98 protein-coding genes and 2 pseudogenes (2 of these 100 cut by a window edge) are annotated in these 115,343 nt (G+C 51.1%); 57 read left to right on the top strand and 43 right to left on the bottom strand.

Annotation, left to right across the window (positions count from 1 at the left end; all coding sequences use genetic code 11):
- The 5 genes from SK36_RS10120 to SK36_RS10100 all read left to right on the top strand — a co-directional run.
- Positions 1–4,451, top strand: partial view of a peroxidase family protein gene (locus SK36_RS10120; RefSeq protein WP_048221449.1) — the 3' portion only. 874 nt of this gene lie to the left of the window's left edge; the window shows 4,451 of its 5,325 coding nt (coding positions 875–5,325); the start codon falls outside the window, past its left edge; its stop codon occupies positions 4,449–4,451.
- A 10-nt stretch (positions 4,452–4,461) separates the two neighbouring features.
- On the top strand, positions 4,462–6,201 hold the full coding sequence (locus SK36_RS10115; protein ID WP_045442891.1) for a type I secretion system permease/ATPase: 1,740 nt from the start codon (positions 4,462–4,464) through the stop codon (positions 6,199–6,201).
- 2 nt (positions 6,202–6,203) lie between these two features.
- Complete coding sequence (locus tag SK36_RS10110) at positions 6,204–7,538, top strand: HlyD family type I secretion periplasmic adaptor subunit (RefSeq protein ID WP_053069237.1); 1,335 nt, start codon at positions 6,204–6,206, stop codon at positions 7,536–7,538.
- A gap of 143 nt (positions 7,539–7,681) precedes the next feature.
- On the top strand, positions 7,682–7,969 hold the full coding sequence (locus SK36_RS10105) for a VF530 family protein (RefSeq protein WP_048221447.1): 288 nt from the start codon (positions 7,682–7,684) through the stop codon (positions 7,967–7,969).
- A 12-nt stretch (positions 7,970–7,981) separates the two neighbouring features.
- Complete coding sequence (locus tag SK36_RS10100; RefSeq protein ID WP_048221446.1) at positions 7,982–9,349, top strand: glycoside hydrolase family 10-like protein; 1,368 nt, start codon at positions 7,982–7,984, stop codon at positions 9,347–9,349.
- A gap of 19 nt (positions 9,350–9,368) precedes the next feature.
- Here the strand turns inward: SK36_RS10100 and SK36_RS10095 are convergent.
- The 3 genes and pseudogenes from SK36_RS10095 to hdeB all read right to left on the bottom strand — a co-directional run.
- Positions 9,369–9,938 (bottom strand): annotated as a pseudogene (locus SK36_RS10095) (type II toxin-antitoxin system HipA family toxin); the annotation flags it as partial.
- Positions 9,939–10,019: 81 nt separating this feature from the next.
- Entirely contained in the window at positions 10,020–11,963 is a 1,944-nt protein-coding gene (locus SK36_RS10090; protein ID WP_048221445.1) for a methyl-accepting chemotaxis protein, read from the bottom strand.
- A gap of 155 nt (positions 11,964–12,118) precedes the next feature.
- On the bottom strand, positions 12,119–12,448 hold the full coding sequence (gene hdeB / locus SK36_RS10085) for an acid-activated periplasmic chaperone HdeB (protein ID WP_045442905.1): 330 nt from the start codon (positions 12,446–12,448) through the stop codon (positions 12,119–12,121).
- A 399-nt stretch (positions 12,449–12,847) separates the two neighbouring features.
- On the opposite strand from hdeB, the gene SK36_RS10080 reads away from it, so the two are divergent.
- The 7 genes from SK36_RS10080 to SK36_RS10050 are packed head-to-tail and all read left to right on the top strand — an operon-like array spanning position 12,848 to position 19,771.
- Entirely contained in the window at positions 12,848–13,714 is an 867-nt protein-coding gene (locus SK36_RS10080) for a MurR/RpiR family transcriptional regulator (RefSeq protein WP_045442908.1), read from the top strand.
- Positions 13,715–13,728: 14 nt separating this feature from the next.
- A complete protein-coding gene (gene ddpX, locus SK36_RS10075) occupies positions 13,729–14,316 on the top strand; it encodes a D-alanyl-D-alanine dipeptidase (RefSeq protein WP_045442911.1) in 588 nt (195 codons plus the stop codon).
- A 15-nt stretch (positions 14,317–14,331) separates the two neighbouring features.
- Positions 14,332–15,894: an ABC transporter substrate-binding protein gene (locus SK36_RS10070; protein ID WP_048221444.1), complete on the top strand. Its 1,563-nt coding sequence runs from the start codon at positions 14,332–14,334 to the stop codon at positions 15,892–15,894.
- Positions 15,895–15,938: 44 nt separating this feature from the next.
- Complete coding sequence (locus tag SK36_RS10065; protein ID WP_048221443.1) at positions 15,939–16,961, top strand: ABC transporter permease; 1,023 nt, start codon at positions 15,939–15,941, stop codon at positions 16,959–16,961.
- Positions 16,958–17,854, top strand: a complete 897-nt coding sequence (gene ddpC, locus SK36_RS10060) for a D,D-dipeptide ABC transporter permease (protein ID WP_045442920.1) — start codon at positions 16,958–16,960, stop codon at positions 17,852–17,854. The genes SK36_RS10065 and ddpC overlap by 4 nt, the downstream gene beginning before the upstream one ends.
- Entirely contained in the window at positions 17,851–18,837 is a 987-nt protein-coding gene (locus SK36_RS10055; protein WP_048221442.1) for an ABC transporter ATP-binding protein, read from the top strand. Before ddpC ends, SK36_RS10055 begins: the two co-directional genes overlap by 4 nt.
- The gene (locus tag SK36_RS10050; protein WP_045442926.1) at positions 18,830–19,771 is read left to right on the top strand and encodes an oligopeptide/dipeptide ABC transporter ATP-binding protein; all 942 of its coding nucleotides are present in this window, start codon (positions 18,830–18,832) and stop codon (positions 19,769–19,771) included. The genes SK36_RS10055 and SK36_RS10050 overlap by 8 nt, the downstream gene beginning before the upstream one ends.
- 33 nt (positions 19,772–19,804) lie before the next feature.
- On the opposite strand, the gene SK36_RS10045 is transcribed toward SK36_RS10050, so the two are convergent.
- Positions 19,805–20,695: a LysR family transcriptional regulator gene (locus SK36_RS10045; RefSeq protein WP_045442929.1), complete on the bottom strand. Its 891-nt coding sequence runs from the start codon at positions 20,693–20,695 to the stop codon at positions 19,805–19,807.
- Positions 20,696–20,837: 142 nt separating this feature from the next.
- Here SK36_RS10045 and SK36_RS10040 point away from each other — a divergent pair, with 142 nt between their 5' ends.
- Genes SK36_RS10040 through SK36_RS10015 form a run of 6 tightly spaced genes read left to right on the top strand, consistent with a single transcriptional unit; the run spans position 20,838 to position 26,547 of the window.
- Positions 20,838–21,545 carry a CoA transferase subunit A gene (locus SK36_RS10040; RefSeq protein ID WP_048221441.1) on the top strand — a complete coding sequence of 236 codons (708 nt, stop codon included), beginning with the start codon at positions 20,838–20,840 and terminating at the stop codon, positions 21,543–21,545.
- 2 nt (positions 21,546–21,547) lie between these two features.
- Positions 21,548–22,204 (top strand): CoA transferase subunit B, encoded by a 657-nt coding sequence (locus SK36_RS10035; protein WP_045442935.1) that lies wholly within the window; start codon positions 21,548–21,550, stop codon positions 22,202–22,204.
- Positions 22,205–22,214: 10 nt separating this feature from the next.
- A complete protein-coding gene (locus SK36_RS10030) occupies positions 22,215–23,420 on the top strand; it encodes an acetyl-CoA C-acetyltransferase (RefSeq protein ID WP_048221440.1) in 1,206 nt (401 codons plus the stop codon).
- Positions 23,410–24,333: a 3-hydroxyacyl-CoA dehydrogenase family protein gene (locus SK36_RS10025; protein ID WP_048221439.1), complete on the top strand. Its 924-nt coding sequence runs from the start codon at positions 23,410–23,412 to the stop codon at positions 24,331–24,333. The genes SK36_RS10030 and SK36_RS10025 overlap by 11 nt, the downstream gene beginning before the upstream one ends.
- Before the next feature lie 37 nt (positions 24,334–24,370).
- A complete protein-coding gene (locus SK36_RS10020) occupies positions 24,371–25,765 on the top strand; it encodes a GntP family permease (protein ID WP_197086126.1) in 1,395 nt (464 codons plus the stop codon).
- 11 nt (positions 25,766–25,776) lie between these two features.
- Entirely contained in the window at positions 25,777–26,547 is a 771-nt protein-coding gene (locus SK36_RS10015) for a 3-hydroxybutyrate dehydrogenase (RefSeq protein ID WP_048221437.1), read from the top strand.
- A 42-nt stretch (positions 26,548–26,589) separates the two neighbouring features.
- On the opposite strand, the gene osmC is transcribed toward SK36_RS10015, so the two are convergent.
- Entirely contained in the window at positions 26,590–27,021 is a 432-nt protein-coding gene (osmC, locus tag SK36_RS10010) for a peroxiredoxin OsmC (RefSeq protein ID WP_048221436.1), read from the bottom strand.
- Between the two features lie 227 nt (positions 27,022–27,248).
- Between osmC and sra the strand changes: the two genes are divergently transcribed.
- The 5 genes from sra (at position 27,249) to SK36_RS09985 (ending at position 32,088) form a co-directional block, all read left to right on the top strand.
- The gene (gene sra / locus SK36_RS10005; RefSeq protein ID WP_045442952.1) at positions 27,249–27,389 is read left to right on the top strand and encodes a stationary-phase-induced ribosome-associated protein; all 141 of its coding nucleotides are present in this window, start codon (positions 27,249–27,251) and stop codon (positions 27,387–27,389) included.
- 179 nt (positions 27,390–27,568) lie between these two features.
- A complete protein-coding gene (gene maeA, locus SK36_RS10000; RefSeq protein WP_048221435.1) occupies positions 27,569–29,266 on the top strand; it encodes a malate dehydrogenase in 1,698 nt (565 codons plus the stop codon).
- A 308-nt stretch (positions 29,267–29,574) separates the two neighbouring features.
- Positions 29,575–31,290 carry an ABC-F family ATP-binding cassette domain-containing protein gene (locus SK36_RS09995; RefSeq protein ID WP_048221434.1) on the top strand — a complete coding sequence of 572 codons (1,716 nt, stop codon included), beginning with the start codon at positions 29,575–29,577 and terminating at the stop codon, positions 31,288–31,290.
- 235 nt (positions 31,291–31,525) lie between these two features.
- The gene (locus SK36_RS09990) at positions 31,526–31,804 is read left to right on the top strand and encodes a type II toxin-antitoxin system RelE/ParE family toxin (protein ID WP_048221433.1); all 279 of its coding nucleotides are present in this window, start codon (positions 31,526–31,528) and stop codon (positions 31,802–31,804) included.
- On the top strand, positions 31,804–32,088 hold the full coding sequence (locus SK36_RS09985) for a HigA family addiction module antitoxin (RefSeq protein WP_045442967.1): 285 nt from the start codon (positions 31,804–31,806) through the stop codon (positions 32,086–32,088). Before SK36_RS09990 ends, SK36_RS09985 begins: the two co-directional genes overlap by 1 nt.
- A 56-nt stretch (positions 32,089–32,144) precedes the next feature.
- Here SK36_RS09985 and SK36_RS09980 read toward each other — a convergent pair whose 3' ends face one another.
- The 4 genes from SK36_RS09980 to fdnG all read right to left on the bottom strand — a co-directional run bounded on the left by SK36_RS09980 (position 32,145) and on the right by fdnG (position 37,470).
- Positions 32,145–32,747, bottom strand: coding sequence for an inorganic diphosphatase (locus tag SK36_RS09980; protein ID WP_045442970.1), 603 nt, complete (start codon positions 32,745–32,747; stop codon positions 32,145–32,147).
- A gap of 129 nt (positions 32,748–32,876) precedes the next feature.
- On the bottom strand, positions 32,877–33,533 hold the full coding sequence (gene fdnI, locus SK36_RS09975; protein WP_045442973.1) for a formate dehydrogenase-N subunit gamma: 657 nt from the start codon (positions 33,531–33,533) through the stop codon (positions 32,877–32,879).
- Positions 33,526–34,410 (bottom strand): formate dehydrogenase N subunit beta, encoded by an 885-nt coding sequence (gene fdnH, locus SK36_RS09970; protein WP_045442976.1) that lies wholly within the window; start codon positions 34,408–34,410, stop codon positions 33,526–33,528. The genes fdnI and fdnH overlap by 8 nt, the downstream gene beginning before the upstream one ends.
- 12 nt (positions 34,411–34,422) lie before the next feature.
- The gene (gene fdnG, locus SK36_RS09965) at positions 34,423–37,470 is read right to left on the bottom strand and encodes a formate dehydrogenase-N subunit alpha (protein WP_136345514.1); all 3,048 of its coding nucleotides are present in this window, start codon (positions 37,468–37,470) and stop codon (positions 34,423–34,425) included.
- A 287-nt stretch (positions 37,471–37,757) separates the two neighbouring features.
- Between fdnG and yddG the strand changes: the two genes are divergently transcribed.
- The 3 genes from yddG to SK36_RS09945 all read left to right on the top strand — a co-directional run bounded on the left by yddG (position 37,758) and on the right by SK36_RS09945 (position 40,694).
- Positions 37,758–38,639 carry an aromatic amino acid efflux DMT transporter YddG gene (gene yddG, locus SK36_RS09955; RefSeq protein WP_045442981.1) on the top strand — a complete coding sequence of 294 codons (882 nt, stop codon included), beginning with the start codon at positions 37,758–37,760 and terminating at the stop codon, positions 38,637–38,639.
- Positions 38,640–39,088: 449 nt separating this feature from the next.
- On the top strand, positions 39,089–40,171 hold the full coding sequence (gene ompC / locus SK36_RS09950; protein WP_045442984.1) for a porin OmpC: 1,083 nt from the start codon (positions 39,089–39,091) through the stop codon (positions 40,169–40,171).
- Between the two features lie 82 nt (positions 40,172–40,253).
- Positions 40,254–40,694: a GFA family protein gene (locus SK36_RS09945; protein WP_045442987.1), complete on the top strand. Its 441-nt coding sequence runs from the start codon at positions 40,254–40,256 to the stop codon at positions 40,692–40,694.
- On the opposite strand, the gene SK36_RS09940 is transcribed toward SK36_RS09945, so the two are convergent.
- The gene (locus tag SK36_RS09940; RefSeq protein WP_045442990.1) at positions 40,695–42,182 is read right to left on the bottom strand and encodes an MFS transporter; all 1,488 of its coding nucleotides are present in this window, start codon (positions 42,180–42,182) and stop codon (positions 40,695–40,697) included. It lies immediately after the preceding gene.
- A 117-nt stretch (positions 42,183–42,299) separates the two neighbouring features.
- Between SK36_RS09940 and SK36_RS09935 the strand changes: the two genes are divergently transcribed.
- The 7 genes from SK36_RS09935 (at position 42,300) to SK36_RS09905 (ending at position 52,273) form a co-directional block, all read left to right on the top strand.
- On the top strand, positions 42,300–42,878 hold the full coding sequence (locus SK36_RS09935) for a TetR family transcriptional regulator (protein ID WP_045442993.1): 579 nt from the start codon (positions 42,300–42,302) through the stop codon (positions 42,876–42,878).
- A 216-nt stretch (positions 42,879–43,094) separates the two neighbouring features.
- The gene (locus SK36_RS09930; RefSeq protein ID WP_045442996.1) at positions 43,095–44,480 is read left to right on the top strand and encodes a NarK family nitrate/nitrite MFS transporter; all 1,386 of its coding nucleotides are present in this window, start codon (positions 43,095–43,097) and stop codon (positions 44,478–44,480) included.
- Positions 44,481–44,626: 146 nt separating this feature from the next.
- Positions 44,627–48,367, top strand: a complete 3,741-nt coding sequence (locus SK36_RS09925) for a nitrate reductase subunit alpha (RefSeq protein ID WP_048221432.1) — start codon at positions 44,627–44,629, stop codon at positions 48,365–48,367.
- The gene (narH, locus tag SK36_RS09920; RefSeq protein ID WP_045443002.1) at positions 48,364–49,908 is read left to right on the top strand and encodes a nitrate reductase subunit beta; all 1,545 of its coding nucleotides are present in this window, start codon (positions 48,364–48,366) and stop codon (positions 49,906–49,908) included. The genes SK36_RS09925 and narH overlap by 4 nt, the downstream gene beginning before the upstream one ends.
- Positions 49,908–50,603: a nitrate reductase molybdenum cofactor assembly chaperone gene (narW, locus tag SK36_RS09915; protein WP_048221431.1), complete on the top strand. Its 696-nt coding sequence runs from the start codon at positions 49,908–49,910 to the stop codon at positions 50,601–50,603. Before narH ends, narW begins: the two co-directional genes overlap by 1 nt.
- Complete coding sequence (gene narI / locus SK36_RS09910) at positions 50,600–51,280, top strand: respiratory nitrate reductase subunit gamma (protein ID WP_045443008.1); 681 nt, start codon at positions 50,600–50,602, stop codon at positions 51,278–51,280. Before narW ends, narI begins: the two co-directional genes overlap by 4 nt.
- A 99-nt stretch (positions 51,281–51,379) precedes the next feature.
- Positions 51,380–52,273, top strand: a complete 894-nt coding sequence (locus SK36_RS09905; protein ID WP_048221430.1) for a PhzF family isomerase — start codon at positions 51,380–51,382, stop codon at positions 52,271–52,273.
- Between the two features lie 58 nt (positions 52,274–52,331).
- Here SK36_RS09905 and nhoA read toward each other — a convergent pair whose 3' ends face one another.
- Positions 52,332–53,177: an N-hydroxyarylamine O-acetyltransferase gene (nhoA, locus tag SK36_RS09900; RefSeq protein WP_045443015.1), complete on the bottom strand. Its 846-nt coding sequence runs from the start codon at positions 53,175–53,177 to the stop codon at positions 52,332–52,334.
- 146 nt (positions 53,178–53,323) lie between these two features.
- Between nhoA and SK36_RS09895 the strand changes: the two genes are divergently transcribed.
- Both SK36_RS09895 and SK36_RS09890 read left to right on the top strand, forming a co-directional pair.
- A complete protein-coding gene (locus SK36_RS09895) occupies positions 53,324–53,896 on the top strand; it encodes a flavin reductase family protein (RefSeq protein ID WP_045443018.1) in 573 nt (190 codons plus the stop codon).
- Between the two features lie 203 nt (positions 53,897–54,099).
- Positions 54,100–56,076, top strand: coding sequence for an alkyl/aryl-sulfatase (locus SK36_RS09890; RefSeq protein WP_048221429.1), 1,977 nt, complete (start codon positions 54,100–54,102; stop codon positions 56,074–56,076).
- 39 nt (positions 56,077–56,115) lie between these two features.
- On the opposite strand, the gene pptA is transcribed toward SK36_RS09890, so the two are convergent.
- Together pptA and SK36_RS09880 are read right to left on the bottom strand one after the other, a co-directional pair.
- Positions 56,116–56,343: a tautomerase PptA gene (gene pptA, locus SK36_RS09885; RefSeq protein WP_045443023.1), complete on the bottom strand. Its 228-nt coding sequence runs from the start codon at positions 56,341–56,343 to the stop codon at positions 56,116–56,118.
- 36 nt (positions 56,344–56,379) lie between these two features.
- Positions 56,380–57,315 carry a LacI family DNA-binding transcriptional regulator gene (locus SK36_RS09880; RefSeq protein WP_048221428.1) on the bottom strand — a complete coding sequence of 312 codons (936 nt, stop codon included), beginning with the start codon at positions 57,313–57,315 and terminating at the stop codon, positions 56,380–56,382.
- Between the two features lie 388 nt (positions 57,316–57,703).
- Between SK36_RS09880 and SK36_RS09875 the strand changes: the two genes are divergently transcribed.
- Both SK36_RS09875 and SK36_RS09870 read left to right on the top strand, forming a co-directional pair.
- Positions 57,704–58,900, top strand: coding sequence for an L-talarate/galactarate dehydratase (locus tag SK36_RS09875; RefSeq protein ID WP_045443029.1), 1,197 nt, complete (start codon positions 57,704–57,706; stop codon positions 58,898–58,900).
- A gap of 74 nt (positions 58,901–58,974) precedes the next feature.
- Positions 58,975–60,285 carry an MFS transporter gene (locus SK36_RS09870; RefSeq protein WP_048221427.1) on the top strand — a complete coding sequence of 437 codons (1,311 nt, stop codon included), beginning with the start codon at positions 58,975–58,977 and terminating at the stop codon, positions 60,283–60,285.
- Positions 60,286–60,350: 65 nt separating this feature from the next.
- Here SK36_RS09870 and SK36_RS09865 read toward each other — a convergent pair whose 3' ends face one another.
- The 6 genes and pseudogenes from SK36_RS09865 to SK36_RS09835 all read right to left on the bottom strand — a co-directional run bounded on the left by SK36_RS09865 (position 60,351) and on the right by SK36_RS09835 (position 66,985).
- Positions 60,351–61,127, bottom strand: coding sequence for an amino acid ABC transporter ATP-binding protein (locus tag SK36_RS09865; protein ID WP_045443034.1), 777 nt, complete (start codon positions 61,125–61,127; stop codon positions 60,351–60,353).
- Positions 61,111–62,037, bottom strand: coding sequence for an amino acid ABC transporter permease (locus SK36_RS09860; RefSeq protein WP_048221426.1), 927 nt, complete (start codon positions 62,035–62,037; stop codon positions 61,111–61,113). Before SK36_RS09860 ends, SK36_RS09865 begins: the two co-directional genes overlap by 17 nt.
- A gap of 9 nt (positions 62,038–62,046) precedes the next feature.
- Positions 62,047–62,556, bottom strand: a complete 510-nt coding sequence (locus SK36_RS09855; RefSeq protein ID WP_045443040.1) for a GNAT family N-acetyltransferase — start codon at positions 62,554–62,556, stop codon at positions 62,047–62,049.
- Positions 62,557–62,566: 10 nt separating this feature from the next.
- A pseudogene (locus SK36_RS25020) lies at positions 62,567–64,839 on the bottom strand (NtaA/DmoA family FMN-dependent monooxygenase).
- 26 nt (positions 64,840–64,865) lie between these two features.
- Positions 64,866–65,987: an amidohydrolase gene (locus SK36_RS09840; protein ID WP_048221424.1), complete on the bottom strand. Its 1,122-nt coding sequence runs from the start codon at positions 65,985–65,987 to the stop codon at positions 64,866–64,868.
- A complete protein-coding gene (locus tag SK36_RS09835; RefSeq protein ID WP_048221423.1) occupies positions 65,987–66,985 on the bottom strand; it encodes an MsnO8 family LLM class oxidoreductase in 999 nt (332 codons plus the stop codon). Before SK36_RS09835 ends, SK36_RS09840 begins: the two co-directional genes overlap by 1 nt.
- A 530-nt stretch (positions 66,986–67,515) precedes the next feature.
- On the opposite strand from SK36_RS09835, the gene SK36_RS09830 reads away from it, so the two are divergent.
- A complete protein-coding gene (locus SK36_RS09830; RefSeq protein ID WP_048221422.1) occupies positions 67,516–69,057 on the top strand; it encodes a methyl-accepting chemotaxis protein in 1,542 nt (513 codons plus the stop codon).
- 305 nt (positions 69,058–69,362) lie between these two features.
- Positions 69,363–70,805: an L-asparagine permease gene (ansP, locus tag SK36_RS09825; protein ID WP_045443068.1), complete on the top strand. Its 1,443-nt coding sequence runs from the start codon at positions 69,363–69,365 to the stop codon at positions 70,803–70,805.
- Positions 70,806–70,852: 47 nt separating this feature from the next.
- On the opposite strand, the gene SK36_RS09820 is transcribed toward ansP, so the two are convergent.
- Complete coding sequence (locus SK36_RS09820) at positions 70,853–71,074, bottom strand: YgdI/YgdR family lipoprotein (protein WP_045443071.1); 222 nt, start codon at positions 71,072–71,074, stop codon at positions 70,853–70,855.
- 136 nt (positions 71,075–71,210) lie between these two features.
- A complete protein-coding gene (yncE, locus tag SK36_RS09815; RefSeq protein ID WP_048221421.1) occupies positions 71,211–72,272 on the bottom strand; it encodes a 7-bladed beta-propeller protein YncE in 1,062 nt (353 codons plus the stop codon).
- 846 nt (positions 72,273–73,118) lie between these two features.
- Here yncE and SK36_RS09810 point away from each other — a divergent pair.
- Entirely contained in the window at positions 73,119–74,531 is a 1,413-nt protein-coding gene (locus SK36_RS09810) for a hypothetical protein (RefSeq protein ID WP_048221420.1), read from the top strand.
- Between the two features lie 154 nt (positions 74,532–74,685).
- Here SK36_RS09810 and SK36_RS09805 read toward each other — a convergent pair whose 3' ends face one another.
- Together SK36_RS09805 and SK36_RS09800 are read right to left on the bottom strand one after the other, a co-directional pair.
- Positions 74,686–75,720 (bottom strand): NADP-dependent oxidoreductase, encoded by a 1,035-nt coding sequence (locus SK36_RS09805; protein WP_045443080.1) that lies wholly within the window; start codon positions 75,718–75,720, stop codon positions 74,686–74,688.
- A 69-nt stretch (positions 75,721–75,789) separates the two neighbouring features.
- The gene (locus SK36_RS09800) at positions 75,790–76,365 is read right to left on the bottom strand and encodes a helix-turn-helix domain-containing protein (protein ID WP_045443083.1); all 576 of its coding nucleotides are present in this window, start codon (positions 76,363–76,365) and stop codon (positions 75,790–75,792) included.
- A 37-nt stretch (positions 76,366–76,402) separates the two neighbouring features.
- On the opposite strand from SK36_RS09800, the gene SK36_RS09795 reads away from it, so the two are divergent.
- On the top strand, positions 76,403–76,921 hold the full coding sequence (locus tag SK36_RS09795; protein WP_045443085.1) for a GNAT family N-acetyltransferase: 519 nt from the start codon (positions 76,403–76,405) through the stop codon (positions 76,919–76,921).
- Positions 76,918–77,367 carry a DMT family transporter gene (locus tag SK36_RS09790; protein WP_048221419.1) on the top strand — a complete coding sequence of 150 codons (450 nt, stop codon included), beginning with the start codon at positions 76,918–76,920 and terminating at the stop codon, positions 77,365–77,367. Before SK36_RS09795 ends, SK36_RS09790 begins: the two co-directional genes overlap by 4 nt.
- Positions 77,368–77,445: 78 nt before the next feature.
- Here the strand turns inward: SK36_RS09790 and SK36_RS09785 are convergent, their stop codons facing one another.
- Complete coding sequence (locus tag SK36_RS09785; protein ID WP_048221418.1) at positions 77,446–77,679, bottom strand: YdcY family protein; 234 nt, start codon at positions 77,677–77,679, stop codon at positions 77,446–77,448.
- Positions 77,680–77,696: 17 nt separating this feature from the next.
- The gene (locus tag SK36_RS09780; RefSeq protein ID WP_048221417.1) at positions 77,697–79,295 is read right to left on the bottom strand and encodes an ABC transporter substrate-binding protein; all 1,599 of its coding nucleotides are present in this window, start codon (positions 79,293–79,295) and stop codon (positions 77,697–77,699) included.
- A gap of 282 nt (positions 79,296–79,577) precedes the next feature.
- On the opposite strand from SK36_RS09780, the gene SK36_RS09775 reads away from it, so the two are divergent.
- The 3 genes from SK36_RS09775 to SK36_RS09765 are packed head-to-tail and all read left to right on the top strand — an operon-like array spanning position 79,578 to position 86,039.
- Positions 79,578–80,897, top strand: coding sequence for an SrfA family protein (locus tag SK36_RS09775; protein WP_048221416.1), 1,320 nt, complete (start codon positions 79,578–79,580; stop codon positions 80,895–80,897).
- Positions 80,898–80,901: 4 nt separating this feature from the next.
- Complete coding sequence (locus tag SK36_RS09770; RefSeq protein WP_048221415.1) at positions 80,902–83,883, top strand: virulence factor SrfB; 2,982 nt, start codon at positions 80,902–80,904, stop codon at positions 83,881–83,883.
- On the top strand, positions 83,880–86,039 hold the full coding sequence (locus SK36_RS09765) for a virulence factor SrfC family protein (protein ID WP_048221414.1): 2,160 nt from the start codon (positions 83,880–83,882) through the stop codon (positions 86,037–86,039). The genes SK36_RS09770 and SK36_RS09765 overlap by 4 nt, the downstream gene beginning before the upstream one ends.
- Positions 86,040–86,058: 19 nt before the next feature.
- Here SK36_RS09765 and SK36_RS23600 read toward each other — a convergent pair whose 3' ends face one another.
- Complete coding sequence (locus tag SK36_RS23600; protein WP_136345510.1) at positions 86,059–86,232, bottom strand: GhoT/OrtT family toxin; 174 nt, start codon at positions 86,230–86,232, stop codon at positions 86,059–86,061.
- 192 nt (positions 86,233–86,424) lie between these two features.
- On the opposite strand from SK36_RS23600, the gene yncL reads away from it, so the two are divergent.
- Entirely contained in the window at positions 86,425–86,520 is a 96-nt protein-coding gene (gene yncL, locus SK36_RS23595) for a stress response membrane protein YncL (protein WP_071828932.1), read from the top strand.
- Positions 86,521–86,888: 368 nt separating this feature from the next.
- Here yncL and patD read toward each other — a convergent pair whose 3' ends face one another.
- From patD to SK36_RS09735, 6 genes are all read right to left on the bottom strand, one after another.
- Positions 86,889–88,316, bottom strand: a complete 1,428-nt coding sequence (patD, locus tag SK36_RS09760) for an aminobutyraldehyde dehydrogenase (RefSeq protein WP_045443106.1) — start codon at positions 88,314–88,316, stop codon at positions 86,889–86,891.
- A gap of 21 nt (positions 88,317–88,337) precedes the next feature.
- Positions 88,338–89,144, bottom strand: a complete 807-nt coding sequence (locus SK36_RS09755) for an ABC transporter permease (RefSeq protein WP_045443109.1) — start codon at positions 89,142–89,144, stop codon at positions 88,338–88,340.
- Positions 89,134–90,078: an ABC transporter permease gene (locus tag SK36_RS09750; protein WP_048221413.1), complete on the bottom strand. Its 945-nt coding sequence runs from the start codon at positions 90,076–90,078 to the stop codon at positions 89,134–89,136. Before SK36_RS09750 ends, SK36_RS09755 begins: the two co-directional genes overlap by 11 nt.
- On the bottom strand, positions 90,079–91,095 hold the full coding sequence (locus SK36_RS09745; protein WP_045443116.1) for an ABC transporter ATP-binding protein: 1,017 nt from the start codon (positions 91,093–91,095) through the stop codon (positions 90,079–90,081).
- A 16-nt stretch (positions 91,096–91,111) separates the two neighbouring features.
- Entirely contained in the window at positions 91,112–92,257 is a 1,146-nt protein-coding gene (ydcS, locus tag SK36_RS09740) for a putative ABC transporter substrate-binding protein YdcS (RefSeq protein ID WP_045443119.1), read from the bottom strand.
- Between the two features lie 328 nt (positions 92,258–92,585).
- The gene (locus SK36_RS09735) at positions 92,586–93,995 is read right to left on the bottom strand and encodes an aminotransferase-like domain-containing protein (RefSeq protein WP_045443122.1); all 1,410 of its coding nucleotides are present in this window, start codon (positions 93,993–93,995) and stop codon (positions 92,586–92,588) included.
- Between the two features lie 167 nt (positions 93,996–94,162).
- On the opposite strand from SK36_RS09735, the gene SK36_RS09730 reads away from it, so the two are divergent.
- The 4 genes from SK36_RS09730 (at position 94,163) to SK36_RS09720 (ending at position 97,120) form a co-directional block, all read left to right on the top strand.
- Positions 94,163–95,566, top strand: coding sequence for a cytochrome ubiquinol oxidase subunit I (locus tag SK36_RS09730; RefSeq protein WP_048221412.1), 1,404 nt, complete (start codon positions 94,163–94,165; stop codon positions 95,564–95,566).
- On the top strand, positions 95,566–96,576 hold the full coding sequence (cydB, locus tag SK36_RS09725) for a cytochrome d ubiquinol oxidase subunit II (protein ID WP_048221411.1): 1,011 nt from the start codon (positions 95,566–95,568) through the stop codon (positions 96,574–96,576). Before SK36_RS09730 ends, cydB begins: the two co-directional genes overlap by 1 nt.
- Positions 96,576–96,701, top strand: a complete 126-nt coding sequence (locus SK36_RS23590) for a DUF2474 domain-containing protein (protein WP_071828945.1) — start codon at positions 96,576–96,578, stop codon at positions 96,699–96,701. Before cydB ends, SK36_RS23590 begins: the two co-directional genes overlap by 1 nt.
- A gap of 188 nt (positions 96,702–96,889) precedes the next feature.
- Positions 96,890–97,120: a DUF2554 family protein gene (locus SK36_RS09720; protein ID WP_048221410.1), complete on the top strand. Its 231-nt coding sequence runs from the start codon at positions 96,890–96,892 to the stop codon at positions 97,118–97,120.
- A gap of 3 nt (positions 97,121–97,123) precedes the next feature.
- Here the strand turns inward: SK36_RS09720 and rlhA are convergent, their stop codons facing one another.
- The gene (gene rlhA / locus SK36_RS09715) at positions 97,124–99,085 is read right to left on the bottom strand and encodes a 23S rRNA 5-hydroxycytidine C2501 synthase (protein ID WP_048221409.1); all 1,962 of its coding nucleotides are present in this window, start codon (positions 99,083–99,085) and stop codon (positions 97,124–97,126) included.
- Positions 99,086–99,163: 78 nt separating this feature from the next.
- Complete coding sequence (locus SK36_RS09710) at positions 99,164–99,700, bottom strand: helix-turn-helix domain-containing protein (RefSeq protein ID WP_045443321.1); 537 nt, start codon at positions 99,698–99,700, stop codon at positions 99,164–99,166.
- A 104-nt stretch (positions 99,701–99,804) separates the two neighbouring features.
- Between SK36_RS09710 and SK36_RS09705 the strand changes: the two genes are divergently transcribed.
- Positions 99,805–100,971 (top strand): benzoate/H(+) symporter BenE family transporter, encoded by a 1,167-nt coding sequence (locus tag SK36_RS09705; protein WP_045443324.1) that lies wholly within the window; start codon positions 99,805–99,807, stop codon positions 100,969–100,971.
- Here SK36_RS09705 and SK36_RS09700 read toward each other — a convergent pair.
- Positions 100,954–101,823: a helix-turn-helix domain-containing protein gene (locus tag SK36_RS09700; protein WP_048221408.1), complete on the bottom strand. Its 870-nt coding sequence runs from the start codon at positions 101,821–101,823 to the stop codon at positions 100,954–100,956. The genes SK36_RS09705 and SK36_RS09700 overlap by 18 nt on opposite strands.
- Positions 101,824–102,013: 190 nt before the next feature.
- On the opposite strand from SK36_RS09700, the gene SK36_RS09695 reads away from it, so the two are divergent.
- Positions 102,014–102,922: a DMT family transporter gene (locus tag SK36_RS09695; RefSeq protein ID WP_045443329.1), complete on the top strand. Its 909-nt coding sequence runs from the start codon at positions 102,014–102,016 to the stop codon at positions 102,920–102,922.
- A 41-nt stretch (positions 102,923–102,963) separates the two neighbouring features.
- Here the strand turns inward: SK36_RS09695 and SK36_RS09690 are convergent, their stop codons facing one another.
- From SK36_RS09690 to tehA, 3 genes are all read right to left on the bottom strand, one after another.
- Complete coding sequence (locus tag SK36_RS09690) at positions 102,964–103,638, bottom strand: DUF3313 domain-containing protein (RefSeq protein ID WP_045443332.1); 675 nt, start codon at positions 103,636–103,638, stop codon at positions 102,964–102,966.
- A 159-nt stretch (positions 103,639–103,797) separates the two neighbouring features.
- Positions 103,798–104,394 (bottom strand): tellurite resistance methyltransferase TehB, encoded by a 597-nt coding sequence (gene tehB / locus SK36_RS09685; protein WP_045443345.1) that lies wholly within the window; start codon positions 104,392–104,394, stop codon positions 103,798–103,800.
- Positions 104,394–105,395, bottom strand: a complete 1,002-nt coding sequence (gene tehA / locus SK36_RS09680; RefSeq protein WP_045443348.1) for a dicarboxylate transporter/tellurite-resistance protein TehA — start codon at positions 105,393–105,395, stop codon at positions 104,394–104,396. Before tehA ends, tehB begins: the two co-directional genes overlap by 1 nt.
- 114 nt (positions 105,396–105,509) lie before the next feature.
- Here tehA and ydcK point away from each other — a divergent pair, with 114 nt between their 5' ends.
- Complete coding sequence (gene ydcK / locus SK36_RS09675; protein ID WP_048221407.1) at positions 105,510–106,490, top strand: YdcK family protein; 981 nt, start codon at positions 105,510–105,512, stop codon at positions 106,488–106,490.
- Here the strand turns inward: ydcK and rimL are convergent.
- Positions 106,482–107,027, bottom strand: a complete 546-nt coding sequence (gene rimL / locus SK36_RS09670; protein ID WP_048221406.1) for a 50S ribosomal protein L7/L12-serine acetyltransferase — start codon at positions 107,025–107,027, stop codon at positions 106,482–106,484. The two genes, ydcK and rimL, sit on opposite strands and share 9 nt — an antisense overlap.
- A 221-nt stretch (positions 107,028–107,248) precedes the next feature.
- On the opposite strand from rimL, the gene alr reads away from it, so the two are divergent.
- Positions 107,249–108,475 carry an alanine racemase gene (alr, locus tag SK36_RS09665; protein WP_048221405.1) on the top strand — a complete coding sequence of 409 codons (1,227 nt, stop codon included), beginning with the start codon at positions 107,249–107,251 and terminating at the stop codon, positions 108,473–108,475.
- 66 nt (positions 108,476–108,541) lie between these two features.
- Here alr and SK36_RS09660 read toward each other — a convergent pair whose 3' ends face one another.
- From SK36_RS09660 to SK36_RS09645, 4 genes are all read right to left on the bottom strand, one after another.
- Positions 108,542–108,766: an HP1242/YdcH family protein gene (locus SK36_RS09660; protein ID WP_045443368.1), complete on the bottom strand. Its 225-nt coding sequence runs from the start codon at positions 108,764–108,766 to the stop codon at positions 108,542–108,544.
- A 166-nt stretch (positions 108,767–108,932) separates the two neighbouring features.
- On the bottom strand, positions 108,933–110,588 hold the full coding sequence (locus SK36_RS09655) for a glucan biosynthesis protein D (RefSeq protein WP_075261773.1): 1,656 nt from the start codon (positions 110,586–110,588) through the stop codon (positions 108,933–108,935).
- A 193-nt stretch (positions 110,589–110,781) separates the two neighbouring features.
- Positions 110,782–112,125: a 2-oxoadipate dioxygenase/decarboxylase HglS gene (hglS, locus tag SK36_RS09650; RefSeq protein ID WP_048221404.1), complete on the bottom strand. Its 1,344-nt coding sequence runs from the start codon at positions 112,123–112,125 to the stop codon at positions 110,782–110,784.
- 120 nt (positions 112,126–112,245) lie between these two features.
- The gene (locus SK36_RS09645) at positions 112,246–113,148 is read right to left on the bottom strand and encodes a manganese-dependent inorganic pyrophosphatase (protein WP_048221403.1); all 903 of its coding nucleotides are present in this window, start codon (positions 113,146–113,148) and stop codon (positions 112,246–112,248) included.
- A 223-nt stretch (positions 113,149–113,371) separates the two neighbouring features.
- Between SK36_RS09645 and SK36_RS09640 the strand changes: the two genes are divergently transcribed.
- From SK36_RS09640 to SK36_RS09630, 3 genes are all read left to right on the top strand, one after another.
- Positions 113,372–114,295: a LysR substrate-binding domain-containing protein gene (locus SK36_RS09640; RefSeq protein WP_045449629.1), complete on the top strand. Its 924-nt coding sequence runs from the start codon at positions 113,372–113,374 to the stop codon at positions 114,293–114,295.
- Between the two features lie 340 nt (positions 114,296–114,635).
- Entirely contained in the window at positions 114,636–115,190 is a 555-nt protein-coding gene (locus tag SK36_RS09635) for a fimbrial protein (RefSeq protein ID WP_048221402.1), read from the top strand.
- Between the two features lie 74 nt (positions 115,191–115,264).
- Positions 115,265–115,343, top strand: the 5' end (the start) of a protein-coding gene (locus tag SK36_RS09630; protein ID WP_075261772.1) for a fimbrial chaperone. It continues 644 nt past the right edge of the window; only the first 79 of its 723 coding nucleotides appear in the window; it begins with the start codon at positions 115,265–115,267; its stop codon lies off the right edge, out of view.

Raw genomic sequence — 115,343 nt, 5'->3', positions numbered from 1 at the left:
TTCCACTTCTGGCGACTGACCGCTACGGTAATTTGATTTTAAGTGAAAATGGTAAAGTACAGATTGTTACCACTGGCGGGTTAGTCGAAGCTAACGGTGGTCTATTACCGGATGGAACGCTCCGAACCGGGCATGCTTTTCTCGATGATATTGCACATACTGCCGCGCCAAAATCAGGTCTTGTGGCTGATAGTGATAATGCCATTGGAGGTGAACAACCTGCCGGCACCTATGATAACGAACTGCTCGACCGCCACTTTATCACCGGAGACGGACGTGGTAACGAGAACATTGGTTTAACCGCTGTACACGCAGTATTTCACAGCGAACATAACCGCCTGGTTGAACAATATAAAACTACCCTGCTGGAAACGGGTGATATTGATCTTATTAACCAGTGGCTGATGCCGTCACACCAAATTACTGAGCTACCGGCAGATACCAGTACCCTGGTATGGAATGGTGAGTATCTATTCCAGGCGGGGCGCTTCTCCACGGAAATGCAGTATCAGCACCTCGTTTTTGAGGAGTTCGCGCGTACCGTACAACCCGCTGTCGATCCGTTTGTCTTCTCTAATACGGCGGATATTAATCCACTGATTTTTGCTGAGTTTGCGCATGTGGTTTACCGTTTTGGACATTCGATGCTCACAGAAACCGTGGCCCGTACCGACATCGATATGCAAAGCGGGGATATCGGCCTGATTGCCGCGTTCCTAAACCCGGTTGCGTTTAATGAAATTAACGGTGTCACCGTTACTGACGATCAGGCGATCGGCGCAATTGTGCGTGGCATGACGCGGCAGGTTGGCAACGAAATTGATGAGTTCATTACTGATGCCCTGCGTAATAACCTGATTGGGCTGCCACTTGATTTAGGTGCGCTTAACATTGCCCGTGGCCGGGATACGGCAATGCCGACATTAAACCAGGCCCGCGAGCAGTTCTTTGAATTAAGCGGAGACTCTCAGCTACGGCCATATACCAGCTGGGCTGATTTTACGACGTACCTGAAAAACCCCGCTTCAATCATCAACTTTATGGCGGCCTACGGCCAGCATGAGTTGATTCTTAACGCCACCACCCTTGAAGGTAAACGCGCGGCGGTAAACTTTTTGTTGTTTGGTGATGCCAACAACTCCCCGCCAGCTGACGCAATGGACTTCTTCAACAGTACCGGTGCATGGGCCACCAAAGAATCTGGCCTGAATATGGTCGACTTCTGGATCGGTGGTCTGGCGGAACGTAAAAACGAATTTGGCGGGATGCTCGGTTCGACCTTCAACTTTGTTTTTGAAACACAAATGGAAATGTTGCAGGACGGCGACCGTTTCTACTATTTGAGCCGCGTTCAGGGGCTTAACTTGCTCAATGAACTGGAGGCGAACTCTTTTTCCGCCCTGGTGATGCGTAACAGCGACCTCGGTGAAAACGGTTCCTCTCACCTCCCCGCCAACCTCTTCCAGACGCCAGATCATATATTCGAGGTGAACCGTGTACTGCAAACGGAAATAGATCCTAAATGGGGTAACCCACTGAAAGATTTGCTTTCACCTTTGTTGGTACGTCGTGATCCCGGTGCCGATGTGAACGGTGATGGTTTTGCGGATGGTGGTTACCTTAAATATACCGGCGACGGACACGTCGTGCTCGGTGGTACCGCCGGAAACGATACGTTAATCGGTGGTAAAGGTATCGACAGCCTGTGGGGTGACGGCGGTGATGACCGTCTTGACGGTGGCGATGAAGCGGATGTGGTCCACGGCGGTGACGGTAATGACATCATTACAGACACCGGTACGCCCGTTGGCGATGCCGACTTCCTGCATGGGGATGCCGGGCACGATGTTATTTTCTCCGGCAACGGTAACGATCTGGTCTTTGGCGGCACTGGCAGTGACTTCGTGGTGGTAGGCGAAGATGCACAGGAAGTCTTCTCTGGGCAGGATAACGACTTTGCGCTGGGAGGATCGGGTGGCGACTTCCTGCTGGGTAATGAAGGCGACGACTGGCTGGAAGGTGGTGACGGATTTGACACGCTCGCTGGTGATAACTCTGAGTTGTTCTTCAACAGCACTATTATTGGTCATGATGTCCTGAACGGTCAGGGTAACGACACTGACTACGATGGTGAAGCCGGTGACGACATAATGGTTCAGGGCGCGGGCATTCAACGAAATAATGGTATGGCGGGTTTTGACTGGGCCATCCATAAAGGCGATCCGAACGGCGCTAACTCTGACCTCGGGATCCCTATTTTCGTGAACCAGCAAGAATTTATTCTGCGTGACCGTTTTGACCTTGTTGAAGGGCTATCAGGATGGAAACATAACGATGTGTTAACCGGCACTGAACAGCCCATCGGTACGGCCCCGGTTCAGGGTGTTCCTCTTTCCAACAACCTGACTCAGGAAGGTGCGGACAGAATTGACGGTCTACAGGCTATCCTGGGCGTAGAGCGTTCCGCTAACCCTGATACGGTTCTGCTGAATCCTGATGATGGTAGCGACATTTTACTCGGTGGCGGCGGCAGCGACCGTATAACCGGTAAGGCTGGTAATGACATTATCGATGGCGATGCCTGGCTGAATGTGCGCATTGCCGTAACCGGTATGGCAGGACTCACCAGTGCCGAGAGTATGGCCGAATTGAAATCTTACATGCTGGCTGGCACGTTGAAACCGAATCAACTGTCAATTGTGCGTGAAATCTTGCATGACGGTGATGGCACAGAAACGGATGTTGCGGTGTACCGTGACATTAGCAGCAACTATGCCTTTACCCGTATGGCAGATGGAAGCCTCCGGGTCGACCACGCAACACCAGATGCCGCCTTAAATCTTAATGATGGTATTGACCGTTTACTGAACATCGAAAAACTGGAGTTTGGTAACGGCGAACAGTTATGGGTAACGGCGCAAAAAGCGACTGGCGACCTTGCAATCAATAATGCTGCACCTTCTGTGGGCGACTTACTGCGCGTTAATCTGGCGAACTTGTTAGATGGTAACGGCCTCGCGGCGGATGTGGCAATCACGATGACATGGCAGGCATTTGTTAACGGCCAGTGGCGGGATCAGGCAACCGGGGTGGAGTTCAGAGTGCCGGGATCTATTCAGGGTGCTCCGCTGCGCGTCGTCGCCAGTTTCAACGATCGGATGGGCGATGCTGAAACCTTAGTATCAGCGCAAACCCAGGCGATCATGCCACGCAATCAGGCGACAACCGGCGTGCCAGTGATTAATGACCTGACGCCGACTGAAAGCCTGACGCTTACCGCCGTGGTATCAGGCATCGCTGATGCCGACGGCCTGAGCGGAGGCAATTTCACCTACCAATGGAGAATGAGTTCCCCGACCGGATTCGTCAATATTATCGGCGCGACATCGGCCACCTACACCCCCGGTCAGGCGATGGTTGGACGGACGTTACAAGTGGTTGTCACCGTCATTGATGACGAAGGTAACCCCCCTGTTGTTCTGACATCAACAACTACTCAGCCTGTTGGCGACCTCATTGTGGGAACTAACGCCGGTAACACGCTGACAGGTACTGCATGGAGTGACATTCTGCGCGGTGAAGGCGGTAATGACACCCTGCTTGGACGTGCGGGTGATGACCTGTTAGTTGGCGGGGCTGGTAACGACACGCTCTCTGGTGAAGCAGGACAAGACACGCTGCAAGGTGATGCAGGAAACGACATGCTTGATGGTGGTCTGGGTGCAGACAGCATGACGGGCGGAGCCGGAGATGACACCTATATCGTCGATGATTTTGGTGACGTAGTTATCGAAGGTGTTAATGGCGGGACGGATGTTGTCCGAACCAGTCTGAGCAGTTATGACCTGAGCGATAACGTTGAAGAACTGGTATTTACCGGAACCGGCAGTTTTATCGGTACCGGGAACGGGATTGCCAACATCATCACAGGTGGGGCCGGTAATGACCAACTGTTTGGTATGGGGGGCAACGACCAGTTGTTTGGTGGCGTCGGAAATGACTTCCTTGATGGTGGAGATGGCGCCGATAACCTGCAGGGTGGAAACGGTAACGACGTCATGATTGGCGGTGCTGGTGCCGATACGCTCTCCGGTGGGAACGGCGACGATATTCTCAATGGCCAGGAAGGAAATGACAATCTGGATGGCGGTGCCGGAAATGACATTTTTGCCTTCGGATCAAACTTTGGGCAAGACCGCATTACCGGCTTTGACAGTAACCCAAATGGCGGCCAGGACTATCTTGATCTGGTATTCCTTGGTATCAACGCGGGTAATTTTGCCAGCAGCGTTGCCATCACCGGAAGCAATGGCAACACCATCGTGACCATCGGCGCTGACACCATTACGTTAGTGGGCGTGAATTCAACCACCGTTAATATCGGTGATTTTTACCTGGAACTTCCAACCACACTTGCCAGTAATAACGGCAATAGTTCATTGATCGTATAAGGAGAAGACCATGTCGCGCCAGCATACGCCAACAGAACTGAATGATGCATTAAAAGGAACGAAACCCACTTTTCTTGTACTGTTATTTTTTAGTTGTGTGATTAATATGCTTATGCTGGCGCCGGCAATTTATATGCTACAGGTTTACGACCGTGTTCTGGTGAGTAAAAACACCACCACATTGTTAATGTTAACCTTATTGATTGTCGGCTTATACATCATCATTGCCATGATCGAATCTGCCCGTTCAAAGGTTATGGTTAGATTGGGTAACCGGCTTGATGTGAAATTGAGCCAACTGATTTTTAATTCGGCCTTTAAACGAAAAGTTGCCACCGGTGACAACAACCCCGCGCAGTCTTTAGCGGAGCTTGACCAGATCCGGCAATTTCTCTCCGGCAATAGCTTGTTTGCGTTACTGGATATTCCCTGGACGCCGATTTATCTATTTATCGCTTTTATTGTCCATCCCCTGTTGGGATATCTTTCGCTCGGTGGAATAACCCTGTTATTTATTCTGACGCTGGTATCAGAAATTGCCACCAAACGCCCTATCCAGCAAGCCCATGCGTTAACTATCACTAATGCCAGTAAACTGAATAAACAGTTGCAAAACTCCGATGCTATCGAAGCTATGGGAATGCTCTCCACCCTGAAATCCAACTGGCAGGAGCAGCATAATAAAGTACTGGTACTGCAAACACAGATAGCAGATAAAACGGCGGGATTAAGCAGTCTGAGTCGTTTTGTTCGGGTACTGCTGCAATCTATTGCGCTGGGTGCCGGTGCCTTACTGGTCATCGGCGGCCATATTACTCCGGGCCTGATGATTGCCGCGTCCATTATTCTTGGGCGAGTCCTGAACCCGGTCGAACAGGTTATCGGAAGCTGGAAACAGTTCGTGCAATTTCGCAGTGCGTGGCACCAGTTATCAAACCTGCTTAAAGAATACCCGGCGCCCAAAGACGTACTGCCCCTGCCGCGACCCAAAGGGAATATCAGCGTTGAGAGCGTATTCGCAGCGGCACCAGGCCAGCATGCACCGCTATTGCGTAATATCTCATTTCAGCTCGAACAAGGGGAAGTGCTGGGGATTATTGGCCCCTCGGCATCAGGAAAAACATCGCTGGCTAAAGTTCTGGTTGGCGTCTGGAAACCGTTATCGGGAAAAGTCAGGCTGGATGGCGCAGATATCTGCCAGTGGGACAAAGAATTGCTCGGCCCCTCGATCGGCTATCTTCCACAGGATGTTGAACTGTTTGATGGCTCTATTGCGCAAAATATCGCCCGCTTCACGAAAAATGATAGCGAACTGATTGTCGCTGCGGCGCAACTGGCAGGTGTACACGAGATGATCCTGCGTCTGCCCCAGGGATACGACACGTTACTGGGTGCTGGCGGGCACCAGCTCTCTGGCGGTCAACGCCAGCGCATCGGGCTGGCGCGCGCAGTCTACAATAACCCTGCATTTATTGTACTTGATGAGCCGAATGCCAATCTTGACGACGCCGGTGAATTCGCCCTCATCAAAGCTATTAATACCTTGCGTACACAAGGGCAAACCACCGTCATTATTTCACACAGACCCACACTACTCGGCGTGGTCAATAAGGTATTGCTTCTTAATGACGGAGCCATCCAGGAATTTGGTACCCGCGACCAGGTTTTTGCCAATCTACGGCAGGCCAATATATTAAAACCGGTTGCAACGTCTTCTTCATCCAACAATGAACAAAAACGCGAGGCATGAAGATGAAAAATAAAGACAAAATTGCTGACCATAGTGACGCTGCTGGTGTTGATACTAATATCTGGACGCCGATTATTCGCGGGATAATTGTCATTGCCCTCGGTGTAGGTGGCTTCTTACTGTGGGCGATTCAAGCCCCTCTTGATGCTGGTGTGGTCGCGGACGGCACGGTGACGGTCTCGAGCAACAGGAAGACAATTCAACATCTGAGCGGCGGACGGGTAACCGATATTTTTATTAAGGAAGGTGACGTCGTTAAAAAGAACCAGGTGTTAGTGCGTCTGGATAAAATGCAGCTTGATATGCGCTTCAGCGCATTAAATGCCCAATATATTTCAGCAAAAAGTATTGAAGACCGGTTACTGGCGGAAAGAGATGGTCTGGAGGCGATCGCTTTTAATGAGGCATTGACACAACAATTTTCCGGCAATAAACGTCTGGCTGATGTCAGAAACCTGCAAGCCAAACTCTTTGATACGCGACGTAAAACAATCCAGGATGAATTATCGATGATTCAGGAAACTCTCGATGGCCTGGTGGGACAAACGGATAATTTAAATAAAATAAAAGGCTATCGCGATCGCCAGTTCAATCTGATTAGCCGGGAATTAGGCGCTATTCGTGCGCTGAGTGAAAAAAATTATTATCCCAAAGCGCAATTGCTGGTGCTTGAGCGCGAGGCCGCTGAAATATCCAGTAGTGTCTCAGAAGACATTCTGAACATTGCCAGGCTCAAATCACAACAAAATGAATTGAAAATTAAAGCCTATCAGGTGCGTCATCAATATCTGCGGGAAGTAGAGTCTGAACTTACCGAGAATCAGAAAGAAGTGGCCATGCTGGAAGATGAACTGGTTTCAACCCGACATGAGCTGGATAACACGGAAATTCGCTCCCCGATTAACGGTATCGTGCTGGACGTTAAAGTCAGTACCGTCGGAGGAGTTATTCAGCCTGGCGAACATCTGATGGATATTGTCGCCGCCGGACAACCGATGCAAATCGATGCCAAAATACCGGTGCATGCCATTGATAAGCTGGCGCCGGGATTAACAGTAGATGTTCTGTTCCCTGCCCTTAACCATGCACTTTTGCCGTCAGTGCCTGCCCGTGTTCTGACCATCTCGGCTGATCGACTAATCGATGAAGCCACTCAGCAGCCCTATTATCTTGCAGAAGTGCAGGTTTCTTCTGAAGGTGCGCAATTGTTGGGCGATTACAAAATTAAAGCGGGGATGCCCGCCAGCGTGACGATAAAAACCGGAGAGCGGACATTTTTAAGCTATTTGTTCAAACCGCTGATCGCCCGCCTGGAACTGGCATTTAAAGAGTATTGATTAAGCGTAAGGAGGCATGGTGTTCATTAGCAAGCACCATGCCTGTTTATGCCATTGCTGGTTGCCCGGCTTTCTTGTAACCTTTCGCTTCGCAAGCCTGCTGCGCTAATCACTCAATCTGGAACTACTGAACTGGACTTCATATGAATGCTCATCTATCTAAAGACCCTTTACATGGCGTAACGCTTGAAATGCAGGTTAATGCGCTGGTTGAGCGCTTTGGTTGGGCTGAGTTGAGTCAACTTATTAATATCAACTGTTTTAAAAACGAGCCGAGCGTTAAATCCAGTTTAAAATTCCTGCGTCGTACGCCGTGGGCCCGCGCTGAAGTTGAAGCGCTGTATCTTTATTCCTTACACGATGTAGCCCCAAAAAACACCACAGCGCCTGCTATTGATCCCTGGGCTAACAGCCGTATTAATAAGAAATAAGAGCCATATCAGATGTCAGCACCCGGTTTTTTTTCAGGTAATCATCAAAAAAAGCTGGCGACACTCATCGCCCGTTCTCGCAATATGCTACCGGTATCCAACGCAAAATGGTTTGCTGCGCTCGTTGGCAGTATGCTTTTACTCGGCAGTTGTTCTTCAGAACCTCCCGGGAAGAAAACCACTCTGCAACCTCCGGTGACAACACCGCAACGCAGCCAGGAACCCGTGCGCGGCATCTGGCTGGCGACCGTTTCCCGTCTGGACTGGCCGCCGATATCCTCGGTAATCATTAGTTCACCAGCTGTGCGCATTAGTCAGCAGCAGAAAGCCCTGACGGATAAGCTGGATAATCTGAAACGCCTCGGGATCAATACCGTCTTTTTCCAGGTAAAACCGGACGCCACCGCGCTCTGGAAATCTAAAATCTTACCCTGGTCAGACACTCTGACAGGGAATATTGGTGAGGATCCTGGTTACGATCCGCTGCAGTTTATGCTCGACGAAGCACATAAACGCGGCATGAAAGTGCATGCCTGGTTTAACCCCTATCGCGTATCCGTCAACACCAAACCCGCAACGGTAGCAGAATTAAACCGGACGTTGACCCAACATCCATCCAGCGTCTATATCCTGCACCGGGACTGGATCCGCACGTCTGGCGAACGTTTTGTACTGGACCCAGGCATTCCGGAAGTACGAGACTGGATCACCGGTATCGTGGCGGAAGTCGTTGAGAACTACCCCGTCGATGGCGTGCAGTTCGATGACTATTTCTACACCGAGTCACCTGGCTCTGCGCTTAACGACACTCAGACTTTCAGAAAGTATGGCCAGGGATTTGACTCTAAAGCCGACTGGCGGCGGTATAACACGCAACGGTTAATCGAGCAGGTTTCGCAGACTATCAAAAAAATGAAACCTGAAGTGGAATTTGGCGTCAGTCCGGCAGGTGTATGGCGCAACCGTTCGCACGATCCGGCAGGTTCCGACACTCGGGGTGCAGCAGCATATGATGAGTCTTATGCCGATACGCGCCGTTGGGTGCAACAAGGATTGCTGGATTACATCGCACCACAGCTTTACTGGCCTTTCGCCCGCGATGCAGCGCGTTATGATGTGCTGGCAAAATGGTGGGCTGATGTCGTGAAATCAACCAATACGCGTCTGTATATTGGGGTAGCACTGTATAAAGTCGGAGAACGGTCATCGAAAGAGCCAGACTGGGCTGTGAAAGGTGGCGTACCGGAGTTGAAGAAACAGCTCGATTTAAACGAGTCTGACCCGCACATTAACGGCACGATCCTGTTCAGAGAAGATTACCTTAACCAACCGCAAACCCAGGATGCGGTCACCTATATTCGCGACCGCTGGGGGCGTTAGGTGTTGTCCGTCGCTGGCGCTACACCGTTAAGCGGCGGATATTTTCATTAATTTGTTGCTGAATAGTCTTCAGGGTGGCAGGTGTGATCTGCTCGGGGAATTTGTCTTTGGCTGTGTCACTCCATGCCGCGGCATACTCACTGACCCTGTCGATAATCTCGTTCACTCTTTCGGTAGATAGTTCGGCTTCTTTTTCGCCAAGTCTCTGGAGTTGTTTTCTTTCAATATCCAGCGCCTCTCCCATCACATCCATTTGATGATAGCCACCTGGTCCTTCACAGTATGTAACATCGTACGCCGGAGCCAGGGTCCAGTTGCCATCTGCCGACATCAAATAAGCAAAGTTTTTCGGATGATCGTCCCGGTTGTTGAATGCCACATTGAAGACAACCCGTTCAAAGGCTTTTGCTTTCTCCCGGACATCATTGGTGCAAATTTGGGTCGCACGTAAAAAGCTCCGGTAATCGAGAGCGCCAGGTATCTGGTAATTGGCTCCGGTAAGTGCCGCCAGACTTTGCATAGGAATACGCATCTCCTGCTGACGGTCAAACCGGCGGGTCGCAAAAGCAGCCTGCCCATCCGGCAGATTAAGCAACGTTATAAAGGATTTAACTATGCTGGCGTGCCATAAAATAAAAACGCCCTCGAAAGAGCGTTTTTATTGTCGTTATCAGGCAATTACCGGCTCGGGCAATCTGAACGAAGAAACCAGCGTCGCCAGCTGTTCCGCCTCTTCTTTCAGTACCTGAGTTCGTGCGGCAGCATCATCAATCAACGATGCGTTTTGCTGGACGGTGCTGTCCATTTCGGTAACGGCGAGCGTGACTTCGGAAACCCCTTTTCGCTGCTCTTCGCCTGCGACACGAATTTCACCCATCAATTGCCGCACCTGACGTACATTATTGACCAGTTCTTCCAGACGCTCACCGGCATTATGGATTTGCTGACTACCGCTGCCAACATGAGAAACCGACTCATCAATCAACGCCTTAATCTCCTGGGCGGCTGTCGCGCTACGCTGCGCCAGCGTGCGAACTTCCGATGCAACAACGGCAAATCCTCTGCCCGCATCGCCTGCCCGGGCTGCCTCGACTGCGGCATTCAAAGCAAGAATGTTTGTCTGGAATGCAATACTGTCGATGACCGCGACAATTTCCACCATTCGTCCTGAAGAGTTGCTGACATTATCCATAGTAGAGATAACTCCCTGCATGACATCTCCGCATCGGTTAGCCGTTTGCGCGGTGCTATCAGATAACTCATCAGCCAGTTGTGTGTTGCTCGCATTTTGATGAACGGTCGCATTAAGTTGTTCCATCGCGGCAGAGCTTTCTTCCAGTGCCGCAGCCTGCTGCGTCACGCGTGAAGAGAGTTCCATATTGCTGTCCGCGAGGCTGACCGCATTATTTGCCACCACCACGCTACTGCTTCTGACGGTGATCAGGATGGCTGAAATTTTATCAACAAACAGATTAAACGCCTCTGCGATAGCCGATATCTCATCTTTACCGCGAACATCCAGTCGGCGGGTCAGATCACCTTCCCCTTGTGCAATGTCATCAAGCGCACGGCGGGTATCATCCAGACGCGAGATCAGCCTGCGAACCACCAGCCAGGATCCTGCCAACAGGATCGTCATAACAGGGATCAATACCTCCAGCACGTCCTGCATCATCACTTTGGCTAAACCAACAATACGTGATTCCGGCGTCACCAGACCGACAACCCAACCGGTATCTGCCATTGGAAACAGCATCACCCGTGATGGCGTATTCAGCACGTTATCGTTTTCAAGCGTAATGGTCTTCACGCCGTCAGCCGCGCGAAGTGACTTCAGACCATTTTCCACCGGCGCGAGCCATTCCGCACTGCGCGCCAGCTCGCTGAAAGTTTTAAATTTCGAATTATCAGCTTGTGGGAAGTAGAGGATCTGCCCTTGCTTATCCACCACGAACGCATAACCGCCAGTGCTGTTTCCCTGCTGTTGCATAAACGTGGCGACGTTATCCAGACGAATATCGGTGGTAGCCACCCCGGCGAACTTGCCCGACAGTTGGTACGGGATACTACAGGTCACCATATTTACACCAGAACTTGAATCCTGATAAACATCAGACCACAGGCAACTGTTTTGCGAATGACCTTTCGCATGTTGGTACCAGGTTTCATTGTGATAACCAGCAGATCCTTCTGCATTATAATCATTGGAAAAATCCAGTTTACCCTCAGCGTTTCGCGCCCAGAAAAAGCTACGCTTCTCCACGCCAGCGGTAAACGCATCAGGTTCTGGCCAAATCCCACCGCCGGTAATAATAGAATTGTTATCTTCTCCAATCAGGTGCGGTACGACACGTTGATACAAAGATTCATCGTTGGGCAGAACTTCAGCCAGCCGTGACAGGCTGACGGTTTCGCCCTCGATACGAGAGAGAACGGTACTCAATTGACGGGTTAAACCTTGCCCCGTTTCTTCGATCAGGTCGGTGTTGATTTCAACGACGCGCGGCTGACCGCGCCAGAGCATAATCGCAACAATAACCAGAGTGGTAACTGCAAGCAGCAGAATGCCACCAATGGTTAAGCGCGTTGAAATACGAGTAGGATACCAGGCCATACAAACTCCTTCTGTAAAAGGCTAACTTTTACCCAGTATCGGCACAGGAGTTTATATCTTTATAAAGTTTTCTTAAGTATTACAAAACAAATTAGTGACGTTGTCACGAATAGCAAAACCCAGCACTTTGGCTGGGCTTTAATACATGCTTAATCTTATTTAGATAATTCTTTTTTGATTTCTTCTTTTATTTTGCTTAATTCACTTTGCGGATGTTTTTTGCAAAGTTCAACGGTCAGAGGCACCGCAGTGGTGATAGTCTCGTTATAGTCGACGAAGTCACCGCCTTTGAAGTCTTCATCTTCATTCAGTACCCAGAAGGCAACCGGAGCCATAGTTTGCGGGTTCAAATCAATAAACTCCTGGCAGCTCATGCCTTTCGGAGTCACTTCAGTTTTAGCGTTATCAGTTGCTGCATTGACGCTTACACTGGTTAACAGCGCTGCGACCAGAACACCTGCTGTAGAAAGGGAGAATTTATTCATTGTAGTACTCCATTTATAATATAGATAATATCTACACTTGCGCTTTAAACCGTTAATGTAGTTCGCAAAAAATAATACCCCTACCGTTAGAAGAATAAAGATGGTCATCATTGATATGGCTGAAATTTATATTTCACATTACTAATTCTGATGTCTGGAGGAAAATGTTGCGCACAATGTGATCGTTCCGACGAAATCAACAGATTGATCCCCCACTTCCCCTGCCTTTGCACCAAAACTGAACTACGCTGCACAAATGTTGATCATTGGTTAATAAATATAAGTGTTTTTTAACAAAAAAACGCAGCGTACCGTTGTCGCTGACATGGCACGCATCCTGCATTGTTAATCAAGTAACAACGAAACAGCATCTGACAAACAACTAACAGCGAGACGGTGATGACATCAAAACCTGAGTTATTTGCCCGTATTGAACAGACGTTTAGTCAGCTAACGCCCAGTGAAAAGCGCGTTGCCGGCTGGCTGTTAGCGCACGCAGCACAGATCCCTTTTGAGACGGCTGATGGTATCGCAAAAGCGACAGGAACCAGCGGCATCACCGTAGGTCGCTATCTACGCAAACTGGGTTTTCGCAACCTGGAAGATGCCAAAACCAGTCTACGAGAGTTGCCACTAATCCCCTATCAACCCTGGGGAATGAATGAACGCCTGGATTCCTGGCATCAACAGCAAAGCCTTCCCGATCGCGTACATCAGTCGCTGCTGCTTGAGATTGACGCCATTACCCATGTTTACCAGTTGGCGCAAAGCGAAACATTTTTACGCATTGCACAGCAACTGGCCCATGCAGAAGCCGTGTATATCCTCGGGATCCAGTCCACCAGAGGGATCGCCAATGCCTTTTTTAGTCATCTGGAATACCTGCGCCCAAAAGTGAGTTACTCCGAAGGGCTTTCCGGAAGTTGGGTTGAGTCGCTGAATTCAGGGTTCAAACGGCCTTATGTGGTGATAACCGATACGCGTGCCTACGCCGCAATGTCGCGACAATATTGCCGGGTAGCCAGCGAACGCGGCATCCCTATCGCACTAATAACCGATGTCTGGTGCCCCTGGGCCAGAGACTATGCCATTGATTTAATACAGGTAAAAACCGACACCGGACACTTCTGGGATTCCCTTGCCCCGGTAAGTTGTCTGTTCAACTTATTACTCTCCGCGGTGGTGGCGCAACTGGGCGACTCCCTAGCGGAGCGCCTGCAAGCCAATCGTCAGTTACAACAACAATTTGGTCAATTCGAACAATAAACAGGAACCGTGCTATGTCAGAGACCCCAGAACTGGTCGATCTGTCAGTGATATTCCCGTCACTGCATATCGATCTCAAATATGCCACGACCGATAACATTACCGGCGCGCCTATCTATCGGGAAGCGCGTTGCCTGTTACACAGCGATGCGGTCGCTGGGCTGGCCAAAAGCATCAGCATTGCGCAACTGGCGGGGTTATCCCTGGTGGTATACGACGCGTATCGCCCGCAGCAGGCTCAGGCGCTACTGTGGAATGCCTGTCCCGATCCTCAATATGTCGTGGACGTGGCGATTGGTTCCAATCATAGCCGTGGAACGGCCATCGACGTCACGCTGATGGATGAACGCGGCAATGTCCTCGATATGGGAGCTGGTTTTGATGAAATGCACGATCGTTCCCATGCCTGGCATCCTTCTGTGCCCCCGAAAGCGCAGCGTAACCGACTGTTGCTCAACGCCATTATGTCTGGCGGCGGTTTTGTCGGGATAAGCAGCGAGTGGTGGCATTTTGAATTGCCCAATGCCGCACGCTATCCGCTGCTTGATGATTATTTTTCCTGTTTTACTGCCCCACAAATAACAACACAACATCCCCTTTGATTCTGGAGCCTGGTTATGAAGACTACACCTGCATTGAGATCGTTTTTTCGCCCCGCTCTGATTGCCGTCGCACTGTCGGTGGCCTTGCCCGCCGCCCAGGCCGCCGTACCTAAGGACATGCTGGTCATTGGTAAAGCAGCCGACCCACAAACGCTGGATCCCGCCGTGACGATAGATAACAACGACTGGACGGTCACCTATCCCTCTTATCAGCGTCTGGTCCAGTACAAAACAGCAGGTGGCAAAGGTTCCACAGAGGTTGAAGGTGATTTGGCCAGCAACTGGAAAGCATCTGACGATCATAAAGAGTGGACGTTTACCCTGAAAAATGACGCTAAATTTGCCGACGGTACTCCCGTTACGGCTGAGGCGGTGAAGCAATCCTTTGAGCGTTTACTCAAAATTGGTCAGGGACCTGCTGAGGCATTCCCGAAAGATCTGAAGATTGAAGCCATTGATGCCAGTACGGTGAAATTTATCCTCAGCCAGCCGTTCGCGCCATTCCTCTATACGCTGGCGAATGACGGCGCGTCGATTATCAACCCGGTTATCTTAAAAGAGCACGCCGCTGATGATGCACGTGGGTTCCTGGCGCAAAACACAGCGGGTTCCGGTCCCTTCATGTTGAAGAGCTGGCAAAAAGGGCAGCAACTGGTACTGGTTCCGAATCCCCACTATCCGGGTCCCAAGCCAGCGTTTAAACGCGTATCAGTAAAAATCATCGGTGAGAGCGCTTCCCGCCGGTTGCAATTGTCGCGCGGCGATATTGACATTGCCGATGCGTTGCCTGTTGACCAGCTTTCCGCCTTAAAACAGGAAGGAAAGGTCAACGTGGCGGATTACCCTTCTCTGCGTGTCACCTATCTGTATCTGAACAACAGTAAAGCGCCGCTCAATCAGGTGGACTTGCGCCGTGCTATCTCCTGGTCAACTGATTATAAGGGCATGGTGAAAGGCATTTTGAGCGGCAACGGTAAACAGATGCGCGGCCCGATCCCCGAAGGTATGTGGGGCTTTGATGAAAAGGCGATGCAGTACAATTTTGACGAAGCCAAAGCAAAAGCCGAGTGGGATAAAGTTGCGACGAAGCCCGACAGTCTGAGTTTTCTCTACTCTGATAATGACCCTAACTGGGAGCCAATTGCCCTCGCCACACAAGCCAGCCTCGGCAAGCTGGGTATAAAAGTGAAGCTCGAAAAGCTGGCGAATGCCACCATGCGTGACCGTGTAGGCAAAGGAGATTACGACATTGCTATCGGCAACTGGAGCCCGGACTTCGCTGATCCGTACATGTTCATGAACTACTGGTTTGAGTCAGATAAGAAAGGTTTACCGGGGAACCGTTCATTCTATGAAAACAGCGAGGTCGATAAGCTGCTCCAGAGTGCGCTGGCAACCACCGATCAGGTCGCCAGAACGAAGGATTATCAGCAGGCGCAAAACATCGTTATTGATGAAGCTGCCTACGTCTATTTATTCCAGAAAAACTACCAACTGGCGATGAACAAAGACGTCAAAGGATTTGTATTCAACCCCATGCTGGAACAGGTCTTCAATATCTCCACCATGAGTAAATAAGCCACGTTTATGCGGAGCCAAATTGGCTCCGCAAGGGGAAGCCAATGACTTTCTGGAGCATTTTACGCCAGCGCTGCTGGGGACTTATCCTGGTGGTCGCCGGTGTTTGTGTGATCACTTTTATTATTTCGCACCTGATCCCAGGTGACCCCGCGCGGCTGCTGGCAGGCGATCGCGCCAGCGATGAAATTGTCGAAAATATTCGCCAGCAATTAGGGTTGAATCAGCCGCTGTATGTACAATTTTTTCGCTACGTCAGCGATATTTTTCAGGGGGATTTAGGGACATCTATCCGTACCGGGCGTCCGGTAATGGATGAACTGCGCGTCTTTTTCCCCGCCACGCTTGAGCTGGCTTTCTGCTCTCTGCTGCTGGCGCTCATTATTGGCATCCCGCTGGGCATTTTATCTGCTGTCTGGCGTAACCGCTGGCTCGACCATATCGTACGCCTGATGGCTATCACCGGCATATCAACACCCGCGTTCTGGTTGGGTCTGGGCGTCATCGTACTGTTTTACGGCCATCTGCAGATTTTGCCCGGTGGCGGACGACTGGATGACTGGCTGGATCCCCCCACGCACGTTACCGGGTTCTACCTGATAGACGCACTTCTCGAAGGTAATGGCGAGGTCTTTTTCAATGCTCTCCAGCACCTGATCCTGCCGTCTCTGACGCTGGCTTTTGTACATCTGGGGATTGTCGCCCGTCAAATTCGCTCAGCCATGCTGGAACAGCTTAGCGAAGATTATATTCGCACCGCCCGCGCCAGTGGTTTACCGGGCTGGTACATCATTTTGTGTTATGCACTGCCCAATGCGCTTATTCCATCAATAACCGTTCTCGGCCTCGCGCTGGGCGATCTGCTCTACGGCGCAGTACTAACCGAAACGGTTTTTGCGTGGCCGGGAATGGGGGCCTGGGTGGTGACCTCTATTCAGGCGCTTGATTTCCCGGCGGTAATGGGATTTGCCGTTGTGGTTTCTTTGGCTTACGTACTGGTGAATCTGGTGGTGGATTTACTGTATTTGTGGATTGATCCGCGAATCGGACGAGGAGGCGCTGAATGATGCTTACGCAAGAAACACCAGCCCCGTCCCCGCCAGCGCGCCAGCGCGTTGACTGGGCAAAACTGTTTTGGATGATGAAAAGCAGTCCGCTAACGCTGATTGGTGGCGCGATCATTGTGTTGATGCTGCTGATGATGGTGTTGTCGCCGTGGATCACGCCTCACGATCCCAATGCAATCGACCTGACTGCACGTCTGCTTCCCCCGTCTGCAGCACACTGGTTTGGTACCGATGAGGTGGGCCGTGATTTGTTCAGTCGCGTACTGGTGGGAAGCCAGCAATCGATCGTCGCCGGACTGGTCGTGGTGGGTATTGCCGGAGGCGTCGGTTCGCTGGTTGGCTGCCTGTCGGGTGTGATGGGTGGACGTGCTGATGCGATTATCATGCGCATCATGGATGTCATGCTGTCGATCCCTTCGCTGGTGCTGACGATGGCGCTGGCCGCCGCCCTGGGACCCAGCCTGTTTAACGCGATGCTGGCAATTGCGATTGTACGTATTCCTTTCTATGTCCGACTGGCCCGTGGGCAAACGTTGGTGGTTCGCCAGTTTACTTATGTGCAGGCCGCCCGCACTTACGGCGCATCACGCTGGCATCTGATTAGCTGGCATATATTACGCAATTCGCTGCCGCCCCTTATCGTGCAGGCGTCGCTGGACATAGGTAGTGCGATCCTGATGGCTGCCACGCTTGGGTTTATCGGTTTGGGGGCGCAACAGCCCAGTGCAGAATGGGGGGCGATGGTGGCGATAGGTCGCAACTATGTACTTGATCAATGGTGGTATTGCGCATTCCCCGGAGCCGCCATATTGATTACTGCCGTCGGTTTTAATCTCTTTGGCGACGGTATCCGCGATCTGCTGGACCCGAAAGCCGGAGGAAAACAGTCATGACACGGCCTGTACTGGAAATTGAGAATTTACACCTGAGCTTCCCCGGTTATAAAGCAGACGTTCATGCACTAAACCATGTCTCGCTACATATCAACCGCGGGGAGATTGTCGGCGTGGTCGGTGAGTCCGGCTCTGGTAAATCAGTGACAGCCATGCTCGCCATGCGCCTGCTGCCGGAGGGAAGTTATCGAATTCATCAGGGACGCGTGTCGCTGCTCGGTGAAGATGTTCTGAACGCCACTGAGAAGCAAATGCGTAAATGGCGCGGTGAGCGCGTGGCGATGATTTTCCAGGAGCCAATGACGGCGCTGAATCCGACCCGGCGTATCGGCCAGCAAATGGTGGAAGTGATCCGTCATCATCAATCAGTCAGTCGTGGTGATGCCCGCCAGAAAGCCATCGCTTTACTGGAGGAAATGCAAATCCCGGACGCCCCTGAGGTGATGTCGCGCTTCCCGTTTGAGCTGTCCGGTGGAATGCGCCAGCGCGTGATGATTGCGCTGGCCTTTTCCTGCGAACCGGATCTGATTATCGCTGATGAACCAACGACGGCGCTGGATGTGACGGTACAACTGCAAGTGCTGCGTTTGCTCAGGCATAAAGCGCGGGCCAGCGGCACGGCTGTGCTGTTTATCAGCCATGATATGGCGGTGGTATCGCAACTGTGCGACAGGTTGTACGTCATGTACGCCGGAAGTGTCATCGAAAGCGGCCCGACGCAAACCGTCATTCAGCATCCAACACATCCCTACTCCATTGGTCTGCTGAAATGTGCGCCGGAACACGGCCAACCACGCACCCCGTTACCCGCTATTCCGGGGACGGTACCAAACCTGACCTGTTTACCCGCAGGATGTGCATTCCGTGAGCGCTGTTTTGCTGCGGGATCACGGTGTGATGAGAACCCTGCGTTACGCAGTCAGGGGCTATCAGATCAGCAATCCGCCTGCTGGTATCCGCAACTGGAGGCAACGCATGTCTGACATTTTACTGGCACTACAGGATGTCCATGTCAACTTTCCCGCCCGTAAAAACTGGCTTGGTAAGGTGACTGAACGCGTGCATGCGCTCAACGGTATGGACTTACAGATCCGTCAGGGTGAAACGCTGGGTATTGTCGGCGAATCAGGCTGTGGGAAAAGCACTCTGGCGCAGTTGTTAATGGGTATGCTCAAGCCGACTCAGGGGCAATATATCCGCAGCGAGGAGCAACAAACTGGCGCAAGCAGCGGTATGCAAATGGTGTTTCAGGACCCGCTTTCGTCGCTGGATCCTCGCCTGCCCGTCTGGCGAATCATTACTGAACCGGTATGGATCCAGAAACGTAGTCCCGAACGAGAACGTCGCGCGCTTGCCGAAGATTTAGCCCAGCAGGTTGGCATCCGTCCTGAATATCTGGACCGTCTGCCCCACGCGTTTTCCGGTGGACAGCGTCAGCGTATTGCCATTGCCAGGGCATTATCATCAAAGCCGGATGTGATCGTGCTCGATGAACCCACCTCGGCGCTGGATATCTCCGTACAAGCGCAAATTCTTAACCTGCTGGTATCCCTACAGGCGCGCAGAAAGCTGACCTTTGTGCTGATATCACATAACGTGTCAGTTATCCGGCATATGAGCGACCGGGTAGCGGTAATGTACCTTGGGCAAATTGTCGAACTGGGCGACGCGCAGCAGGTTTTGACGCATCCGGCCCACCCTTACACCCGTTTATTGCTGGATTCAGTTCCTAAAACGGGCGCGCCACTGGCAGAAGATTTGCTATTACGTAAAACCGAACTGCCGGGAAATCGTACCTTACCCCAGGGATGTTATTTCCGCGACCGGTGCCCGCTTGCAACCAGCGGGTGTGAACAGAAGCAGTCATTGCTCAAAAGTGAAAGCGGAAGTGAAGTCCGCTGCTGGCGGGCCACATAAGATCCACCAAGCGTATCATGCCTGACAACAATATCAGGCACGGTACGCTTTTTTCAGCGAGTCCACTAACACCTCGGAAGCTGTCGACAATTTATGATGCGCAGAGCGAAGGATGCCGATGCGTCGTTGTATAACCGGGCTGTCCAGCTCAATACAGGTTGCGCCAAGTTCGGTCATCTGCGTGCGGCAGAGCGCGGGTACTGCGCTGCCGCCTAGTCCGTTCGCCACCAGTCGTCCGATGGTCACCAGTTGATGGCTCTCCAGTGCAACCTCCAGCGAATGACCACTTTGTACCAGTTGTTCTTCCAGCATCAGACGTACGGCTGAAGGTCGTTGCAGTGTAATGAAATCCAGCGTCAGCAGTTCCTTCCATGTAATTCGCTCCCGGCCTGCAAGTCGACACGTCGGAGGCACAATAGCGATAAACCTGTCCATACCGAGCGGCGTGAAATGGAGGTGACCTGAATAGTCCGGCTCGAAGGCGATCCCCATTTCCACCCGCCCTTCACTCACCATTTCGATGACCTGCTCGTTAATGACATCGTGAACCGTCACATTGATACCGCCATAACAGTCACGAAAGGTTTTGAGTACCGGTGGCAGCACATTAGTGGCAAACGATGGCATTGCCGCAATAGAAATTTTGCCACGTTGCAGCGTAAAGCGCTGACGCATCGCTTCTTCCGTATTTTCCCAGTCTGCAAGCAGTTGCCGCCCCATCGTCAGTAGTGTTTCTCCCTCCTGCGTCAGGGTCACTTTACGGGTAGTTCTCAGCAGTAAAGCTCCTCCCAGCGAATCCTCCAGTCCTTTAATCGCCAGACTTAAGGCTGGCTGTGACATATTCAGCCGTTCGCTGGCATGAGCAAAATTCAGAGTGTGAGCTACCGCTAAAAACGCGCGTAACTGTTTGATGCTCATTCTCATTTCTCATTCCCTTAACTTGTTGAATACCTTTAATTAACATTAAATTGATAAAAAAACCCAATGAGTGAGTCACAAATTTAAAATTAACAAATCATTTTTCACCCCCAATGATGTCGGCAAGGACAACTGGAGGGGCAAGTGTATGGCTGGACTGGATAAACGGGTCGCCACCTGGCAAGAGGCGCTGGAAGGACTGACCGATAACATGACGCTGCTGGCTGGCGGGTTTGGCTTATGTGGTATTCCCGAGAATCTGATAGCTGAAGTTCGTCGTCGGGAGGTTCAGGGACTCACGGTCGTGTCTAACAACTGTGGTGTAGATGGTTTTGGCCTCGGCGTACTGCTCGAAACCCGCCAGGTACGCAAAGTGGTGGCTTCCTACGTTGGTGAAAATGCGCTGTTTGAGAAGCAGGTACTCAGCGGTGAGCTGGAAGCGATTCTGACGCCACAGGGCACGCTGGCAGAGCAGTTGCGCGCGGGCGGCGCGGGGATCCCGGCTTTCTTCACCGCAACCGGATACGGCACTCCCGTGGCTGAAGGTAAAGAAGTTCGCGAGTTTGCCGGACGTCCGTACATCATGGAACAGGCGATAACCGGAGATTTCGCGCTGGTAAAAGGCTGGAAAGCCGACTGGTACGGCAACGTTATATACCGCCATACCGCACAGAATTTTAATCCGTTGATGGCGGCTGCCGGGCGCATCACGGTCGTCGAAGTTGAAGAGATTGTTCCTCCCGGAGAGCTGGATCCCGCGGCAATTCACACTCCCGGAATTTTTGTTAACCGCATTATTCAGGGCAAGTTTGAAAAACGCATTGAGCAACGCACCCTACGGCACAAAGGAGCCTGACCATGTTAACGCGTGAACAAATGGCGATGCGTGTCGCCCGCGAGCTGCGCGACGGCTATTACGTCAATCTGGGTATTGGTATTCCGACCCTGGTAGCGAATTACATCCCCGACGGTATGGACGTGATGCTGCAATCGGAGAATGGTCTGCTCGGGATGGGGCCGTTTCCCACCGAAGATGAACTGGATGCCGACATGATCAATGCCGGGAAACAGACTGTTACGGCGCGTAAAGGCGCGGCGATTTTCGACTCGGCGCAATCCTTCGCCATGATCCGCGGCGGTCATGTCGACCTGACGGTGCTCGGTGCATTTGAAGTGGATACCAACGGCAATATCGCGTCATGGATGATCCCCGGAAAAATGGTGAAAGGCATGGGCGGCGCGATGGATCTGGTGGCTGGCGCAGAAAACATCATTGTCGTGATGACGCATGCTTCCAAAAGTGGCGAATCCAAGCTGCTTCCTGCCTGTACCCTGCCGCTGACCGGCGTTGCCTGTATTAAACGCGTGCTGACCGACCTGGCACTGCTGGAAATCGCTGACGGCGCCTTCATTCTGCGCGAGCGTGCCCCTGGCGTCAGCGTGGACGACATTGTCGCCAGAACCGCAGGCAAACTGGTCGTCCCCGATCACGTGCCTGAAATGCAATTTAACTGAGGAACTGACCATGCAGGATGTTGTTATTGTCGCAGCAACGCGTACGCCGATTGGCAGTTTTCATGGCGCGCTGGCTCCGCTTTCTGCCGTTGATCTAGGGACCGTCGTCATTCGTGCCCTGCTGGAGAAAACCGGCGTAGCGCCAGATCAGATTGACGAAGTTATCCTCGGCCAGGTACTGACCGCAGGTTGCGGTCAGAATCCGGCCAGACAGACTGCGTTACGCGCCGGATTGCCGGTTACCACGCCCGCGATAACCATTAATCTGCTGTGCGGCTCAGGTTTGAAAGCGGTACATCAGGCTGTACAGGCCATACGCTGTGGCGATGCGGAAATCGTGATCGCCGGAGGCCAGGAAAGCATGAGTAATGCCCCTTATTTTCTCGACGGCGCTCGCGCAGGTTTACGTCTCGGCCATGCCAGCCTGAAAGACAGCGTGGTGCATGACGGACTGTGGGATGCGTTCAATGACTATCACATGGGGATTACTGCTGAAAACCTGGCCGATAAATTTGCCATCAGCCGTGAGCAGCAAGATGCCTTTGCCCTGCTCTCCCAGCAGAAAGCAGCGGCGGCTATCGAGGCTGGTCGTTTCACCGCAGAAATTACCCCGGTCAGCGTCCCGCAAGGAAAAAACACACCGCGTCTGGTAGATAGCGATGAGCAGCCTCGCCCGAATACCCAGGCCGACAAACTGGCGCAGCTTAAACCGGCTTTTCGTCCCGGTAATGGCACGGTGACGGCAGGCAATGCGTCATCCTTAAACGACGGTGCGGCGGCGGTGATGCTGATGAGTGCAGCCAAAGCCGCGCAACTGAACCTTCCGGTTCTTGCCAGGGTTACTGGCTATGCCGTTTCGGGCGTTGATCCGTCAATCATGGGTATTGGTCCGGTCGAGGCATCGTTGCAGTGTTTGAAACGCGCAGGCTGGACGCTGGATGACGTGGATCTTATCGAAGCCAACGAAGCATTTGCCGCGCAGGCGTTGGCAGTCGGCGAATCCCTGAACTGGGATAGCAACAAAGTGAACGTCAACGGTGGCGCAATTGCGCTTGGTCACCCGATTGGCACATCCGGGTGCCGCATTCTGGTAACCCTTCTGCACGAAATGACTCGCCGCAATGCGACCAAAGGTCTGGCGACGCTGTGCGTCGGCGGTGGTCAGGGTGTGGCGCTGACGGTTGAACGTCCGACAGGAGCACAGCATGCAGACTAATCACATCAGCGTACTGGGTGCCGGTTTAATGGGTGTCGGCATCGCTACCCACTTCGCCCGTTTTTCCCATGATGTCTGGCTTTTCGATACTGATAACAGCAGGATTAATGAAATTACCGCTGTTGCCAACGGCATACTGGATGAGTTGATTGCGACCGACCAGTTTCCCGCCGATGACAAAGAACAGGTTCTCAGCCGGTTGCACGGAACTACCTCTCTACAGGATATCGCCGCATCGGGATTACTGATTGAGGCTATCCCTGAACGGATTGAACTCAAGCATGCGTTGTATGCGCAACTGGAAGCACTGATAGCACCAGATGCCGTTATTGCCAGTAACACCAGTGGCCTGCCGCCCGATGCGCTGGCAGAGAACCTCATTCACCCGGAGCGATTGCTGATCGCCCATTTCTGGCACCCACCGCACTTTATTCCCTTAGTTGAAATCGTTCCTGGCTCGGCAACCAGGACAGAATATCTCAGCGAATTACAACAACTGCTGGTCTCGATGCAGCTTGAGGCTGTGGTACTCGACCGTGCTGCGCCAGGCTTTGTCGGCAACCGCCTGCAGTTTGCCTTACTGCGTGAAGCGCTGCATATCGTCAAGAGCGGCATTGCCAGCGCAGAGGTAGTGGATCAGGTAATGCGAGCCTCACTCGGACGCCGCTATGCGATGGTCGGTCCGCTGGAAGCCGCTGATATGACCGGGCTGTCCACCGTGCAGGACATTTGTCGCCACCTGCTACCGGAACTGGCCACCGGCAGTGACATGATGTCACTTGTCGCTGACAAGGTTGCCCGCGGTGATACCGGTTTGCGCAGCGGTCAGGGATTCTATCGCTGGGATGATTCGCGCAAGGAGTACATCCAGCAACGCCGGGAACATCAGCTGCGCTTTGCGCTGAAGCCATAACGTCTCTTTCTGTACCCCACTATAATAATAAGGAGTCATGATGAGTGTATTAATCGCCCTGGCAGCATTGGGCCTGCTGATGCTGGCAGCCTATCGCGGATACAGTGTCATCCTGTTTGCCCCCATCGCGGCATTAGGCGCTGTCCTGCTCACCGAACCGAGCGCCGTCGGCCCCGCCTTTACCGGCCTGTTTATGGAAAAAATGGTCGGTTTTGTGAAGCTTTACTTCCCGGTGTTCTTACTGGGAGCAGTATTTGGCAAGTTAATCGAGTTATCTGGTTTTTCCCGATCCATCGTCGCCGCCGCGATCAACATTCTGGGCCGTCGTCACGCCATTCCGGTGATTGTACTGGTGTGTGCGTTGCTGACTTACGGCGGTGTGTCGCTGTTCGTAGTGGCCTTTGCGGTGTATCCGTTTGCGGCTGAGTTGTTCCGTCAGAGCAATATTCCCAAGCGTCTAATCCCGGCAACCGTCGCGCTGGGCGCATTCTCATTCACTATGGATGCTTTGCCCGGTACGCCGCAGATCCAGAATATTATCCCGACCAGCTTTTTTGGTACTAACGCCTGGGCCGCACCCTGGCTGGGGCTCATAGGTTCGCTATTTATCATCTTTGTCGGCCTGGTCTATCTCGAGCGCCAGCGGCGCAAAGCACAGACAAAGAACGAAGGCTATGGCACCGAGCTGCTTAACGAACCGGAAACACCGGATAACATTAACCTGCCTAATCCAGTCATTGCGATTTCCCCGCTGATTCTGGTGGGTGTATTTAACCTGCTGTTTACCCGTTGGATCCCGGTCTGGTATGGCACCAGTCATCAGCTGGAGCTTCCTGGCCTGGCCAAGCCAATCACGACTGAAGTCGGGAAAATTACCGCTATCTGGGCAGTAGAAGCCGCGCTGATTTCGGGGATCCTGTTAGTAGTGGTTTTTGGTTATCGCAACATCAAAGGCCGCCTCGCCGAAGGAAGCAGAACGGCTGTCGGCGGCGCGATTCTGGCGGCAATGAATACCGCATCAGAATACGGTTTTGGCGCTGTGATCGCCGCCCTGCCTGGTTTTCTGGTGTTGTCCAAAGCGCTGGCGGCCATTCCTGATCCACTGCTCAATGAAGCCATCAGTATTACCACCCTCGCCGGGATCACCGGCTCGGCATCCGGCGGGATGAGCATTGCATTAGCGGCAATGTCAGACACCTTTATCGCTGCCGCACATGCTGCCAACATTCCGTTGGAAGTCTTTCACCGCGTCGCCTCTATGGCCAGCGGTGGCATGGATACCCTGCCGCATAACGGCGCGGTAATTACGCTGCTGGCCATCACAGGCTTGAGCCATCGCCAGGCGTATGGCGGGATCTTCGCCATCACCGTGATCAAAAGTCTGGCCGTGCTGTTTGTGATCGGCGTCTTCTACACCACCGGAATTGTTTAAGGAGAATCACCATGAACTTAACGGGAAAAACAGCCCTGGTTACCGGATCGACCAGCGGTATTGGATTAGGTATTGCGCAGGTTCTGGCGAAAGCCGGGGCCACTTTGATTCTCAACGGCTTTGGTGATGTTGAGGCGGCAAAAGACGCCGTGGCGCAGTATGGCAAAACACCAGGGTATCATGGTGCTGATCTCAGCGATGAAGCGCAAATTGCCGCGATGATGCACTACGCCGAAAGCGAGTTTGGCGGCGTGGATATTCTGGTCAATAACGCCGGGATCCAATATGTCTCACCGGTCGAGACATTCCCTGTAGACAAATGGAATGCAATCATTGCCATCAACCTGTCCTCCGTTTTTCACACTACGCGCCTGGCGCTTCCCGGTATGCGTGAACGCAACTGGGGACGCATTATTAATATCGCCTCGGTGCATGGGCTGGTGGCCTCAAAAGAAAAATCGGCCTACGTTGCGGCGAAGCACGGCGTGGTCGGCCTAACCAAAACCATAGGACTGGAAACGGCGCAGACTGGCGTAACCTGTAATGCGCTGTGCCCTGGTTGGGTCCTGACCCCGCTGGTACAACAGCAGATCGACAAGCGCATTGCCGAAGGCGCAGATCCGGAAGCGGCACGTAACGCGCTGCTCGCGGAGAAGCAGCCTTCACGTGAGTTTGTCACGCCCGAACAACTGGGTGAGTTCGCGCTGTTCTTGTGTTCAGATGCTGCGGCGCAGGTCCGCGGTGTGGCATGGAATATGGATGGCGGTTGGGTGGCACAGTAAGTTATGTATGCCGGATGCGGCGTCGCATCCGGCCTGCATCCGTCAGGACTTCAACTGATAATCCAGGGTAATTTCTGCGTTCAGAACCTGTGACACCGGACATCCGGCTTTCGCCTTCTGGATTATGCCGTCAAATGTTGCTGCATCGATCCCTGGCACGGCAACCTCACTGTGTAATGCCACTTTGGTTATCGCAAAACCCGCATCCACTTTATCCAGAGAAACATCGGCAGTGGTATCAATAGCGTCTGGCGTAAAACCCGCTTCGCCCAGCATTAACGAAAGCGCCATTGAGAAGCAGGCAGCATGTGCAGCGCCAATCAGTTCTTCCGGGTTGGTGCCTTTCGCGCCTTCGAATCGCGTATTAAACCCATAGGGTTGCTGGTTCAGCACCCCACTTTCGGTAGACACGGTTCCTTTCCCACGCTTAATGTCGCCTTCCCAGTGCGCCTGACCTTTCTTATGGATAGTCATTACTGCTCTCCTGTGTTGTCGTCGGAGTTACAAGTATAGGACGCTGAGGCAAAAGCATGTGTCAGATTGGAATGTTCTGCATTCCCTGCTTAAGCATTGACCTTTCAGAGAAAATGACCGACCATCCAGAAAGCCGTTTTTTATACATCGGCTTTCTATCAGGTTGTATTTCGTCCGATCTTACGCGGACTCGCCCTTGAAACCAGTAACAGGATTAAGGAGTTAGAATGAAATCGAACCGTCAGGCCCGTCATATTCTTGGACTGGACCACAAAATCTCCAATCAACGTAAAGTCGTAACCGAAGGCGACAAATCCAGCGTGGTCAATGCTCCAACCGGAAGAAAACGCCGCGCTGACAGCAAGTAATTTCCTGCACGACATACGGATTAACGAGATAAACACCATTGCAACCGCAGTGGTGTTTTTGCTTATAAAACCCCTTAACCCATTCACAATGCTTTATACTTCGCCCGTTTCCCTGGCAGACAGGCCACATACGATCATAAAGAGTGCCAGGGACGGTTATTCAAAAAAGAGTGAGTGACATGGAAAACGAAACTAAAAAACTGCGTTCCCTTTATATCCCTTACGCTGGCCCGGTACTGCTGGAGTTTCCCCTGCTAAACAAAGGGAGTGCTTTCAGTGTGGAAGAACGACGTAACTTCAACCTGCTGGGGTTACTGCCGGAAGTCGTCGAGACGATTGAAGAACAAGCCGATCGTGCCTGGATCCAATATCAGGGATTCAAAACGGAAATCGACAAACATATCTACCTGCGCAATATCCAGGACACCAACGAAACCCTGTTCTATCGGCTGGTGAATAACCATCTTGATGAGATGATGCCCGTCATCTACACCCCAACGGTAGGTGCTGCCTGTGAGCGCTTTTCTGAGATCTATCGCCGTTCTCGCGGTGTATTTATCTCTTACCAAAACCGCCACAACATGGACGATATCCTGCAAAACGTCCCAAACCACAATATTAAAGTCATCGTCGTTACTGACGGGGAACGTATTCTGGGTCTTGGCGATCAGGGTATCGGCGGGATGGGCATTCCTATCGGTAAACTGTCGCTGTATACCGCCTGTGGCGGCATTAGTCCGGCCTACACTTTGCCGGTAGTGCTGGATGTCGGTACCAACAACCAGCAACTGTTGAACGATCCGCTGTATATGGGCTGGCGCAATCCGCGTATTACTGACGATGAATACTACGAATTTGTCGACGAGTTCATCCAGGCCGTGAAGCACCGCTGGCCGGACGTGCTGCTGCAGTTCGAAGACTTCGCGCAGAAAAACGCCATGCCGTTGCTGAACCGCTATCGCGATGAAATTTGTTCGTTCAACGATGATATTCAGGGTACCGCGGCGGTAACCGTAGGGACGCTGATTGCCGCCAGCCGTGCGGCAGGAAGCCAGTTGAGTGAACAAAATATTGTGTTCCTCGGCGCAGGCTCTGCCGGGTGCGGGATTGCCGAACAGATCATCGCACAAATCCAGCGTGAAGGATTAAGCGAAGAAGCGGCCCGCCAGCGCGTATTTATGGTCGACCGTTTCGGTCTGCTGACTGACAAAATGCCGAACCTGCTTTCCTTCCAGACCAAACTGGTGCAAAAACGCGAGAATCTGCAGCATTGGGATACGCAAGAAGATGTGCTGTCGCTGCTCGACGTGGTTCGCAACGTTAAGCCGGACATTCTGATCGGTGTTTCCGGGCAAACGGGTCTGTTTACCGAAGAGATTATCCGCGAGATGCACAAGCATTGTCCGCGCCCGATCGTCATGCCGCTGTCTAACCCGACGTCGCGCGTGGAAGCCACGCCGCAGGATATTATTGCCTGGACTGAAGGTAATGCCCTGGTCGCCACCGGTAGTCCGTTTGCTCCGGTAGTCTGGAAAGATAAGACCTACCCAATTGCCCAGTGTAATAACGCCTATATCTTCCCGGGTATCGGTCTTGGCGTCATTGCCTCTGGCGCATCGCGTATCACCGATGAAATGCTGATGTCTGCCAGTGAAACACTTGCGCAGTACTCACCGCTGGTACTGAACGGCGAAGGTCTGGTGTTGCCGGAGCTGAAAGATATTCAGACCGTTTCTCGCGCTATTGCGTTTGCCGTCGGGAAAATGGCCCAGCAGCAAGGTGTGGCGGTGAAAACGTCTGCCGAAGCGCTGCAACAGGCGATTGACGAGAATTTCTGGCAGGCAGAATATCGCGACTACCGTCGTACTTCTATTTGACGGTTTTACCCGGCGGCGCCTGCCGCCGGGTGTTCAAAGCTTGCGCGAATCCATAACTTACGATTACACTTTCATCATCGATTAACATTCTGAAAAATAAAAGGAGGTAATTATGCTGTACTGTGAACGTTTCATCGCTTCACATACATTTGGCGATCGCCAGAGCTCAAGCGTTATCGGTATCGTGCTGCGATAACTTCTGCTTGAGCGAAGCTAACTTCTAAATCCCCTTCTCTCGGGCTTACCGGGTTATCGTCAGCGATGTTTGACGAGGCGTTTTCACGCCTGTAACTCTTGAGTAAGCAACAATGAGCACATTACTAACCGCACAATCCTTACACGTTGATACGGCATTCGGCGCGCTTTTCGACGATCTCACCTTTACCCTTAAAAAAGGCGACCGCATTGGGCTAATTGGCTATAACGGCTGTGGCAAAAGCACGTTATTAAAACTGTTGGATGGCACAATTACGCCCACGAGCGGATTAATTGCGCAGGCCAACCACTGTCATCTAGCCCGCGTGGAACAACATTTGCCGGACGACATTCTCCCGCTAACGCTACAGGAGGCGGTTCTTGCCCAGCTTCCCGAACATGAGCGCGCAGCTCAGCAGTGGCGGGTTGAATCGCTTCTCGCTGAAATGGGCTTTACGCCGGACAATTTGCATCTTACAACGCGAACTCTAAGTGGTGGGCAGCACACGCGGCTGCTGTTAGCGCGTGCGCTGATGCGTAATCCTGATCTCTTGTTGCTGGATGAACCGGGTAACCATCTGGATTTACCGACATTGCTATGGCTGGAGCAGTTCTTACAGAAGTGGTCCGGTAGTTTTGTGGTGGTATCTCACGATCCGCAGTTACTGGATGCCGTTACCCATGGAACCTGGATCCTGCGCGATAGCACCCTGCACGCTTTTGATCTGCCCTGTAGCGCGGCGCGCCAGGCCCTTGTCGACCGGGACGTCAGCGATGCACTACGCTATAAAGCTGAGCAAAAAGAGATTGACCGGGTCGCCGCCAGCGCCAAACGGCTGGCCACATGGGGACGGGTTTACGACAACGAAGATTTGTCCCGCAAAGCCAAACAGATGGAAAAACAGGTGCTGCGCCTGAAAGACAGTCAGACGGAAGTGACTGCAGGAAGTCAGTGGACACTAACATTACAGGGGGATGCTTTGCGTGCAGACCGTTTGCTGGAGATGACTCACCTGTCGGTCTCGCCGGCGCCAGATGCTGCAACGCTGTTTTCTATCGAAGGTATCAGAATCAAAAGCGGTGACCGCGTGGCGATTGTTGGCCGTAACGGTTGTGGAAAATCATCGCTGTTACGACTTATCTGGCAGCAATACCAGTCGCAGATGGCGTCCCGTTCACTGGTGTTACACCCTCGTGTCACGCTGGGGTATTACGACCAGACACTGCATCAGCTCGCGGATGACGATTCGTTGTTTGATGCGCTGGAGCCTTTTGCCCCACAGCCTGATGTTCGCAAGATGGCGTTGATTAGTGCGGGCTTTCCGTGGATCCGTCACCAGCAGTTAGTCAGCACGTTAAGCGGTGGCGAGCGTTCTCGACTGCTGTTTGTCGGGCTGACACTCGCCCGCTATAGCCTGTTGATGCTTGATGAGCCGACCAACCATCTGGACATGGAAGGCAAAGAGGCGCTGGCAAAAACGCTGCAGAGCTTTAGCGGTGGCGTGTTGCTGGTCAGTCATGATCGTCACCTTATCAGCCAAAGCTGTAACCGGTTTTGGTTTATCGATGATGGTGAACTCAGCGAATGGCACGATCTGGAAGCGATTAGCGCACGCATTCAGGAAACCGCTGATGAAATAAGCGCCAGTAAAACCCGGGTAAAAGTGGTGCCAGAAATGAGTCCTGACAGCGATGCTGTACTGGAACAGCTTCTGGAACTGGAACAACGACTGGCCGACGATCTCGCGCGCAAGCCAAAACACCAGAAGCCGCAACTTCAGGCGCAATGGCGTAAGGAGATTGAACGACTGAATTCACAACTTGAGTAAACATATTGCCGGATAAGCAAACTTATCCGGCTTACATGTGCAAATGCTCGTGTAGGCTGGATAAGGCAGTAAGCCACCATCCGGTTATTCCTGCGTAGTGCTTTCCAGATATTCCCTGACCTGCTTTTCCTTTTAACCCGTTAACGGCACTATTTTACAAAATAGCGCCCCGTAATGTTGCGTTTAATGGAACACTAATGATAGCGTTCCTCCAGAAGGAACAAGGAAGGCATGAATGATCGTGAACTTCAGGCACAAAGGATTGCGCGACTTGTTTCTTCATGGGCGAACATCAGGCGTTATGGCAGAGCATGTCCGGCGATTACGGCACCGGCTCGCTGTTATTGATGCGGCAAGCAGGGTTACAGACATCAATATGCCCGGTTATAGACTCCATCCCCTGACGGGCGATCGTGGTGGAATATGGGCAATTTCTGTTTCAGGCAACTGGCGCATTACGTTTGAATTCGTCAATGGCGACGCGTACATACTGAACTACGAGGACTATCATTGATGAAAATGGCAAATCATCCCCGTCCGGGAGATATTATTCAGGAAGCGTTGGACGAGCTGAACGTCAGTCTGCGCGAGTTTGCCAGAGCAATGGGGATTGCACCTTCAACTGCAAGCCGGTTGTTAACCGGAAAAGCAACGTTAACACCTGAAATGGCGATCAAACTTTCTGTCGTGATCGGCAGTTCTCCGGAAATGTGGCTCAACCTGCAAAATACCTGGAGCCTCGCACAAGCAAAAAAAAGCGTGGATATTTCACGTCTGCGCAAGCTTACCGTTCAATAACGCACGCTTTATGCTGCAACAGCAGACCGGATAAGCTTGCGCTATCCGGCATGGCATTATTGCTGAGGTTTTTTCTCTTTCCAGGCATCCCAGGCCTGTTTGATTTCTTGCCTCGCCGCGGCGGCGTCGTTAAAACCGTTTAGCTCAACCTTCTTGCGCCCTTCCGGCAGTTCTTTGTACACGCGGAAGAATGATTCCAGCCGTTGCACTTCGATTTTTGGCAGATCGCTCAGTTCGTTGATGTCGTCATAGGTCGGGTCAATTTTACTGGCCGGTACCGCGACAATTTTGTCGTCCTTCTCACCGCCGTCGATCATCTTCAACACGCCAATGGCACGCAGCTTAATCAATGTTCCCGGTGCCAGCGGCGCACGGGTATAGAAAATAACATCCAGTGGGTCACCGTCACCCGCCAGAGACTGGGTAAGTGAGCCATAGTTAGCCGGATAGGCAACCGGCATCGACTGGAATCGATCGGCAACAATAAAGCCGGTTTTAGCATCGGTTTCATATTTAATGATCCCACCTGCCGGGATTTCGGTCACGGCATAAAACTCTTGCGGGTTATTTTCCGGCTGAGGAAATTCAAGGATGTTCTGCGCCTGAGCTGACGCACAAAGAAACAGGCTAACTGCGAGTAATTTTTTTACCAGAAGCATTGTCTTTTACTCTCTATTATTGGAAAGACAACACCTTACGTTTCACAGATGACACAAACATGACGTTTTTTTGGCAAAAAAATGGCGCTACATCGGTAGCGCCATTTTTATCAGCAGAACGTTAATGGGCTATTTCAACCCTTCCTCGTTCTCTTTTTTCGCCTCTTCGCGTTCAACTTCGCGATACCAGCGCGGGTGATGCTTCTTCGCCCAGCGGCGGCTGACCTTCCCTTCGACCATGCCTTTAATCGATCCTTTCACCCAAAATGCCATGTACATATGGATAAGGATGGCGTGCATTAAAATAATGCCTGCCGCGGCGTGGATCAGCAGGCTGTAGCGCACAACCTGCATCGGGAAGAACTGCGCGAAGTACGGACGCCAGATAATAATACCGGTGATCAGCAGCACAAAAATCATGCTCATGATTGACCAGAACATCATTTTCTGCCCGGCATTGTACTTACCGACGTCCGCCACTTTGTGTTCATTGCCCTTCAGCACTTCCACAATGTTTTTCAGCCACGGAATGTCTTTCTTATCCGGGATGTTGTGGTGAACAAAACGAACGAACATGAACATCAACGCGACGAAGATCAGCAGACCGAAGAACGGGTGCAAAATGCGCCCCATCTGCGGCGTACCGAAGGTTTGCGTCAGCCATTGCAACGTCGGGAAGAAAAACGAAATCCCCGACAGTGCGACCAGGAAGAAGCAGATCACCACCGTCCAGTGACAGGCGCGGTCGATAAATTTCGTGCGCACAATCATTTTCGACTTACTCATGATGATCCTCCTCGTCGTCGTCCACTTCCTTATTCGGGCCAATACCAATGTAGTGGTAAATCAGTCCGGCGAAGGTGGCGATAAATCCGGCGGCTGCCAGCGGTTTCAGCGCACCTTTCCACAAGTTGATAGAAGTATCAATCTGCGGATCCTTCGGCAAACCGTGGTACAACTCCGGCTGGTTGGCGTGATGCAGAACGTACATAACGTGTGTTCCACCCACACCCTGCGGGTTGTAGACACCAGCATGTTCGAAACCACGTGCTTTCAGTTTTTCCACACGCTGCTCGGCCATTTCCAGCATCTCTTGCTTGGTGCCGAAATGTATCGCCCCGGTCGGACAGGTCTTCACGCAGGCAGGTTCCTGCCCAACGCTGACGCGATCCACGCACAGCGTACATTTATACACGCGGTTATCCTCTTTATTGAGGCGCGGAATATTAAATGGACACCCGGCAATACAGTACCCGCAGCCGATACAATGCTCTGACTGGAAATCAACAATCCCGTTGGCGTACTGGATGATTGCTCCGGCAGACGGGCATGCCTTCAGGCAGCCCGGATCTTCACAGTGCATGCAACCGTCTTTACGAATCAGCCATTCCAGCTTGCCGTTCTGTTCAGTTTCGGTAAACCGCATCACCGTCCAGGACTTGGCGCTGAGATCGGCGGGGTTGTCATACACCCCGACGCAATGACCCACTTCGTCGCGGATATCGTTCCACTCTGAACATGCCACCTGACAGGCTTTACAGCCTATACAGGTGGAAACGTCGATCAGTTTCGCGACTTCTGCTTTGTAATCACGTGCCTGAGGCGGCGGCGTGATGGAGTTTGTTGCGGACCTTTTAATGATGTCCTGCGTTTCCATAGACATATGTTCGCCCCCTTACGCCTTCTCGATGTTAACTAAAAACGCTTTGTATTCCGGCGTTTGCGAGTTTGCATCACCGACATTCGGCGTCAGGGTGTTGGCGATAAAGCCTTTACGCGCGACTCCTTCAAAGCCCCAGTGAATTGGGATCCCCACCGTTTCGACCTGCTGACCATTAACATGCAAGGTGCGCAGGCGACGCGTGACTACCGCAACTGCACGAATAAATCCGCGTTTGCTGCTGACCTTCACATAGTCACCGTTGGCAATACCTTTTGCTGCCGCCAGCGTTTCGCTGATCTCCACAAACTGCTCTGGTTGGGCAATCGCATTCAGCAAGGCATGCTTAGTCCAGGTGTGGAAATGTTCGGTCAAACGGTAGGTCGTACCGACGTACGGGAAGTCCTGTTTATTCCCCATACGCAACGCATCCGCTTCGTACAGACGCGCAGCCGGGTTGGAGATAACGTTCGGGTGCAGCGGGTTAGTTCCCAGCGGCGTTTCCATCGGCTCGTAGTGTTCCGGGAACGGCCCTTCCGCCAGCTTATCGATGGCGAACAGACGACCCAGCCCTTCCGGTTGCATGATAAACGGATTGGTACCACTGCCCGGTGCTGCGTTGTTGAAGTCAGGGATGTCGTTGCCTGTCCACTTCGTCCCGTTCCACTTGATCAACATGCGTTTTGGATCCCACGGTTTACCCTGCGGATCCGCCGAGGCGCGGTTATACAGTACGCGACGGTTCAGAGGCCATGCCCATGCCCAACCCAACGTATTACCCAGCCCTGACGGGTCGGCATTATCGCGGTTAGCCATCTGGTTACCCTGCTCAGTCCAGCTACCGGTATAAATCCAGCAGGAGGATGCCGTAGTACCATCATCACGCAGGAGCGCAAAGCTGTTGAGCAACTGACCTTTCTTCGCAACCAGCACGCCGTTGGCATCATAAAGATCTTCCAGCGCATAGCCGTTATTCTCTTTCGCCACCTCTTCAGAATGCGGCTCGTCCGGTTGCTTATAGTTCCAGCTCATTTTCAGCACTGGCTCGACGCCCTTACCACCTTCAGTGCGATACATCTCGCGCAAACGATGATAAATACCGGCCAGAATCTCGCCGTCATTGCGGGCTTCGCCCGGTGCGTCCTGACCTTTCCAGTGCCATTGCAGCCAGCGACCGGAGTTGGCAATTGAGCCGTCTTCTTCTGCGAAGCAGGTTGATGGCAGACGGAACACTTCGGTCTGGATCGATGCCGGATCGACATCGTTAGAATCGCCGTGGTTTTGCCAGAACGTTGAGGTCTCAGTTACCAGCGGATCGATAATCACCAGATACTTCAGTTTGCTCAGCGACTGAACCACTTTGTTTTTGTCCGGGAAGGACGCAACCGGGTTAAAGCCCTGACAGATATAGCCGGTAACTTTCCCGCTATCCATCATGTTGAAGTATTTGATGACGTCGTAGGACTGATCCCACTTCGGCAGCCACTCAAAACCCCAGTCGTTCTCTTTCTGCGCTGCATTGCCGTAGAAAGATTTCATCAGGCTGACGAAGAACTTCGGATAGTTGCCCCAGTAGTTAACCTGTTCGGCCAGCGTTGCTTTTGGTGTGTTCGCCGCCAGATAGGTTTGCAGATCCGCCTGCTTCTCTGACGGCAGCGTCAGATAGCCTGGCAGGCTGGTAGAGAGCAGACCTAAGTCAGTTAACCCCTGAATATTGGAGTGACCACGTAAGGCGTTTACGCCACCACCGGCCATCCCCATGTTACCGAGCAGCAACTGGATCATCGCCATGGTGCGGATGTTCTGCGCCCCTACGGTATGCTGCGTCCAGCCCAGCGCGTACAGGAAGGTCGTGGTACGGTCGGCTGCACTGGTGGAGGCCAGCACTTCACACACTTTCAGGAAGTCGGCTTTCGGCGTTCCGCAGATGTTTTCCACCACATCAGGCGTATAGCGGGAAACGTGCTGTTTCAGCAGATTCCACACACAGCGCGGATGGCTCAATGTTTCATCACGTTTCGCGTAGCCGTTTTCATCGAACTGGTAGTTCCAGGACGATTTATCGTATTGACGTTTTTTCGCGTCGTAACCGCTGAACAGACCGTCTTCAAAAGCAAAATCATCCCGCACCAGCAGACTGGCGTTGGTGTAGTGCTTAACGTATTCAGCGTTGATTTTGTTATTTTCAATCAGATACAGCAACACGCCGGAAAGGAACGTAATGTCCGTACCGGAACGAATCGGCGCATAGATATCCGCAACCGAGGCTGTACGTGTAAAACGGGGATCGACAACAATCAGCGTGGCATCATTGTTGTTTTTGGCTTCCATCGCCCAGCGGAATCCCACCGGATGTGCTTCAGCGGCATTACCGCCCATCACCATTACGACGTTAGCGTTTTTGATATCAACCCAGTGGTTGGTCATCGCACCGCGACCAAATGTTGGAGCAAGACTTGCTACCGTTGGTCCGTGTCAGACGCGCGCCTGGTTGTCTACAGCCAGCATGCCAAGTGAGCGCACAAATTTTTGCGTCAGCATGCCGGTTTCATTACTTGCCGCAGATGCACACAGCATCCCGGTTGAAAGCCAGCGGTTTACCGTTACGCCCTGCTCATTCTTCTCAATAAAGTTGGCGTCGCGGTCAGCTTTCATTAGTTTTGCAATGCGGGAGAATGCTTCATCCCAGCTAATGCGTTGCCATTTATCGGAGCCCGGAGCGCGATATTCCGGGTAGCGCAGACGATTCTCGCTGTGCACATAATCCAGTAATCCCGCGCCCTTAGGACAGAGTGCCCCACGGCTTACCGGATGATCCGGATCCCCTTCGATATGGTAAATCGACTCTTTGGCGTTTTTTGCTCCATCACCCAGGCTATACATTAATAGCCCGCAACCTACGGAACAGTATGTGCAGGTGTTTCGGATCTCTTTCGCACGTAACAGTTTATAGTTTCGTGCCTGAGCCAGTGCCATCTTGGGTGCGAAACCCAATGCAGCAACTGTTGTTCCCGCCATACCGCCCGCGCAGATTTTAAAGAATTGTCTGCGGCTGACGTCCATTGCTTTCCTCTTTTTTGCAGGGATGCGTACACTGACATCCTCAAGTTGCACTGAAAGCGGCAACCAGGAAGATGGCGTGTACAACTTCGCGACGAAACTATCAGCTATATCCATAATTTTTTTGCGTCAAATCAATAACGAAACGGTTCCGCTACTAAATAGTGCAGTTTGTTTAACCTTCGTACCCCCAAGGGGTTAGGCAAAAGGTAATTAGTTGGCGTGTTTTAGTGTAAAGGTGCTATAAATTTCAGCTTCATTTTCGCCAGTACCGTGGACTGAAATTCAGCATGACAAAACAAAAAGCAACGTTAATTGGGCTCATTGCCATTGTGTTATGGAGCACGATGGTAGGACTGATTCGTGGGGTTAGCGAAGGACTCGGGCCTGCAGGTGGTGCCGCGATGATCTTCTCATTAAGTGGTCTCCTGCTTATTTTTACTGTCGGATTTCCAAATATCCGCAAAATTCCTGTTCGTTATTTAATCGCCGGTAGCGTACTTTTTGTCAGCTATGAAATATGTCTGGCGCTGGCATTAGGATATGCCGCAACCCGACACCAGGCTATCGAGGTAGGAATGGTCAATTATCTCTGGCCAAGCCTGACAATATTGTTTGCCATATTGTTCAATGGTCAAAAAACAACCTGGTTGGTAATCCCTGGATTAATTGTCGCATTGACCGGAGTCTGTTGGGTATTAGGTGGTGATAATGGACTCAAACCTGGTGAAATTATAAACAATGTTGCGACCAGCCCACTCAGTTATTTCCTCGCTTTTCTCGGTGCATTTATCTGGGCAACATATTGCACAGTGACCAATAAATATGCGAAGGGTTTTAATGGTATTACCGTGTTCGTTTTACTTACGGCAACGAGTTTGTGGGTTTATTATTTTATCACTCCTCAACCAGAAATGGTTTTCAGCACTCCAGTGACCATTAAGCTGTTTACCGCAGCATTAACGTTAGGATTTGCCTATGCAGCGTGGAATATTGGTATTTTACACGGCAACGTGACGGTGATGGCCGTTGGTTCATATTTCACCCCGGTACTGTCGTCTGCACTCGCGGCCGTATTACTCAGCGCCCCACTTTCGTTTTCGTTCTGGCAAGGCGCACTGATGGTCTGTGCTGGTTCCTTGCTTTGCTGGTTAGCAACACGTCGCGCCTGAAAAAGAAGCTGGGCTTTCAGAACCCGGCTACACTATAATCAAATTATGGATAATTAACGTTCATTTAGCTTGCATTTAATGTTTGCATTTGTTTAATTAAATGTTAAATATGTGATTTATTAATCAATAGTCGAAAGTATTGCAATATGAACAATATTCTTTCGCATGCATATATTACACAACCGAAACTAACGTTAATTAAACCATACGCTCCTCAATAGTCCCCCAGGTAAATATATATATCCAGACAAGTCACATATATCGACTAATACAATCAGTTGTATTATGTAGATCTGGATCACACAAATTCAAATATTCCGTAATATTATGAAACTTATTATTGAACTCATACCACAACGTCATTTAAAAATGGTTTGCCATTGACGAACACCTTCGTTTAGCAATGGTTTAGGAATCACACCAAGAAAAAATTATAAGGATTATTTAGAATGAAACTTAAATTAGTTGCAGTGGCAGTGACTTCCCTGTTGGCAGCAGGTGCGGTAAACGCAGCTGAGATTTATAACAAAGACGCAAACAAACTGGATCTGTACGGTAAAGTTCACGCTCAGCATTACTTCTCTGATGATAACGGAAGCGATGGTGACAAAACTTATGCGCGTCTGGGCTTCAAAGGCGAAACTCAGATCAATGACCAGCTGGTCGGTTTTGGTCAGTGGGAATATGAATTCAAAGGTAACCGTGCTGAATCCACCGGTGGTTCTAACAGCGATAAAACCCGTCTTGCATTCGCTGGTCTGAAATTCGCTGAATACGGTTCTTTCGACTACGGCCGTAACTACGGCGTAGCGTACGACATCGGCGCATGGACCGACGTTCTGCCTGAGTTCGGTGGTGATACCTGGACCCAGACTGACGTATTCATGACCAGCCGTACTACCGGCGTTGCAACCTACCGTAACACCGACTTCTTCGGTCTGGTTGAAGGTCTGAACTTCGCAGCTCAGTACCAGGGCAAAAACGACCGTAGCAACGTACAAGAAGCTAACGGCGACGGCTTTGGTCTGTCTACTACTTACGAATACGAAGGTTTTGGCGTAGGTGCTACCTATGCGAAATCTGACCGTACCGACCTTCAGAACAACCGTAGCAGCATTTTCAAAGCTAACGGTGAAAACGCTGAAGTATGGGCTGCTGGTCTGAAATATGATGCGAACAACATCTACCTGGCAACCACCTACTCTGAAACCCGCAACATGACCACCTACGGTTCCAATGTTAACGGTATCGCTGAAAAAGCTCAGAACTTTGAAGCTGTTGCTCAGTACCAGTTCGACTTCGGTCTGCGTCCGTCCGTTGCTTACCTGAAATCCAAAGGTAAAGACATCGCTGTATTCGGTGACCAGGATCTGGTTGAATACGTAGACTTGGGTGCTACCTATTACTTCAACAAAAACATGTCCACCTTCGTTGATTACAAAATCAACCTGCTGGATGACAACAACTTCACTCGTATTGCTGGTGTAAGCACCGACAACGTTGTGGCTGTTGGCCTGAACTACCAGTTCTAATTTTGTTGTAGTCTGAATGCAAAGCCAGTCCACTTCGGGCTGGCTTTTCTCTTGAAGTAGACTCGGTCATAAGGAGTATGCCGTGCAGACGTTCACAGGTCGTTGTCTTTGCGGACAAAGTCATTTTACCGTTAACGTCGAAATGCTTGATGTCTATGCCTGCCACTGCACGCTATGCCAGAAGTGGTCAGGAGGCATCGCCATGTATCTGGAAGCCAGTGGTCATCCGCTGATGTCGCCAGAGTCAATCGAACCTTCGCACTTTCCCTCTTCAACGCGTGGAGAACGTTTTTTCTGTTCAGGTTGCGGCTGCCCACTGTGGTTTACGCTGACCGACAGCGATCGCTATTTTATTCCGTGGACGTTACTCGAACTTAACGAGGTAGATCGCCGCCGCCTGATTTTAGCGGCAGAAATCTATACTGAAACACAACCTGCGTTCTGGAGACTGACGGGGCAATATGCTCGTCTGAGTGGAAAAGAAGTCGAAGAGATGGATTACCCCTGTCATCTAGCCCACTAGTTATTGACTATTCACCTTCGCCAGACTGAACCACATCCCTACCGCTAACACGATAAGCATGCTGCCAGCGCTGCTCAATGCCACGCTGTGAGACCAGGTAAACGCTTCTCTGGCAGCTGCAAGCAACGCGTCACTCAGGGAAGGTGGAAGCGAATGCGCTAATTGCACCGCCTCGCCCATTGATGATGAAGCGCGCTCCAGTTCCTGCGGATTAAGTCCGGCAGGTGGCAGAATCGATGCGGAAAAACTGCGACTCAGCAACAAACCAAAAATAGCGATCCCCAGTCCGGCACCCAGTTCATAGGCCATAGTTTCGATCGCCCCTGCTGCTGCCGCTTTTTCAGCCGGGGCTGCCGCCATAATAGCTGCGGTTGAAGCCAATAGCGCACTGGCGGCACTGAAACCCAGTAAGGCCATTAAAATCCAGGCTTGTATCTGCTGGGAGCTGAAATCTGTCATTGCCAGTCCGTAAAAGCTGACTGCGCTCAGCGCCATACCTGCCGTTGCTACGCAGCGTAATCCCAGACGTGATACCAACATTCCGGCGATCGGTCCGCTGAATCCGCTCGCCAGCATCACCGGCAACATAAACAGCCCCGCCTGATACGGTGTTAAACCGTGAACAAACTGCAACTCCTGAGCCATCAACAGCTCAAAACCTACCAGCGTTATCATCGCGGTCATGGCCATCACAACGCCGCTAAGGATAATGCGATGCGTAAATAGACGCATATCAATCATTGGGCGCGAAGCAGCAAGCTGGATGCGAACAAACTGCATCAGCAACAGGGCGCCAACCAACAACGTCAGTACAATCACACCGGTCGCGATATGTCCTTTTAACGCAGTTTTGGCGCTATAAACCAGCAACAAGATAGCGACAATCAACATTATCGCATGACCGAAATTTAGCGACTGATCGCGACGTCCAGCCTGGCGCGGAACGTAACGCGCGGTCAATGCCATCACGACCAGAACAATCGGGACATTTATTAAGAATACAGATCCCCAGTAGAAGTGCTCCAGCAGCATGCCGCCGACTAACGGACCAAATGCCGCACCACCGGAACCCACTGCCGCCCAGACACCGAGGGCCATATTGCGGTGGCGTTGCTCGGCAAAGGTCGCACGAATGCCGGCAAGCGTCGCCGGTACGATCATCGCCGCACCGATGGCCAGCACCGCTCTGGTGGCGATGAGCCAGCCGGCAGTAGGTGCAAACGCTGCGGCCAGCGACGCCAGACCAAATAACCCTCCACCCAATAGCAGCAGGCGTTTAAAACCGATGCGATCGCCCAGAGCCCCCATCGGCAAGACCATCCCTGCCATTACCAGGGAATAAATATCGATGATCCACAGTAGCTCGTTACCACTGGCACCCAGCGTCATACTTAGCGTGGGCGCGGCAACGTGCAGCACCGTTGCATCAATCGCAACAGGGATGTAGACCAGCACAATAATCACTAACGTTAACCACTGACGAAACATAAAAATCCCTTCAAACTGAAACTGGACACATGTCCAGCTTTGGCGATCCTACGGAAAATTGAACACATGTCCAACTTTTTTTGTTAGACTGCGAACAACACAGGTACTGGAGGGTGTATGAGCTATTTGAATCGAGATGAACGTCGGGAAGTGATCCTGCAGGCAGCCATGCGAGTGGCGCTGGAGGAAGGTTTTACTGCCATGACGGTGCGACGAATAGCCTCAGAGGCTAACGTGGCAACTGGTCAGTTACACCACCACTTTACCTCCGCCGGTGAACTCAAATCCCTGGCTTTTGTTCGACTTATTCGTACTCTGCTCGATGCTGAACTGGTGAGTGAAGACGCTAGTTTTCGCGAGCGACTGCATTCGATGCTCGGCAGCGAGGAAGGTGGGTTCGAGCCTTACATCAAGCTCTGGCGCGAAGCGCAAATCCTGGCGGATAAAGATCCTGAAATCAAAAGCGCCTATCTACTGACGATGCGAATGTGGCACGAAGAGACAACGGCTATCATTATCCGCGGCCAGCAGGCCGGCGAATTTTCCCGCGCACCGGATGCCGCTGACGTCGCCTGGCGTTTAATCGGTCTGGTCTGTGGTCTTGATGGCATGTATGTGCTGGGTATTGCGGAAATGGCCGATCCCGCCTTCACGCGGCATCTGGATCGTATGATAACTCTGGAACTATTTAGCTGAATTAATAGATGAGTTAACAATACATCTTTTTAAGTTTACAATTAGTAACACTTAAACAACGCGTTATTTCCCCATCACACCGCGCTATTGCACTTTTTTATCTATTCTTTCAGTCAATATTCCTAAAACTTTTCAATAGTTTCTAAAAAGAGCTCGCGCGGCTCTTCCTCTGCCTATTTCTTTTTTTCATGAACGACGTGTGCATGTGAGGACAATATGGCACTACAAAATGAGAAAAATAATCGTTATCTTTTAACTGACTGGAAACCTGAAAACCCCGCATTTTGGGATAATAAAGGTAAACATATAGCCCGGAGAAACCTCTGGATATCAGTAAGTTGCCTGCTGCTTGCCTTCTGCGTCTGGATGTTATTTAGCGCCGTGGCAGTGAATTTAAATAAAATTGGCTTTAATTTCACTACCGATCAACTCTTTTTATTAACCGCATTACCTTCCCTCTCTGGTGCAATATTACGCGTCCCCTACTCCTTTATGGTGCCTATATTTGGTGGTCGCCGCTGGACGATTTTCAGCACTGTAATTCTTGTTATTCCTTGTCTGTGGCTCGGATTTGCCGTGCAAAACACATCTACTCCGTTTGGCGTATTTATTGTTATTGCACTGATGTGTGGATTTGCTGGCGCCAACTTTGCCTCCAGCATGGGCAATATTAGTTTTTTCTTCCCAAAAGCCAAACAAGGCAGCGCGTTAGGCGTTAACGGCGGTCTCGGTAACCTGGGCGTCAGCGTAATGCAATTGATCGCGCCACTGGTTATTTTTCTGCCCATTTTTACCTTTTTGGGCGTACAGGGCGTACCACAGCCTGATGGCTCATTACTGTCGCTGGCTAACGCAGCGTGGATTTGGGTTCCATTGCTGCTGCTCTCAACGCTGGCGGCAGGTATGGGGATGAATGACATCGCCAGCTCAAAGGCTTCTATCGCCTCTCAGTTACCGGTCCTCAAGCGCTTTCATCTTTGGCTGTTAAGCCTGCTGTACCTCGCTACCTTCGGGTCATTTATCGGCTTTTCAGCAGGATTTGCCATGCTGGCAAAAACCCAGTTCCCCGACGTGAATATTCTGCAACTCGCGTTCTTCGGCCCGTTTATCGGCGCTCTGGCGCGTTCTGCAGGCGGCGTTATTTCTGACAAATTTGGCGGCGTACGGGTGACATTAATCAACTTCATGTTTATGGCGTTGTTTAGCGGCCTGCTGTTTCTCACCTTGCCAGGTTCAGGCTCGGGGAGTTTCACCGCCTTCTACCTCGTGTTTATGGGACTGTTCCTGACCGCAGGACTGGGGAGCGGATCGACCTTCCAGATGATTGCGGTGATCTTTCGCAAAATCACAATTTACCGGGTGAAACTGCGCGGAGGCACTGAAGAACAGGCCCAGCGTGAAGCGGTGACAGATACCGCCGCCGCGCTTGGGTTTATCTCCGCTATTGGTGCGGTTGGCGGTTTTTTCATCCCAAAAGCGTTTGGCTCATCCCTGGCGCTGACCGGATCTCCCGTTGGCGCTATGAAAATATTTTTAGTGTTTTACATCGTCTGCGTGCTGGTGACCTGGCTGGTCTATGGCCGCAAATCACAAAAAAAATAACAACGTACATACCGCAGGATCGAATGCTTTTGTCGGCCGGATAAGACCTTAGCCGCCCACAATTTCCTGATAGCAACGCTCTCGCGACTCATCAGGCCAGCAGTTCGGTTCACTGTCGGCAAAATTATCGGAGCAGGAGAAATGTCATGAGTAAACTGTTGGATCGCTTTCGCTACTTTAAACAAAAGGGCGATACGTTTGCCGATGGTCACGGACAAGTGATGCACAGCAACCGGGACTGGGAAGACAGCTATCGCCAGCGCTGGCAGTTCGATAAAATCGTACGCTCAACCCACGGCGTCAACTGCACCGGCTCATGCAGCTGGAAAATCTACGTAAAAAACGGACTGGTCACCTGGGAAACACAGCAGACCGACTATCCGCGCACCCGTCCTGATCTGCCCAACCATGAGCCACGAGGCTGCCCGCGCGGGGCAAGTTATTCCTGGTATCTCTATAGCGCTAACCGTCTGAAATACCCACTGGTGCGTAAACGCCTGATTGAACTGTGGCGCGATGCCCTCTCCCGCCAGCCGGATCCAGTGCTGGCCTGGGAATCCATTATGAACGACCCGCAAAAGTGCCAGAGCTACAAACAGGTACGTGGACGCGGTGGGTTTATCCGGTCAAACTGGAAAGAGCTAAATCAGCTTATTGCTGCCGCCAACGTCTGGACAGTGAAAACTTACGGCCCGGATCGGGTCGTTGGGTTTTCGCCAATTCCGGCTATGTCGATGGTTTCTTACGCAGCCGGAACGCGCTATCTCTCGCTTATCGGCGGGACCTGTCTGAGCTTCTACGACTGGTATTGCGATTTGCCTCCCGCATCGCCGATGACCTGGGGAGAGCAGACCGATGTACCGGAATCCGCCGACTGGTATAACTCCAGCTACATTATCGCCTGGGGTTCCAACGTCCCGCAGACCCGTACGCCAGATGCACACTTCTTCACGGAAGTGCGCTACAAAGGCACCAAGACAATTGCTATTACGCCGGACTACTCGGAAGTTGCCAAGCTGTGCGACCAGTGGCTGGCTCCGAAGCAAGGTACCGACAGCGCGCTGGCGATGGCGATGGGCCACGTGATCCTGAAAGAATTCCACCTCGACAAACCCAGCGACTATTTCCTGAATTACTGCCGTCGTTATACCGATATGCCGATGCTGGTACTGTTGAATGCCCGTGAAGACGGTAGCTATGTCCCGGGCCGGATGATGCGTGCCTCCGATCTCGTCGATGGACTGGGTGAAAGCAATAACCCGGAATGGAAAACGGTTGCCTTTAACAGCGCCGGTGAACTGGTGGTGCCAAACGGTTCGATCGGTTTTCGCTGGGGAGAAAAAGGTAAGTGGAACCTCGAGGCGCTGGCTGCAGGCACGGAAACCGAACTGTCCTTGTCGTTGCTCGGTCAGCACGACGAAGTTGCCGGGGTGGCCTTCCCCTATTTTGGCGGTAATGAAAACCCACACTTTCGTAGCGTCAAGCAGGAGCCGATACTGGTGCGTAAGCTGCCGGTAAAACACCTTACGCTTGCCGATGGCACACTTTGTCCGGTAGTCAGCGTTTACGATTTGGTGCTGGCAAATTACGGCCTCGATCGCGGTCTGGATGACGCTCACAGTGCTCATGATTACACCGAAATCAAAGCCTATACCCCGGCCTGGGGCGAACAAATTACCGGTGTGCCAGCCCGCCATATCGAACAAATCGCCCGGGAGTTTGCGGATACCGCACACAAAACCCACGGTCGATCGATGATTATCCTCGGTGCCGGCGTCAACCACTGGTATCACATGGACATGAACTACCGTGGGATGATTAACATTCTGGTGTTTTGTGGCTGTGTCGGTCAAAGTGGCGGTGGCTGGGCGCACTACGTTGGTCAGGAAAAGCTACGTCCGCAAACCGGTTGGCTCCCCCTGGCTTTTGCACTGGACTGGAACCGTCCACCGCGTCAGATGAACAGCACCTCGTTTTTCTACAATCACTCCAGCCAGTGGCGTTATGAAAAAGTCACTGCTCAGGAACTGCTCTCCCCGCTGGCTGATGCGTCGAAGTTTACCGGACATCTGATTGACTTCAACGTACGCGCCGAGCGCATGGGCTGGTTGCCCTCCGCGCCTCAGCTCAACCTAAATCCGTTAACCGTAAAAGCGAAGGCAGAACAGGCAGGCTTGTCACCTGCGGATTACACCGCACAGGCACTGAAGTCGGGGGATATCCGCATGGCCTGCGAGCAACCAGACAGCGGTAAAAACCATCCTCGTAACCTCTTCGTCTGGCGTTCAAACCTGCTCGGCTCCTCAGGTAAAGGGCATGAATACATGCTCAAATATCTGCTTGGTACGGAAAGCGGTATTCAGGGTGAAGCGCTTGGCTCAAGCGAGGGTATTAAACCTGAAGAGGTGGAGTGGCAATCGGCGGCTATCGAAGGCAAGCTCGATCTGTTGGTGACGCTGGATTTCCGGATGTCGAGCACCTGCCTGTTTTCAGACATCGTGTTGCCTACCGCCACCTGGTATGAAAAAGACGATATGAACACCTCGGATATGCATCCGTTTATTCACCCGCTGTCGGCGGCGGTTGATCCCGCCTGGGAATCAAAAAGCGACTGGGAGATTTATAAGGACATCGCCAAAGTGTTCTCAGAGGTGTGTGTTGGACATCTGGGACAAGAAACCGACGTGGTGTTGCAACCGCTGCTGCATGACTCCCCGGCAGAACTGTCGCAACCGTTTGATATTCAGGACTGGCGCAAAGGCGAATGCGAACTTATTCCGGGTAAAACGGCACCCAATATTGCCGTCGTGGAACGGGACTACCCCGCCACTTACGAACGCTTCACATCGCTTGGGCCATTGATGGACAAGCTGGGTAACGGCGGAAAAGGTATCTCCTGGAACACCCAGACGGAAGTCGATTTCCTCGGCAAGCTCAACTACACCAAGCGTGAAGGCGCGGCAAAAGGTCGCCCGCTGATTGACACCGCGCTGGATGCTTCCGAAGTGATCCTGGCGCTTGCGCCGGAAACGAATGGTCAGGTGGCGGTGAAAGCCTGGCAAGCGCTGGGCGCAATGACCGGGCGTGACCATACGCATCTGGCGCTAAACAAAGAAGACGAAAAGATCCGTTTTCGCGACATTCAGGCGCAACCGCGCAAAATTATCTCCAGCCCGACCTGGTCAGGTCTTGAAAGCGAGCATGTCTCTTATAACGCCGGCTATACCAACGTTCATGAGCTGATCCCGTGGCGCACGCTGTCTGGCCGCCAGCAGTTGTATCAGGACCATGCGTGGATGCGCGCCTTCGGCGAGAGTCTGGTGGCCTACCGTCCGCCAATCGACACCCGCAGCGTGAGTGAAATGCGCGAAATTCCACCAAACGGTTTCCCGGAAAAAGCGCTGAACTTCCTGACGCCACACCAGAAATGGGGTATCCACTCCACCTACAGTGAAAACCTGTTGATGCTTACGCTGTCGCGCGGTGGTCCGATTGTCTGGATCAGTGAAACCGATGCTAAAGAGCTGGGTATTGAGGATAACGACTGGATTGAAGCCTTTAACGCCAACGGTGCACTGACTGCCCGCGCGGTGGTTAGCCAGCGCGTGCCGCCCGGGATGACGATGATGTACCACGCTCAGGAGCGGATCATGAATATTCCTGGCTCTGAAGTTACCGGAATGCGCGGCGGCATTCATAACTCCGTGACCCGCGTGTGCCCGAAACCCACGCACATGATCGGCGGCTATGCGCAACTGGCTTACGGCTTCAACTATTACGGCACGGTCGGCTCTAACCGCGATGAGTTCATCATGATTCGAAAAATGAAAAATATTAACTGGCTGGATGATGAAGGTCGCGATCAGGTACAGGAGGCGAAAAAATGAAAATACGCTCACAGGTAGGCATGGTTCTTAATCTGGATAAATGCATTGGCTGCCACACCTGCTCCGTCACCTGTAAAAACGTCTGGACCGGACGTGAAGGTATGGAATATGCGTGGTTCAACAACGTCGAAACCAAACCGGGTATTGGTTATCCGAAAAACTGGGAAGACCAGGACGAGTGGCAAGGCGGCTGGGTTCGCGACGTTAACGGTAAGATAAGACCGCGTCTGGGCGGTAAGATGGGCGTCATCACTAAAATCTTCGCCAACCCTGTCATTCCGCAAATCGATGATTACTACGAACCGTTCACCTACGACTATCAGCATTTGCATAGCGCGCCAGAGAGCAAAAATCAGCCCACCGCCCGCCCGCGTTCGCTAATTGATGGCAAACGAATGGACAAAATTATCTGGGGGCCAAACTGGGAAGAACTGCTTGGCGGGGAATTTGAAAAACGCGCCCGTGACCGTAACTTCAAGGCGATACAAAAAGAAATGTACGGTCAGTTTGAAAACACCTTCATGATGTATCTGCCGCGCCTGTGCGAACACTGTCTGAACCCCAGTTGCGTGGCAACCTGCCCGAGCGGCGCGATTTACAAGCGTGAAGAAGATGGCATTGTGCTGATCGACCAGGATAAATGTCGCGGCTGGCGCTTGTGTATCAGCGGCTGCCCATACAAAAAAATCTACTTTAACTGGAAGAGTGGCAAGTCAGAAAAATGCATTTTCTGCTACCCACGTATTGAATCCGGTCAGCCAACGGTATGTTCGGAAACCTGCGTCGGACGTATTCGCTATCTCGGCGTACTGCTGTACGACGCAGACCGTATTGAAGAGGCGGCTAGCACTGAACATGAGACCGATCTCTATGAACGCCAGTGCGATGTGTTCCTCAACCCTAACGATCCGGCGGTAATTGAGGAAGCACTGAAACAGGGGATCCCACACAACGTCATCGAGGCGGCCCAGCGGTCACCGGTCTACAAAATGGCGATGGACTGGAAGCTGGCACTGCCGCTGCACCCTGAATACCGCACCCTGCCGATGGTCTGGTATGTGCCGCCGTTGTCACCGATTCAGTCAGTCGCAGACGCCGGTGGCCTGCCGCACAATGGCAATATTCTGCCGGCCGTCGAGTCGCTGCGTATTCCGGTGCAGTACCTTGCCAATATGCTCAGCGCCGGAGATACCGGCCCGGTACTGCGCGCGCTGAAACGTATGATGGCAATGCGTCACTATATGCGTTCGCAAACAGTAGAAGGCGTAACGGATACCCGCGCTATTGAAGAAGTGGGTTTAAGCGTTGAGCAGGTCGAAGAGATGTATCGCTATCTGGCTATTGCTAACTATGAAGACCGCTTCGTGATCCCAACCAGCCACCGTGAAATGGCTCGCGATGCCTTCCCGGAGAAAAACGGCTGCGGCTTTACCTTTGGCGACGGCTGTCACGGTTCCGACACCAAATTCAACCTGTTCAACAGCAGCCGCATTGATGCTATCGATATCACCGAAGTGCGCGATAAAGCGGAGGGTGAATAATGCAAATCCTTAAGATTATCGGACTGCTGATGGAGTATCCGGACGAATTGCTATGGGAATGCAAAGACGATGCTCTACAACTGATCGCCAGCGATGCGCCAGTGCTTACCAGGTTTACAACGAAACTGCTAAACGCTCCGTTACTCGATAAACAAGCTGAATGGTGCGAGGTGTTTGACCGGGGCCGCGCCACCTCGCTTTTGCTGTTTGAACATGTGCATGCTGAATCTCGCGATCGCGGCCAGGCGATGGTTGACCTGCTGGCTCAGTACGAAAAGGTGGGGCTACAACTCGACTGTCGGGAACTGCCGGATCACCTGCCATTGTATCTGGAGTATTTAAGCGTTTTGCCTGAAGCCGAAGCCAGAGAGGGATTACAGAATGTGGCGCCAATCCTGGCGTTGCTTGGCGGTCGCCTGAAGCAGCGAGAGGCACCATGGTATCAGCTGTTTGACGCCCTGCTGACTTTAGCAGGAAGTCCGCTTTCAAGTGACAGTGTCACCAAGCAGGTGGGTGCGGAATCCCGGGATGATACCCGTCAGGCGCTGGATGCGGTCTGGGAAGAAGAACAGGTGAAGTTCATTGAGGATAACGCCACTGCCTGTGACAGTTCACCGTTACAAAACTATCAACGACGCTTTAGCCAGCACGTCGCCCCCCAGTATGTCGACGTCAGTGCAGGAGGCCCGAAATGATACAGTATCTGAACGTCTTTTTTTACGACATCTACCCGTATCTGTGCGGCACGGTGTTTATCCTTGGCAGTTGGCTACGCTACGACTACGGGCAATATACATGGCGCGCCTCCTCCAGCCAGATGCTCGATAAGCGCGGCATGGTGCTTTGGTCGAACCTGTTCCATATCGGCATTCTGGGGATCTTCTTCGGTCATCTGTTCGGCATGCTAACCCCGCACTGGATGTACGCCTGGTTCCTGCCTGTTGCAGTCAAACAGCAAATGGCAATGATTGCAGGGGGCCTCTGTGGTGTGCTGACGCTGGTTGGTGGAGCTGGTTTGCTGGTTCGTCGTCTGACAAACTCGCGAATTCGCGCCACCTCATCCACAGCCGATATTCTGATCCTGTGCGTATTGCTGATTCAGTGTATTCTCGGCCTGACCACTATACCGTTCTCCGCTCAACATCCTGACGGCAGTGAAATGCTGAAACTGGTAGGCTGGGCACAGTCAGTGGTGACCTTCCAGGGGGGCGCGTCTGCGCATCTGGATGGTGTCGCATTGATCTTCCGTGTACATCTGGTATTAGGCATGACCATCTTCCTGCTGTTCCCGTTCACCCGTCTGGTCCATGTGTGGAGCGCGCCGGTTGAATATTTTACCCGTCGCTATCAGATCGTTCGTTCTCGCCGCTAATGCTCTGCGATGCCCGGTGGTGCTTGCACTAACCGGGCATACGTTAGCCATACGAATTTTTGCACGCTATGATGCTTCTCCATCCCAGGGAGAACATCAATGAAACCACAGATTTATCACGTCGATGCCTTTACCTCTGAACCTTTTCGCGGCAATTCGGCGGGGGTTGTATTGCATGCTGATGGCCTGAGCGATACGCAGATGCAGCTGATCGCGCGGGAGTTGCGCCATTCAGAAACGGCATTCATGCTCTCCAGCGATGACAGTGATGTCCGGATTCGCTACTTTACCCCCACGATCGAAGTACCCATCTGCGGACACGCCACCGTCGCGGCTCACTATGTGCGGGCGAAAGTGCTCGGTCTGGGAAATACCACCGTCTGGCAGACTTCTCTGGCCGGTCGTCATCGGGTTGAAATTCACGCTGAAGGCGGCGATCACCGTATCACTCTGGAACAGGGTGCGCCGGTTTTTGAGCCCCCGCTGGAAGGCGAAACGCGTGCGGCAATCATCAGCGCCCTGCACCTGACTGAAAGCGATATGCTGCCAGGGGTACCTGTTCAGGTGGCCTCCACTGGTCATTCAAAAGTAATGATCGCACTGAAGCCAGAGGTCGATATCGATGCCTTGTCCCCGAACCTGTCGGCATTAACAGCACTCAGCCAGCAAATTGGCTGCAACGGTTTCTTCCCGTTCCAGATCCGCCCTGGGAAATACGAAACTGATGGTCGCATGTTTTCACCCGCGATCGGTATTGTGGAAGATCCAGTGACGGGCAATGCCAACGGTCCGATGGGAGCATGGCTGGTGCATCATAATCTGATGGTGCATGACGGAAAATTATTGCGCGTCCAGGGGCATCAGGGTCGCGCGCTGGGACGCGACGGCATCGTCGATATTGCGGTGACCATCCGCGATAACCAACCAGAAAAAGTGACTATCTCTGGTGCTGCGGTGATCCTGTTTCATGCCGAATGGGCGATTAATCTCTGACGAAACAGATAAGCCGGATAAGGTGTTACCCTGTCATCCGGCTATATTCCGCTTCGCGCTATTTTCCTGCCTCCGGATGGGTATCAAACGCAGCCATCACCGTGGCCAGTTCTGCCTCAGTAAATCCGTGTTTTGCATCGTCAACACCCAGATCAAAGCGTTCCTGCAATAGCATATACAGGCTGGCGACATCGGGTACATTCATCTGCTCGACCGCATGACCGTCCTGGTAATGGGTAAAGTGAAAATTGGTTAACGTCAGCTTACCCCCGTCCGGCAGATGGCGGCACATCAGCAGATGATGACGAAAATGCGATTGTGGCCAGTGTGCTGACCAAAAATTGCCCATCACATAATCGCTCTGGTGCTGCATGACGAGATCAAAGTGGTACATTGATTGCCAGTGTTCATGGTGTCGGAACTGCAGGATCCAGTCCTCCCCCTCCTGAATCAGGCGATACTCACCGTGCGGTGTCTGCTGTTCAAGGTTAGCCTGCAACCGAATAGGCGCCGTCAGCGTTTGTCCGCCAAATCCTACGTCGGCAATCCACTGCTCTCCCTGCAACTCAACCAGTAGCAGGCGATGAGTACGTGGCGGCAGGGTTGATGGATTCGCCAGCACCACACGTCCGAGTAAACTGCGCACCGTAAAACCTGTCTCCCGCAGTGCTCGCTCAAGTACTCCGTTTTGTTCAAAGCAATACCCGCCACGACGAGCGTTCACCAGCTTCTCTTCCAGAGCCAGATCGTCGAGCTGTATCTCTCGCGGTAGCAACACATCCAGATTTTCAAACGGAATAGCGGCGTTGTGCAGTAAATGCAGTCTCTTCAAAGTGTTAATGTCGACTGCTGGCGTACCTGACCAGCCAATACGGGAAAAATAGGCTTTTAAAAAAGGCGTCATATAGCGTTCCTGTTTGTTCAATGTTGTACTTATAACGCATTTTTAATTTTACGCCGGCGATTTTGTGCGCTGGGTCTTGTTGTGGGATGACAAAATCGCTAATACCGTTAATTGTGACGCTGTTTTTATCTTTCAGAGGAGTCGCCATGAGTCATTTTCGTCCAGTTGAATTGCATCATGCCAGTCGGCTGTTGAATCACGGCCCAACCATTTTGATTACCAGTCGGGACTCGACGACAGAACGCCGTAATGTGATGGCAGCAGCATGGTCAATGCCCGTTGAGTTTGAGCCACCACGCATAGCCATTGTGGTGGATAAGACTGCCTGGTCGCGCGAACTCATTGAACGCAGCGGCATGTTTGGCATTGTTATCCCGGGCGTTGCGGCAACCAACTGGACCTACGCCGTGGGAAGCGTGTCCGGTCGTGAGGAAGATAAATTCAACTGCTACGGTATCCCAGTGATAAATGGTCCAGTGCTTGGCTTACCGGTGATAGAGACAAAATGTCTGGCCTGGATGGAGTGTCGCCTGCTGCCAGCGACATCTGCACAGGAGAAATACGACACCTTGTTTGGCGAAGTGGTTTCAGCCGCAGCGGACGAGCGCGTATTCATCGACGGTCGCTGGCAGTTTGATGATGACAAACTCAATACCCTGCATCATCTGGGTGCAGGCACGTTTATTATTAGTGGGAAACGTATCACTGCAGGCGAGTAATAGTGCATTTACCGATGGCAGTAAACGACTGCCATCCTGGCCTTATTTAATCTAAAGCCTAATAATCCCCCCCTTCCTTGCCGATTCATTAACGCCAGTTATAGTTAATCTTGCACTAACCCAAATATCTATTCAAAACACTATCCGTAAAAGCAGCATCCCCCTTAACACTGTACTTCGTGAAGTATCAGAGAGGTTTTACGATGCAACTTAATAGAATCGCGAAATGTTTTATTCTTGCTGGGTTATTAACATCTTTCTCTGTTCCTCTTATGGCCGCAGAAGCACCAAAAGACGCTACTGCATCCACGCAACAAGCTAACAATGCGCTCTACAACCAACTTCCTTTTGACGATAACACTGACTTTACCGATGCCCATAAAGGCTTTATCGCCCCTATCCCCCAGGAAACGATTAAAGGCGAACAAGGCAACGTGATCTGGGATCCGCAGCAGTACACGTTTATTAAAGAAGGTGACAAAGCCCCGGACTCAGTGAATCCCAGCCTGTGGCGGCAGGCTCAGTTAATCAACATCAGTGGCTTGTTTGAAGTAACCGAGGGTGTGTATCAGATCCGTAACCTCGATCTTTCAAACATGACGATTATCGAAGGTAAAGAAGGCATAACCGTTGTCGATCCACTGGTCTCAGCTGAAACAGCTAAAGTCGGTATGGATCTTTATTTTAAAAATCGCGGTAATAAGCCCGTCGTCGCCGTCATTTATACTCACAGTCATGTAGATCACTACGGTGGCGTACGCGGTGTGGTCGACGAAGCGGATGTAAAATCAGGAAAAGTGAAGATCTATGCGCCTTCGGGCTTTATGGAAGCCGCAGTTGCCGAAAATATAATGGCCGGGAACGTAATGAGCCGTCGAGCCAGCTATATGTATGGCAACCTGTTGAAACCTGATACCAAAGGCCAGGTTGGTGCCGGGCTGGGTACCACAACATCTGCGGGTACAGTCACCCTGATTGCACCAACCAATATCATTGAGAAAGACGGGCAAAAAGAGGTTATAGACGGTTTAACCTATGACTTTATGCTGGCGCCAGGCTCAGAAGCTCCATCAGAAATGTTATGGTTTATCGAAGAGAAAAAACTTATTGAATCGGCCGAGGATGTCACGCATACCCTGCACAATACCTACTCTTTGCGTGGCGCAAAAATACGTGAACCACTGCCCTGGTCTAAATACATCAATGAAGCCATCGTTCGCTGGGGAGACAAAGCGGAAATCCTGATGGCCCAACACCACTGGCCAACCTGGGGTAATGACAACGTGGTGAAGCTGCTCAAGAGCCAGCGTGATCTGTATCGATACATCAATGACCAGACGCTACGTATGGCGAACGAAGGCCTGACCCGCGACGAAATAGCCGCTAACTTCAAGCTGCCTGATTCACTGGCGCATACATGGGCTAACCGCGGTTACTACGGTTCTGTCAGCCATGATGTGAAAGCTACCTATGTGCTTTATCTCGGCTGGTTTGACGGTAACCCGGCGACGCTGGATGAACTGCCGCCGGAAGACGCCGCTAAAAAGTACGTCGATTATATGGGCGGTGCGGATGCCATACTGCAGAAAGCAAAAACCGACTATGACCAGGGTAACTATCGTTGGGTGGCACAGGTCGTGAGCAAAGTGGTGTTTGCCGATCCGAACAATCAGGCGGCCCGCAATCTGGAAGCTGACGCGCTGGAACAATTAGGATATCAGGCAGAGTCCGGCCCGTGGCGTAACTTCTATCTCACCGGTGCGCAAGAGTTACGTAACGGCGTGGTTAAAGGACCAACCCCAAATACCGCCAGCCCGGATACCGTACGGGCGATGACGCCAGAAATGTTTTTCGACTACCTGGCGGTACATATTAATGGACAGAAAGCTGGTGATGCGAAATCCGTATTCAACATAGATCTCGGTAACGACGGAGGAAAATACAAGCTGGAGCTGGAAAATGGCGTTCTGAATCATACCGCCAATGCTGAAGCGAAAGAGGCTGACACGACTATCACTCTTAGCCGCGATACGTTGAACAAAATCATCCTCAAGGACATAACCCTGAAGCAGGCTGAAGAAAGCGGTGATGTGAAGATAACCGGCGACAGTGCCAAACTCGAGGCTATGCTTGGCTATATGGATAAATTCGAATTCTGGTTCAATATTGTCACACCGTAAATATATTATTAAACGGGCGGCCTTCCCGCCCGTTTAATCTCACATACTGTAGCCCGGTTTTTTTATCAGCGTCGCCATCTGGGGCGCAATTTGCTCATCCCACACAATTTGCCATGCATCCGGCTCAATTTCATTGAGCGCCACGCTCACCGAGCTCTCTTTACTTTGCAGATGGCGAATGATGACCTCGGTTATATCCGCAGCCAGCGCGGATTTTTGTTCGTCATTCAGGTCGCGGGGAAAACATTTAATATCCACGTGCGGCATAGCAGGTTCCTTATTGTCTGTATTCGGGCAGGTATCTTATGCGGACTCTCGTTCTACCAGATGGAAGCCAACATCAATAATATCGTCATCACGCGCAATATTTTCAATACGGTCGGCAAGCAGCGAGGCGGCACGTTGTCCGATAGCGCGTCGGTCTACGCTGACTGTGGTAATCGAGGGCCGATTGCTGGCGGCAAAATCGAGATCGCCAAAACCAATCACCGCTAAATCTTGCGGGACCTTCAAACCACGGCTTTCTGACTCCATGATAGCCCCCTGTGCAAGAGTGTCTGAACTACAGACAATGACGTCAAACTCACCCTCGGTAAAAAGCTGGGTCAGGCCACTACGGCCAAGGGACAAAGAGGCCGGAAGCGGGACATCCACTTGTGGGACAGAGGAAATCTCATGTCGGCTCAGAACATCGCACAACCCTTGTTTACGCTGACCCGCCCGACGATCGGCCGTCCACAGTAAACCAGGACGACGATAGCCTTTCTTAATGATGTATTCCGCCACTGCCTGCCCCACTTTTTCGTGAGAGAACCCCACCAGCATGTCGACAGGCGTTGGCGTTAAATCCCAGATTTCCACCACCGGAATGGCAGCATTCAGGATCACTTTTTTCAGCTCAGCAGTATGGTGGATCCCGGTGAGTACGATGCCATCAGGCCGACGTGATAACAGTGCAGCCACCAGTTCGGCTTCGGTTTGCTGCGTGTATCCGGCCACACACAACAATATGTGATAACCACGCTCAGCCAGTTCATCACTCAACGACTGGATAGTATCAACAAACATGTTGTTGTTTATTTGCGGCACCACCACAGCAATAAGTTTACTTCGACGTGACGCCAGCCCCCCTGCCAGAGCGTTAGGAATATAGCCCGTAGCGCGCACGGCAAGCATCACTTTTTCTACCGTTTTCGGCCGTACCAATTGCGGGGTATTCAGTGCCCGACTCACCGTCATAGGAGACAACCCAGCGGTACGGGCAACATCTTCCAGCGTGGGTGCGCGCGAAGGTCTGGAGTTTTTCACTGTCGATGCCCTTGTAAAAATCGCCGATTAAGTTGTGCATTATTCATCATGAAATCGACCAATGCCAGCGGCCTTCTTTTTTACGCTGAGAAAACAGCGGCTTAGCATAGCTTTATCATTTGATAATGTTAACGCAATCATTTGTATTTGTGCATTTTCACACAAAGTATTGGAATGTGACATTACTTACAATAGGAAGGCCTTTTATCTCTTGGTTTGTGATCGATTGTTCAAATCAAAAGCAATTCGCTGGCTTAATGATTGCGCCACCATTAAAAATGTTAGCGCAATCATTTGTTCATCACCAGGAGAGAATAATATGTCTTTAAGTGCTAATTCCGACGCCGTAACCTATGCCAAAACGGTGAATACTAAAACCGCTGCTGAAACCGGCGATCGTATTGAGTGGGTTAAGCTATCTCTGGCATTTCTTCCGCTGGCAACGCCAGTCAGCGATGCCAAAGTGCTTACGGGTCGCCAGAAACCGTTAACTGAAGTGGCGATTATCATCGCGGAGATCCGCAGTCGTGATGGTTTCGAGGGCGTAGGATTCAGCTATTCCAAGCGTGCGGGTGGCCAGGGGATTTATGCCCACGCGAAAGAAATTGCCGATAACCTGCTGGGAGAAGATCCAAACGATATTGACAAGATCTACACCAAGTTACTGTGGGCAGGCGCTTCCGTAGGTCGTAGTGGAATGGCGGTACAGGCCATCTCCCCTATCGATATTGCTCTGTGGGATATGAAAGCCAAACGCGCAGGCCTGCCGCTGGCAAAACTGTTGGGCGCACACCGCGACTCCGTCCAGTGTTACAACACCTCTGGTGGATTCCTGCATACACCGCTGGATCAGGTGCTCAAAAACGTCGTTATCTCTCGTGAAAACGGTATTGGCGGTATCAAGCTGAAAGTCGGACAACCTAACTGTGCCGAGGATATTCGCCGTTTAACCGCAGTGCGTGAAGCACTGGGTGATGAATTCCCGCTGATGGTGGACGCGAATCAACAGTGGGATCGCGAAACGGCTATCCGCATGGGTCGTAAAATGGAACAATTCAATCTGATCTGGATTGAAGAGCCGCTGGATGCCTACGATGTAGAAGGTCACGCACAGCTTGCCGCCGCGCTTGATACCCCTATTGCCACAGGTGAAATGTTAACCAGCTTTCGCGAGCATGAACAGCTGATCCTCGGTAACGCCAGCGACTTTGTACAGCCAGATGCGCCACGCGTAGGCGGTATTTCACCCTTCCTCAAAATTATGGATCTGGCCGCCAAACATGGCCGTAAGCTTGCCCCACACTTTGCAATGGAAGTTCACCTGCATCTGTCTGCCGCCTACCCGCTGGAGCCATGGCTGGAACATTTCGAATGGCTGAATCCGTTATTCAATGAACAACTTGAACTGCGCGATGGCCGTATGTGGGTTTCCGATCGTCATGGTCTGGGCTTCAGCATTAGCGAACAGGCGCGACGCTGGACGCAATTAACCTGCGAGTTTGGCAAACGCCCGTAACGTATCTGGCGGGAAATAAAAACCCGCCCTCTTCCCTACATAAACGCTCTCAAACCTAATGACAGGAGTGGGTGATGAATACAATAATAAAGCGCACTAAAGTGCGTTACAGCATCCTGATATTTCTATTTCTTGCCACAGTATTTAATTATGCTGACCGTGCGACGTTATCCGTCGTCGCGCCAATTATGAGTAAGGAACTCGGGTTTGATCCCGAAGCCATGGGGCTGGCCTTCTCAGCCTTTGGTATTTCTTACGTTATTATGCAATTACCCGGCGGTTGGTTACTGGACCGTTACGGTTCCCGCGTGGTGTATGGATGTGCATTGATCGGCTGGTCACTGGTGACCATGTTTCAGGGCACTATCTATCTCTATGCAAGTCCGCTTGTTGTACTGATTATCCTGCGTCTGATGATGGGAGCCATCGAAGCGCCTGCATTCCCGGCCAACAGTCGTTTAAGCGTGCAGTGGTTTCCCAATAGCGAGCGAGGTTTTGTCACATCGGTCTACCAGGCCGCACAATATATTTCGCTAGGTATTATTACGCCGCTGATGACCATTATTTTGCATAATCTGAGCTGGCATTTTGTCTTTTATTACATCGGGGCGATTGGCGTTATTCTTGGCATATTCTGGTTGGTTAAAGTCAAAGACCCTATGCACCATCCTAAAGTGAACCAACAGGAAATTGATTATATTCGTGCTGGCGGTGGCGAACCATCGTTGGGAAATAAAAAGGAACCGCAAAAAATCACCCTGGCGCAAATTAAAAGCGTCTGTGTCAACCGGATGATGATTGGCGTTTATATTGGTCAATTCTGTGTCACCTCGATAACCTGGTTTTTCCTGACCTGGTTCCCGACCTATCTGTATCAGGCTAAAGGGATGTCGATCCTCAAAGTGGGATTTATCGCCAGTATCCCCGCGATTGCCGGATTCATTGGTGGATTGCTGGGCGGGGTCTTCTCTGACTGGCTCTTGAAACGCGGCTACAGTCTGACTGTCGCCCGTAAGTTGCCGGTCATCTGCGGCATGTTACTCTCCTGCGTCATCGTTATCGCCAACTATACCTCTTCAGAATTTGTGGTTATCGCTGCAATGAGTCTGGCCTTTTTCGCCAAAGGCTTTGGCAATCTTGGCTGGTGCGTACTCAGCGATACCTCGCCAAAAGAGGTGCTGGGCATTGCCGGAGGGGTGTTCAATATGTGTGGCAATATGGCCAGTATTATTACCCCGCTGGTTATCGGCATTATTCTGTCTAATACCCAGTCATTTGATTACGCCATTCTGTACGTTGGTTCAATGGGACTGATTGGCCTGATTTCTTATCTGTTTATCGTAGGGCCATTGGATCGCATAACGTTGGCACCTTCTGCCGCTTAATTTAACCGTATGGCGATATTTCGCCCGCTGTTCCGGGATTTGCACTCCTGCGGAACAGCGTTTTTTTACGATAACACCTTCGACAAGAACTGCTGTGTTCGCGTATGACGAGGATGGTTCAGTACCTGCTCGCTGCTCCCTTGCTCCACGATTTTGCCATCGACCATAAACACGACCTGATCCGCCACTTCCCGGGCAAAACCAATTTCGTGGGTCACAACGACCAGTGTGGTTCCCGATTGCGCCAGTGCTTTAATCACATCAAGCACTTCGCCTACCAGCTCAGGATCAAGCGCAGAGGTTGGTTCGTCAAACAGCATTACACGTGGATTTAACGCCAGCGCGCGGGCAATAGCGATACGTTGCTGCTGCCCACCAGACAAGTGCCGAGACCAGGCATCGGCTTTATGACGCAGCCCAACCGCATCCAGTAATGTCAATGCCCTCTCAGTGGCGGCTTTACGCGACGCCAGCCCGTGCGCAATCGGCGCTTCAATCAGGTTTTCCAGTACGGTTAAGTGTGGGAACAAATTAAAGTTCTGGAAGACATAGCCGACGTTGATGCGCTGGCGCAGGATCTCCGCCTCTTTAAGTTCATACAACCTGTCGCCCTGTCGGCGGTAGCCAATATAGTCGCCATCAATCTGAATAAATCCCTCGTCGACGCGTTCGAGATGGTTAATTGCCCGCAATAGCGTTGATTTTCCCGACCCTGAAGGTCCGAGAATAACCGTTACCGTACCTGGAAGGATCTCAAGAGAAACATTATCCAGCGCTTTATGGCGCCCGAAGTATTTACTGACGCTGGTAATTGAAATATGACCATCAGGCGAGTGGGACATGGACAGCCTCCTGCGACGGGATTTGACGACTACGTTTAACCGCACGGCTCGCGCGAGTGGTATTTATTGCTGAACGTCGCTCGCTGCGTGCCAGTGCGCGCTCGACCAGATGTTGAATGAGCGACAGGACGCTGGTAATGACCAGATACCACACGGCCCCGACCATCAGCAGCGGGATCACTTCCTGCGTGCGGTTGTAGATCATCTGGATGGTATAAAACAGCTCCGGCATCGCCAGCACATAAACCATCGCAGTCCCCTTTGCCAGACTGATAATTTCATTGAATCCTGAGGGTAAAATGGTTCGCAATGCCTGTGGCAGGATGATTCGCAGTGTCCGACGCCAGGCTGGAAGTCCCAGTGCGGCGGCAGCTTCATACTGACCGTGATCAACCCCGAGAAAACCGCCACGGATAATTTCGGCGGTATAGGCACTTTGCACCAGCGTCAGGCCAACTACCGCGGTGGAAAACTGACCGAGTACATTGATGGTTTCAAAACTGCCCCACTGAACAGCGGTGAAGGGAATCCCAATCGTCAGCGTGTCGTACAGATAAGAGAAGTTGTACAGGATAATCAGCACCACGATCAGCGGCAACGATCGGAACAACCAGATATATCCCCATGCCAGTCCGTTCAATAGCCAGGACGATGAAAGTCTGGCCAGTGCCAGTAAACCACCAAAAAAAATGCTCAACAACGTGCCGATAAGCGTTAGCAATAACGTTTGCCCAAGGCCGGACAAAATGACCGGATCAAAAAACCAGCGGGCAAATACGCTCCATTCCCAACGGGGGTTAAACGCCACCGACTGGATAATCACCGCCAGCACAAACAGAGCCACTATCGCGCCAGCGGTGCGCAGCGAATAACGCGCGGGTACGACTTTGATGGTTTCAGTCGTTTTCATTTTCTCTCCTCAGGCTATTTTTGCCTGACCTGCGATGGTCAACAGTTTGGTAAAGCGCAGTCGTCCATCGAATGGCGGTTGACTGTACTCTTCAGGATCGCGTGCAATATCGAATTGCGGATCGTAGCCCTGGCGTAAATAGAGCTGAACGGCTTCCGGCTGGCGAAACCCCGTCGTCAGGTAGATGCGGCTGTAGCCCGCGAGCAATGCCCTGCGTTCCAGCTCCTGCACAACTCGTCCCGCAAGCCCTTGCTTACGCAGGGTACTTTTGGTCCATATGCGCTTAATCTCTGCGGTATCAGCGTTGTAGGGTTTGTAAGCGCCGGTAGCGATAATTTCGCCGTCGCGTTCCAGCACCACAAAAATCCCCTGCGGTGCCAGATACCATTCGGTTAACTCCACTTCGGCATCACGGGAAAAATAGTCACCATAGCGTGAGGCATATTCGCCAAACAGACCGTTAAGGATCGGCTGCAGCTCCGCAGCTTCTGGCGACACCACGCGGAATTCATCGCTCATACAGGTCTCCTTAATCGCCTAAACCCGCCGGATTAATTTCGGATTGCGGGATACGTTCAACCCCTTCTCCCCAGCGGTTCAGCACTTTGTCATAGTCACCATTGCCAATCACACCGTTAAGCGCGGTTTGTACCGGCTGCACTAAACCGCTGTCTTTTTTCAGCGTTACCGCGATATGCGCCGCCTTCGGCCATCCTCCATCCACGCTGCCGACCAGTTGCGTTTTCCCGTTGAGAGCGGCTTTCCAGGCACCGATGACGTTAGGACCAAAATAGGCATCAGCACGGCCTGACTGCAGGGCCAGCGTCTGGGCGGCATCATCTTTGGTATACACCGGAGTAAACGGCTTTAATCCGTTCTTCAGGTTTTCTTCGTTCCACGCCAACAAAATGGCTTCCTGATTTGTGCCGGAACCGACAATAATGCGCAGACCTGCAATATCTTCTGCTTTCTCAATTTTCGTCAGTTGGCTGCCGGTTTTGACATAAAAACCGAGGGAATCTTTGCGATAGGTAGCAAAATCAAACTTCTCTTTGCGCGCCTTGGTCACGGTAATATTGCTGATTGCGGCATCATATTTGCCGGATGTCACGCCCAGCGGCCAGTCTTCCCACGACGTCGGCACGACGTTCAACTCCAGTCCCAGACTGTCGGCAACCAGGCGGGCAATATCGGCTTCACTGCCGATTAGCGTTTTATTGTCATCCGCAAAAACGGTCAGCGGCGGCTGACTCAGCCCGGCAATCGCCACGGTGAATTTGCCCGGTACAGCGAGGCGCAGGTTGGCGGGTAATTGCGCGATCGCCTGCGGGTTTTTCGCCGTATTGATAGGGGTTTTATTGGCTTCCAGGCTGACGCCAGTACCATTAATCGTGACGTCATTTGCCCAGACTGAGGCGCTGAAAGCCAGTGACAGCGCGAGAAGTAATGATTTTTTCTGCATAGCGTTTTTTCTCTTATTGTGTGAGTTTATTGTGTGAATTGATTTGCCGGTGCCGCTAACCCCAGACTTTCGCGCAGGGTTGTGCCAGGGTATTCATAACGGAACAGGCCACGCGCCTGGAGCACCGGAATCACCTGCTCAACAAAGCGTGGGAAGGTATCCGGCGTTCCGCCCTGGATGATAAAACCGTCTGCCGCTTTCTCGTCGAACCACTGCTGTAAGCCATCTGCTACCTGTTCTGGCGTACCGCTAAAACGGGGACGAGGGCTGGCAGCCTCCAGCGCAACCTGCCGCAACGTTAGCCCGCGTTCCCGCGCATTACGCTTGATTTCATCGGTGGTGCTACGAAAGCTGTTTTGACCCAGATCGCCGATATCCGGGAATGGCGCATCCAGTGGATATTGCGCAAAATCGTGATGTTCAAAATAGCGACCCAGGTAATTCAGTGCGTCGGTAACAGAAACCAACGCGGCGGTGGTTTGATATTGCTGCTCAACATCCTGTTCACTGTCGCCAACAATAACGCTGACGCCCTGAAAAATATGCAATTCATCAGGATGACGCCCGGTGAGCTCTAATTGGTTTTTTACATCCTGATAAAATGCTTTGGCCTCGGCCAGTGAATCCTGATGGGTAAAAATAGCATCAGCATGCTGCGCTGCTAATTTTTTGCCATCTGCAGAAGCACCAGCCTGAAATATAATTGGGCGTCCCTGCGGTGTGCGGGCAATGTTTAACGGGCCGGCAACCTGAAAATAATCGCCGTGATGATTTAGCGTGTGCAGTTTCTGCGGATTAAAAAATTCACCACTGGCTTTATTACGGATAAACGCGTCGTCTTCCCATGAGTCCCACAGACCTTTCACCACCTGCAAATATTCGTCAGCAATGCGGTAACGCTGGGCATGTTCAGGATGCTGTGCACGGGAATAGTTCTTTGCCGATCCTTCCAGTGGCGATGTCACCACGTTCCATCCGGCCCGCCCCTGGCTGAGGTGGTCTAGGCTGGCAAACTGGCGCGCGGTGGTAAAAGGCTCGCTGTATGACGTCGATACCGTCCCGACCAACCCAAGATTGCGGGTAATACTGGCCAGCGCAGATAATACCGTTAACGGTTCAAAGCGATTTAAAAAATGCGGAATAGATTTTTCATTAATATACAGTCCGTCGGCGACAAAAATAAAATCCAGTTTACCTTGCTCAGCAATTAACGCCGTTTCTTTAACGAATTCAAAATTAATACTGGCATCGGCCTGTGCAGCCGGATGACGCCATGCGGACATATTACCTGACGCACCGTGCAGAATAGTGCCCAGCCGTAGTTGCCGATTTTTAGCCATAGTAACCCCTTACCCAACAGGTAAAATTAAAGATGTTCGAATGCCGTTTTTGCTAAATGGGCAAAATAATTCGCGGCGGGTTCAATTAATCGTTCGTCCGGATTAAATCCCGGATGGTGTAGTCCATATTCACTGGCGCTACCGATACTGACAAATGCGCCAGGCGTATTTTGTAGATAGACCGCAAAATCTTCGCCCCCCATATGGAGATCGGCTTTGTGCGTGGTATAGCCGGACTTTTTTGCCACGTTGGTGGCAATATCGGCCCAGTATGTGTCGTTGACCAACGCACTCGGTCCGGCATGCCAGATAACATCAATTTGTGCGCCAAAAGCGTGAGCAAATCCGGCGGCGATATCGCTCACTCGCTTTTTGACCTGCTGCTGAACTTCAGTGCGATGTGTCCTGAGCGTCCCTTCCAACTCGACAAATTCTGGCAGGACGTTCCACGTATTTCCGCCCTGAATCCGGGTCACGCTCAGTACCACTGAATCCAGCGTATTAATCTCCCGACTGGCAACGCTTTGCAATACCGTCACCAACTGGCTGGCGAGCAAAATGGCATCTTTACCTTCGTGTGGACGTGCGGCATGTGCGCCTTTACCCGTAACACGCAGCACAAAGCGATCAACGTTGGCGTAAAAAGCACCGCCCCGAGTGGCAAACTCGCCTACCGGCAAGCCGGGTTCATTGTGCATGCCAAAAATTGCCGCCACGTTTTGCAGTGCTCCGGCACGGATCAACGTTTTCGCACCACCAAAATTTTCTTCCGCGGGTTGAAACAAAATGCGTACTCGCCCCGGCAAATGGAATTCCTGCTGCTTCAGCAATATTGCCGCACCGAGCATAACGCTGGTGTGGATGTCATGTCCGCAGGCATGCATCACGCCAGGTGTCAGCGAGCGAAACGGAACATCGGCATTTTCTTCTATCGGCAATGCGTCAATATCCGCTCGCAGGGCGATAACCTCTTCTCCCTGACCAATTTCTGCGACCAGACCCGTTTTCAGTTCAAACGGTAAAATAGTGACATCCGCACTGTGCAACCAGTCGCGAATACGGGCCGTCGTCGCCACCTCCTGGAGGGAAAGCTCCGGGTGCTGGTGCAGTTCGCGACGCCAGTTAATAAGCTGTGAGGCGAGCGACATCAGGCGACCTCCACGGCTGCATGGGCTTTTGCTAATAAACGCAAAGATGTCAGACGCGCATGACCTTCCGCCACCGGGGTATCGATAATGAACTCATCAATGCCGTAGTGCGTATGCAGGTCAGTGAGTTTTTCGACCACTTCCTGCGCAGTACCGTGCAACAACGCCTGCTCGCGTCGGGCAATTTTTCGCGGCGCGCTTCCCGCTTGTGCGGCAAAAGCCAGAGCCTGTTCTTCGCTGGCAACCGTGACGCGTTGGCCATCTTCCAGCTCCACGCCCCAGATCTGCACGTTTTCCGCCAGTTGCGCGGCGATCCCGGCACTGTTTGCCACTATCACCTGTACCGCAACAATCGTTGGGCGAGAGCTGTTGTTTTGCCAGTACGTCAGAACATCTCGCAGTAGTGCTTTGTCACCATTAAGATGTGCAGCGAAGATAAAGTTCCAGTCTGAGTCTGCCGCCAACTGCGCGCTTTGAACGCTGGCTCCCAGAACAAATCCTTCCGGGGGTGTGGGTGGAAGCGGTGTCGGGAACACCGTTTGCGCAGTTTCCTTACCGGTCAGCGACAGCCAGCCATTAAGCTGAGAAAGCTGTTCGGCAAACGTTCCCTTTTCTGTCTGGTTGATGCCCTGCTGTAGCGCCTGTGTTGACAGCGGTAATCCTCCAGGCGCTTTCCCCACACCGAGGTCAACGCGACCCGGGGCCAGTGACGCCAGAAGATTGAAATTTTCTGCCACTTTATACGGACTGTAGTGCTGCAGCATGACCCCACCGGACCCCACGCGGATACGCTGTGTTTGCCCGAGGATCCACGCAATCACCAGTTCTGGCGACGGACTGGCGAGCTGCGGCGTATTGTGGTGTTCCGCTATCCAGAAGCGGTGATATCCCCACTCTTCTGCCAGTTGCGCCAGATGAAGCGTCCTGGCAAGGGCAATGGCGGCGGTTTCAGCTTCCCCTACGGGGCTTTTATCAAGAATGCTCAGGCGATATGACATGTTGCAGGCCCATGTTTGTTAACATGTCTTTATTATTAAATTATCAAATAACCATATAGAAACATTTAATTCACATTTGCTCAGCTAAAAAACAGATAACCACCCCTGTTCCCGGCATGGGTAAGATCGCTTCAGAATGGTTTGGTCATTCCTGCACAGGCGATGGCACGATTCAGAAAAAATGTCTTGTTTTTACTGACTACAAAATATAATAGGGTCTCTGTTGAGGGTGAAAATTCAGCGACATCATTGCTTATCAATTTTATTTTTGCGGAACTCGCCGGGGCCTAATTTAATTTAAGTCAGTTTAACTGACTTTTCAGGTTATGCATTTGTATTTATTGTTTCATATTTATGACAGAACACTAATCACCTGCATTAAAATTTTTATTTGAGATACTTTCGCAGAACTGATGATTAGTAGAGAATGCAGCGTTTCTTATTAAAATGGTTTAAAACGGCTTTTTAATATCCCCTGGTGTTAATGCGGGGATCTTTGTATGAATTATACATAACATCATGGGGCTTTTATGAAAAGTAACACGCCCGTTACACAAATTGAGCACGAACTTAACGCTAAAGCGACGCTGCTTTCGACGACGGATAAAGAGAGCCATATTACCTATGCGAACTCCGCCTTTATCGATGCCAGTGGCTTTAACGAAAACCAGCTAATGGGCGAGCCGCATAATATTATTCGCCATCCCGATATGCCCCCTGCGGCCTTCGCTGACATGTGGTACACGTTACAGCAGGGGGATAGCTGGACAGGCATGGTGAAAAACCGCCGACAAAATGGCGATCATTACTGGGTCCGTGCAAACGTCACTCCCGTCTGGCACCATGAAAAATTAACCGGCTACATCTCAGTGCGCACAGTTCCTTCGCGAGAAGAAATAACGGCGAGTGAACAACTATATGAAAAAATAAATAACCAGAAATTTAAAGGCTTTCGTCTTTTTAAAGGCATTGTTATTCGCCGTGGCGCAATGGCATGGGCCTCTATGTTTAAATGGTTGAGTATTAGTCAACGCGTCAATTATGCTCTAGTTTTCGTTGCCCTGCTCTCTGCATTATTAATCTTTACCCCAGTGAACGCGTTTATTCAGGCAGGTGGAATGCTGACATTGTTTGTGTTATTTGGTATTTACCTTAAGTATCAAATTTGTCAGCCAGTTAATACTTTGCTCAGCCAAATGAAGAAAGTGGTCTCCGGACGTAAACCCGATAACTGCCATTTAAATCGTGTGGATGAAATCGGGATGTTGATGCGACTGGTTAATCAGTCCGGACTGAATCTGAATTCCCTGGTTGATGACGTCAGTATGCAGATAGCCGGTATTCGCTCTATTAGCCAGCGCGTGTCAAAAGAAGGCATTGCACTGCATACACGTTCCGAAGAAACGTCTGCGGATCTGCAGCAAACAGCGGCCGCCATTGAAGAGATTGGCAGTGCGGTACAGCAAACCGCAGATACCGCAGCTCAAACCATGACAATGGCCGATAAGACCAGCGTTAATGCGACAGAAGGCGGCGATATCATGAAGCAAACTATCGCCATGATGCAGGCCATTTCACGCGACAATAGCCAGATCGTCGATATCATCGGCGTTATCGACAGTATTGCCTTCCAGACCAATATTCTTGCGCTTAATGCTGCCGTCGAGGCTGCGCGCGCCGGAGAGTCCGGACGCGGTTTTGCGGTGGTGGCGGCTGAAGTACGAAATCTGGCACAGCATTCTGCGTCTGCAGCCAAAGAGATCAAGTTGCTTATCGAGAAAAACGTCGCGAACGTTAACTCCGGCGTGAAAATGGTGGAACAGACGGAAACGCATCTGACAGGCATGATTGGCGACGTGTTACAGATGTCGATGATGATCAAAGACATTAGCCTGGCGACACGGGAACAAACTCAGGCGCTGGATCTGATTAATGATTCAATATCGCGCGTAGGTATCATGACCCATAATAATGCCGAAATGGTGGAGCGCGTGACCGACGCCACCGCTGATTTAACTCAGCGTTCGTCACGTTTACAACAGGCCGTCCAGGTCTTTGGCATATCCGCATAAAAGGTATGACGCTCATCATGGTGACAATCACGATGAGCGTATTTTTTACCCCCTCACAGTCCCCGTCCCTTAATTTTGCTGAATCGAGACCACAGCCCGTCAACTCAGGCCGCAGAAAAAAGCGCTTTCTGGCTGGTCAGGCTTTGCGTCACTTATCAATTGAATGTAGGATGCTCGGCCGACAGTTTTCTCCCTGTAACACAATGAAGGGTAACGCTGTTTTCGCCGCGAGCTGACTTTCGTATGGGTCGCTGCAGGTGCGGCAAAAAGGATTTTGTGAATTTACCAGGCCAACAGGAAAAGTAATGAACACACACAACACGCAAGCCGCGGAACAACATGCGGCAAAACGACGCTGGTTGAATGCTCACGAAGAGGGGTATCACAAAGCGATGGGCAACCGGCAGGTACAAATGATCGCCATCGGTGGCGCCATCGGAACCGGGTTATTTTTAGGGGCGGGTGCACGCTTGCAAATGGCCGGTCCCGCTTTGGCGCTGGTCTATCTGGTATGCGGCATTTTTTCGTTCTTTATCCTTCGCGCACTCGGTGAACTGGTATTGCATCGCCCTTCCAGCGGTAGCTTTGTCTCCTACGCTCGTGAATTTCTGGGCGAAAAAGCAGCCTACGTGGCAGGCTGGATGTACTTCATCAACTGGGCAATGACCGGGATCGTCGATATTACTGCGGTGGCACTGTATATGCACTACTGGGGCGCTTTTGGCGACGTGCCACAGTGGGTGTTTGCCCTCGGCGCGCTGGCGATCGTCGGTACCATGAACATGATCGGCGTAAAATGGTTCGCGGAGATGGAGTTCTGGTTTGCGCTGGTGAAAGTATTGGCCATTGTCATTTTTCTGGTGGTCGGTACGGTTTTTTTAGGTACCGGAAAACCTCTGGATGGTAACACTACCGGCTTTCATCTGATCACCGACAATGGCGGCTTCTTCCCGCATGGTCTGTTGCCTGCTCTGGTGCTGGTGCAGGGCGTCGTCTTTGCTTTTGCCTCCATTGAACTGGTGGGTACAGCCGCCGGCGAATGCAAAGATCCGCAAACAATGGTACCAAAAGCGATTAATAGCGTTATCTGGCGAATTGGTCTGTTCTATGTTGGTTCGGTCGTCCTGCTGGTATTGCTGTTGCCCTGGAATGCTTATCAGGCAGGTCAAAGCCCGTTTGTCACTTTCTTCTCAAAGCTCGGCGTGCCGTATATCGGCAGCATTATGAATATTGTGGTGCTCACTGCGGCGCTCTCCAGTCTTAATTCCGGACTGTACTGCACAGGACGCATTTTACGTTCGATGTCGATGGGCGGTTCTGCACCTAAATTTATGGCTAAAATGAGCCGCCAACAGGTGCCCTGGGCCGGGATCCTCGCCACGCTGGTCGTGTATGTCGTAGGGGTTTTCCTTAACTATCTGGTACCTTCGCAGGTTTTCGAGATCGTGCTTAACTTCGCCTCGCTGGGCATCATTGCGTCATGGGGATTCATCGTAGTATGTCAGATGCGTTTGCGTCGGGCGATTAAAGAAGGCAAAGCGGCAGACGTCAGCTTCAAGTTGCCAGGTGCCCCGTTTACTTCGTGGTTAACGCTCTTGTTCCTGCTGACTGTGCTGGTGCTGATGGCATTTGATTATCCGAACGGTACCTGGACTATCGCGTCATTACCGTTGATTGCCATTCTGTTGGTTGCCGGGTGGTTTGGCGTGCGTAAGCGCGTGGCAGAAATCCACCGCACCGCACCGTAACATTTGCGGGGGAGATCGGATATCCGGCCTCCCCTTTTTTCTGGCGCTTAGTTAGCTTCAATTAACTGAGCAACATCATTGCTGTTAATTTCCCTCGCGTTCCCATCCTGATCGGTATAACTGGTCATCCCTGTGTCTTTATCCAGCTTCGGTTTACCCTGGGTGACAATGGTTTGTCCGCTTTTCGTCGTCATGACGTAATCAGTGGTACAGCCCGCCAGTGTAAACAACATCACACCCGCACAAAGGCAGATAAATGGCTTTTTCATGGTAATCCCGTGTTATTCAGTTAGCCGTAGAGGACGTAGTGTAAGTCCCTGATGTTTGTCAGGCCAGAGATGGGGTGTAACGAGGCGTATCGTGGGGTGTGGATAAATGACTGGAGGGGTTTCCCCCTCCGGGCAATTACAGCGCGATGCGAATAACATCATCCGGCTGAGTCGCTTCCTGCTCGCGTGAAGATTTCTGTTTCACGCTGACATACAAGGTTTTGCCATCACCTGAAAGCGCCAGGCTGTTCGGGAAGGTTGGGGTATCGAATGTTTTGACGACTTTGTAGCTTTTCGCGTCAATCACACTAACTTTACCTGCCTGACGGTGCGTCACGTAGACTTCGTTACGCGCCGGGTTGAACAGTACGGCCAGAGATTCCGGCGCGGCAACTTTAGCCAGCACGTTGCCGTTACGGGTGTCGATAACCAAAACTTCTGCCGCTTTAGAATCGGTGATAAACGCGCGGTTACCCGCCGTATCCAGGCTCAGGTTGATGAAGAAGTGCTCTTTCCCGTCATCAAGCAGCTTTTTACGGCTGAGAATTTTGTTATCTGCCGTATCGATGGTAATAAACTCGCCATCGGCATTGGTGGTGTACAAGCGTTTGGCCTTACTGTCGATAGCCAGACCGGTGCTCATTTTACCAGTGTTCTGAATTGTGGTTTTCAGTTTGATCGTTTCACCGTCCACAACCCAGATAGCGCTCTCTTTGCCTATTCCGCTAATGTACACCGTGTTGGTAGCATCATCAGCGACCAGTTCACGAGGCTGCAGCGGACGGACATCTTCAGAACGTTTACGATCGTCCAGCACCAGACGCCCTTTCACGTCGCCAGTTTTGGCGTCCAGCGCCGTTACCGCGCTGTTGACGGTGTTACCAAACCATAATGTCTGAGTGGCATTGTTGATCGTGGCACCGAACGGTTTGAGATCGTTATGAATAACCTGGGTCACTTCAAGCGTGACCGGATCAAGACGATAAACCACCCCGCCCTTATCCAGCTTGCGGCTCTGCGATGTGGCAACCCACAGCGCATTTTCTTGCTGGCTGTACGCCATTTCGTAGGCGCCTTTGCCCACGGCTTTGCGCAGCAGTTCTTCCGCAGCCTGCGTGCTAAATGACGATGCAACGAGCAGTGAACCTAACAGTAAAGAACCACGCAGACGCGGTGAAAACAGATGACGTAAAGACATGACGACTCCCTTTGATAAATTCGTATGTTACTGCTTCACATAGCCTCAATGAGCAAAATCATGGTCTTGCTCTTCTTAAGAATGAGAATAGTAATCATTATTTATCTCAAAGTGGAGTGTTAATTCACTTTTTGGCTACAACCTTCTTAATTTCTCCATGAATGATTGCAGGTTATGCTTTTATGAAACAGAGAACAATTTGCCAGGATACATGATGACGTTCACCTCATATCCACTGCTTCTCTACGTGTAATGGAGGCTCATTGCCGCCTCCATTACAACTCTGGCTCCTGGCGCGGAAAATCATCGTTGCGCAATTCATTCGTCAGTGGCGGCCTAACCAATGGAGATTCATCTCTGGCATAGCGCAATTTTGTACACGACGCATACGACCCAGTGTTAAATCCTGTCGGCTTTTGTTCTCAAGCGCGTATCACGCTGATTTTGACGGGCGCGCAAAATCGATCTCGATATTTTTAATATTGTTATCTTGCACAGATAATACGATGAGTTCTCAGCAAATCTCGTCGAAAAATCAATGTATTAAATACAGCCATCTTTACTGATTTTCTTTAGTTTCGCCGCATCTGTAAGCCGAATGTTGAAAGTGAAACAAAATTTATACAATCACAGTTAATGAGATGTGTAAGACGAATATGGAATGCTGTTACTGTAAGCAATTAGCTCATGAAATGAAGCTCATCATCATGATGAACACCTGTTCTAAAATTGAAATCACTATAAAATTTAAGAATTTTTGTTTTTTACCGCATTATATATTCATCGACAAATCCGACACTACCATAACAACATTAATGTAAAAATTTTAACATAAAAGGCTACAATATGAACGACCATGTTAATTTCCTTCTTTGTTTGCGAACTTTAATATTAAAACTCTATAAAAATAAAACCGACCTCGATGTCATGATTTTAAAAGAATATGTATTAACTAACTCAAAATATTTCACTGGCACACCTGAAACCATAAGATTTATTGATGAGCTATTCTATCTGTGTGAAGATTTTAAACGTGAAAATATAAAATCATTTTACATCATTTGCTATGATTTATATGTTTCTATTTTAGACAATACAATCATGGATATTTACTTTTTAGGTGAACAAGAAAGTTTCGTTGAATTTAAGAAAAAGATAAGCAAAAAAAATGCAAACTTTATATTCCATGATATAAAAACATATTCTTTTGATAAGAATGTTATCAAAAAAGAATTATCAGAGAGTAAGTTATCAATTTTTGCATATGATTATTCAGGAAGTACTGTTTTTTTAAAAGGCGGGATTGGAAAACCTTTTTCCTGTCATTTACATGAAAACGCAATAAAACCAAGAGAGTTGTCCATCTGGTATGATTTCCTTTCACATCAATACAATAGATTTATAGATCAAAAATTTAACACTGTCATTTTCGGTTCATCATATGCCTTCCATGCATTAACAGATATAAATTCAATACATTCGACAAGCCTTTCTATTCCAGGTCTGGATATAACAAACGCACACGATCTTTACTTTAAAACAAACACCATCAACCCTATAAACAAAACAATATTATGCTTTGGATTCTATGATCTTTACAAGGAAATTAGTAAAGGGAAATCAATTGTCTATACATATGCAAAAGAAAGCATGAATAAATTCAATGATCGACACTATAACTCAATTAAAAAAACAGAAATAAATGACTCAAATGATACATTAATGCATAAATTCAACACGGAATCTATAGATGTTTTCATTGAGAGTATCTACATTAATCAAAGGAACATTAGTGAATGTTCTTGTCATAGTACAGAAAGTATTGCAGAAAAACTATCAACAATGCAACGTGATATAAACACTGAAAAATTTCTAAATGCAGATAAACACTATCTTGACGGACTCGGTATTGTTGCACAACATAATAAATACAAAAAACATGCAGACTCTTTCAAGTTAAACTGTGAAAGAATCATGGATATTAAAAATGCAGCAGAAAATAATAAAAATCATGTTTACATGATAATACCTCCCGTATCAGTAGCCTATATAGAAAATCTTGATGAACAGATAAAAAACGAATGCAAACGTTTTTTATCTTCCATAGAGTCAAAACATTTTCATATCTTTGATTTTTCTGCCGATAAAGACTTTAACTACACGGAGTTTACTGATGGCCATCATTTAAATATTAATGGAGCTATAAAATTTCGGGAAAAACTCTATTCTGCAGGAGTATTATCGAATAGAGAGTTATAAACATCCAGGATACCCCTAGTTAAGTACGCAGAAACAGGGGCATTATACCTGAAAATATAGCCAGCACGAGAGGCTGGATTTAGGGCGCCTATAACTCGTTCCAGCAGAGGCAATATTTTCAATGCCGTAGGCGCCCAATCACCTACCTTAAGTATCATTCATCAGCAAGGCGAATTACGACTTTGCCAAAGTTTTTCCCTGTGAGCAGGCCAATAAACGTTTCCGGCGCATTTTCCAGACCGTCGGTTATTTGTTCACGATACTGGATCTTGCCTTCTTTAACCCACCGCCCCATCTCTTGCTGAAATTCATGAATACGATGGCCATAATCCTGACTAATGATAAAACCCTGCATCCGAATACGTTTTTTCAATATTGTTGCCATCAACAGCGGTAACCTGTCAGGACCAGTCGGTAACGCCGTCGCGTTATACCCACTGATCAGGCCACAAACAGGGATTCGCGCTGAGGTATTGAGTAACGGCAGAACTGCGTCAAAAACTTTGCCACCCACGTTTTCATAATAAATGTCGATCCCCTGCGGACAAGCCTGCGCCAGCTGTTTTGCGAAATCCTGCGCATGGTGATCGAGACAAATATCAAACCCGAGGACTTCTGTCGCATGGCGACATTTCTCCGCTCCGCCAGCGACACCCACTACCCGACATCCTTTGAGCTTACCGATTTGCCCAACGGTTGCGCCAACAGGTCCGGTTGCCGCCGCAACCACCAGCGTTTCTCCGGCTTTAGGCTGTCCGATATCGAGCAGGCCCATATATGCCGTAAATCCCGGCATGCCGAGCAGGCCCAGCGCCCATGAAGGATGTTCAGGGTTGTCGCCTAATTTTACCAGTCCACTGCCATCGGAAATATCGAAGTCCTGCCAACCGCTGTAGCTCAGGACCCATTCCCCCGTTTTATAGTCAGGATGATTCGATGTGACCACCCGGCTTACGGTGCCTCCTACCATGACTGCACCAATTTCAACCGGAGGAGAGTACGACGGTTCCTCGCTCATGCGGCCACGCATGTAGGGATCAAGAGACAGAAAAACGTTGCGCAGTAAAACTTGCCCTGCACCAGGAGTCGCTACGGTATCCTCTTCAAGCCGGAAATTACCCGGTACTGGCGCACCATGCGGACGTGAAGCCAGTACCCAGCGGCGATTGCGTTGCATTTGTTGACCCATTGATGTTCTCCTCAGCTTTTGGCATGAATCCATCAATAGTAGTTCCCCTCCGGTGGAGATGCTTTCACATTAATTGCCTGCATGGTTTAACCGAACAACCAGGTAAACGCAGGATTGCGAGGTTTCATTGATAAAGCGGCAGTCATTCGGTGGACCGAGTTCCAGGCAATCACCCGTTTTCATTTCATGTCTCGTGTCTCCTTCCACAAACACTAACTCCCCCTGCTGCAACCAGATAAGCTGTCTGGCCTGCACATAGGAAGAGGCTGGCATCGGGATATCACTGCCGGCGGGCAATTCAATCTGCACCAGATCAATGGGCAGATCGCTTCGCGGGGAGACATGGCGGCGCAAATAGTGGCTTTGCGGATCGTGCCAGACAGGCTGATCGGCGAAACGCAGTAGTTTCCCCTCCTGCATTTCAGCACGTGCAATCAGCGTAGACATGCTGATGCCAAAAGCGCCGGACAGTCGTCCCAGCAGCGTTGCTGTTGGACTGCTTTCGCCACGCTCAATTTTATGGATCATCGCCCGCGACACGCCTGCGCGCTCAGCAAGCTCGGTCAGCGACCAGCCGCGAGATTCCCGCTCAACGCGAATTCTTGCACTGATCCGTTGATTTATACTGTCTTCAATAGTATTCATATCGTAATACTATAGTGAACAACGCCTGAGGTTCAACATGTCAATTCGATTCGCCAGCAAAGAAGACTGCACGGCCATTGCAGAAATCTATAATCACGCAGTACTCCATACGGCAGCTATCTGGAACGATCAGACGGTCGATGCCGAAAACCGGATCTCATGGTACGAAGCCCGACAGTTGATGGGATATCCAGTGCTGGTGAGTGAAGAGAATGGCGTGGTCACGGGGTATGCCTCCTTTGGCGACTGGCGTAATTTTGACGGATTCCGCCATACCGTCGAACACTCGGTGTATGTGCATCCGGATCATCAGGGAAAGGGTCTGGGACGGGCGCTACTCAGCAGGTTAATTGATGAAGCCCGCGCATGTGGCAAACACGTGATGGTGGCGGGAATTGAGTCACAGAACGAGGCATCTCTGCACCTGCACAGCACGCTAGGTTTTAAGCTGACCGCGCAAATGCCGCAGGTCGGAACCAAATTTGGTCGCTGGCTGGATTTGACTTTTATGCAACTACAACTGGACGATCGTAGCGAACCGGATGTGCGCGAATGAACCAGACGCTGACACTCTCCTTTCTGATTGCTGCAGGCATCGGTCTGGTGGTGCAAAACACCTTAATGGTGCGTATAACTCAGACCTCATCGACAATCCTTATCGCCATGTTGCTCAACTCGCTGGTGGGGATCGTGCTGTTTGTCAGCATTCTGTGGTTTAAACAAGGTGTGGCCGGATTTGGCGAGCTGGCCTCCAGTGTGCGCTGGTGGACGTTAATTCCCGGATTGCTGGGGTCGTTTTTTGTCTTCGCCAGTATTAGCGGATACCAGAACGTGGGCGCAGCCACCACCATTGCGGTACTGGTTGCCAGCCAGCTGATAGGCGGTCTGGTACTGGATATACTGCGCAGCCACGGCGTACCGCTACGTGCGCTGGTGGGGCCGGTTTGTGGTGCGGTGATGCTGGTAGTTGGCGCCTGGTTAGTGGCGAGACGTTCGTTTTAACTGCCGGATGGCACTACGCTGTTCCGGCCTACAAATAACACGAAAATGCAGGCCGGAACCACCCTGTTCGTCAGGGTGTCAAAGGATAGTACCGCCTTTGGTCAGTTGTTCACGACGAACTTCCATATCCTCTTTATATTGACGCCCATGGTGCGCGATAGCCGTTCGCAAACGCTGCTGCTGGGTGTAACGCTCTTCCCGGCTTAGCTCTGCATCATCGCTGAGCGCAATCAGCAGTTCATTCATATGCGTAATAACGCTCTCTCCAATGGCGGCGTCGACACGTGCGCTGACCTCATCCAGGTGCGACATACTTTCTCCTTAACACATTAATTTAGTTTTGCTTTTGAAAAATCACTGCCCATCAGACTCACGCTGTATCCGCTGACATTGCTGCGCGTAGCATAAAACGTCTTACCGTTTGCCAGCGCTATCCATGGTGCCTGCTGGTAGAATATCTCTTGCGATTGCTGGTAAAGCGCGGCGCGATCTTCCGGTTTGCTCACCAGTTTCGCCTTTTGAACCAGGGAATTATACTCTTTATCACACCAGCGCGCGGCGTTTGATCCAGTTTTAATACTGTTGCAACCCAACAGTACATCGGCAAAGTTATCAGGATCCCCGTTGTCAGACATCCAGCCAAACAGCGCGGTGTCATGCTCACCCTTGCGCATTCCAGACAGGTATTCTCCCCACTCGTAAGAAACGATTTTCGCCTTTACGCCGACTTTCGCCCAGTCGCTTTGGATCATCTCGGCGATACGACGGGAATTCGGGTTGTACGGACGTTGAACCGGCATTGACCACAGCGTCGCCTCAAAACCGCTCTCCAGCCCCGCCTGCTTCAGCAACGCTTTCGCTTTCTGCGGGTCGTAATCATAATCTTTCAAATCTTTATTGAAGCCCATCATATTCGGTGGGATTGGTGATTTTGCCACCGAGCCTGAACCTAAAAAGACGGCATTGATAATCGCTTTTTTATCGGTAGCGTAGTTCAGCGCCTGACGAACCAGCACGTTATCAAACGGTTTTTTCTCGGTGTTAAACGCCAGATAACCGACGTTCAGCGCATCGACAGAATGCAGTGTCAGGTCGCTATTTTTCTTAATTTCCTCAAACTGCACTGGCGCAGGCGCGGGGATAATCTGGCATTCGTTGGTTTGCAGTTTTGCCAGTCGCGTCTGTACGTTTGGCGTAATCGAGAAGATCAGATGCTTCGTCGGCACCTCGCCATCCCAGTAGTTCGGGTTAGCCAGATAGCGGATTTGTGAATCCTGCTTGTACTGTTGCAGCACGTAAGGTCCGGTACCAATCGGCCAGTTATCGACGTTTTCCGGGGTGCCTTTTTTCAGCATTGCATCCGCATATTCAGCGGAAAGAATGGATGCGAAGTCCATCCCCCAGTCGGCCAGAAATGCCGCGTTTGGTTCATTCAGCACAAACTGGACATGGTAATCATCGACCTTCTTCACTTCTTTGATCAACTTGTCCAGCCCGACATCGTTGAAGTACTCATAGTTGCCCTGCGATACTTTGTGGTACGGATGATCGGCATCTTTCTGACGTAACACAGAAAAAACAACATCATCAGCATTGAAATCGCGGGTGGGTTTAAAGAATTTATTGCTATTGAATTTTACGCCCTGACGCAGGGTAAAGGTGTACGTTTTACCGTCCGGTGAAATTGTCCAGTCGGTTGCCAGCGACGGTACAGGGGTATTTTTTACCGGATCAAAATTGATGAGCCGGTTGTACAGCACCTGCGAACTGGCCACAAACGATGGACCGGAACTGGCGATTTGCGGGTTAAATGATTCCGGCGACGCTTCAGAGCAGTAAATAATGGTGTCAGTACTGGCCGCGAATGCAGCGCCGGTTGGTAATACTGCACTGAGTGCCAGCGCGAGCAACGTTTTCCTTGCAGTCATGGTTATAAGCCTTCTTATTTTATTATTAACACGATTATCAGAGCATAGCTGACAAAAACTGACTAATAACAAATCACTATCAGGTTATTCTAATCCGGTGTATTTCGCTGATTAATTCGACAGCACAGGTGGAATAATTTCCGTTAAGTCTTTTTCAGGACGTCAAGATTTTTCCCAATACTCTATGCCATGAAAATTCGCCCCTTTTTGCCTCTCTTCTGACGTTTGCTTGTTTTCATAACCCGTAAAGTAGATGTGTGAAGAAGTCTAAGGGATAACAACGTGGCAAAAACTCTCTTGCGCAGCGGCAATTTGGATGACTATCAGGCCGTGGGCGGCGGCGGTCAGGCCGTTTTTGATTCAGCATTGCAAATTCGTGAAACGCTTCGTTTGCGTAAACAGCAGGCGATGGCGGATTGTCTGGCAATTCCACAAATTAACGATAACGGCGATCGGGTTGACTGGTATTCCCCGATCGAGGGAAAAGCTGTCGCGTGGAAAGCCGCGGATGAAGACACACGTTTGCGGGCAATGCGTTATCTGGGAAGCACCCTGGAAAATGCGGCGGCCCTGAGTCGCAAAAGCCTGCAATCGGGTAAAACCGCACTGCAACTGTTTGGTTCACTGCTCGAAAAAGCGATTCAATTTCCGGGAGAGAACCACGTTTTTCTGGTTGATGGTAAGCCTGTCATTACGTTCTGGGGCTTCGTCAATCTAAACGAAAATACCCGTGATGATGTGCTCGATTGCCTGCGAGTCAGCGATGTTCCCCCGGTCGTGCCTGCCCCGGAGCCAGGGGCTGAAGAAGATGTCACGCAGGAAATCACCTTTGCCGAGGCCGATGCACCGTTGCTGACGCCGGTCGTTGAATTGCCTGAACCCGCCGAACCAGAACCGCAAGCTCCGGTCATCATTAGCGAACCCAAGGTTACACCGCCAACTGCACAAATACAGAGTAAGTCGACACGCCGTCTGCCGTTGTGGAGCCTTCCCGTTGCTGCGGTGATTGTCGCTGCCATAGCCGCTCCACTGTTGTGGAAGCAACAAGCTCCAGCACCAATTGTAGCGGCTGTAGAGACACCTATTGAAGTCGCAAGAGTTGACAGTAAACCGCTGCCAGAACTGAGATCGGTGTTGCCGTTGCATCGGGCGGAAGTCACTCCAGCAGCCAAAAAAGAAAAGCCCGTTGACGGTCCCGTTGTTATTGCCGCCATCCCGAAAGATGCGTTGGTCATGGACGCCAACCAGATGAAAGCGGGTACCACACGTTTCCTCAACGGAAACTGGCGCGTGATGGTCGATGTTAAAGATCCGGTCAGCGGCAAAGCGCCATCACTGCGTTATCAGATCCAGACTAATAAAGGCACTGCACGGGTTGTCCATGGCGACAATATTGTGTGTCGTGCAGAGATTTTCTCTGGCCTGCACCAGTCGGGCGAATTAATGATTAAGAGTCGCGGGAATGCACGATGCACTGACGGCTCGCGTTATCCGATGCCTGAAATCACCTGTAAAGCGGGAACCAACGATGTTGCGGCCTGTACCGCGCGTTATGACGATCACGCTGAGATCCCACTGACTATCAAAAAAATAGGTGCCTGATTTTATGTTGGTCAATCTGTGTGATTACAAACAGAGCGTAACGCTCATCGCTAATAGCGGCGTGCAGTTTCTCGATTTCGGACTGACTCCGCAGGAATCCGCTCACCACGGTCGTTTCGTTCGCAAAACGGCAAACGGCCCACTGCTGAGGCTGGATTTCGATCTCACAACGGGACGCTATACCCTGCCAGGTAACACCGGCGGACAACCTGAGGTGGTGAAGCCGGAAAGTACCCAGACGTTACATTATTCGCTGGACGTACTCGATGGTGTCTGGTTACCCCTGCCGTTCCTGCGTTTTAACCCACCCCGCACGTTTGTCGAAGGCCCGGATAACTGGGCGCGCGTACAAGTGCGAAAGCTGGCGCAGCCAGACAGCGCAGGCAACACCCACCGCGTCACTATCGCGCTGGACAGTCAGCTTGCCGAACACGCACCAGCCGCATTGACGCCAAACGAAAACGATCTGCTTAACGGAACGCGATTTGCGCTGGCCTGGCAGGATAACGAAATTGCAGATTTCCTCGACCAGACCTGGATTGACGGCTGGTTGCGAGAGTCCTTCCTGCATCATGTCACGCAGGAAGAGAGCCGTTCAGAGCAGGAGATCCAACTGGCGCTGCGTAACTTCGAATATCAGGCGCACTGGCTGAATTTGCTGGCACTGTTAGGTGAACAGTTATCTGTCCCGGAAGTGAAGTTGGTCACGCATACCCTCAGCACCCCCGCTATTCCTGTCGATCTCATTTTAGATATCGGCAATACCCATACCTGCGGTGTATTGATTGAAGATCATGGGGATGCCAATGACGGTCTGCGCCAGACTGCTGAACTGCAGGTCCGTTCGTTAAGCGAACCTCAGTTTCTTAACGATCCGCTGTTCACCAGCCGACTGGAGTTTTCCGAAGCGCGCTTTGGTAAGCAGCACTTTTCCGTTGAAAGTGGCCGTGATGACGCCTTTATCTGGCCGTCTATCGTGCGCGTCGGCGATGAAGCCCGAAAACTGGCAATGCAGCGTTTGGGGACGGAAGGCAGCAGCGGGATCTCCAGCCCACGCCGTTATTTATGGGATGAAACGCCCGTTTTACATGACTGGCGCTTTAGTCAGATGAATGGCAAAACCCAGCGCGAACCGCTTGCCACGGCCTTTCCGTTAATGAATCTGATGAACGATGACGGACAACCGCTGTTTAGTCTGCCACAGGATGACCGGCTGCCAGTTTTCTCCCCGCAGTACAGCCGCAGTACGCTGATGACGCATATGTTGTGCGAGATTCTGGCTCAGGCTCTGGGGCAAATTAACAGCGTGGCAACACGTCTGCGCCTCGGATTCCCGGCCTCTCCACGCCAGTTGCGCACGCTGATCCTCACCCTGCCCTCTGCGATGCCAAAACAGGAGCGCGAGATCTTCCGCCTGCGCATGTTTGAAGCGATTGCCCTGGTCTGGAAAGCGATGGGCTGGCACCCGCAGGATGAAGATTTCACCACGCGCAAACAGCAGGAAAAGAGCGTGGTTCCCGTCCCGGAGATCCAGATGGAATGGGATGAAGCCAGCTGCGGACAACTGGTGTGGTTGTATAACGAAGCCATTTCGCATTATGACGGGCACACCGAATCATTCTTTAACGCTCTCTCCCGTCCGGATCGCCAGCCGGAGCCTGATGAAGTCAAAGGTCGCGCGCTGCGCGTCGCATCAATCGACATTGGCGGAGGCACAACGGATATGGCCGTCGTGCATTATCAGCTTGATGATGGCGTTGGCGCGAATGTCAAAATTACGCCGCACCTGCTGTTTCGTGAAGGATTCAAGGTTGCCGGCGATGACATGCTGCTGGATGTGATTCAGCGCTGTGTGTTACCTGCTCTGCAAACCCGGTTACAGCAGGCGGGCGTCACCGATGCCGCCGCACTGCTGGCTACGCTGTTTGGCGATTCGGGGCGCATCGACACCCAGGCAATTTTACGCCAGCAAACGGCGTTACAGCTCTTTATGCCGCTCGGTCATGCTGTGCTCTCCGCCTGGGAGCAGAGCGACATTAACGATCCGGTAGCAGGACTGCATGCCACTTTTGGCGAATTGCTGTCTCAACGTCCAACGCGCAATGTGATGAACTACATTCAACAGGCTATTGATCATGCGCTGCCGTCGGGTTCGCCAGTCTTTGACTTGCTGAGTGTCCCGTTACAGGTACAGTTCAGGCAGCTCCAGGAGGCATTGCTGGCTGGACAATTTACCCTTACTGCCCCACTGCACGCTGTCTGCGAAGCCATTTCACATTATCGCTGCGATATTTTATTAGTCACCGGCAGACCCGCCTGCCTGCCAGGCGTACAAGCGCTGATCCGTCATCTGCAACCGGTACCGGTTAACCGCATGATCTGGATGGACAACTACCGTGTACATGAATGGTATCCGTTCAGTCAGCAAGGTCGCATTGGCAATCCGAAATCCACCGCCGCCGTTGGTGCAATGCTGTGTAGTCTGGCGCTGGATCTACGCCTGCCACGCTTTAACTTTAAAGCCGCCGATATCGGTGCGTACTCTACCGTACGCTATCTTGGCGTACTGGATAATACGGTCAATACGCTGCGTGATGAGAACATCTGGTATCACGATATCGATCTCGATAAGCCAGGGGCAAAACTGGATACTCGTCTGCACTTTCCGCTGCGTGGCAACGTGACGTTAGGTTTTCGTCAACTGGCTAACAGTCGCTGGCCCGCCACTCCGCTGTATACGCTCAGTATTAACTCTGCCGAACTGGCGAAAACCATTGCTGGCGATGGCGTCTTAAATGTGCGCTTACAACTACGCGGCGGTACTAAAGAGACAGGCCCGGAATTCTTCGTTCTGAGTGATGCCTGGCTGCAGGATGGCACACCCGTTGCCGCCAATGCCTTAACGTTAAAACTGAATACGCTGGCAGACCGTCGTCATAGCGGCAGCCATTACTGGATTGATAGCGGGAGCGTGTACCTGAAATGAGCAAGATGTTAAACACCGCACAGGCCGCCATCAAATGGGTGACTGAAACACGTCAGCGTACGACACGTCTTGATGATGAAGCGGACGCTCTGTTGGCTCAGCTAACGCTGACGGCAGTTAATGAATCTGCGCTGAATGCGGCATTAACCGCGCAAGGTTGTGTTGGATTATATGGACATTCTCAACCGGCGAAAGCGCATCTGTTATCCGCCCTGTGTAGCAATGACAATGGCAAACTCAACATCACCGCCCCGGACCGTAGTTTTGATTACTTTACGCATATTAACCCCGGACATGCACCGACCAATATGGCGATCCGTTTTACGCGTAAAGAAAACCCGATTGATAGCGAATGGCCTCTGCGTCTACGGTTGATGAGTGAGGCAGAACTGGTACAACTGTTTATCGCGCAGTTCTGCTCATTACCCGACAACCGCCAGGTTGAGAGGTCAATCATTGAAGCACGACTGGAAAAATGGCAGACGCTGCGCCAGCGTCATCCAGTTCAGGGGGTTTCCGCACAAGATGTGGCGGCAATCGGCCGCTTCTGGCGAAACAGTGTTCCCTCCAGCCAGCAGCAAATTGACGATGCATTGTGGCATCACTTTGCCACACTACTTCCCGCACTGGATCTGACTACCCGGGCACACGCATGGGCGTTGCTATGGGGGGAACAACCGGAGCTAACGCAGCAATGGCTGGCGCTGGCACACACGTTGCAGCAAACCGGTCATGCGCAAGAAATAGCCGCGCCGCTAAGCTTGCTGGTCGACCATTTTGGTTTGCCCGCCGAAAACTTCCTGACCCAGGTAGCATTAACCGGAAGTGATGCACAAAGCGACGTGGTCGTTCATCCCATTGATAATAATCAGTTACTCAATGCGGTCAGCCTCTCGCTGGACTCCCTGGCCCTGCTAACGAGTGAACTGGTACTGCCAGTTGAAGACAATGTGCTTGGCAATGTGGATCTGCTGGATATTCCTCTTGCACCTGATACGCACCCGCATCCGTTGTGGCGTGCAAAATTAGGTTGGATGCTGGAACATTACCGCCAGCATCTACAACCGGATGTCTTAGTGATCTGCAATGCCGTATCTACGCGTTCACAGACGCCAGCGATTACCCGAACGCTGCTGGGTTGGGTCAACGATACCCAACCGCTGCATGATGCCGCGTTGCCTGGCGTGGTATGGGCGATTACTCCCCAGGACGCACGTTTTACTACGCAGCAAAACCTGGATGAAGCCGTTCAACAATTAATGGGCAAACCCGGATTACACTGGGGCACGTTGCAGGCACTGGACAAACATAGTGTTCAGCGACTTGTTGAATGGTTGTCTCAGGCAACGTCACCGCACCAGCGCGAGGCCCGATTGACTTCCCTTCGCGAGCAGTACCAGCAGCGCATTCGCGAAACCCTGAACACCTGGCTGAATGTTGCTGATGAGGGATCCGGTGCGAGCGAATCAGTGATCCGCCAGTTACAGGCACAGGCGGCAAAACATGGCGAGCTGTTGGATGGTCTGCTGCCGCCAATGCGCAGTTTTGAGTCCCTGCTACGCATTCAGCAGCCACGGGAAGAACAGGTCAGTGGCTTATTTAATGAAGAGATCGATCTGTTTGCTGAGGTGCAGGACACATCGCATCAGCATGAGAATAAAGAAACCGGATATCAGGCGCATAAAATGTGGGTCAACCATGTACGTCAATGGTGCCGCAATGAGAATAATGCGCGACGTCTTCGCCTGGAACCCCGTACGTTGAGGCAGGTTGCCGACATACTGGTCACGACCAGCTACAGACTGCAGATGCCTCAGCAGTTACAGCGTATTATGCAACGCGAGAACGTCTGCGGGGCACAGTTGCACGCCGATATCGGTGATTTTATTACCTGGCTTGGCTATGCCAACGTAGCGGAGGAAAAGCGGCCAGCCAGCAGGATCCAAAAGGGTACGGCTATTTTTAGCGCGCCGGTGCAACAACCTATGTTCCGTCTGACAAAGCTGGATGAACAGCCGCTGCATGGTGCAAGCCGTTATGTGTACGACTGGCTGGTTGCTCTCTACACTCGTGCTAATGAGAATGTGGGCTATCAACATCCTTCAGATATTACTGAGGCAGACAGGAAACAATTGCTCGCCTTGCTCAGTACCTGAAGCGGCGGTAACGCCGCCATCAAAAAAGAGAAAACAGGAGTGCGACGGGAAAACTCATCGGCCATGTCGCCCCAACTAACACCGCACTCAGAAAGCGAATACGCTTTTTATCGCGGGATAGAAACCAGGTGATGATAGCCGCGACTGCGGCCATCACCGCATAAAAAACCAGCATTTTTTGGTACAAAGACATTTGGGGCATCCAGGCCAGAGGGGAAAATCGCGCGCAATATGCTCTTTTTCATGACTCACATCAAGTTTTATTCATTTTTTTCAGAGAAACGCCTGAAAAACACCCTGTTACCACAATGTTCAGAATGGGTACTATTGCGGTTCGTCTTAACCCGTACTATACCCATAGGGGTTAAATCGAAAGGTGGCAAAAATGAATGTTTCCAGTAAAACTGTTGTGCTGATAAATATATTTGCTGCTGTAGGACTTTTCAGCCTGATATCCGTAAGGTTCGGCTGGTTTGCGTGATGTGATTCGTGTTGATTAATTGCAGCGCCTGCTGGCAGAGAGATGGCGTTCTCTCTGCCATTAGTATGTGATCTTCCCACTCCACCGCCATCCGGTAAATTATCCTTAATGCGTAATATCCCTAATCCTTCTGCGGCATTAAATAATAAAACCTGGCAATGTGTGTATGCTGTTCAGTAATGCATTTATGGGGGGGAATTTGTGGTTCGGGAACAAGGTCCCGTTTAATGCGAAATTAGTCTGACCTCGCGGATAATTCCAACTTACCGCCGTCCAATGGCGACGAGGCCAGTGGCGCGCATAGTATAGAGACACGTTTGCCAATATTTAGCTATCCGTGCCTCTTTCACTGTTCGCGACTGAAGATTTTACTCGTGTTTGATCATCACATGCCGGACAACCGTGTAATCCTCCAGCCCGTAAACCGACATATCTTTGCCATAACCTGACTGTTTTTGTCCGCCATGCGGCATTTCACTCACCAGCGTGAAGTGGGTATTGACCCAGGTACAGCCATACTGCAGACGAGCACTTACCCGATGTGCGCGACCAACGTCCCGCGTCCAGACAGACGACGCCAGCCCGTACTTCGAATCGTTTGCCCACGCCAGCACCTGTTCTTCTTCATCAAAGACGGTCACGCTAACCACCGGACCAAAGACTTCCCGTTGAACGATGGCATCTTCCTGCTTCGCCCCTGCCAGCAGCGTCGGAGCAAAATAATAGCCACCTCCCTCCACTTTTTTACCGCCAGTGATGACTTTGATGTGGCCAAGTGCTTTGGCCTCTTCTACTGCTTTTGCCACGCGCTCAAGGTGTGCTTTTGAACTTAATGGCCCCAGTTCTGTTGATTCATCATCCGGCGCCCCGGTTTTCAGGCTGGCGACAGCCGCGCCCAGTTTTTCTACCAGCGCATCATAAATCCCCTTTTGTGCATAGATGCGGCAAGCCGCAGTGCAATCCTGTCCGGCGTTGTAATAACCAAACGTTCGCACACCATTAACGACCGCATCCAGATCGGCATCATCAAAAATAATGACTGGCGCTTTTCCACCCAGTTCCATATGCGTGCGCTTAATCGTAGGCGCGGTATGCTGAATGATGTGCTCCCCGGTCACAATGGAGCCCGTCAACGAAACCATACGCACTTTTTCATGTCCGGTCAGCGGATCGCCCACCGTTGCGCCTCTGCCGAACAGGACGTTAATGACACCTGCCGGGAAGATATCTTTCGCGTATTCCGCCAGTTTCAGCGCCGTAAGTGGCGTAATTTCTGAAGGTTTGATTACCACGCAGTTACCTGCCGCCAACGCCGGTGCCAGTTTCCATGCAGCCATCATCAGCGGATAGTTCCATGGGGCAATAGATGCCACCACCCCGAGCGGATCTCGGCGGATCATTGACGTATGCCCTTCCAGATACTCCCCGGCAGCCGACCCGTGCAAGGTGCGAGCAGCCCCGGCAAAAAAGCGGAAAACATCCACGATGGCTGGAATTTCATCATTGAGCACACAGTGCAACGGCTTGCCGCAGTTGAGAGACTCCAGCTCAGCAAATGTTCGGGCATTGTTTGCGATGGTATCCGCCAGTTTAAGCAGGAGCTCCGATCGCACTTTCGGCGTTGTTTGTCCCCATGCTGTAAACGCATGGTCCGCAGCGCGAACGGCGGCATCAACCTGCGCAGCCGACGCCTCCGCAATTTCCAGGATAAGCTCTCCGGTCGCAGGGTTGTAAACTGGCTGCTTTTCACCTTCACCGCCGACCAGCTCACCGTTAATCAGTAATAAATGTTGCATAGCAATTTCCCATATTGTCGTTTATTTACCGTTTCCGGCGAGAGTTTCGCCTTCACGCGTTAGCCACCAGGCCCCTAAAATTGGCAGTGTTGTAACCAGCATGACCAGCAATGCCACAACGTTGGTGACAGGAACATCGCGTGGACGTCCCAATTGATTAAGCAGCCATAAAGGAAGCGTTCTTTCATGTCCGGCGGTGAACGTTGTCACGATGATTTCATCAAACGACAAAGCAAACGCCAGCATGCCACCCGCCAACAGTGCCGACGCTAAATTCGGCAATACGACATAGCGGAAGGTCTGCCAGCCGTTGGCACCCAGATCCATCGATGCTTCAACCAGACTCCATGAAGTGCGGCGAAAGCGCGCCACGACGTTGTTAAAAACCACCACCACACAAAACGTCGCATGTCCCACAACGATCGTCAGGAACCCCGGTTCCAGATTGATGGTTTTAAACGCACTCAGCAGCGCCAGGCCAGTAATAATGCCCGGCAATGCAATCGGCAAAAGCAACAACAGCGATATTGCGCTCTTGCCAAAAAAGTCCCTGCGCCACAGTGCAGCCGCTGCTAACGTTCCCAGGATCAGGGCAATAGCTGTCGACAGCGCAGCAATTTTAAGTGACAACGTCACTGATTCAAGGATGTCGCTGCGCTGCGCCGCAACGCTAAACCAACGAAGCGTTAACCCCTGGGGTGGAAAACTAAAAGCAGCCTCCTCGGTATTAAAAGCATAGGTGGCAATAATGAGGATGGGAAAGTGCAGAAAAATCACGCCTCCCCATGCAGCCAGTTTGAGTAAAAAAGGTGCGCGTTCAGAGTGCATCAAAAGCTCCCAGACGCTTCACGAACGCCAGATACAGTGCAATTAAGACAATCGGCACCAGGGTGAATGCCGCCGCCATTGGCATATTGCCGATAGCCCCTTGTTGCGAATAGACCATGTTGCCGATGAAGTACCCCGGTGGTCCCACCAGTTGAGGAACAATAAAGTCCCCCAGCGTCAGCGAGAAGGTAAAGATCGAGCCGGCCGCAATACCCGGAATCGCCAGCGGAAGCACCACATAACGGAAGGTTTGGCGCGGACGAGCCCCCAGATCAGCCGAAGCCTGAAGTAACGATGGCGGTAACCGCTCCAGCGCAGCCTGTACCGGCAAAATCATAAACGGAAGCCAGATATAGACAAAAACCAGAAAACGCCCTAATCCCGACGTCGACAGTGTGTTACCCCCGATAGCTGGCAACGTCAGAAAAGCCGTCAGCACTGGCTCCAGCCCAAGATGAGTTAAAAACCACTGCGCCACACCATCTTTTGCCAGCAGCAGCGTCCACGCATAGGCTTTGACGATATAACTGGCCCACATTGGCAGCATCACCGCGATGTAAAAAAAGGCCTTCATCTTGCCGCTGGTGTAACGCGCCATATACCACGCCATCGGAAACGCCAGAATAGCGCTGGCAATAGTGACAGCTACTGCCATCGTCAGCGTTCGCAAAATGATGTCGTAATTTGCCGGATTAAACAGCGCCTGTAGATTGGCCAGCGTCAAATCTGGCGTAACTGACATGGTAAAATCGTCGAAGGTATAAAAACCCTGCCACAATAGCGTCAGTAATGAGCCAAAGTAGACGATTCCGAACCACATCAACGGTCCGAGCAGCAGCAAAAACAACCCAAAGCCCGGATTACGCCAGAAAAAACCCGTTATCTTGCTCAGGTTTGTCGACTGCACAGGTGAATGTAAGACATTCATAGCCATTCACCTCTCCTCAACCAGCGGTACCATCACGTCACGCGACCACGATGCCATCACCTGTTGGCCCGGTGACAGCGTTGCTGGCAGCGTTTCCCCTGTCAGGTTTGCCTGACTGACCAGTAATTTTTCACCGCCAGCGAGTTTTAGCTCAAACCGTGTCGCTGCCCCCTGATACTGCACCGCCTGGATAATCCCCCGAGCCTGAACCTCGCCGCCGGAATCGTTTAACCGAATGTGTTCCGGGCGCAGTGAATACATGCCCTGCAGCCCACAAACATTCGCCGACATCGCCGCATCGAAGACATTTGATGTCCCCACGAAACTCGCCACAAAAGGTGTGCGTGGGCGCATATAGAGTTCACGCGGCGAATCCACCTGCTCAATACGACCGTTATTAAACACCGCTACACGATCGGACATCGACAGCGCTTCTCCCTGATCGTGCGTGACAAAAATGAAGGTAATACCAAGAGACTGCTGTAGTTTTTTCAGTTCCAGTTGCATCTGTTCACGCAACTTGAGATCCAGCGCGCCGAGCGGCTCATCCAGTAGCAGAACGCGCGGTTCATTAACCAGCGCACGGGCGATGGCCACACGCTGACGCTGCCCACCGGAAAGCTGTGACGGTTTACGTTCATAAACGAAGCCGAGCGCCACCTTTTCCAGCGCCTCACGGGCCTGAGCATGGCGCTGTTTTTTATCAATACCTTTGACCATCAGCCCGTAGGCCACGTTGTCGAGGATCGACATGTGCGGGAACAACGCATAGTCCTGGAAAACGGTATTGACATCCCGTTCCCAGGGCGGCAAATCGCTGGCCTGTTTACCAAAAATTTTAATTGCGCCGCCAGAGAGCTGTTCGAAGCCAGCTATCAGACGCAGACAGGTGGTTTTGCCGGAGCCGGATGGCCCCAGCATAGAAAAAAATTCACCATCATTAATCGCAATACTGACCCCATCGACTGCACGAACATCCCCGTAAAGTCGTGAGACATTGTCAAATTCCACTGCGTACGTCATAAAACCCCCAGCGGAATTAGCGACCGCCCATAATGGCTATGTAATCCTGCGTCCAGCGACTGTACGGTACAAATTTCCCACCTTCTGCGATGGGCGTTTTCCAGAAAGCGATTTTGTCGAAAAAGCTATACCCATTGGTTTCACAGCCTTTTTCACCCAGAAGTGGGCTGGCTTTACATCCTTCCGGCACAACAGGCAGAGAACCAAACCAGGCGGCAACATCGCCCTGTACTTTCGGCGTTAATGACCAGTTCATCCATTTGTACGCACAAACCGGGTGTTTCGCTTCGCTGTGCAGCATAGTGGTGTCAGCCCAGCCGGTAACGCCCTCTTTTGGAAATACGGTCGCGATCGGCTGGCCTTCACCTTTCAGGGCGTTAGCCTGATACGGCCAGGCGCTGGAAGCCACGACACCTTCGTTTTTGAAATCACTCATTTGCACGGTGGTGTCATGCCAGTAGCGGTGGATCAATGCATGCTGATCGCTCAGAACCTTAATGACCGCCTGATACTGTTTTTCAGTGAGTTGATACGGGTCGCTGATGCCCAGTTGTGGCTGAGTGGCTTTAACGAACAGCGCGGCATCTGCAATATAAATTGGACCGTCGTAAGCCTGTACGCGCCCTTTATTGCTTTTCCCGTCAGGAAGGTTTTGTTCCACAAACACCACGTTCCAGCTATCCGGCGGTGTCGGGAAGGTTTTGGTGTTGTACATCAGCAGGTTTGGCCCCCACTGATATGGCGTGCCATAGACTTTCCCACCAACGTTAAACCACTCACCTTTTACGACGCGCGGATCGATAGTTTTCCAGTTAGGGATAAGCGCTGTGTTAATAGGTTGAACGCGTTTCCCCATAATCAAACGCAGTGAAGCATCACCTGAAGCCGTTACCAGGTCATAACCGCCTTTTGCCATCAGGCTGACCATTTCGTCTGAAGTGGCTGCTGTTTTCACATTGACCGCACAACCGGTGTCCTTCTCAAACTGTGAGACCCAGTCATATTGTTTATCGGTTTGTCCACGTTCGATATAACCCGGCCAGGCAATAATATCCAGGCGGCCTTCCGGTTTATCTAATGATGTGGGGGGTTCGGCTGCATGGGCTGTCATCAGCGTCATACTGAGGGCACACAGACTACTGAGGGCAAATTGCTTGCTCATAACATCTTACTCCTGTCGAAAAATATTGAGCGGCAGCCTTGCCGTAAATATATGTCCTTTCCTAAAAATAGTCGGGGTGTCGTAAGCGTTCCTGCTGGCGCAAGGAAATTTAATCAGGTTGTGAGCTAACGCTCATTACGTCGTGGGCTCTGGCAGGATGACTAAATCTTCTGGAGTATAGACAAGGAGTTAGATGCGCAGGGGGTAATACCAACAACTATTGATATTTTGTATGGTGGCACTCGATATAAATAACTTTATGGCCAGGCATTCGTTATTTCGAAAATAAGAACGCACTATTCTTTTATATTGAATAGCGCGTTCGGTATTATTTCATCATCTCGCGAATTAATTTCCCGAGCAATTTCACTGCCTGCTCCTCGCGCTCTCCCCAGTTCCATGCGGTATTGAAGCGAAAGAAACGTGTCCAGGTCCCCGATGTTGAGAACATTTTACCTGGCGCAATACTAATATGGTGGGCCAGCGCCTGAGTACTGAGTTCCCCCGCATCGAGTGGCTCGGGCAGTTCCAGCCACAGAAAATAGCCGCTGTCGTTATGGTGAATTTTGACTTCCGCCGGAAGATGACGAAGCAGCGTTTGCCAGGCCTGCTGTTTGCGTTCTGCCAGTTGACGGCGTAACCGACGCAGATGCGCGTCATAACGCCGCGTGGACAGGTAATCCACCAGTGCAAGCTGCATTGGAGAACTGGTTGATAAGGTACTCATCAACTGGAGTCGCTGAATGCGGCGGGCATGTTTTCCTGCGGCAACCCAGCCAACACGAAATCCTGGCACCAGGCATTTCGAAAACGAAGAACAATGCAGCACTCTGTCGCCGTGATCCCAGGCCTTTGCGGGCAACGGTTTTTCACGGCCAAAGTAAAGCTCGCTATAAACGTCATCTTCAATCAGCATGACGTTATATTTTTCCAGCAATGCAATCAGACTGGCTTTTTTCTGTGCGCTGAGCGTAAAGCCAAGCGGGTTTTGACTGTTGGTCATCAACCAGCAGGCTTTTACCGGATACTCCTGTAATGCCAGTTCCAGTGCAACAAGGTCGATGCCTTCCTTTACATCAGTGGCCACAGAAAGCGCCTTCAGACGCAGTCGTTCCAGGGCCTGCAATGCACCGTAAAAACAGGGGTTTTCGACGATAACCCAATCACCCGGTTCAGTCACCGCCTGCAAACTCAGGTTGAGGGCTTCAAGCGCACCTGCGGTAATCACAATCTCATCGGGCGAAATAGTGATCCCCTGCTGAGCATAACGCCGTGCGATAGCGTGACGCAGTTCAGCATTACCCGGTGGCAGGTTTTCGATAACGCTCATGGCTGTGGCTGTTTTGCTTACCTGCGCCAGCGAACGGTTAAGCTGCTGCAAGGGAAATAAGCGGGGATCGGGGAATGCGGAAGCAAATGGCATAACAGATGCATCCCTACTAGCCTGCAACATATCAAAAATATAGGTATTGATATCCACGGCTTCATCACGCATGACCTGCACTTGCGGTATTGAAACCTCACGCTCGGGACGTGCAGCAACATAGTAACCCGACTGCGGTCGGGCAATGATCCGTCCCTGGCTTTCCAGTAGCTGGTAAGCGTGTCCGACGGTCATAAAACTCATTCCGCTGCTTACCACCTGCTCACGCAAGGATGGCAGGCGATCGCCTGGCTGCCATACGCCAGACGCAATTTGATCGCGAATTTGTTCCGCCAGCCGCTGATACTTTTTCATTTTTCGTCCTGATATCCGGTGTCGGTGATAACCACGATGTATATCAGTTTACATAATCAACTTATTTTTTATAACTGTTATGGTTAAAAAGAACAGTTCTGTTTCTGCCCCCCGCTGTTCCCCAGGCTTAGAATTGCGCTAAATCAATTTTGCCTGCGGAGTTAAGCATGTTCGGTCTTGACGCGTTTCACCTGGCGAGGATCCAGTTCGCGTTTACGGTGTCCTTTCACATTATCTTTCCGGCTATAACTATCGGACTTGCCAGCTATCTGGCGGTACTCGAAGGTCTTTGGCTGAAGACGAAAAATCCGACCTGGCGGTCGCTGTATCATTTCTGGTCTAAAATATTTGCCGTTAACTTTGGCATGGGTGTCGTATCGGGTCTGGTCATGGCTTACCAGTTTGGTACCAACTGGAGCGGCTTTTCTGAGTTCGCTGGCAGTATCACCGGGCCATTACTGACCTACGAAGTGTTAACCGCATTCTTCCTGGAAGCGGGTTTCCTTGGTGTCATGCTGTTTGGCTGGAACAGAGTGGGACCCGGCCTGCACTTCTTTGCCACCTGTATGGTCGCGCTGGGGACCATTATCTCTACCTTCTGGATCCTGGCATCAAACAGCTGGATGCAAACGCCGCAGGGCTACGAAATTGTCAATGGACAGGTAGTGCCAGTGGACTGGTTTGCCGTCATTTTCAATCCTTCATTCCCTTATCGACTGCTACATATGTCCGTCGCAGCATTCCTCAGCAGCGCCCTGTTTGTCGCCGCGTCAGCTGCCTGGCATTTATTACGCGGTAATAACACCCCGGCTATTCGGGCCATGTTCTCCATGGCGCTGTGGATGACATTGATCGTCGCCCCACTCCAGGCGCTGATTGGTGACATGCACGGACTGAATACCCTTAAGCATCAGCCCGCGAAAATTGCAGCCATTGAAGGACACTGGGAAAACCCGCCAGGCGAACCGACTCCACTGCTGCTGTTCGGCTGGCCTGACATGGAGCAGGAACGTACCCGTTACGGGTTGGCTATCCCGGCACTGGGAAGCCTGATCCTTACGCATAGTCTGGACAAACAGGTTCCGGCGTTAAAAGAGTTTCCGAAAGAAGATCGCCCTAACTCCACCATGGTGTTCTGGTCGTTTCGTATTATGGCAGGCTTAGGCATGCTGATGATCCTGCTGGGCGCATTCGCGCTCTGGCTACGCTACAGACAGCGTTTATACATTTCGCGTCCCTTCCTGAGATTCGCGCTGTGGATGGGACCTTCAGGTCTGATTGCTATTCTTGCAGGTTGGGTCACCACCGAAGTGGGACGTCAGCCGTGGGTAGTTTATGGGCTACAACGTACAGCGGATGCGGTTTCCGCGCATGGCGATCTGCATATGAGCATCAGTTTGCTGGCCTTCTTTGTGGTTTACAGCTCGGTCTTCGGCGTGGGTTACAGCTATATGATCCGCCTGATCCGCAAAGGGCCTCAGGAAGATCCGCCGACCATCCCGCCATCAGGCACTCCTGCACGGCCGCTTTCAGCTGCGGTCCTCAATTCGCAACCTGAGGTGCTCCGCTAATGGGTATTGATTTATCAGTTATTTGGTTTGTTATCATCGTGTTCGCCACGCTGATGTATATCGTGATGGACGGTTTTGATCTCGGGATCGGCATTTTATTCCCCGCCATTCAGGATGCTGACGAGCGGGACGTGATGGTCAACAGCGTGGCACCGGTATGGGACGGGAATGAAACCTGGCTGGTACTCGGTGGCGCAGGCTTGTTCGGCGCTTTTCCACTGGCCTATGCCGTGATTGTCGATGCGCTGACCATTCCGTTAACGCTGATGCTCATAGGGTTGATTTTTCGTGGCGTCGCCTTTGAATTCCGTTTCAAGGCTACACCGGCTCACCGACCATTCTGGGATAAAGCCTTTCTGTGCGGTTCAATCCTCGCGACCTTCACCCAGGGCGTTGTTGTTGGTGCTGTTCTCAACGGTTTTTCAGTCACCGGACGCAGCTACAGCGGTGGAGCATTCGACTGGCTGACACCTTTCACGCTGTTTTGCGGAGTCGGGCTGGTTGTCGCATATGCTCTGCTCGGAGCAACATGGTTGGTTATGAAAAGCGAAAACCCGTTGCAGGATAAAATGCGCAACGTGGCAAAAAAACTGCTGCTCACACTGCTGGTCGTGATTGCCATTATCAGCCTCTGGACACCACTGGCACACAGCGCCATTTACGAGCGCTGGTTTAGCCTGCCGAATCTGTGGTTCCTGATGCCAGTACCGGTACTGGTTGCGCTTATCAGTCTGTGGATCTGGCGCGCATTGGGCCAGCAAAGCTGCCATGCAGTGCCTTTTGTGCTGACACTCGGCTTGATTTTTCTGGGTTTCAGCGGGTTGGGGATCAGTATCTGGCCGCATATTATTCCACCGTCAATTACCCTCTGGCAGGCTGCGGCACCAGCGCAGAGTCAGGGCTTCATGTTAGTTGGTGCACTGCTGATTATCCCTATAATCCTCGTTTACACCTTCTGGAGCTATTACGTTTTTCGCGGCAAAGTTCAACATGGTGAGGGGTATCATTGATGCAGCAATCGATCTGGAAACGCCTGATGTGGCTGGTGATCCTCTGGGGGGGAAGTGTGCTGGCGCTCGCTGGCGTTGGCATGTTCTTCCGTCTGTTGATGACGGCGGCAGGTTTTAAGTCCTAGGACACTGTGATTCAAGCCGGGTTGTGCTCGCACTTCCCGGAAACTCAAAATTCAAACGATTATTAAACAACTCAGTAATAATTGCCGAGTTTGCGAAACAGATGTTGCCTTTGGTCCGAATAAATATTGAAATAGTCACCAGGCGAAATTATCGCCATTTCTGTTTATTACGTACCAGAGGCTGCATGATGTTTAAGAAAGTGTTAACGGTGTTATTGCTGGCCAGCGCGCTTTTCTCCGGCCAGCTTTTCGCTTCTAATCAGGGACATGAATATCTTCAGGTACAGGATGCCGATCATTTATTACGCCACTCAGCCGACAGCGATGAATTACGTGTGACGGCGGAAGAGTCCGCCGCCGATCTACGTGAGCATCATCACTGGCTAAAATCACGCAAGCCCGATACACATTTAAGTTAATGCTTAGCCTTTACGTTTTGGCAGCGTTTTCATCAGATCTTCCGGGCTGACAGAAGCTACAACGCTACCCGGCAACGGCATTTTCAGAATGTGATGCTTAATCTTGCCGATAACGTGCATTTCGCACGGTCGGCAATCAAATTTTAGCGTCAGCACTTCATCACCATTGACCAGTTGCATTGGGGTCGCTTTCCAGCTTTTGATATTTCCTTTTGCCTGTTTCGGGCACAGATTGAAGGCAAAACGCAGGCAGTGCTTGGTGATCATTACCGGGACGTCACCTTTTTCTTCATGTGCCTCATAAGCGGCATCAATCAACTGGACACCATAACGGTGATAAAACTCACGCGCTTTATGGTTATAAACGTTCGCCAGAAAACTCAGATGCGTTTGTGGATACACCGGTGCCGGTTCGGAAACAGGTTTACGGCAGCCACGCTGATAACTGGCCAGACGAGCGGCATCCAGCATATCTACAGCTTCACGCCGGAACTGATTGAGTTGCCCGTTCGGTACGAACAGCGCCCCCGGCAAATTGACCTGAATATCGCGGGCGTAATAGAGCGTTTGCCCCAGTTTTGCCAGGCCATCCTGCAAATTACTCAACGCTTTTTCCGCATTGTTAGCTTCTTCAAACAGGCCGTCCAACGTATGGGTAATACTCACGCCCTCTTCACTGGTGAGCGTCAGGATCAACTGCTCCTGCCAGCCGCCCAGCTCAATATCTACCGCCACCCGGCGTTCGCTGGACGTCTTGGTTAACGCTTGTTGCCAGTTATGATCGAGATTGCGGTTCAGCGGATGGTGCGGGCGAACTTTGTGCAGATCGGCAGGCATGTCATTCGGCCAGACCCGATAACGGTTGTGTCCCGTTTTTTCCACCGTATTAGCCCGAAACCCTACCACATCACGTTTAATTAACACGTTCAGGCCATCGCCGTTCGCCAGCGGTTCCGTCACCTCAACATCAAGATGGTCTTTCGCAACTTTCAGCACTTCTCCGACGGGCAGACCTATAAATTTCGGTGAGTCGAAAGCACCGATATCCCCTTTCCGGGCGTTAACAAAATAATCGGTGCTGCCACGGTGGAAAGTTTTTTCCGTGGAGGGAGTAAAGAAATGCTCAGTTCGCCCCGCAGAAGCCCGGGCCAGATCGCCCCGCTCTTCGATTATCGCATCCAGCATCTGCCGATAATGTGCTGTAATGTTTTTCACATAGCTCATATCTTTGTAGCGACCTTCAATTTTGAAGGACCGCACACCCGCATCAATCAACGCGCCGAGATTGGCGGTTTGATCGTTATCTTTCATCGACAACAGATGTTTTTCATATGACACCACGCGGCCCTGATCGTCTTTCAGGGTATATGGCAAGCGACAGGCCTGAGAGCAATCCCCACGGTTAGCACTGCGGCCAGTCTGGGCATGGGAGATATAGCACTGACCGGAATACGCCACGCACAACGCACCGTGAATAAAAAACTCAATGGTAGCGTCTGTGGACTGATGAATAGCGCTAATTTGTTCAAGGCTTAATTCCCGCGCCAGTACAATCTGGGTGAATCCGACGTCAGAGAGAAATTTCGCCTTCTCTACACTACGGATATCGCACTGGGTACTGGCATGCAGTTCAATAGGGGGAATATCCAGTTCCAGTATCCCCATATCCTGAACAATTAACGCGTCAACGCCGGTTTGATACAGATCGGTAATTAACCGCTGCGCGGGTTCCAGCTCATCATCATGCAGGATCGTATTCAGCGTCACAAAAATTTTCGCCCCATAACGATGGGCAAAAGGCACCAGATCAGCGATATCTTTCAGGCTGTTGCTGGCATTATGACGCGCCCCAAAACCGGGACCGCCAATGTATACGGCATCTGCGCCGTGTAAAATGGCTTCGCGCGCAATCGCGGTATCACGGGCCGGGCTTAACAGTTCAAGGCGATGAGGTTGCTGACGCATACAGTTGTTACCATCCAATAGCGGCAAAATGGCGGCTATTGTAGTCAGAAGCGCAACGTTTCGGAATAGTTTTCCCGATTAACTGCGCGGGTAATGGATGAGTGAATGAAAGTGAACCGTCTGTTCACTGCTGTTACGATAACTGTGCGCAGTATCTCCGGCAAAACGCACCCCCTCACCGGCTTTTAATGTTCGCCATGCCCCCTCAATGTACATATCGAGCAGGCCATTAATCACTACGACATGCTCAATGACGCCAGTCTCATGTGGGGTAGATTCACTCAGCGCCCCCGGAGCCAATAGGATCGAAAAATGGTCAAAGCAAAGTTGTGGATCCCACGGGAAAAGCGGTGTCACCACCATTGCCTGTTGTTCGGGATCGAATGTGGTCGTGCCGTCGGATTCTGGCGGTGAAATAAAGGTTGAAAATGGGACGTTCAGCCCAGTCGCGATTTTCCACAATGTCGCCACCGTGGGGCTGGATTCATTACGTTCAATCTGCCCCAGCATTGCCTTTGAAACGCCTGTCTCCTCGGCCAGGCGAGAAAGGCTCCATTCTCGCTGGTGGCGCAATGTTCTGAGCGTAGTGGCCAGATATTGAGTTAAATTGTCCATTTATTCCTCCCTTAATCCCCTTCTGCAAAACAATAGCTTACCACTTGTACGCTATAACGCACAGTGATACAGTGACTGACCGTTATAACGCACACGGAGTCTTTATGCGCGCGCTTTCAATACCTTTACCCACCGTCTTATCCGGTTTCGTTGCCGTTCTGGTCGGCTACGCCAGCTCGGCGGCTATTATCTGGCAAGCGGCAATGTCTGCGGGTGCGACAAGCGCGCAAATCGCGGGCTGGATGACTGCCCTTGGGCTCGCGATGGGCGTTAGCACGCTGGTACTGACACTATGGTATCGCGCTCCGGTATTGACTGCCTGGTCAACACCAGGCGCGGCACTGCTGGTCACCGGTCTGCAAGGCTTAACAATTCAGGACGCGATCGGCGTTTTTATTGTCGCTAATGCGCTAATTGTGCTGTGCGGCGTAACCGGGCTGTTCGCCCGTCTGATGAAAATTATCCCACACTCTCTGGCGTCGGCTATGCTGGCCGGGATCCTGCTACGTTTTGGATTGCAGGCATTCGCCAGTCTCAATAGTGAGTGGGTTCTGTGCGGCAGTATGCTGCTGGCGTGGCTGGTCTTAAAAGTCCTGGCCCCACGTTATGCGGTTATCGCCGCGATGCTGGTGGGTATCGTCATTGCTCTGATTAAAGGTGACATTGTCACAAATAGTGTAAGCCTGTCGCCGGTAGTACCTGAGTTTATTGCTCCTCATTTTTCCTTTGCCTACAGCATCAGCGTTGCGATACCGCTATTTCTGGTGACGATGGCATCGCAAAATGCTCCTGGTATCGCCACCATGAAGGCTTCCGGCTACTCATTGCCTGTTTCACCGCTGATTGTTTTCACCGGCCTGCTGGCACTGTTGTTTTCCCCTTTTGGTGTCTATTCCATTTGTATAGCCGCCATCACCGCTGCGATTTGCCAAAGTCCCGAAGCACACCCTGACGCACAGCGACGCTGGTTAGCCGCTGCCGCTGCTGGCGTATTCTATTTGCTGGCGGGGATATTTGGCGGTTCAGTCAGTGGGTTAATGACAGCCCTGCCCGTTAGCTGGATCCAGATGTTGGCTGGTCTGGCGCTGTTGGGGACCATTAGCGGCAGTCTGTACCAGGCATTACATAATGAAACGGAACGGGATGCCGCCATCATCACTTTTCTGGTTACCGCCAGTGGGTTAACGCTATTGGGGATTGGCTCTGCATTCTGGGGATTAGTTGCCGGTGGGTTGTGCTATGCGGTGCTGAGATTAGCGCGCCGCGCGTAACTGCGATGGCGTCTTACCCGTAACCTGTTTAAACCGGTTACTGAAATGGCTTGCCGAACTGAATCCACAGGCCATCGCAATATCCGACAAACTGCGTGAAGAATAGCAGACCAGTTGTTGCGCCAGCGTCATTCGACGCTGCATAACGTACTGGTGCGGTGCCATGTTCATTGACTGACGAAACATTCTGGCAAAGTGAAAATCACTTAACGCCGCTTCGCCTGCCAGATCGCTCAGGGTTATCGGGTAAGCAAGATGTGCCTCAATATAGGTCAGTACGTTTCGCAATGTGACGGGAGCAAGACCTCCCGTGACCGCCGGTGCCCGCCATTGTACATTGCTGTAATGCTGGATCAGGTGCGTTAATAAAAGCGAGGATGCAGCGCTGAGCGTGAGATGATTGGCGGGTTGCTGCCAGTCATTTCCGAGCAAAAACTGGCGGTAAACTGCGGTGATCCCGGGGTCGCTACCAAATGTATGCTCATCCAGTGTGAAACTATATGGACTTTTGTCCCAGACTTTCTCACCCACTTCACGTAAATGTGCGTCCGTACAGTAGAGATGAACAAACGACAGGGCATCACGGATGTCCCAACTCGACTCGCTCTCTTTCGGCATCAGACAGAAACGGTCCGGGCCGCCACCGTTCTTCCAGCCCCCCGCCGTCTTGTGATAGCTCTCGTAGCCATCGGCGACATACAAACTGAGCGTATGGTGATCGCAATATTGTGTGATGGTGTCGCGTTTGTTCGACCAGGCCGCCAGTTGGATCCCTGAATGTAACGCAACCGATTCATGCAACACGGCATTATGTTTGCGTAAGTTTTCAAAGGCATCGTAGGGCTGAGACATACCATCACATTCAAAAGAAGTTAGCAGGCTTTTCAGTCTATCTCAGCTATATGTCGTTAACAGCCTCCTTTTCACGCTTGCGGCAAAAAAAGCGCAAGATTATGCAAGTCCCGCGCAAACAGATGAAAGCCCCCTGACTGATGTCATGACACAGTGTATTTCTGAATAAAAAAAAGAGAGAGGGAGTCGTATGAACGCACTGTTGTACTGTCTGGTCGTGGTGATATGGGGAACCACATGGATTGCAATTTACCTGCAGCAAGGTCCGGTTCCTGCGCCCGTCTCCATCTTCTGGCGTTTTGCCGTCGCCAGCGTAGTGATGATATTGCTCCTGCTGATGAGTGGCAGACTACGCAAGCTTTCCGGTCGCGATCATCTGTTTTGTCTGTTGCAGGGAGGATGCGTTTTTTGCTTCAACTTCTGGTGTTTTTACACCGCTGCTGCCTGGATCAATACAGGGCTGGAATCGGTTATTTTCTCCATGGCAGTGCTGTTCAATGCGATAAATAGCTTCGTATTTTTTGGTCAAAAACCGCCGGTACGCTTCTATATTGCAGCCGCTCTGGGGTTAACGGGTATCGTCACGCTGTTCTGGCAAGATTTGGTCAACAGCGGGTTTAATCATTCACTGTTGTTGGGAATTGGCTTAAGTGCTCTGGGGACCTTTGGTTTCTCACTGGGCAATATGATCAGCATGCGCCATCAGAAAAAAGGGCTCGAGATCCTGACCACCAACAGTTGGGCAATGCTGTATGGCACATTATTGATTGCGGCGATTGCTGTGGTGCGTGGCGATAACTTCACGCCGCAGTGGACTTTCAGCTATCTCAGCGCACTGTTGTATCTGGCGATTTTTGGTTCAGTGATTGCCTTCGGCGCCTATTTCACGCTGGTCGGACGCATTGGTCCCAGTAAGGCAGCATACAGCACATTGCTTTTCCCATTGGTGGCGCTCACGCTGTCTACATTGTATGAGGGGTATGTCTGGCAGCTCAATGCGATTGCCGGGTTAGTGCTGATTTTACTGGGGAATCTGGTGATGTTTGCACGACCTGAGGCTCTGGTTGGTAAGTTATTTTACCGTCGCCGTACGGCATAGAAAAAGGCACCATCTGCTTGTTGCAGATGGTGCGTTCATCATTATTTTTTGTTGCTGTTCACGTCAAACATTGAGGCGTCTGTCGCCATGTCATCAACAACTTTTTTCAACGTTTCGAACGCCATCGGCGTGCTTTCGTTGTTCAGGTCTTTACCTTCACCCTGACGTACAACTCTAATCACTGGTTTATTGGTCGCCGCATCGATCAACTCACCCTCGAAATAGAGGTGAGTATCCATTGTGCGGTGCCCTGTTACCATTTGAGTACCTGCTACGACCAGCGCAACCGGGACCACTTCATAGAATTGCAGCCCTTCTTTACTGGTTGCTACACCTGTGATCGCCCCACGGAAAATCAGGCTACGCGGACCTGGGGTCGTAACCAGAGGTTTACGTTTAGCAATAGCGGTCTTCATTTGAGTGTTGGTATAGGTCAGCAACTTATCAAGAACCTGCTGACCTACCTGTGTGGTGGGCTTAGGAATCGGATAATACGTTATCGGGTTATAAACGATATTGTCGTATTTGGATTCATTGAAGTTTGGGTCAACCCAACGGAGCACCGGTTGTCCGGTTGCTGATTTAGTTTCCTTCAGGCCAGAATAATCTTTTAAAAACCCAGAGTATTTATCCGGCTGCGTCACTTTTGACGCACAGCCAGATAACGCCAACAAACCGGTAAGCACTGCAACTTTAAATAAAGTTTGAGTACGCATGAAACGATCCCTTTAGTTTTCGCAATGATGCATAAAAAAGGATAGCAAAACGGATTCATTTTGGATGTACTAAAAATGGTAAGCGTCACACATTTTTATTTCTGCGGTCAGCACGATAAAAAAATGCTGCCCGCAGAGAGAGTTATCTTACCAGGAGGGTCAGGCCGTCTTACGCGCCAGCATTGTCGCAAAGCGCAGTTTAATGCGATTGCCGTTTTCATCTGTGCGGTGAAGTTCACCCACATCTTCGTTATATTTCAGCAGATCCCAACCATTGTAATAACGGCGTAATTCACCTTCTTTAAACGCAAACGGGAAACCGACGGTGCAAGGGAAATCATCAGTGTCCATTGCTGCGACGATCAGGTTATATCCGCCAGGTTTAGTACAACGCTGCATATTTTCGATAAGCCCTGGGATTGTTTTCGCTTCCAGGAACATCATCACAACGGTAGAAAGAATAAAGTCGTATTCGCCGTCAAAGCTCAGCGCATTAAGATCCACAACCTTCGCTTGCAGATTGTTCAACCCTTCAGCAGCCTTGATGCGCTCCAGATTAGCAATGCTCATGGGATTTTTATCCCATGCGGTAACGTCGTAGCCGTTTGCCGCTAGGTAGAGGCTGTTGCGACCATTGCCGCAGCCCAGATCTAACGTTTTGCCTGGCGCAACAATTTTTGCCGCTTCGACAACATCGGAATGCGTGCGGGTTAAATCATATTTTTCCGTAAAGTAGTTTTCGTCGCAAAGGGTCATTATTTATCCTCAGATTTCAGTAATGCAGCACGCTCCGTGCGGATGAGCAGTTTTCCCTGCATCAGCAATACAAACGTACGTACCAGTAATAGTGCAATGATAAAATTGGTAAAAATAAACAGAGGGATCGCCAGAGTATGAAAAAAACCAGACTCACTGCTGTGCCCTAAATGCAGCCCCGTCGTCGCCAGCGCTGACACGCCGAACGAGAAACTCCAGAAAGAGGCATTAAATGGCTGGGACAAATACCACGGCATCAGGCGTAACATGAAAAGAAGCTGCAGCAGGCCATAGCCAAATAACATTTTGGCCAGCGTATCGCCTTCACCGCCATTGACGCTGAGCCAGGCGCTACAGGCGACCAGTGCAGGCGCCAGTTGAATACCCAGTGAAGTGCGTAATACAGCAGGTAGTTCGCCTGAACTACGTAGACGTTGCAGGATAACAGGTTCAAGGCTTAACCATGAGAAGACGCCTGCCCCCAAAAATACCAATCCGGCATCGTTGAAACCCAACGCACCGCAGGCCATGGCGCTGATAAAGTTATTGGCCACGGTCGGCAAATATAACCCCGGCGTTGTTGCTTCCTCTGGATGCGAACCTCTCCAAAGCCCTGCCGTTTGCCAGGCTGCGTACAATAACTGAATCACCACGCCGATACTGAACAATCCCACGGCTAATGGACGATACCAGGGGACAAAGCCAATTGCGACCAGCATCGTTGTGGCAGGGAAAAGACTGACAAAGCTGCTCATCACCGGATGGCGAATTTCTGCCAGCACACTGTGCGGGAATCGCACCAGGCGGGTAAGAAATGCCAGCGTCAACAGACCCCAAATAATCATCGCGAGGATCACCAGACCATCGCCGACCCAGTGGCCGACCGACCATATCTGGCTGGCATATCGCCACGCAAACCCCATACCTATGATGCCCAGTACCATCCCAAAATAACCGGCCGGAAGATTGAGGATCCGATCACTCTCTTTGTTGTTACTCATTTTGTTTATTTTTTAAAGTATATTTGAAATGCATTTTATGGAATTTCTGGCGGTTTAGCCAGCGTGGAAAACTTTGCTACGTTTAACTAAAGTGCGCAACATGGAAATGAGGCTATGACCAAATACTGCCTAAGTGATGAGCCACGCTCCTTCAGTTATCAGGATAATGGCAACAAAAAAAGTGTATTGCTACGCCAGATTATCGCCCTTATTGACTTTAATGACGTTAAAGCCGGGACGCGAGGCGGCTGGATTGACGATGAAAACGTACTGGCACAGAGCGGCAATTGCTGGATTTACGATGAAAATGCGCTGGCGTTCTCCGGTGCGGCGATCTCAGGAAATGCCCGTATTACGCAGGAAAGCATTATCAGAGATGGCGTACAGATTGGTGATGAAGTCTGGATCGATCGCGCTGAGATAAGCCACGGCGCACAAATACGTGACAACGTCACAGTTAAAGATTCTCTCGTTCAGGGAGAGTGTCTGCTGTCCGGCGATGCATGCATTGAGTGTCACTGTGAAATTATCGCGGCCAAAGGATTAACCCGTGAAAGCGACCAGATACTGCAAATCTACGACCGCGCTACCCTCAGCAATTCTCGTGTTGTACATCAGGCGCAGATCTATGGCGAAGCCAGTGTCAGCTACGCGTTTATTGAACACCGTGCTGAAGTGTTTGAATTTGCGCTTATAAAAGGCAATGAGGAAAATAATGTCTGGATTTGCGATTGTGCGAAAGTGTACGGACACGCCCGCATACTAGCCGGAGTTGATGAAGATGCTATTCCGACGTTGCGCTACAGCTCACAAGTGGCAGAGCACGCATTGGTTGAGGGTAACTGCGTTCTGAAACACCACGTGCTGGTCGGCGGACATGCCGAACTACGCGGTGGCCCGATCCTGCTCGATGACAACATACTTATTGAGGGTCATGTCCGCATCCAGGGAGAAGTGCTCATTGAACATCGCGTTGAAATTAACGGGCAGGCCCACGTCGAGGCGTTTGATGGTGATGCTATTCATCTGCGCGGGCCTAAGGTTATCAACGGCGAACAGCGTATTACGCGCACGCCCCTGGCTGGCTTACTCTGAGGCGTTGTCGATGATTCGGGCATAGAGATTAACATCATGGTACACACCATTAAGAAACTCGGCCTGTTTCATACAACCTTCCAGCGAGAAGCCGTTACGTTGCGCCACCCGATTGCTCTCGGGGTTATTTACCCGGCATTTAATGGTAAAACGTCGGATCTCTCCGCGTTGTGCATAGTGATGAATAAAGGCCTGTAACGCCCGGGACATAATACCCTGCCCCTGATGAGCTTCATCCAGCCAGTAACCGATATAAGCGGCTTTGTTCAGCGGTTCTACCTGATTAAACGAGATAACGCCCACCACATCTTCATGCTCAAAAATAAGGAACATTTTGGCGTAGCCGCGTTGATGTAACATCATGTTCCCCTGCACGTTCTTACGCGTGTCCTCCTCAGAACCAACAAACTGCGGCCAGTTCAGCGACTGCTGGAGCCATGCCTTATTTTTAACCACCAGTTGATGTAATGGCGTAACATGTTGTTCTTCTACTGCACGCAGTTCCAGCGTTTCACTGACGCTAATAATTTCCGACATGTTTATCTCCTTTGCGATCGTTAAAGGGGCATTTCTGACTGACACCAGCTGATATTAATCTGATTACCACCGTGAATAACACTTTTTTATGCTGTTACAGCAATCACTTAGAGACAATATACCGCGCATAACCCGCTACTCTATTTCTTCGGGCATCTCCCCGCCGAGGGGGAGCCGTAATGATGACAACAACACCTCTACTATTTTGCTAAGGAGCAAGCATGGCAGCACCTTTGGGCCGTTTAGCACTGATCCCGCTGTTACTGATTACCGCCTGTCACCAGCCCGCCACTGATACACAGGCGAGCCCCGTTCCCTATGCGGTAAGTAAGCAACTGGTCGTGGATAATACCACTCTGGAAATTTCTCGTAGCGCGCTGGAATATAACGTTCGCAAAGTTCAGCAACTGCTGGGTGATAAAACCCGCATGTGCGCCATCCTGAAAGGAGATGCTTACGGGCATGACCTCTCGTTAGTGACCCCAATAATGATGCAAAATGGTGTTCAATGTATAGGCGTCGCGAGCAATGAGGAAATCAGCATCGTCCGCCAGTCAGGATTTAAATCGCAGCTCATGCGCGTTCGAAACGCAACAGAAAAAGAGATGCGGCAGGCGGCAGATTTTGATACCGAAGAGTTGATAGGCAACCTGGATATGGCTAAGCGCCTGAGTGCCATTGCCCGGGAGAAAGGAAAAACCATCCGTATTCATCTGGCACTGAACTCTGGCGGTATGTCACGCAATGGTCTGGAAGTCAGTACGGCGGCGGGACTGGAAGAGGCTCGCGCAATTTCAGCCTTACCGGGCCTGAAAATTGTTGGGCTCATGTCGCATTTCCCGGAAGAAGATGCTGCGGTGGTTAAACGCGATCTGGCCCGTTTCAACTCACAATCCGCACAGGTCCTCAAAATCACCGGGCTTAAGCGCGAAGAAGTTACGTTGCATGTCGCTAATACCTTCGCCACGCTGACTGTTCCCGAGTCGTGGTTGGATATGGTGCGTGTCGGCGGAATTTTTTATGGCGATACCATCGCCAGCACTGAATATAAACGTGTGATGACCTTTAAATCTGCAATTGCTTCAGTCAACCATTACCCGAAAGGAAATACCGTTGGGTATGACCGAACGTATACCCTCAAACGCAATTCCGTGCTCGCCAATATCCCGGCGGGTTATGCAGATGGTTACCGTCGCGTGTTCAGTAACGCAGGACATGTTCTGATCCGCGGCCAGAGGGTACCTGTGTTGGGCAAAACCTCGATGAATACGCTGATTGTCGATGTGACCGATCTGCCACAGGTTGCTTCAGGTGATGAAGTGGTGTTGTTTGGCAAACAAGGGAATGCGCAGGTTAGCGCTGAGGAAGTTGAAGAAATTAGCGGCGCGCTGTTCACTGAAATGTCGATTCTCTGGGGTGCGACAAACAAACGCGTACTTGTCGACTAAGCCCCACAAACAGGAAGGGCTTCCCATTCTTGCGGAAAGCCCTTTTACACAGCGGAGCAGCTCTATTTAGCCCTCACTGACACTCTCTTTTTGCAAAATTTTGAGCAGGTCTTCCTTCAAGTGGAGTTTCTGTTTCTTCAGGCGAACAATATCCAAACTGTATCCCCGACCATCCGAACCTTCCAGTCTGGAAATTTCATGATCAAGGCTGTTGTGTTTTTCGAATAAAGACAGAAAGCGAGGGTTCTCGGTTTTCAGTCGGGAAATAAGGTCTCTGTATTCTGGAAACATACTTTCTCCCTGTTAGTGGTCAAGAACGTGTACAACAAATACACATCCTCAGCTTACCTGGTTAAACCAGGGAAAAATGAGAACAGGATCGAGTAAATAGTGAACAGACGGTTTTGGGAGAGATGACAGATATGGCTCCCCATCAGGAGAGCCACTGGGCACGCAATTAGCGCATTTCGCGGTCGTCAACGTACTGACGTTTATCCGCAGCAGGCGGGAAATACTGATACAGCCAGGTTTCGCTGATAGCATCCCCCTGACAACGCAGGAACATACGCATGTCTACCGGGTCGGTTGAGTCAGATGTCGGATACCAGTCAAACTGAATGCGATAGCCATCAATTGGCTCAACGTAGAGGATCTCAATTTGTTTTGCTTCTCCACTGGAGAGCGTAATGACCGGTTCAATCCCCTTCGGTGCAGCGGCTTTCAGATCTCCACCAACGAAATCAATGGCAAAACGACGCGCCCATTTTTCCGGGTAATGTTCGCCCGGCGCCCATCCTTCCGGGAATCCACCCATACCGGTGCGGGTAGCCAGTACGCGCGCCAGCGGTGAGCGCACAGGTGGTTGAGCACTCCAGTAAAGACGATATTTGAACTCCAGATCGTCACCAGCTTTGATCGATTTATCCGGCTGCCAGAAACAGACAACGTTATCCAGCGTTTCACCCGTGGTCGGGATCTCCATGAGTCCAATGGTGCCCTTACCCCACTGGTTGCGCGGTTCTACCCACAGGCTCGGGCGCTTATTGTACCAACCCATGATGTCCTGATAGTGTGAAAAATCACGATCAAGTTGCAGCAGCCCGAACCCTCTCGGGTTGTTATCGGTGTAGGCATTGAACTGCAACTTTTGCGGGTTATTCAGTGGACGGCAGATCCACTCGCCATTGCCCCGCCACATCGCCAGACGATCGGAGTCATGAATTTGTGGGTGAATGGTGTCGCACATCCGACGTTCATTATTGCCGCAGCTAAACATACTGGTCATCGGCGCAATACCGAGTTGCTTGATGTCTTTACGGGCATAGATGTGATTCTGCACATCCATGATCACCTGTGTCTTCTCACAGTGGATCACGAACTTAAACGCACCGGTCACGCTTGGGCTATCAAGCAGAGCATAAACGGTAAATGAGGTTGCTCCCGGTTTAACCGTTTCGAACCAGAAAGCGGTGAAGTCAGGAAACTCTTCTTTGGTGTCGGTATAAGTATCGACCGCCAGACCGCGCGCCGACAAACCGTACTGATAGGTGTCATCCACAGCGCGGAAATAGCTGGCGCCCAGGAAAGAGACCACGTCACGACGGGCCAGTTCTGGTGCTTTAAACACGCGGAAGCCCGCGAAGCCAAGGTCAGTTTGCCCTTCCAGCTGTTTAGTATCGACACCCGCATCATTATATTTGAACAGCTCAGGGCGGAAGTGAATTTCACGCGCCATATGTGTACTGCCATCGACCGAGAACATGCGTACACGGCGACGGAAGCCCATTCCTACATGGAAGAACTGCGCGTCGAGCTGACGATTTTCAACGTTATTCCACAGAGACTGCTCTGCGTCATACTGAATGCTGTTGTAAGCCTGAGGCGTCAGTTTAGCCAGCGTGTCAGGTAATGCACGCGGTGCGCCACCCCACGGTTTTTGCGCTAAATCATGAGCCATCGACTGCAGAACGGAAAAATCGAAACGTACGGTTTTTCCGTCTGCAATGTCAGTTTCTGCCGCATAAGCGGCGCGGGAGAAGAGTGATGCAATACCACTGGTTCCGCACACGGCGGCCATTGCCATTGAACCTTTAATAAATCGTCTACGATTCATGCCTGAAAGTGAGTCCTTCTGGTCGTGTAAATGGTCCCGCGCCGGTCTTAATCAGCGGCAAGAGAGTGCAGATTTCTGACCGCTCACTCTAGACAAAATTCATTAATAATCCAATTGTTGGTCGCCGATTATCTGTACAAAATCGAAAATATTTTATGTCGATGAGAACAGACTGAAACCCGTGTAAATCCCATCAGAGCAAACCACACCGCCGTTTGCTTCGTTCTTCTGCCTCCCGATATAGCGCAAACTCATCGTAAACTGCGCAACCAAGCGCCTTCTCAAACGCATCCTGACTGGCGTTGCCGTGCGTACGCGCTTGTGTTTCATTGCCCAGATTAGACTGGAATATTCCCGCAGCGCTGACCGGTAAAAAATCCTCGTAAGTAATGGGTTGGGCCACCAACCAGCCACGCTCGATCAGTGGCTGAGGATCGTCCTCTGGTCGAATTGCCTGACGATGCGCCTCACCCGATGGCGTTAATCGATAGCGGAACCAGGCCAGCCCCTGCTGCCGCAGTAGAAATTCGCTGTCAGGGAAAGCCTTGAACACTTCCTGAAGATGTAACTGATGCGTCAGGTTATCTTTCCCCGTTCCCGCTTTATTCAGGAGTTCGTCATACAACTGCCTGCCTTTTGGCGTCAGCGCTACGCCACGTTGTTCGATCTCACCAAAGCGCGCCGTGTGGGTCCCGTGCATTTCCCCGGCAAACAGCACCGCTTCCTCCAGCGCTTTGAAGCTGGTCTGGCGCAGCAAAATGGGCACATCACGACGCGGAGGTCCTTCGATGAGAATTTTCGGTTCAATACCGCATTCCGGCATCATCGATTGTACGCGGTCAATATCTAACGTACGCGGCGTCAGGTGATTTATGTGGCAACCGGGGAAACACACCACGTCGGCGATCAGCCGGTGTTCGTTATGCAACGCGTGATAGGTCTCTTCGTCAACCGTGGCATGCTGATGCCAACGGAATGTTTCCAGTGCTTCATGCACAAACTCCCGTGCCTGTGCTGGCGTGAAAGCACCCTGGGCATCAAATTCATCCAGAAGTTCGTGACAACGGCGAGTAAAAATATCGCGCTTCGCGAGGATCTCTGCAGCCCTTTGACGCAACGCTACATTTTCGATTAATTCGAGCCGTAATAATGAAGTAAATACCCGAAACGGATTGCGCGAAAGAGATGCGTCGTCAATGGGGCGAAACGCTGTGGAATGAACGGGAACGCCGGCCTGAGAGAGATCGTAATAGCTAACGGGATACATGCCCATAATGGCAAACATTCGCCGCAGTGTGGAGAGTTCCTGTGCAGTCCCCACCCGAATAGCGCCATGGCGCTCGACGTTAAGTCGCGCTAACTCATCCGCATTCGCCAGTTTTTCATGTAGCGTTGGATTATTTTCCAGAACAGCCAGATTCACATCAGCGACAAGTTCCAGCAACGTGCCATACTGCGGGACTTCCTGCTGGTACATTGCTGACATTGCCTGCGAAAATTGTTCCCGAATCTCATCTGCCGTGATGGTGTTCGCCATAATGTCATGCCTCCAGTGAATATTACCTGGAGTGTAGAGAACGCCAGTCAGTCCGGTGGGAAGAATTTACAAAGTGTGATCCCGCATAAATTCCCCACCCACATCGACGATTAACGGAACTTACTGACGCGGTTTTAAGTGTTTTTCCAGCCACGGTAGCATCTGTTTTTTACGGCTTAACATCCCTTCCACCTTGCAGGGTTGCGGCACATCTGAAAGTTCGGTTCCGGCAAACCACAGACTGGTATCGCCCAGATTAATATCGGTCAGCATCAGAACGACCAGTGCGGCATGATTTTCCTCTGCGTAGCGAATCATTTCCTGGCGAAGCTCGTCCAGCACCGCGTCAACCTGGTCTAGTGAATACAGCTCGAGTTGCGCCACACAGACCTGATGCCCATGAATTTTGAACGTTTTAATATCTTTATTGAGAAGTTGCCGGGCACTCATCCCTTCCACGCTGGTTTTGGCAGACAGCAGATCACAGCTGAACGCCTCCAGATCAATCCCCGCCTTATGAGTAAGAGCCTCCACTGCCAGACGATCGTCGGGCGTAGTCGTTGGTGAACGCAGCGTGACAGTGTCACTCAGCACTGCACCTAGCAGCAAAATAGCCTCTGCAGGAGAAAGTTGACTACGTACATCATCCGCCATCAACTGCCACAACAGCGTCGCGCTACTGCCTACGGGCTTCACCCAGACTTCCGGCGGTAAACGAGTGATTAATCCACCGAGACGGTGATGGTCGATGATCCCGACAACATTACTCTCAGGAAGCGAATCTGGCCCCTGCGCGGGTTCAGTAAAATCGACCAGCCAGACATCCTGATCGGTCAGAGGAAAGGTCAACAGTTCTGGCAGCGCCAGTCCTGCATGCTTAAAAATAAATTGCGTTTCACGGTTAGCTTCCCCCGCTCGCCATGCCGTTGCCTGCTGACCGCGTAAAGTGAGCCAGCGAGCGGTCATTGTAGCGGTGCAAATTGCATCGCTATCGGGGTTAAGGTGCCCTATTACATGTATCATTAATCAGTGCCTTGTGATGAGGAATGTCGTGGAAACGAATGACAGGCAAAGTATAACGACTGGTAACGCGCCCTACCATATTGCTGGCCTGCTGTACAAAACATAAGCAAAATAAATCAGTTGTAATTAAAACATGATAAATGTTAATAATATTTTGCTATCAGGTTATCAAAAACAAACAACTTCACTTGTCACCGATACGACTCTGTTTTTAACATCGCTTATGGAAAAAAATGGTCTGTTTAATCAGCGCATTCGATTGCGCCACCTTCATACTTTTGTAGCCGTTGCACAACAGGGGACTTTGGGGCGCGCAGCTGAAACCCTCAACCTGAGTCAACCGGCCCTCTCCAAAACACTCAACGAACTGGAGCAACTGACCGGAGCCAGACTCTTTGAACGCGGTCGTCTGGGCGCGCAGCTAACGGTACCCGGCGAACAGTTTCTTACCCATGCGGTAAGAGTGCTTGATGCGCTCAATACTGCGGGTCAGGCGTTAAACCAAAGAGAAGAAGCGCAAAATGATGTTGTCCGTATTGGCGCGCTGCCTACTGCTGCGCTGGGCATTCTGCCCACCGTAATCGGTCAGTTCCATAAACAGCAAATGGAGACCACACTGCAGGTTGCCACAATGAGTAACCCCATGATACTGGCAGGTTTAAAATCAGGGGAAATCGATCTCGGTATTGGCCGTATGGCCGACCCAGAATTGATGAGCGGCCTGAACTACGAATTATTATTTCTTGAGTCATTGAAACTGGTGGTGCGCCCTAACCATCCGCTATTACAGGAAACCATTACATTGAGTCGGGTAATGGAGTGGCCAGTCGTGATCTCACCAAAAGGTACTGCCCCCAGGCAACATGCAGAAGCCTTACTACAAAGCCAGGGTTGTAAAATGCCGTCTGGCTGTATCGAAACGTTGTCAGCTTCACTGTCCCGCCAATTGACGGTTGATTACGACTATGTATGGTTTGTACCTTCCGGCGCAGTACGTGAAGACCTGCGCCAGGCAGCTCTGGTTTCTTTACCAGTTCCAGCCCAGGGTGCAGGTGAACCGATCGGCATACTGACTCGCATCGACACACCTCTTTCCAGCACGGCGCAAACTTTTATTAACGCCATTCGCAAAACTATGCCGCTGTAATCTACTGCCTCGTCAGACTCATTCTTTCATGGGTCTGGCCCTTCATCTATAATTATAATGAATATCAAAATCAATAATTCATTATTCAGTCCTGTTAGATAGATAATAAAACCTACTACATAAAGCACCTTTTCAAAAAATATAAAACAGCGCTTGCAAGCACAGATAAAATTTACCTCACTCCGTGATTCAATACATTTTCTCAATGTTGAACCACACTTATTAGCAAAACACCCTAAATAAAATCCCAAAATCAATTTAAACAAGAAAATATCATTCCCCAATTAATACCCATTATGTAATTATCGCCCCTTGGGAAAACACCATTAAGGAAAATAAAATGAAACTTTGCTTTTTAAGTGCTGCAGCCATTCTGGTTGCAGGTATTACCACGCAAGCTCAGGCTGCTGACTTAGCAAACATTGATTTCGCGGGAAATATTACAACATCAACCTGCGACGTCAGCATTGATGGGGCAGGCACATCCAAAGAGATTAAACTCGATGATATTACTGTGCCGTCTATGAAAGCAGCCACCAGCACCCCGGCCCAGAAAGCCAGCTTCGGTATAACCGTCAAAAATTGCGCTGCATCGGTAGTCGACGGTGGGAAAGTAAAAGGCCAATTCTCAACGACCGGTAATTATAACAGCACCACTCAGGCACTGTTAAACACCGACCTTTCTGGCGATAAAGATGCAGGTTTCCGGGTTCAGGATACCGCAACCAATACCATCATCGACTTTAAATCCGCATTACCGCAATCCGAAGCAACCTACAGTGCAACCAATGGTGCCGCATTTAACTATACAGTAGGTTATATATATTCAGGTACTGGCACACCAACCATAGGCTCAGTTAAAGCGAATACAACGTTTACAACGACCTACCCTTAATTAGTTATCTTAATATGTTCTCTGTAGCTCCCGCTCAACTGGGGCTACAGAGTCTATACGCAGAAATAAATAACATGCCGATTAAAAACACATTTACCGTAATTATATTTACAACATTTATTTCATTTAGCGCTCCATCAACGGCCAGTATTG

The organism is Citrobacter sp. MGH106, assembly GCF_001037495.1.
Taxonomy (GTDB): domain Bacteria; phylum Pseudomonadota; class Gammaproteobacteria; order Enterobacterales; family Enterobacteriaceae; genus Citrobacter; species Citrobacter murliniae.
This window is presented reverse-complemented; position numbering and strand designations above follow the sequence as displayed.

Bases quoted from the DNA above. Each gene is read 5' to 3' on its own strand.
- SK36_RS10100 (WP_048221446.1), top strand. From the start codon at position 7,982: ATGTCAGCACCCGGTTTTTTTTCAGGTAATCATCAAAAAAAGCTGGCG.
- sra (WP_045442952.1), top strand. From the start codon at position 27,249: ATGAAATCGAACCGTCAGGCCCGTCATATTCTTGGACTGGACCACAAA.
- SK36_RS09790 (WP_048221419.1), top strand. From the start codon at position 76,918: ATGAACCAGACGCTGACACTCTCCTTTCTGATTGCTGCAGGCATCGGT.
- SK36_RS09805 (WP_045443080.1), bottom strand. From the start codon at position 75,720: ATGGGTCAACAAATGCAACGCAATCGCCGCTGGGTACTGGCTTCACGT.
- SK36_RS09660 (WP_045443368.1), bottom strand. From the start codon at position 108,766: ATGTTTCCAGAATACAGAGACCTTATTTCCCGACTGAAAACCGAGAAC.
- SK36_RS09710 (WP_045443321.1), bottom strand. From the start codon at position 99,700: ATGGACAATTTAACTCAATATCTGGCCACTACGCTCAGAACATTGCGC.
- alr (WP_048221405.1), top strand. From the start codon at position 107,249: ATGGCAGCACCTTTGGGCCGTTTAGCACTGATCCCGCTGTTACTGATT.
- SK36_RS09830 (WP_048221422.1), top strand. From the start codon at position 67,516: ATGAAAAGTAACACGCCCGTTACACAAATTGAGCACGAACTTAACGCT.
- SK36_RS10040 (WP_048221441.1), top strand. From the start codon at position 20,838: ATGGCTGGACTGGATAAACGGGTCGCCACCTGGCAAGAGGCGCTGGAA.
- SK36_RS09940 (WP_045442990.1), bottom strand. From the start codon at position 42,182: ATGTTTCGTCAGTGGTTAACGTTAGTGATTATTGTGCTGGTCTACATC.
- SK36_RS10090 (WP_048221445.1), bottom strand. From the start codon at position 11,963: ATGGCCTGGTATCCTACTCGTATTTCAACGCGCTTAACCATTGGTGGC.
- ddpC (WP_045442920.1), top strand. From the start codon at position 16,958: ATGATGCTTACGCAAGAAACACCAGCCCCGTCCCCGCCAGCGCGCCAG.
- nhoA (WP_045443015.1), bottom strand. From the start codon at position 53,177: ATGACGCCTTTTTTAAAAGCCTATTTTTCCCGTATTGGCTGGTCAGGT.
- SK36_RS09930 (WP_045442996.1), top strand. From the start codon at position 43,095: ATGGCACTACAAAATGAGAAAAATAATCGTTATCTTTTAACTGACTGG.
- SK36_RS09765 (WP_048221414.1), top strand. From the start codon at position 83,880: ATGAGCAAGATGTTAAACACCGCACAGGCCGCCATCAAATGGGTGACT.
- SK36_RS09745 (WP_045443116.1), bottom strand. From the start codon at position 91,095: ATGACGTACGCAGTGGAATTTGACAATGTCTCACGACTTTACGGGGAT.
- SK36_RS09690 (WP_045443332.1), bottom strand. From the start codon at position 103,638: ATGCGTACTCAAACTTTATTTAAAGTTGCAGTGCTTACCGGTTTGTTG.
- SK36_RS09925 (WP_048221432.1), top strand. From the start codon at position 44,627: ATGAGTAAACTGTTGGATCGCTTTCGCTACTTTAAACAAAAGGGCGAT.
- SK36_RS09835 (WP_048221423.1), bottom strand. From the start codon at position 66,985: ATGTCATATCGCCTGAGCATTCTTGATAAAAGCCCCGTAGGGGAAGCT.
- SK36_RS23590 (WP_071828945.1), top strand. From the start codon at position 96,576: ATGCAGCAATCGATCTGGAAACGCCTGATGTGGCTGGTGATCCTCTGG.
- pptA (WP_045443023.1), bottom strand. From the start codon at position 56,343: ATGCCGCACGTGGATATTAAATGTTTTCCCCGCGACCTGAATGACGAA.
- yncE (WP_048221421.1), bottom strand. From the start codon at position 72,272: ATGTCTTTACGTCATCTGTTTTCACCGCGTCTGCGTGGTTCTTTACTG.
- SK36_RS09995 (WP_048221434.1), top strand. From the start codon at position 29,575: ATGAGCACATTACTAACCGCACAATCCTTACACGTTGATACGGCATTC.
- SK36_RS10055 (WP_048221442.1), top strand. From the start codon at position 17,851: ATGACACGGCCTGTACTGGAAATTGAGAATTTACACCTGAGCTTCCCC.
- SK36_RS10050 (WP_045442926.1), top strand. From the start codon at position 18,830: ATGTCTGACATTTTACTGGCACTACAGGATGTCCATGTCAACTTTCCC.
- SK36_RS09750 (WP_048221413.1), bottom strand. From the start codon at position 90,078: ATGGCTATGAATGTCTTACATTCACCTGTGCAGTCGACAAACCTGAGC.
- SK36_RS09800 (WP_045443083.1), bottom strand. From the start codon at position 76,365: ATGAATACTATTGAAGACAGTATAAATCAACGGATCAGTGCAAGAATT.
- SK36_RS09860 (WP_048221426.1), bottom strand. From the start codon at position 62,037: ATGAAAACGACTGAAACCATCAAAGTCGTACCCGCGCGTTATTCGCTG.
- maeA (WP_048221435.1), top strand. From the start codon at position 27,569: ATGGAAAACGAAACTAAAAAACTGCGTTCCCTTTATATCCCTTACGCT.
- cydB (WP_048221411.1), top strand. From the start codon at position 95,566: ATGGGTATTGATTTATCAGTTATTTGGTTTGTTATCATCGTGTTCGCC.
- narH (WP_045443002.1), top strand. From the start codon at position 48,364: ATGAAAATACGCTCACAGGTAGGCATGGTTCTTAATCTGGATAAATGC.
- SK36_RS09875 (WP_045443029.1), top strand. From the start codon at position 57,704: ATGTCTTTAAGTGCTAATTCCGACGCCGTAACCTATGCCAAAACGGTG.
- SK36_RS10030 (WP_048221440.1), top strand. From the start codon at position 22,215: ATGCAGGATGTTGTTATTGTCGCAGCAACGCGTACGCCGATTGGCAGT.
- SK36_RS09785 (WP_048221418.1), bottom strand. From the start codon at position 77,679: ATGTCGCACCTGGATGAGGTCAGCGCACGTGTCGACGCCGCCATTGGA.
- SK36_RS09655 (WP_075261773.1), bottom strand. From the start codon at position 110,588: ATGAATCGTAGACGATTTATTAAAGGTTCAATGGCAATGGCCGCCGTG.
- SK36_RS09840 (WP_048221424.1), bottom strand. From the start codon at position 65,987: ATGTCGCTCGCCTCACAGCTTATTAACTGGCGTCGCGAACTGCACCAG.
- SK36_RS09935 (WP_045442993.1), top strand. From the start codon at position 42,300: ATGAGCTATTTGAATCGAGATGAACGTCGGGAAGTGATCCTGCAGGCA.
- yncL (WP_071828932.1), top strand. From the start codon at position 86,425: ATGAATGTTTCCAGTAAAACTGTTGTGCTGATAAATATATTTGCTGCT.
- SK36_RS09635 (WP_048221402.1), top strand. From the start codon at position 114,636: ATGAAACTTTGCTTTTTAAGTGCTGCAGCCATTCTGGTTGCAGGTATT.
- SK36_RS09795 (WP_045443085.1), top strand. From the start codon at position 76,403: ATGTCAATTCGATTCGCCAGCAAAGAAGACTGCACGGCCATTGCAGAA.
- SK36_RS09770 (WP_048221415.1), top strand. From the start codon at position 80,902: ATGTTGGTCAATCTGTGTGATTACAAACAGAGCGTAACGCTCATCGCT.
- SK36_RS10045 (WP_045442929.1), bottom strand. From the start codon at position 20,695: ATGAGAATGAGCATCAAACAGTTACGCGCGTTTTTAGCGGTAGCTCAC.
- ompC (WP_045442984.1), top strand. From the start codon at position 39,089: ATGAAACTTAAATTAGTTGCAGTGGCAGTGACTTCCCTGTTGGCAGCA.
- rlhA (WP_048221409.1), bottom strand. From the start codon at position 99,085: ATGCGTCAGCAACCTCATCGCCTTGAACTGTTAAGCCCGGCCCGTGAT.
- SK36_RS09820 (WP_045443071.1), bottom strand. From the start codon at position 71,074: ATGAAAAAGCCATTTATCTGCCTTTGTGCGGGTGTGATGTTGTTTACA.
- SK36_RS09780 (WP_048221417.1), bottom strand. From the start codon at position 79,295: ATGACTGCAAGGAAAACGTTGCTCGCGCTGGCACTCAGTGCAGTATTA.
- SK36_RS10020 (WP_197086126.1), top strand. From the start codon at position 24,371: ATGATGAGTGTATTAATCGCCCTGGCAGCATTGGGCCTGCTGATGCTG.
- SK36_RS10015 (WP_048221437.1), top strand. From the start codon at position 25,777: ATGAACTTAACGGGAAAAACAGCCCTGGTTACCGGATCGACCAGCGGT.
- SK36_RS09810 (WP_048221420.1), top strand. From the start codon at position 73,119: ATGAACGACCATGTTAATTTCCTTCTTTGTTTGCGAACTTTAATATTA.
- SK36_RS10025 (WP_048221439.1), top strand. From the start codon at position 23,410: ATGCAGACTAATCACATCAGCGTACTGGGTGCCGGTTTAATGGGTGTC.
- SK36_RS10035 (WP_045442935.1), top strand. From the start codon at position 21,548: ATGTTAACGCGTGAACAAATGGCGATGCGTGTCGCCCGCGAGCTGCGC.
- SK36_RS09905 (WP_048221430.1), top strand. From the start codon at position 51,380: ATGAAACCACAGATTTATCACGTCGATGCCTTTACCTCTGAACCTTTT.
- tehB (WP_045443345.1), bottom strand. From the start codon at position 104,394: ATGACCCTTTGCGACGAAAACTACTTTACGGAAAAATATGATTTAACC.
- rimL (WP_048221406.1), bottom strand. From the start codon at position 107,027: ATGTCGGAAATTATTAGCGTCAGTGAAACGCTGGAACTGCGTGCAGTA.
- SK36_RS10080 (WP_045442908.1), top strand. From the start codon at position 12,848: ATGACATCAAAACCTGAGTTATTTGCCCGTATTGAACAGACGTTTAGT.
- SK36_RS09640 (WP_045449629.1), top strand. From the start codon at position 113,372: ATGGAAAAAAATGGTCTGTTTAATCAGCGCATTCGATTGCGCCACCTT.
- ansP (WP_045443068.1), top strand. From the start codon at position 69,363: ATGAACACACACAACACGCAAGCCGCGGAACAACATGCGGCAAAACGA.
- SK36_RS09645 (WP_048221403.1), bottom strand. From the start codon at position 113,148: ATGATACATGTAATAGGGCACCTTAACCCCGATAGCGATGCAATTTGC.
- patD (WP_045443106.1), bottom strand. From the start codon at position 88,316: ATGCAACATTTATTACTGATTAACGGTGAGCTGGTCGGCGGTGAAGGT.
- SK36_RS09700 (WP_048221408.1), bottom strand. From the start codon at position 101,823: ATGTCTCAGCCCTACGATGCCTTTGAAAACTTACGCAAACATAATGCC.
- SK36_RS09855 (WP_045443040.1), bottom strand. From the start codon at position 62,556: ATGAGCGATGAATTCCGCGTGGTGTCGCCAGAAGCTGCGGAGCTGCAG.
- osmC (WP_048221436.1), bottom strand. From the start codon at position 27,021: ATGACTATCCATAAGAAAGGTCAGGCGCACTGGGAAGGCGACATTAAG.
- ydcK (WP_048221407.1), top strand. From the start codon at position 105,510: ATGACCAAATACTGCCTAAGTGATGAGCCACGCTCCTTCAGTTATCAG.
- SK36_RS09730 (WP_048221412.1), top strand. From the start codon at position 94,163: ATGTTCGGTCTTGACGCGTTTCACCTGGCGAGGATCCAGTTCGCGTTT.
- SK36_RS09880 (WP_048221428.1), bottom strand. From the start codon at position 57,315: ATGACGGTGAGTCGGGCACTGAATACCCCGCAATTGGTACGGCCGAAA.
- tehA (WP_045443348.1), bottom strand. From the start codon at position 105,395: ATGAGTAACAACAAAGAGAGTGATCGGATCCTCAATCTTCCGGCCGGT.
- SK36_RS10070 (WP_048221444.1), top strand. From the start codon at position 14,332: ATGAAGACTACACCTGCATTGAGATCGTTTTTTCGCCCCGCTCTGATT.
- SK36_RS10115 (WP_045442891.1), top strand. From the start codon at position 4,462: ATGTCGCGCCAGCATACGCCAACAGAACTGAATGATGCATTAAAAGGA.
- SK36_RS09895 (WP_045443018.1), top strand. From the start codon at position 53,324: ATGAGTCATTTTCGTCCAGTTGAATTGCATCATGCCAGTCGGCTGTTG.
- SK36_RS23600 (WP_136345510.1), bottom strand. From the start codon at position 86,232: ATGTCTTTGTACCAAAAAATGCTGGTTTTTTATGCGGTGATGGCCGCA.
- SK36_RS09985 (WP_045442967.1), top strand. From the start codon at position 31,804: ATGAAAATGGCAAATCATCCCCGTCCGGGAGATATTATTCAGGAAGCG.
- SK36_RS10065 (WP_048221443.1), top strand. From the start codon at position 15,939: ATGACTTTCTGGAGCATTTTACGCCAGCGCTGCTGGGGACTTATCCTG.
- fdnI (WP_045442973.1), bottom strand. From the start codon at position 33,533: ATGAGTAAGTCGAAAATGATTGTGCGCACGAAATTTATCGACCGCGCC.
- SK36_RS09890 (WP_048221429.1), top strand. From the start codon at position 54,100: ATGCAACTTAATAGAATCGCGAAATGTTTTATTCTTGCTGGGTTATTA.
- narW (WP_048221431.1), top strand. From the start codon at position 49,908: ATGCAAATCCTTAAGATTATCGGACTGCTGATGGAGTATCCGGACGAA.
- hdeB (WP_045442905.1), bottom strand. From the start codon at position 12,448: ATGAATAAATTCTCCCTTTCTACAGCAGGTGTTCTGGTCGCAGCGCTG.
- SK36_RS09705 (WP_045443324.1), top strand. From the start codon at position 99,805: ATGCGCGCGCTTTCAATACCTTTACCCACCGTCTTATCCGGTTTCGTT.
- SK36_RS10110 (WP_053069237.1), top strand. From the start codon at position 6,204: ATGAAAAATAAAGACAAAATTGCTGACCATAGTGACGCTGCTGGTGTT.
- SK36_RS09735 (WP_045443122.1), bottom strand. From the start codon at position 93,995: ATGAAAAAGTATCAGCGGCTGGCGGAACAAATTCGCGATCAAATTGCG.
- hglS (WP_048221404.1), bottom strand. From the start codon at position 112,125: ATGGCGAACACCATCACGGCAGATGAGATTCGGGAACAATTTTCGCAG.
- SK36_RS09980 (WP_045442970.1), bottom strand. From the start codon at position 32,747: ATGCTTCTGGTAAAAAAATTACTCGCAGTTAGCCTGTTTCTTTGTGCG.
- ddpX (WP_045442911.1), top strand. From the start codon at position 13,729: ATGTCAGAGACCCCAGAACTGGTCGATCTGTCAGTGATATTCCCGTCA.
- ydcS (WP_045443119.1), bottom strand. From the start codon at position 92,257: ATGAGCAAGCAATTTGCCCTCAGTAGTCTGTGTGCCCTCAGTATGACG.
- SK36_RS09695 (WP_045443329.1), top strand. From the start codon at position 102,014: ATGAACGCACTGTTGTACTGTCTGGTCGTGGTGATATGGGGAACCACA.
- SK36_RS09755 (WP_045443109.1), bottom strand. From the start codon at position 89,144: ATGCACTCTGAACGCGCACCTTTTTTACTCAAACTGGCTGCATGGGGA.
- SK36_RS09990 (WP_048221433.1), top strand. From the start codon at position 31,526: ATGATCGTGAACTTCAGGCACAAAGGATTGCGCGACTTGTTTCTTCAT.
- SK36_RS10105 (WP_048221447.1), top strand. From the start codon at position 7,682: ATGAATGCTCATCTATCTAAAGACCCTTTACATGGCGTAACGCTTGAA.
- narI (WP_045443008.1), top strand. From the start codon at position 50,600: ATGATACAGTATCTGAACGTCTTTTTTTACGACATCTACCCGTATCTG.
- SK36_RS09870 (WP_048221427.1), top strand. From the start codon at position 58,975: ATGAATACAATAATAAAGCGCACTAAAGTGCGTTACAGCATCCTGATA.
- yddG (WP_045442981.1), top strand. From the start codon at position 37,758: ATGACAAAACAAAAAGCAACGTTAATTGGGCTCATTGCCATTGTGTTA.
- fdnH (WP_045442976.1), bottom strand. From the start codon at position 34,410: ATGTCTATGGAAACGCAGGACATCATTAAAAGGTCCGCAACAAACTCC.
- SK36_RS09720 (WP_048221410.1), top strand. From the start codon at position 96,890: ATGTTTAAGAAAGTGTTAACGGTGTTATTGCTGGCCAGCGCGCTTTTC.
- SK36_RS09865 (WP_045443034.1), bottom strand. From the start codon at position 61,127: ATGTCCCACTCGCCTGATGGTCATATTTCAATTACCAGCGTCAGTAAA.